Raw genomic sequence first — 115,343 nt, forward strand, 5'->3', positions numbered from 1 at the left:
AGCATTAATTTTTATATTAAAACTATTTTCATCTTTATTAAAGATGCTTAGATCAGAAGGATGAATGGGGGAATAATTGCTTTCATTAACCGTAAACCAACTTACAGAACTGAAATCCTCTGTAGTTTTACCTAACCAAATTTTATTGCCATTTGTGGAAGTTTGAGTTGTTATTAAAATTTGATCATTATTTAAAAGACTTATGGATTTTTGTTTATTCCTCATTATAAAGAATATATGCTGATTATGGTCTATAAAAAAATCATAAAAATCAATATTTGAGAATGTCTCAGTATCTGTTGTTTTTGATTTTAAGGTGTTGATAATATTCAAGTCGGTATCAAAAGAAGCTATAAAATACTCTTTATTAAAACTTGTATTGCCATAAGTAGTTTGTGCGTCGCCGTATCCACTCATATACAATCGATCATTTACCGATTTTATACGATCTATTAATAGGGGAATATCTTTTTTCTCGATAAGAGCACCAGTATTTCGATCGAATTTTAAAATTTTTTTTCTATCCGTAACATAAAAAATAAAATCTGCTGTTGTAGATGTTTTTTTTGAGATATTATTAAATATTTCGTCTAATTCTTGTACCCATTGTATCTCACCAACATCATTGATTTTGATCAACAAACCCATCTGGGGCGTATAATTTTCACTATTGAAAACTTCATTGTTAATAGTAATACTACCCGAATAACGAAGGTAAAAGTAAGTGTCATTATATTGATCGGTAAAAAGCTCGCTAGCTAGTATTTGAGATGTTAGTGTGGTTTTAAAAACATTTAACCATTTTTTTTCAAATGAATCTGCTTTTGATTTGTAAATAAAAATATCATTCGTATTTACTGTAGGTATGCTTTGTCCATCAATTTTAAAATCACCATTGGCAAAACCTGCAATTACAGTATTTCCGTTCTTATCAAATGCAGAGTGTAGTAATTGTCCACCATTATATGTATTGACTTGATGAAGACTTTTTAATGATAGAGGATTTTCTTGTCCATATAGCAATGAAACCAAGAAAACTGTAACCAAGAAGTATATTTTTTTCATGTTGTTTATTATTTTGCGAATTTAATAAAAAAAACCTCACCTATTTTGGTGAGGTTTTAAATTTTTATCTACCAACTCAACTAAAACAGTTAGTAGTAATATTGGTCCGTGCGACACGCACTACATGTTTCTGCGGTATTTTCCACCCACTTCGAATAAAGCGTTGGTAATTTGACCTAGAGAACAATATTTTACAGCATCCATCATCACATCAAATAAGTTTTGTTGATTGATGGCAGCATGTTGAAGTTTCGCTAAAGCCTCTCCAGATTTATCTTCGTTGGCTTTCTGATAATTGTGCAGGAATTCAATTTGAGCTTGTTTTTCTTCCTCAGTAGAACGGATCACTTCACCTGGACGAACCGTTGGCGAACCATCTTTTCCAAGGAAAGTATTCACGCCGATAATTGGATATTCACCAGTGTGTTTCAACCATTCGTAATGCATAGATTCCTCTTGAATTTTTGAACGTTGATACATCGTTTCCATAGCTCCAAGAACGCCACCTCTTTCCGTAATTCTATCGAATTCTTGGTAAACCGCTTCTTCCACAAGATCTGTTAATTCCTCAATAATGAAAGAACCTTGAAGTGGATTTTCGTTTTTCGCAAGACCCAATTCTTTGTTGATAATTAATTGAATCGCCATTGCTCTTCTTACCGATTCTTCAGTTGGTGTTGTAATCGCCTCGTCGTAAGCATTGGTGTGAAGTGAGTTACAGTTATCGTAAATCGCATACAAAGCCTGAAGCGTTGTTCTGATGTCATTAAAATCAATTTCTTGCGCGTGAAGCGATCTTCCCGAAGTTTGAATATGGTATTTCAACATTTGAGAACGCTCGTCTGCGCCATATTTCAACTTCATTGCTTTTGCCCATAATCTTCTTGCCACACGACCGATTACTGAGTATTCAGGATCGATACCATTGGAGAAGAAGAAAGAAAGGTTAGGCGCAAAATCGTTGATGTCCATTCCTCTCGACAAATAATATTCCACATAAGTGAAACCATTTGCCAACGTAAAGGCTAACTGAGAAATAGGATTTGCACCCGCTTCCGCAATATGGTAACCAGAAATAGAAACCGAATAGAAGTTTCTTACTTTATTTTGAATGAAATATTCCTGAACGTCGCCCATTAATCTCAAAGCAAATTCTGTAGAGAAAATACACGTATTTTGAGCCTGATCTTCTTTTAGAATATCCGCCTGAACCGTTCCACGAACTGTTGCGATGGTTTCCGCTTTAATTTTTGCATAAATGTCTGCAGGAACCACTTCATCACCCGTTAAACCTAATAATTTCAGTCCTAAACCGTTGTTAGAAGGTGGTAATTCGCCGTTGTAACGAGGTCTTTCGATACCTTTATCGTCGAATTTCGCTTTTAAAGCTGTTTCAATTTTGCCTTCAAGACCATTTTCTTCTAAATATTTTTCAACATTTTGGTCGATAGCTGCATTCATAAAGAACGCTAACAACATTGGCGCAGGACCATTAATCGTCATCGAAACTGAAGTCAATGCATTAATTAAATCAAAACCAGAATATAATTTTTTAGCATCATCTAAAGTCGCGATAGAAACACCGGCGTTACCAATTTTACCATAAATATCGGGTGGTAAAGCAGGATCCTGACCATATAAGGTTACACTATCAAAGGCAGTAGAAAGACGCTTAGCGTCCATTTCCGCAGAAACATAATGGAATCTTCTGTTGGTTCTTTCTGGACCGCCTTCACCCGCGAACATTCTCGTTGGATCTTCACCCGTTCTTTTGAAAGGATAAATTCCCGCCGTATAAGGGAAGCTTCCCGGAAGATTTTCCTGACCTTTCCAAGCGATTAAGTCGCCCCAATCGTTGTATTTTGGAAGTGCAATTTTCGGAATTCTAAGATGAGAAAGCGATTCTGATGACGTTTCTACTTTAATTTCTTTTCCTCTCACGAAATACGAATAGGTTTCTTCATGGAAAGCCTTTTTCGTGTTGTCCCAAGTTCTTAAGAAATCAATATTTTCTTGCTGAAGTTCTTTTTCAGCTTTTTGATATTCAGCGTCTAAAGTTTCGTTAGAAATAATGGATTTCACACCATCAATATGATACATTTTACGAGCCAATTCTGCTTGTTTCAAAACAGATTCGTCGTATTGCTTGTTGTTTTCTACGATTTCAGAAAGGTAACGAACTCTTTTCCCAGGAATAATGGTGGTATCACTCGTAATTTCTTGCTCCAAAAACTCTTGAAGATTAGTTGAACTAAATTTTTCGTTTACTTTTTTAACCAAAGTATTGAACAATTCTGTTGTTCCGTGATCGTTGAACTGAGAAGCTTTTGTAGCATAAACTGGCATTTCATCCAACTGATTTTCCCAAAGCAAATGGTTTCTTTGGAATTGCTTTCTCACGGCTTGCAGAGCATCTAAAGCTCCACGTTTATCAGATTTATTCAAAGCGATTAAATCCGCATAATCCAACATGTCGATTTTCTCCAACTGTGTAGAAGCACCGTATTCAGGCGTCATCACGTACATTGAAACATCTGCAATATCCGAAACTTCCGAACCCGATTGTCCGATACCCGAAGTTTCCAAAATAATAATATCAGGATGTGCTAATTTTAAAACATTCAAAGCTGTGTGAACGAAAGGCGAAACCGAAGCGTTGTTCTCACGAGTCGCCATAGAACGCATAAATACACGAGGATCGTTAATGGAATTCATACGAATTCTGTCGCCCAAAAGCGCACCTCCCGTTTTCTTTTTAGATGGGTCAATAGAGATAATTGCGATTTTTTTATCAGGATTTGAACGAAGAAAACGTCTTACCAATTCGTCAGTAAGCGAAGATTTTCCTGCGCCTCCGGTTCCTGTAATTCCGATGATTGGAATATTTAAATCTTTAGCTTTTTCGTTGATTGTAGCTGCTAATTCAGGTTTTTCATCTGAGAAATTTTCTACGGCAGAGATAATTTGCGCCAGTTTTGAAGAATCTTCAAATTTAATATCATTTAAATCTGAAACATTAATATTTGCGCCTGTTGCAAAGTCAGATTGCTTCACCAAATCATCAATCATTCCTTGTAAACCCAGCTCACGACCGTCGTCTGGAGAATAAATTCTATCGATTCCGTAATCCATTAAATCCTTAATTTCTTCAGGAAGGATTACACCGCCACCTCCACCAAAAATCTTGATTTGTGACGCATTTTTTTGTCTTAAAAGATCGTAGATGTATTTAAAATACTCGTTGTGACCACCTTGGTAAGAGGTTAGCGCAATGGCATTGGCATCTTCCTGAATGGCAGTATTCACCACTTCTTCTGCAGATTTGTCGTGTCCTAAGTGGATAACTTCGCATCCTGAACCCTGGATGACACGTCGCATAATATTAATCGCTGCATCGTGACCATCGAATAAAGCCGCTGCAGTAACTATTCTAACCTTGTTGTTAGGGGTATATTTTTGGTTTTCCATAAAGTTTAACTCAATTTCCAAATATAAACATTTAAGACGATTTCGTCAAAGTCCCAAATGGATGGATATGATCTGTTAAAATCTCACAATCGCTTTAATTATCGGTGGTTATTCATTATTTTTAAGCGCGAAAAAAATAAACAATGAAAAAGTTATTAATGTCGGCATTTTTTGCCTTTAGTTTTGGTATTTCTGTATTTGGTCAACAGTTGAGTTATTTCGATGAAAATTGGCAGCCGACAACGAAGGAGAACATGTCTTATTATCGTGAAAGCTATAAACAAGATCATGCGACTTTGGTAAAAGATTTCTATAAAAATGGAGTTTTGCAAATGGAAGGAAAGGCTATCGATACAACACCAGGAAAAGAAGTTTTTGATGGAAAAGTAACGTGGTATTTTCCAGATGGAAAACCGCAAAGTATTGTTTCTTATAAAAATGGTGAAATCTCTGGAGAAGTGAAATCTTATGACGAGAAAGCTCGTGTCGTTGAGGATTTTGTCTATCAAAGTCCCGAAAATATGACAGGGAAATCTTTTCTTTACAGAGATCTAGAAAACGGGGTTTCTTATAACAGTATTTCTGAAACCAAAAATGGTGAGCTTCGTTATGTAAAAGCTTTTAAAAGCAATGATAATCCTTTAGGCTACGAAACTTTTTATAAAGAAGATGGCACCCATGAAACGAAATATTACAACGAAAAAGGAAAACATATCGGAAGTTTAAAAATTGATAAAGATTGGAAAACGACAGGGGTTGAGGTTACTTTCGATTATACAGATTTCCATATCAGCCGTATCGATCGCTTTGGTAAAAATGGAGAAGTAGATAGCTATGAGTCGTATTATAGCAATGGCGCAAAAGCACAAGAATACATCAAAAAAAATAAAGAAGCTACCAAAATCACTTACGACTTGATGGGTAAGCAGATTGGAAAATTGATTTCTAAAATTGGGGATGGTTCGGAGTATATGCGAGAGTATAGTGGAGAAGACTATAGCTTTAGTTATACCGATATGACAATATCATCGGTTACTAAATATAGCAATTATAAAATAGAATCTTTAAAAAGTTTTAACAACGAAGGTCAATTGGTGGAATTCTCCAATTTTGAAGACGATTTGTTAAAAGATTCGACTTATTACAATCCAGATGGTTCGGTAAAAGGAAAGTTGATGTACAAAGATGGCGCAGCGTATGATGGCGATTTTTACTCGGAAAACTTGATTTCTAAATATAAAGATGGGATTTTGCAGGAATCAAGATCTCTGGATCAATCGACTGGAAAGCTTATCTATGAAACGAAATTCGATCCAATGCTTAAAGTTCATAACACCAAAATTTATGACCAAAACGAAAAACTGAGATTTAGTTATAAAAAGTTTGAAAGCGATGATTACACATTTAGTGCCGAGATTTTACAATTCAAAAATGGAAAACAAATCAGCAAAGCAGTTGTGAATGACGGTATTTTGGTAGATGGCAAAATTAGATACCAAGATTATCTTGGAGAAGTAGAGCAGGAAGCTAAGGGCAACTGGCTATTTATAAGGAAATTTACTCAAGATAATATTATGTATATGGAAACAAAAGAATTGATAAAAATTGATTCAGACGAGTATTATCGCCCGACTTCTAATATTTATGAAGAAACTTTATTAAGCGTTTACTAATTTTGCAGCTATGATAAGAGCGCTTATATTTTTAGTTTTAGGAACACTGGTTAGTTTTTTATTTCAATATTTTTTGTCAGGAACGGGAAATGCCAAGATTGATTTGTATTATGCGTTCGCTTTTGGATTAGGCTGGGGAATGGCGTATTTTGTAGATCGACCAGATTGGGCCTTGCCGAAGAAAATGGGTTTTTCTCTAATTGGTGTAATCATGTTAGTAATTATTGGTTTTGCATTTTTCAATTTTGAAATTGCCATTCCATCTATTATAAGATTTTCTACGGTTTTTGTAGCTTATTATTTGATAGCAAGTTTCCGCGACAGCAAATCTTTAAGACAATAATATTTAATTAAATTTTAAACTATAATAAAAAAGCGTTTCAACAGGAACGCTTTTTCTTTGTATTAATGCATCGTTAAAAAACTCACAATGGCCAATCCTATTAATAAGAATGTAAAAATAACCAAGTTTAAAAACATCATAATCCAGCCGATAAGAATGCTTATTAAACCATGCGATTTGTACACACGATGGTGTGCGATGAAAAAGTAAGCGAATATGTAAATGGTAATAATACTCATCACTAAATATATAATCGACGTTATTGCGTTTCCAAGTTCGAAAGACATATCGATTTTGAGTAGCAATCCTGTGATAAGAACGCTTATTAATAAGAACGAGAAATAATGTAATGTGAAAATACCATGGTCAAAATACCACCATTTTTTCTTGGAATGGAAGAACCACAACAGAAATGCGAAAATAGGAAGGTAGATAAAAAGTGCTTTCGGAAGATTGTGGAAAGATGTTGTTGCAAGGTTTTTGTAGATGTCGCCTTTTTTTATCCCTTTTTCTTTCAGTTCAAAAAACTTGTGTGCAATAGGATCTATTAGCCAGTCTGACGATGTCTGACCTTTTTTGTATTCTTCCCAAGTTTTATAATTATTAAATGTCGAGCTATCTGCAATCTTGCTGTCTGCATCAACAATATCTTCCCAGTCGAGATCCGTCTTCGATTCTGTATCTAAGTTTTTGATGATGTTTTGCAAAGAGTCTATTTTTTTACTAGATGCTGCATTTATAGTTGTGTCTTTTTTGACTTGTATTTCTTTAACCACCTCAAGAAGTACTTGGCGTTTCGCTTCTTTAACTTGATGGTCCGCAAGGCTTTCGTTTTGACTGACTTGCAAATCCTTCGTGTTTAGACTAATTGGTGGAAACATAGCAAACATAAAGAAGGTGACAAAACTGACAAAAATATAAAGCTTAACTGGTGGGACAAATTTTTGTCGTTTGCCTTCGAGGTAAATGCTTGTCAATTGCCCCGGTTTGAAAAGTAGATTTTTTATCGTGCCCCAAAATTGTCCGTCATAATGTGTGAAGTCTTCAACAAAATGCGTAAACAAAGAATAAAATGGCTGTCTGGTTTCAATGTTTTCTTGTCCGCAATGTGGGCAATATTTGATGTCAACCTCATGTCCGCAATTAAGGCAAGTCTTGTCTGCACGCAGTTTACCGTGGCTCATAATTATGTTGTTTTGTTATCACAAATATAAATCTTCTCAGCGAAAATGTTTTAAAAATGATAAATGCTACATGTGTTTCTTATTGCTTAGTCAATAGTCACGAATGTGTAGTATAAAATTGCAGCTAACAAACAGCCAAAAAAACTAATATTTATAATTAAAAGAAAAATGCTTTTGAAGAGCGTGAGAGCGATATTGGATTTGTAGAATTTAAAAGAAGCTCTTATAAAATAATAAAGACAAAAGAGGATAATTCCGTTTTGTAAAATATCAACAATTTTGCTGATGAGGTCGGTACCCATCAAGATTTGTGTCGTTTCCAAAACATACCACACAAAAAAAGCAATAACCAATAAGGTGAAAAAGTGTATGGAAAAAATACTGTGTCTGTAATAAGTCCAAGGTTTTCGATGATAAGCAATCCAAAGACTTAACGTGAAAATTGGCAAATACAGGAACAAAGCAGTTGGAATATTGATAACGAATTTTGAGATTAGTTTTTCACTGATCTGCTCGTCGCTCCAGCCACTTTTTTTCAGGCTTTTTAGTTTTTCATAGAAAGGATGGTATAGGAAATAGATGTTAGGATGTTCGTATAAGGCTTTTTGATCCATCTTGGCAATGCTTTCTTCGGTTAAGCTTATAACATCATCATCTGGCTCGTAATAAAACCTAAAGCTTTGTTTTTGGTGAAATCCAAACAATATAGACGTTAAGAAAAATACCAAAAAACTAATAGCAATGTAAAATCGTACAGGTTCTATATGGGTGGCGCGTTTTCCTTTAAGGAATTCAGAGCTTAAAAATCCAGGTCTTGAAATAAGAATTTTTATACTGCTAATTAAGCTTTTGTCATACTTTGCTTTGTTTTGAAAATAGGAGAGAAAGGCAAAATAGAAAGCTTGTTCTGTCTTGGTGTTTTCTTGTCCACAATAGGTGCAATAACGCACTTCGACTGTCTTTCCACAGTTGAGGCAATTGCGATCCTCTCTTAAGTGCTTTGGATTCATGAGATTAGTTTTGACAAATATATTTATTCATATTCGAATTGCCAGTTGGAGGTTTATCTTTTTTGTAGAAAGGTTTATTTAAAATTTAAAATGAATAAAAATTTGCGTTTTATTTAATTTATTGAATGTCTGATTATTTAGTAGAAATATTGAAAAGGATTTTTTATTCCGAAAATAATTCTTACCTTTGCACACCTTTTATAGGGAAAAATTATGTTTAATCGTAAACGATAAATTGTGAATACATTAAGTTACAAAACCGTATCGGCTAACAAAGCTACTGCAAATAAAGAATGGGTTGTAGTAGACGCGGCTGAGCAACCGTTGGGAAGATTAGCTTCTAAAGTTGCAAAGATTTTGAGAGGTAAGCACAAAACGAACTTTACACCACACGCAGACTGTGGAGATTATGTAATCGTTTTGAATGCAGAGAAAGTAGCACTTTCTGGAAACAAGTGGGATGATAAAACTTACATTTGGCATACTGGTTATCCAGGTGGACAAAAGTCAATGACTGCTGCTGAGCTTATGAAAAAAGACAACCTAAGAGTTGTACAAAAAGCTGTAAAAGGAATGTTGCCTAAAAACAGATTAGGTAGTGCAATTCTTAAAAATCTTCACGTATATGAAGGTACAGAGCATAAGCATGAGGCACAACAGCCAAAAGTTATTAACCTAAACGAATTCAAATAATATGTCTACAGTACACAAAATCGGAAGAAGAAAAACTTCTGTAGCTAGAGTATACGTAAAACCAGGTGCTGGTAACATCACTATCAATGGTAAAGACGTTAAAACTTACTTCGGGACAGACGTTTTAGTATACAAAACAAACCAACCATTTTTATTAACAGAAACTGTAGGTCAATATGATGTAACAGTTAATGTTTTTGGTGGTGGTATTACAGGTCAAGCTGAAGCTATTAGATTAGGAATTTCTAGAGCACTTTGCGAAATCAACGAAGAATTCAGAGGATTTTTAAAACCTCACGGTCTTCTTACAAGAGACGCAAGAATGGTAGAAAGAAAGAAACCAGGTCAGAAAAAAGCGAGAAAGAGATTCCAATTCTCAAAACGTTAAGAATTGCAATAAGCTTAAAGCAATATGCAATAAGCTATTTGAACTTATTAAAATTTTTAATCCGCTTGAAAGCTTACAGCTTAATGCTTAGAGCCTAAAGCATCAAAATTGCCCGTTACGTTTAGCATCCAAACGCTTCTCCCATCTAAAGAAGTTGTTGATTGTTTAAAAAACGGAAAGTAAACTAACAAAAACAGAAAACATGGCAAAAGCAAATGTAAAAGACCTATTAGAGGCTGGCGTACACTTCGGTCACATGACGAGAAAGTGGAACCCAAATATGGCTCCATACATTTTCATGGAGAAAAACGGTATTCACATCGTAGATTTACATAAAACAGCTGTAAAATTAGACGAAGCTTGTAGTGCTTTAGAAAAAATTACATCTGCAGGCAAAAAAGTTCTTTTCGTAGCGACTAAAAAGCAAGCGAAAGAAGTTGTAGCAAAACACGCTGCAGAACTTAATATGCCTTATATTACTGAAAGATGGCCAGGTGGTATGCTTACCAACTTTGTTACAATCAGAAAAGCGGTTAAGAAAATGAACCACATTGATAAAATGAAGAAAGATGGTACTTTCGAAACTTTATCTAAAAAAGAAAGATTACAAGTTGATCGTCAAAGAGCTAACTTAGAAAAGAACTTAGGCTCTATTTCTGACATGGTGCGTCTTCCTTCTGCTATTTTCGTAGTAGATATTATGAGAGAACACATTGCCGTTACAGAAGCTAAAAAATTAGGTATTCCTGTTTTCGGTATTGTTGATACGAACTCTGATCCTAGAAAAGTTGACTTCGTTATACCAGGAAACGATGATGCTTCTAAGTCTATCGACATGATTCTTTCTGTAGTTGGAGAAGCTGTGAAAGAAGGTCAATCTCAAAGAAAAGCTGAGAAAGAAAAATCTAAAGAAGACGAAAAAGCAACAGCTGAAAAAGATGCTGACTTTGATGCTTAATCAATAGATTTATCAACATAGAAAAGCTTCAGATTTATTCTGAAGCTTTTTTTTATTTTAAGTTTAAAATAATATTTAAATATTAACTCTTAGTTTTATCTTTTTCGATATTAAGGGAAATAACAATATTTTTATTAATCGATTTCAAAGACTCGTATGCCGCATCACAAATATTAGAACGAAGCGTATAACTTCCCTTTTTTACAATAATCGTTTTATCAGAATTAGCAGGTACCGCAAGATTATACAATTGTGGACCTTCCATATTAAGAATCATATCGCAAAGCGACTTGTTCTGAATTAACACCACCGAAGTAGGACTGTTGGGATCAGCTTCATTAAATAAGTCATTAAGAACATTTGCTGTAGTCTGCTTTTCGCTAGATTTATCCTCGTCCATGAGTTTGTTGAAAAGTGCGCGATCTACTTTGTCGGATTGATTATCGTATGCTTTGTTAGCGTTTAAAGTGGGCGTAGCAATGGGAGAAGCCTTGTCGTTTTTCATCCAAGATGCGTTTTTCAAACTTACCAATTTTTTCTTTAAAAACAGACGGTACTGATCGTCTTTGTGTGCAGTACTCAGATAAGTTTCAATCTCTTTAATATTGGTGCTTTGTGTAATATGTTGTTTCTTTTTTGGAGTTGTGTTGTTTGCCGTGCTACAAGATGCCAATATTAAAATGCCAACAGCATAAAATAGTCTTTTCATAAATTATTTAATCTGAAATCTTATATAAGTAATTGTTTTTCCTTTTGCTGAGAACAGTTGTTCGTAATAAGTTTGTATTTCTCTTAAAAGAGGGGTTTCGGGATCGTATTCTGGCGCACCATAAATGTCGTGGTGTGCGGTAATGATGTTATGTCCCGCGCCTTGCAGATAGCCTAAGGTATAGCCATGTAAAAACTCGGAATCTGTTTTTAGATGCACCATGCCATCTTTTTTCATGATTTTTTTATAACGCGCTAGGAAGTCTGGATGTGTCAGGCGGTGTTTTGTTCTTTTGTATTTAATTTGTGGATCTGGAAAAGTAATCCAAATTTCATCCACTTCATTTTCCGCAAAAAAGTGCTCTATTAGCTCGATTTGTGTTCTAAGGAAGACCACATTATCCATTCCCAAAGTATGGGCTTCTTTAGCGCCAAACCAAAAACGTGCGCCTTTGATATCAATACCGATAAAGTTTTTTTCTGGAAAAGCTTTGGCCAGTCCAACACTGTATTCTCCTTTTCCGCAACCAAGTTCCAGTACAATTGGTTTTTCATTTTTAAAAACATCTTTTCTCCAATTCCCTTTTAGTGGATAATTATTAAGCGCCTCTTCACGGGTTGGCTGAAAAACGTTTGGTAATAGTTTGTTTTCTTCGAATCTTGCAATTTTATTCTTCCCCATTATTCTATTTAATGAGTGCAAAAATACAAATTTTAATCACAAATATTATGTTAAAATTTTCTTGTTATGGTTTGGCATCGGCTAAATGCGAATTTCTTAAACGTTTTTGATAAACAGGAAGATAACGCTCGATATAAGGTTTTACAGCTTCGTAATTTCCGGCCTCTGTCAAGTAAGAAATATTGTCCGAACTATAGATGAATTGGAGAAAGTTGGGGATGAATTCTTTTGGAATTTTTAAACGTACAAAATACTCGTCACCAAAATATTTCTGAATGCCTCCAATACTCGTTTGCATTTTTTCGTAGTCGTAAAGTCTTTTTTTCTTTTTGGCTTCGCCCGATAACATATCATAAAGACTAGAAATGCTTAGGCTGTAGCCACCATCGCGGAAGCCCAAAAGTTGATCTTGTGGCGAGGTGCCGTCACCTTTCGGCGCTGGCAGGCCGATTACTTTTCTTAGCTCATAAGATTTGTCTGTACTTTTCAGGCTGGTAACATCTTTGCGAAGATTTCCACTGGCTTTGAAAGCCGAAACAACCACTTCCTGGATTTCGTAATAGGCAATACTCAATTCAACGAAATTTTTACTCAGTGACAGAATTTCATTTGTTAACTTAATATCCTTACGATCCGTAATAATCGAGGTAAATCTGATAACATCACCACTTTTGGCAGGAATACTAAAATTTCCGTTATAATCTGCCAATACCGTTTTTTGGGTAGTAAGATTGGTCACATAAAACTGATTGAGAAACAAGTTGGAACGGTCTCTCAAATAGATTTCGCCATTGTAGTTTTGTGCTTGTAGCATAAAGCCAAAGAGCACAATAAAAAGTGTAAATAGTTGTTTCATTTCGTGAAGCAAAAGTATTGAGAATTTTCGCGAGTTAATACTTTTAAGATAAAGAAAAAGGGTTAAAATTTTTATAAACTTTAACCCCAATTTGTTAATTAATTATAATTAAATATTTAGTGATAGATTTTAATTGTTTTTTAACAAGATCCAACCTTTTTGTTGCGAAGGGATTTCGGCGCCCAATTCTTTCCATTCCATAATGTACCAATAGGTGTCACTTGGTAAAGGTTTTCCGTTAAGCTTACCATCCCAGATAAAATCTTTCTTATCTGCTGCGTCATAAACTTTCTTGCCGAATCTATCTATGACAATGAATTTTGCATCAATTTTTGATTGTAAATCCGAATAATCCACAACATCATTTTTGCCATCATTATTCGGGGTAATCGTGTTAAGAATTTTGATGATACTGAATTGCATCTCCGTTGGCTTACAATTGCTATCAGTCATAACACGGGCGGTATGAAGTCCTGGTTTAACATCTGTAAAGATAAAGTTGGGACCGAATGATCCATTGTCCAATGCGTATTGATAAGGTTGTTTTCCACCTTCGGCTTTTATAGTAACCGTGGAACCTTCAACAATAATAGCTACTATTTTTGCAGATTCGACTTCTGTTACTTTCACGAATTGTTTATGAGTGCAGCCATTTTGAGCGGTTAGTATAACAAAATAATTGCCTATTGGCGCATCATAAGCTATGTCGGTACTTACGGCATTGGTAGGGTCGTTTTCGTTATACCAAACCACTTTTCCTGTAAATCCTGCTTCAACTTCCAATCTTGCTGTTGTGCCATTACAGGTTTCTTTATCTTCTAAAATCAGAGAAGCAGTCGGAATATTGATGTTAAGTTTTAGTTCAGCTAGACTTGGGCAAAGTCCTGCACCAGAAATTCGCAGATAGTAGGTTTTTGAATTTGTAAATGTTAAATCAGCGTTGGTAACCACATCGTTGCCATTTTGTGCACCCGATTTAGAATTGTGATATGTAATGTTTAGGCCAGCGTCATTCGTGAAATTATTGCGGTAATTATCAAGATTTTGAACCGTGAATTTCCCTCCTAAGTCACCGCATTCTGCAAGTGTTACTTTTTCTTTTAATACCTGCACTTTATGACCAACTTTTAAAGTTATCATCGCTGAAATTGGTGCGCAATAATTTGGTGTTACTTTTACCCAAACAGGCGTATCTACTGCAAATGACCAATTGTCCGTTGTTATTAAATCCGTCATGGCAGCATTTTTATAATATTTTGCTGCAGAATACAAAGCGCTGTTTTGTAATATTATAGGGGTAACATCTGTTGAGAATTTGACTTCTGCCTTTCCATCGAGGTTGTTATCGCAAAATGTAGTTGTTAATGCGGTAGGATCTATAACTGGTGCTGGTTCTCCTTTAACTTCGACAATGGACGATGTCGTTGTACATGGCGAAGCCGAAGATTTTACGATAACAAAATATTTTCCTGGTTTTACATCGATGTATCGGCTGTTGATAATTGGTGTTGTGTGGTCATTATCATTATACCATTCCCAAGAGGTGTATGCACTTCCTGCGTCTAGACGTTGTGTGGCAACACCATCATCACAAATAGTGTAAGGCGAATTTGGGAAAGTAGGCGCTGGTGGACTTAGTTTGTTTAATTCCAGTTTGAATATTCTAGCGCAATAAGTGGTATTTGAAATTCGGAGGTAGAATGTATTATTTCCATTGTTGATACTCACATTGCTAGGATTGGTGATTGTTGTGCCATTGGTTCCATTTTGGGCATCTGTTAGCGATTTATAATACGTTGCAACAAGATTTGTTTCAGTAGTGAATTTTCCTAAATAATCGAATAGATTGACATCGTTACATACATTTTCGGGATAGCTAGCTGTTCCTGTTCTGTCAGGTATTACAGCGCCAATTTTTAGTTCAACTTCTTTGATGACAATAGGGCAGCTTCCAGATTCTACACGCACCCAAATTTTGTTAGTACTTGTTGTAAATATATAAGGAGTGTTCTTAGGAATTGTATTCGCAGCAGTTGGTGTGTTGGCATCAGCCTGTGTTTTAAAATAAGTAACGCTAAAACCAGCTACGTTGATGCCTGTTGTTACATCGTTAAGGTCGGCTTGGTAGTTGTTATCGATTTTTCCGTCTTCCTCATCACAATGCTGTTTGGTATAGTTTTCAGGTTTTACGTCTGGCGCGTTTAGAATGTTTAAAGTCACTTTTTTAATGGTATGACAGTTTAAGGTGTTTTCAATTCTTGCATAGACGATTGTCCCTGTAGGCGCAGCATAAGACGTTGGGATTTGCTCTGCCGTATCTTGGGTTTCTGCTCCTAGTTGTGTTTTGTAATAGGTTACACTTTTGAAATTCGCTATAGACGTATAATTTGTCTTTGTTAAGTCAAATGTTGCTGTAGAGCCTGTAGAACACTCGTTGATGCTTTCGTCATTTGCAATAACTCGATTGATGCTAATTGTAGCTCTCGCCGATTCGCGATCGGGGATAATGCCATCTCCAGAAAAAGAATATTCGAAGGTATCCATTCCAGTTGCACCTGGGTTGGGCTTGTAAATTATACTTTTTCCGTCGGCAGCAATAGTAGCAGAACCTTGTGTTGGCTCAATGTCTATTTTAATAGGAGGGAGAAGGTTCTGTGTGCTGAGTACAAATTTTGGCGTCACAGTTAGATCATCGCACATGTCATAATTATAATTTGTAAGTGTTGTACAATTATAAAATTTTAAGTCTTGTGTTTGTTCTGGTGCACAGCTTCCTTGTCTTATTCTAACAGCATAGATACCCGCTTGTTGGGGTTCATAGGTATTCTTGTTATTAACGCCAGGGGCGGGTACATATGTATTGCCAGTTTTTATAAGCCATTCATAGCTTGCAAAACCTTCTGTAATTTCTAATACAACACCTGGAAGGCACTCTCCATTTTTCCTTACAATTAAAGGTATTTTAGAAAATCCAGCAAAGTATCCTCCATAACCTACAGCATTACTCCCGCCTGATAACCCAGCAGTTACAGCTTTGTCGGACTCGATTGTAACATTGCCTGTAATATTGGGAATAGAATAGGTTACCCACTTTTTTTCAGGAGTAGCATTGTCATATGGCCCATATAGAGCGTTGGGTGTGGCACCATTAACTTTAACAATAGCACCTTTTTCTGTAATGATATTGAGTTTGGTCAAATAAGATGTGTTACCAATTTGGTTAATGTCCGATATTTCATCAATTTTTGTAGGGAGATAGCAGCTTAACGGCGGTATATAATTCATTCCTCCTGTTGCTAAAGCAGATGTACTACCAGCATTCTCTTCCACACCACCCATAAGTTGGTAGACGTAGGCATTTTCTGTTGTTTTGATGTGAAGGTTGTAATGGCCGTTGCCTTGATGTTGGTAATGACTTTCAGGAACTAAAAAATATTCACCAGGATTAACAAGTGTTTTGATAGGTGAAGATGCTCCATTGACGTATATTGATGTATTTGGTTTGGTGGCGACTACTAATGCACGTTCCATTTGGTTACCTATTTTACCAAAACCTTTTACAAGTATAAATTCGTTTCCTAGTTTATCTACAGGGACAGATTGATCCATTAATATGTCCGAGCCATCGAGGAGAACTGCATTGTCCGAGTGTTGTCCGTTAAAGTTACCGTTGGTCACAGAAATAGGTTTGTCAGATACAATGTGTGCCCCTATAAAACCGCTACGATTAGTGGGATTAAGAGCTCTACCATCTATAATATATGACTCTCCTCTATTAAGATTAACTGTGAAGGAGCTTTGTTTATTACCATCCGTAAATATCAGATTTTTGTCATAACCGTCTACTGTTACCGTAGTATTATTCTCTGTGGCAATGAAGCTTGTCATAAAACCAATATTCAGACTTGTATAGGTGTTGGGTGCCATTGCGGTATAGAATTCTGTCCCAAGACCTGCGGAACCTTTTGACGTGATAATCTCCGCATGGTTAGTAACACCAAAACGAAGATTAGCAAAAAAAGGATAATCACCTTTTACAAATAGTCCCATAGTTCCTACTGTAAAAATTTTTTCTATGTCTTCTTCATTTACAATTATATAATCTCTGTTGGTAATACGGATTTTGGCAGGGCTTCCTTTTCTAATTGTAGCCTGATAGATTACTCTGTTATTATTGTATACGCTAACGACAAATGGTGTTGTAACATTAGTTGAAAGATGTAAGTATTGTTCTGCTCCCTTATTGCCTTGCCCGTCATACATTGGTGCAAACCAGTGTTCTGTATCTAGTTGCGAAAAATATTGGCTAAAGAAAAACAAAAATATAAACGCTGATAAAATTCTTTTCATTAATAAATTACTTAGGTTAACAAATGTAACGATTAATTCGCAAAAGTATTTTGAACAAAGGCATAGTTTAACAATCCGGCAGGCTTTTGTCATCCCATGATTCCTTATTTTAAAACTAATGAAAGCAAATAGGTCAAAATAACAAGCTTGTTATGAGCTAATAGCAAGCTTGTCATCGGGTGATAGCAAGCTTGTCGTCGGGTGATAGCAAGCTTGCTATTTTTTAGCCTTTGGGAAGTCGCTCTACAAGGGCGTTGCAGAGGACGACTTTTCGAAAAAAAAAAGATGTTTTTTACCTATGTTTTGTAATGTCCCAGTCCTTCTGTTTTTTTTAGAGGGATTTAAAATTAAATTAAATAATAGACCGTTTCTAATAATTTTTCAGAAGAATCCAGCTTTTTATTTGCTGCATTTTTCCAGAAGTCGGTTCGATCCACTCGGCAACGTACCAATAGCTTCCTGTAGAGAGAACGCGCCCATTGAGCTTACCATCCCAGATGAAGTTGTTGCCTGTGTTGCCTTCAAAGACAAGTTTTCCCAGACGGTCGTAGATTTTGAGACGGCTATCCGTTTTGTTTAACAATTCGGAAAGGTTAATAACATCGTTGATGCCATCGGCGTTTGGGCTAATAACATTTGGGATATTAATAAGGCTAAAATCTCTAGAAACCGCATCACAATTGTCGTTGGATTTTACATAAATAGTGTGATTGCCAAGTGTTACATTTTTGAAAACATGAGACGACTGGAAGGCCGAAGCTGCGTCGTCATCCAAAGCATATTGATAAGGCGCAGTGCCCCCGATTGCCGTCACCGTCACCGTGGAACCAGAAATATCAATGGCATCGATAATGGCTGTTGGCGCTTCTTTAACTTCTACAGTTTGGGTATAAAAGCAACCGTTATAGCCTAGTTTTACGGTGTAGACTCCCACAGGTACATTTTGAATGCTTTGTGTAGTGGCATTGTTAAAACTCCACTCATACGAGGTGAAAGCGCCTAGACCAGTAATGGGATCTTTTCCTGTACCAGCATCTAACTCTGGATAGGTTGCGTTTTTGCAAACCGTGACTTCTTTTGGAAGTTGGGTAGAGGCTTTGGGTTGTTTAAGATTAAAGCTAATGGGCGCTACGTTGTCACAAAGTCCAGATTGATGAAATCTTACATAATATGTCTGGCTGGGTTGTGTAATATCCACTTCCACCACCGAAGCTATTGCATTCTGCCTTTTACCAGCATCAGCAAATTTTTTATAATAAGTTGGCTGACCCGTGTATCCGGGAATCAAAATGTTAAGGTAGTCGGTAAGGTCAATTTTGGTTTTTCCGTCAAGGTCATTGTCGCATATCTCAATAGGCGAAAGAGTCTGATAGTTGCTTTTACTGTTTTGGTTAAAAGTAATCTTTTGCAAAGTTGGCGTACAGCTTCCTGGTTTTATCCAAATCCAAACATCTTGCGCGGCTGTATTGAATTTAATGCTGTTAATTGCTTGTGAAAAATCGGGATTATTAATATTTGACGGTGGGTTTTTGAAATATTTCACATTATAGCTTTCGGACATATTGGTTATAATCTGTTGAGAGTATGCCGCGAAATAAACTTCTGCCATACCATCCAAATCATCATCACAAATATTATTAAAAGTAGTGTTTCCTATTATAGGTAGAATTTGTAGGTCTATTGTAATGTTGCCAATCAGCTTGCATCCACTAGCGAGTTCCACTTCTACTTCGTAGTATCCCGGTTGGTTGTAGTTAACAATATATGTTGGTTGATTTTGTGCGGACGCTATGATAACGCCATCTTTTTTCCAAGTATAAGCCACTGCCGTACCTTGTGCAACAGTTGGGGTAGCGTCTATTGTATGGCTAGCGTTGGTACAAAGTGCGGTACCATTTTCTAAGCTTAAATCAGGGCCAAGGTCTTTGTTGCCTACAAAACTTCCAGCTTTTAAGAAAACAGCCGAGTCGTAAAGGCCGTTGCCTTGGTCTGCAATAACCAGTTTGATGCGATAAGTTGCGCCAGGTATTACATCGGTTGTGGCGGTTAATATTTTGGTTTCCCCATTGAAGTTGTTTGGGCTGTTTCCATAGTTGTATTGTCCAAAATATTGATCGTTAATGGCAGGGCAGCTTTCTCCGCCACCTCGTACGGTATTCGATTTTATGGGGATGTTTGTGCCTGGGATTACAGCCAGATTTTTGTAATCTGTATCGCCGACTTTCTTTATTAAAAAAGCAAATCCATCCGTATAATTACAGCTTCCACTGTCTATTGTTCTTAAATATTGTTCGGATAAGAACATGTATTCAAAAAAAATCTTAGAGCTATTACTAGACACAAAATCAAATTCTAAAACCGTTGCATTGTATGATGTGTTACCAATGCTTAAAGCATGTTCTAGGTCTGGGTCGCCACTCCAGCCAGCGTCTGTATTGCTTTGTAAGCTGTTGTTGGGGCCAATAGCAGATTTTGCTTTTCCAGTAGAAAGAATGATGCCTTCGTCTATTGCAAAGTTGCTCGTAGCTTTATTAAAAACTCCATAGCTAAGGTCATTTCCTCCGAAGTTATGTCCAGTTACGCTAATATTGCTAATGCTGATACAAGTGTTATTGGCTCCCAAAAATTTATCGACCAATTGTTGTGCATTGTAATTGGTGTCAACGTTTATGTATTGAGCTTTTCCTAAAGAATTTGTAAATACAAAACTTAAAATGAAAATAAATTTGAATACTAGATTGTTACACATTTTTTCTCAGAATTTTGGTCTGTAAAATAAGGGCTACAAAATTACAATTTTAAAATCGTTAATTAAGTTTTAGAATTAAAATAAGCCTAAGACAAAAAATCCCAAGCTTTAAAAAAACTTGAGATTCCAATAAAAAAATATATGAGAATGATTAATTGATCACTTTGGCTTGGATAAGACAGGCGCGCATTTTTTCGTAAGTGCGTTGGATATCGTTGTCCAATCCAATAGAAAAACGAATGAGTCCATCTGATAATCCCATGCTTTTTCTTTCATCTTCTGGTATTTCTGATGATGTTGAAGATCCCGATGCCGAGAATAATGTTTTATAAAAGCCAAGACTCACAGCTAGGTAACCAAGATTTTCGTTTTGCATTGTTTCCATGACTTCATTGGCTTTTTCGACTGTACCAACATCCAGTGTTAATAGTCCGCCATAGCCATATTCTTCGCGCATCATACTTTTGTAAAGTGCATGGTCTTTATGAGATGCAAGACCTGGATATTTTACTGTAAGACCATCTTTTTCGAACATTTCGGCCAAGTATTTAGCATTATGGCTATGTTGTTTCATGCGAATATGCAAGGTTCTTAGATTTTTAAGAATATTAGCCGCGCGAAGGCTGTCCATTGTTGGGCCAAGTAGCATGCAGGCACCAGAATTCACGTTTTTAAGATCATTAATAAATTCCTGACTTGCACAGACAACGCCGCCCACAGTGTCGCTGCTTCTTCCGTTTATAAATTTTGTTAAGCTGTGGATAACAACATCTGCACCCAAAGCTATTGGTGAAATACAAAGTGGTGAAAATGTATTATCAACAATGAGTTTAATATTGTGTTTTTTTGCAATCTTCGATAGAGCAGCAATATCGGCAACTTCCAAAAGTGGATTGCTAACAGATTCGCAATACAAAACTTTGGTGTTTTCAGAAATCGACGCTTCGACTAGCTCTAGATTTGTAATATCTACAAAACTGGTTTTAATGTTATAGTCGGGAAGGAAATTTTTTAAAAATGCATAAGTTCCACCGTAGATGGTTCTGCTGGAAACGATGTGGTCGCCACTTTTACAAAGTTGCATCAGTGTTGAGGTAATCGCGCCCATACCAGATGCCGTAACATTGGCGGCTTCGGTAGCTTCCATCTGTGCAAGGGCTTCTCCAAGATACAAATTGCTAGGAGAGGAGTGTCGCGAGTATAGATAGCAGCCATCGGTATTGCCTTCGAAAGTGTCGAACATTGTTTTGGCTGATAAAAAGGTGTAGGTAGAACTGTCCGATATGGAAGGATTAACACCGCCGAATTCTCCGAAATATTGTAAATCCTGAATGTTGTTGGCTGGATCAAATTGTTTCATGTAATTGTTTTTATTTACAAATATTGCAGAAAGTCTTATTTATTACAAGAATGAAACTTATATTTAGATAATATTAAATAGTTTAGGTTTAATTATAGAAAATTTTGTTTAGATTTGATTTAAAATCAAGTTTTAAGTTGAATATTTTATGAACCTAGATGATACTGATAAAAAGTTGTTGATGCTACTGCAAGAAGATGCAAAAATGACTACTAAAGAAATTGCTAACCAACTGAATTTATCTGCAACAGCCGTATATGAGAGAATTCGTAAGTTGGAGAAAAACAAAATTATCCGCAAATATGTTGCTTTGATTGATAAAGAAAAGGTCAATCGTGATTTCGTGGTGCTTTGTCATATCAAACTGATTCAGCATAAAAAAGAATATGTACAGGATTTTGAAAAAGAAATTATGGATTTGCCAGAAGTTATGGATTGTTTCCATGTGAGTGGCGATTATGATTATATTTTGAAAATCGGTGTGGCTAATATTAAAGACTACCGAAGTTTTGTGGTCAACAAGTTAACATCGCTAAAACATATCGGAAGCTCGCATAGTGCTTTTGTAATTGGTGAAGTCAAATCCACGACGGCGGTTTCTATTTAAATAAAAAAAACCAGTCGCATGACTGGTTTTTTTATGATGTATAATTTTTATAAAAATTATAAGCTAACTCTTGCAAATCCTGCAACTTTAAGGTCAGCATTCACGGATTTTACATAATCTGAAACTGACATTCCACCGTCTTTAATGAAAGCTTGGTGTACCAAAGTGTTGTCTTTGTAGAATTTCTGCATTTTACCTTTAAGGATATTATCGATAATGTTAGCAGGTTTACCTTCTTTAGTTAAGATATCTCTTTCGATTTCTAATTCTTTATCGATAGTTTCTTGAGAAACTTGAGTCTCATCAAGAGCGATAGGATTCATCGCAGCAACTTGCATAGATACAGCTTTTGCAGCTTCTTCAGCACCATCTACCTTTGCAGAAAGAGCAGTGATAGCAGCGATTTTGTTACCAGCGTGGATATAAGCACCTACGAAAGGACCTTCGATTCTTTCGAAAGCTCCGATTTCGATTTTTTCTCCGATAACACCAGTTTGTTCGATTAGTTTATCAGCAACTGTAATACCGTGGAAATCTGTAGCCAATAATTCTTCTTTAGAACCAGCTGTGATAGCCATTTCAGCTAATTCGTAAGCTAGCTCTACGAAAGCTTCGTTTTTAGCAACGAAGTCAGTCTCACAGTTAAGAGAGATAATAGCACCTAATGTGTTGTCTTCGTTAACTCTTGCGATAACAGCACCTTCAGTCGACTCTCTGTCAGCTCTGTTAGCTGCAACTTTTTGCCCTTTTTTTCTTAAGATTTCGATGGCTTTTTCGAAGTCACCTTCTGCTTCTACTAATGCCTTTTTGCAGTCCATCATACCTGCTCCTGTTGTGTTTCTTAGCTTTGCTACGTCTGCTGCTACTGGTGTGTACATATTTGTAATGATTTTTATTTAAAAAAAAGTGATATATTAGATCGTTTTTTAGCTTGGCAAAGATAATAAATTATACACAAACTAAAAAGATAGATTCTACGTTAAATAATTGTAAATGTAATTTTGTGACTTATGAAGAATTTAGTTTTACTGACTATGCTACTGATATCGGGATTATATGCTGCACAAGTAAGTGTGTTTGCAGCGCAAAGCTCAAAAGATCCGGCTGTCGTACAAGCTTTTATTGCTGCCAATCCCAAACATCCGAAAGTGCCAGAGCTTAAAAAGAAACTATCAACGATGAGTTATACTGTTACAACTTCTGGAAGTGGAAATGATGCAGAGGCCAAACCGAAAGTTTCTAAACTAACGGCTAGTAAAGTTGAAAAAAATATTAATAAATCTAAAACTTCGGAAAATGCTGAAAAAACTGCAGCCATATTAACTAACCTTTTTAATGATAATAGAAATTCTAAAGAAGCGGTTTTACAAATTGTCAATCGTTCCGCTTGTGAGTTGGTGATAAAAGTAAGTGGTAAGAAAAAATTCTATAACCTCAGTGTGCCTTCCAAAAATCAGAATTACATATTAATCGAAAAAGGAACTTATAATTTGACAACCTCTATTTGCGGTGCTTCTTATACCTCTAATAAAAGTATAAATGCCAGTACCATTATTACTTTAGGAAACAAATAAAAAATATTTTATAGAAATAACAAGGGCGACGTCGTAGCTGTCGCCCTTTATTATTTTTAAATCATAAAGAAAGTTATCCTTTATATTGTCCCATGTCGATAAACTTCTCTTGGCGGTCTTTCATTAGACGTTCTCCAGATTGTTTTGACAAAGCTTTAATATCTTTTAAGATGGTTTCTTTTACGTTTTTATAAGTTTCTTTTGGATCATAGTGTGCACCTCCCAATGGTTCTGGGATAATGGCGTCAATTAATTTTTCCTTTAACATATCCTGCGCTGTTAGTTTCATCGTTGCAGCAGCAGTTTCTTTGTATTCCCAACTTCTCCACAATATGGCCGAACAGTTTTCAGGCGAAATTACAGAATACCAAGTGTTTTCTAACATATAAACTTTGTTGCCAACACCAATTCCTAGTGCGCCACCAGAAGCACCTTCACCGATGATAATGGTGATAATAGGTGTTTTCATTTGGCACATTTCCAAAATGTTTTGGGCAATAGCTTGGCCTTGTCCGCGTTCTTCAGCTTCCAGTCCAGGATATGCACCTGGCGTATCCACTAAGGTTACAATAGGAATGTTGAATTTCTCTGCTAGTTTCATTAAACGTAAAGCTTTGCGGTAACCTTCAGGGTTAGACATCCCAAAACGACGATGTTGTCTTTCTTTGGTTGTTCTACCTTTTTGAGTTCCGATAATCATGACACTTTCGCCGTTTATCTTGATAAGTCCGCCAATCATCGCTGGGTCATCACCAAAATTACGGTCGCCATGTAACTCTACAAAGCTATCTTCGTCTGCCAAACCTTTGATGTAGTCCAATGTGTAAGGTCTGTCAGGATGACGGGATAACTGTACACGTTGCCAAGGGCTTAGGTTGCCGTATATTTTTTTCTTAGTATCAAGAATTTTATCTTCAATCTTTTTACAAGATTCTTTAACATCTACGCCACTTTCTTCACCTACTAGAGCGCATTTGTCATATTGCTCCATAAGATCTTTAATAGGCTGTTCAAAATCTAAATATTCCATTGTTCGTAAGGATTCAAGCTTCAAAAATAATGTTTTTTTACAACATCTAATTTTTTAAGAATCGAAATTTATTATTTTATGCTAGAAATAGCATGTTTAATTCGGTTAATACTTTCTTCTTTTCCAAGGATTGAAAGGATGTCCGGAACATCTGGACCTTTAAGTTCTCCAACCAAAGATAATCGCAAAGGCATCATCACTTTACCTATTCCTAGTTTTTTAACTTCTGCAAAATCATGAATGGCTTGCTTTAAAGTTTCTGGATTGAAATCTGAGTTTTGAAGTTGCTCTGCAAAAGCCGACATAAGCTCCGCTGTTTGGTCATTCCAAGCTTTTTTGCTGGCTTTTTCATCATAAGCTGTTGGCGCTTCAAAGAAAAACTTGCTGTCGTTATAGATCTCTTTAATAAAACTTGCTCTTTCTTTCATTAGAGAAACGATTTTTAATAAAGTATCATCATTCAAATTTGAGTTTTTAACTTCTTCTAATTCTTTGAATAAGCTTAAAACCTCTTCATCAGATTTCTTTAATAAATATTCATGATTAAACCAAACTGCTTTTTCTGGATTAAATCTTGCGCCCGCTTTATGAACTTTATTTAAATCAAATTCAGAAATCATATCTTCCATTGAGATGATTTCTCTATCATTGGCAGGTGACCAACCAAGAAGTGCCACCATATTGATAAATGCATCTGGGAAATAACCAGACTCTTTGTAGCCTTTCCAAACATCGCCACTTTCAGGATCTTTGAAATCCATTGGGAAAACAGGGAATCCAAATTTAGCACCATCTCTTTTACTTAATTTTCCTTTACCTTCTGGTTTTAAAATTAATGAAAGGTGCGCAAATTCTGGCGCTTCCCAACCCATTGCTTCGTATAGTAAAACGTGCAAAGCCATAGATGGCAGCCACTCTTCACCACGGATAACATGGGAAATTTTCATCTCATGGTCATCAATAATATTAGCGAAATGGTAAGTTGGCATTCCGTCATTTTTTACTAAAACTTTATCGTCTAAAGTATCTGTGTTAACGCTAAAATTACCACGGATGATGTCTTGCATGTTCATCTGGCGACCAACTGGCATTTTGAATCTCACCACATAAGGCGTACCGTCTGCTTTTAGTTTTTCCACTTCTTCTGGAGAAAGTGTCAAACTATTCTTCATGCGATTTCTGGTGAAATTGTTGTATGCGAAAACTTCTCCTTTAGTTTCAAATTCACTGCGAGTAGCATCCAATTCTTCAGGTGTATCAAAAGCGATGTAGGCATAATCCGTTTTTAAAATTTGCTCGGTATATTTATCGTAAATATCGCGTCTTTCAGATTGTCTGTAAGGGCCGTAAGGTCCTCCATGAATGGGGCTTTCGTCTGGAATAAGACCGCACCATTCCAAAGATTTCATGATGTAATCTTCGGCACCTTCCACGTATCTTGCGGTGTCGGTATCTTCGATTCTTAATACAAAATCACCACCATGATGTTTTGCAAAAAGATAGTCATATAATGCTGTTCTTACGCCCCCAAGGTGTAAAGCTCCTGTTGGACTTGGTGCAAAACGAACACGTACTTTTTCCATATTCCAAATTTAGAGTGCAAATTTAAGAAATTTGAAGTGATTTTCTTAAATTTGATTAAGTTTGTATTGATGACAAAAGTAGATAAGCAAAATAAATTATTATTTTATATTAAAGGCTATTCCCATAGGTTTTCGCCAAAACGAAATCTTGAGAAAAAGATTAATAGCTTAAGAAGATCTTTATCGAAACAAGATTTGGATACAGCGGAATATCGTGTTGACTATTATAATAAGTTGAATCAGTCTCAAAAAGTTGATCATTTTGGAACAAAAATCAAAGATTTGCTCCATCCCAAAACGCCTAAATCTTATTATTTTGATACCTATGAATATGCAAAATATTTTGATAAAGACTTATTAATCGATTATGCGTTTGGGGATGTCAATACAATTTTGCCTTTTCCGATGATTACAAAAAGTCGCCCTATATATGGTGATAATCAAAATAATATTCTTCTTAATCTGGATAAAGCTAGACATTTTGTATCAGTTGAGGATAATAAAAGATTTGAAGATAAGAGAAATAGGCTGATAGGGAGAGCAGCAGTACATCAACAGCATCGTGCTGATTTTTTCAATCAATATTTTGATAATCCATTATGCGAGCTGGGACAAGTTAATAAACATGGAGGTGATCCCAAATGGATTAAACCGAAAATTACAATTGATGAGCATTTGAAATACAAGTTTATTTTAAGTCTTGAAGGTAATGATGTGGCAACAAATCTCAAGTGGATTATGTCATCTAATTCTATTGCTGTTGCGCCATCTCTGAAGATGGAAACTTGGTATATGGAAGGAACTTTGGTTCCCAATCAACATTATATACAAATCGCCGAAGATTATTCAGATTTAGAAGAACGGTTAGAATATTTTACTGAAAATAAAAACGAAGCTTTGTCTATAATAGAAGAAGCGAAGAAATATCGATCAAATTTTAATAACAAAAAATTAGAAGATTTAATATCTTTGTTGGTTCTTAAAAAATATTTTGACTTAGTCAGTTAATTAAAAATACTTTATTTTATGTTGGAAATTGGAGAAAGACCTTGGGGAAAATACTATGTATTGGCAGACGAACCACATTATAAACTGAAACGGATCGAGGTTAATCCTGGGCAAAAATTGTCGTATCAATATCATCATAAACGCCAGGAACAATGGACGATTATAGAAGGTAATGCTACAGTAATATTGGATGATAAAGAGATTCAATTAGCTTATGGAGAGAGCGTTTTTATTCCACTAGGCGCTAAGCATAGAATTATGAATCTTACCAATAAACCTGTTGTTTTTATAGAAGTGCAAACGGGGATTTATTTTGGAGAAGATGACATTGTGAGATTGGAGGATGAGTATGATCGTTCGTGACGAAGAATCTAAATTAAAACTAAAATTACTACAATGAAAACAAAATTAAATTATTTATTGGCGCTTCTTGTTTCCACGCAGTTTTTTGCTCAAATATTAAATCCTGGAACAGAAATTGCCAAGGAAAGAAAATACTATTCTTCTAATTCGTCCTATTATTTAGTATTTCAGGGTGATGGAAATTTAGTAATGTATAATCGTGATAGAGTTGCGCTTTGGGATGCAAAAACTCAAAACCGAGGTACGAGAGCAATTTTTCAAGATGATGGAAATCTAGTTGTTTACAATAATGCTTCGGCCATCTTTGCCTCAAATACAAATGGTAGAGGAGATTTTTTAAAAATTCAAGATGATGGCAATCTAGTTGTATATGGATCGAGAGGCTCGGCGATATGGGCTTCAAAATCCCAAAATGCTAATAGCGGTTCATACTACAACGGTGTTATTAATAAAGGTAAACGATTTAATAAAGAAGAAAAAAACTATTCTGCAAGCGGAGAGTATTATTTAGTTTTTCAGCATGATGGTAATCTTGTCATGTATTATAGAAGTAAAAGTAATCCTATATGGTCAAGTAATACCCAAGGGCGTGGTGATAGAGCTGTATTTCAGCAAGATGGCAATCTAGTTGTATATGATCAAAATAATATAGCTGTTTTTGCAACCAATAGGACAAACAGAGATATTGATAAATTAACCGTACAAGATGATGGCAACCTTGTGATATATACTTATAATGATCAGGTTGTATGGTCAGCAAAGTAGAAAAAGCCCTACTTATTAAGTAAATTGTTGTTTATAATATTACTTCTAAGGATAAAAGAATAAATAAGATAGTAAGTGAAAGTAGTTTTTGATGGAGAGATCTTAGGGAAAAATTATGAATCTAGTGAATCTGGAATTTATAGAGTATCGGCAGAACTGTTAAAAAATTTGTATAAAAAAAAGGATATTGAATTAAGCTTAACAAATCATTGTTACAATCGTGATGAAAAAATTCAGTCCAAAATTTTAAAGTTTTTAAAAAACTTTAACTATAATATTCCACTTGCTAATCAGCCTGCAAGAAGAAAGTTTTTACCATTCCGAAAAGAAAAATTATTTAAGATAATTTATAAAAAAATCGGAATTTCTGATTTTCACTTACATTATGATAAAAGCTATCTAAAGGATGCTGATATATACCATTCTGTTTTTTTTCCATTTGATAAAAGACTTCAACAATTTCCTAATCTAAAGCGTGTTATAACCATACACGACATGATTCCTTTTTTGTTTCCGAATTACGACATAGGCAAACACCTTGATGCAATTATTGAAAGTATTACAGAAGATGATACCATTGTTTGTGTATCCAATCATACCAAAAAAGACCTTGTAAGATTGGCGCCTCGACTTAAAAATAATGCGATACATGTCGTACATTTAGCCGCATCTAAAGAACTTTTCTATCCCTGTGAAAATCAAAAAAAAATAGAATCTATTAAAAATAAATATGCGATAAAGGATAAATATTTTTTAAGTTTAAGCACATTAGAACCTCGTAAAAATATCGATTTTGTAATTAGAAATTTTATAAAATTTATTTCTGACAACAATATTAATGACTTACAACTAGTTTTAGTGGGAGGAAAAGGCTGGAAATACGAAACTATTTTCGAAGCCTATGAAAATGCTGAGAGCTTGAAAAATAAAATTATTTTTACAGGACATGTAGAAAATGATGAGTTAGCAAGCATATACAGTCATGCGCAATCTTTTTACTATATGTCTTTTTATGAAGGATTCGGTTTGCCTCCATTAGAAGCAATGCAATGTGGCGTTCCTGTCGTGGTTTCTAATTTGTCCTCGTTACCAGAAGTTGTTGGCGATGCTGGTATTATGTTGGATCCGAACGATAACGAAGCCTTAGTTGTAACAATGAAAGATTTATATTATGATAATAAAAAACGAAGAGATTATTCAGAAAAATCATTGCTGCAAGCTGCAAAATTTTCGTGGGAAAAAACGGCTGATGAGTATCTAGAAATTTATAAAAAAATAATTAACTAAATTTTCATTAAAAAATAAGAAAATGCATGCTTTTGGATGCGCAAGAAATACCATTTTATGGGTAATTTAAGAATACTTTATTTTATGCCAGATAGTCCTATGTCTGGAAAAGCAGGAAATACAACAAGACTTAACCAAATGCTTTCCTATCTGGAGCAACAACAACATTTGGAAGTTCACTTTGTGTCTTTACGAGATTGGGGAATGTGGCAAGACCAAGACAGACTTGCATTTAGAAAAAAATATACTAATCTGCAATTACATTTATTAGATAAGAAATCCAAAAAACATTTTTTTAAATATCTTTTTTTATATAAAATTCCTTATTTGTTTCGAAGGAATCAAATCGACTTAACCAGCTATCTTTTAAGACATAGTTTTAAAAAAATACTGAAAAAAATTGGTGCTATTGATACAGCCATCATCAGTTATGCTTCTTGGGGCGCATTAGCAGATGCCTTGCCCAATAGTACATACAAGATAAATGATACACATGACTTTATAACAGCGCAATATAAAGACAAAAGAAAAATAGTTGGAAAGCTTTTCCAAAATGAAATCGATATATTAAAAAAGTATGATGAAATCTGGACTTACTCTGTAGAAGAAGAATATATTTTTGAACAGTTTACAGAAAAGAAAGTTCAATTAATGCCTATCTCTTTTCCAGACAATATCCACAAGCATCAAGAAAATTTTAAGTATAGTATTGTCTATGTTGCCAGTGAAAACCCGCACAATGTAAAAGGCATACACTGGTTTTTAGAAGAAGTTTTGCCCTTGTTGGAAAATGTTGATATCCATATTATTGGAAAGATTAAAGATTCCATACAAAAAAAATATCCCAATGTCGTCCTATATGGAATGGTGGAAGATTTAGAAAGTTTTTACACCCAAGCTAAAGTAGCCATTTGTCCTATGTTGAGCGGAACTGGGATTAAAATAAAAGTATTGGAAGCACTTTCTTACGGGTTACCTGTTGTAACCAACAGAAGAGGAGTAGATGGATTGTTTAACAAAAAAAACAATGGCTGTTTGTATACTGACAATCCTGTAGATTTTGCTGACTATATCAAAAAATTATTAGAAAATCCAATATTTTATCAAGAAATGAAAGCCGAAACCGCGGCTTACTTCCGCAACAATCACAGCTTTAGCGCAGAGTATAAAATATTGAACAACATTTTTGAAATTAAAAAATAATGCGTAAGAAAATTCTGGTAGACTTAGAACGCCTTCGTTATCCATATTCTGGAATTGCTAATGTTTTTCGGAATTTAAAACAAGGTTTAAAAGAGCACGGCTCCGATGTCGATATTCATTTTTTTGGAAAATTCCCAAATTCTGAAAATCAACTACAATGGAAAAAATGGCATAAATTTTACGAAAAATTTAGCAGTAGATACGACATTGTACACGTTAGCCACCAACTATCTTCTTATTTTCAGAAAGATTATAAAAAAACATTAAAAGTACTCACCTTACACGATTTAAATTTTCTGCACGAAAATTTATCTGATTCTAAAAGAAAAAAAATGCTTTCTAAGGTGAATAATAATGTGAAAAATGCAGATTATATTGTTTGTATTTCCCAATATGCCAAAGAAGATTTTGAAAAAAATAAAGCTTTATTCAGCCTTAACAAACTGAAAAATATAGAAATTATTCACAACGGGATTTTGCTTCCCGAGGAAAAAATATATAATTTAGGACAATTCAATTTCTTGGAACACAAAAAATACATTATTAATATCGGTGTTTTATTTGATAAAAAAAACCAATTGTCTTTGATTAAAATGCTTCCTTATATTGAAGAAGATTTGGTGTTCATTGCATCAGGAGAAAAAGAACCTTATGCTACACAGGTAAAAGAAGAAATAAAAAAAATGAATCTTGAAAACAGAGTGCATTTTTTGAAAAATATTAGCGAAGAAGAAAAATATGCATTGATACAAAATTGCCAAGCCATGTGTCATCCCTCCATTGCTGAAGGTTTTGGAATTCCGCCTATAGAAGCTATGGCCTTCGGAAAACCTGTTTTCTTATCAAACTATACAAGTCTTCCAGAAATTGGTGGAAAAGCAGCTTACTATTTTGAAGATTTTGATCCTAAGAATATGGCAGTATTTTTTAAAGAAAACATGACGTTTTACAGAGCTAATCAACAGTTAGAGTCTGCTAAGATAAAAAAATGGGCACAACAGTTTGATTATAAAGTAATGGCCCGCAATTACTTGAATTTTTATATGAAAATATTACAATAAAAAAGCTTTAGACTAATTCTAAAGCTTTTTTATTTATTGTTATGTCCCGTCCTGAAATAGCGATACAAAAAAAATAATCGTTATTATGGAAGAAAGAAACAATTATGTCAAACGCACTCAGCGCGATTACAGTATGTCTTTTAAGTTGAACGTTGTAAAAGAAATCGAGTCTGGAGAACTCTCTACCACTGTTGCTTGCCGAAAATATGGCATCCAAGCTCGAAGCACAGTTGTGAGTTGGCTCAGAAAATTTGGTACCTTTGATTGGGAGAACCAAACGCCTTCGAATATGCCAAAGTCACCAGAACAAAAGATCATGGAGCTTGAAGCCCAAGTAAAGCTTTTGCAAAAGCAGAAGGCTTTCCTTGAGAAACAGGCTTATGTGGCTGATAAAAAAGCCATTATTTTCGATATGATGATTAACCTTGCCGAAGAGGAATATCAAATTGATATACGAAAAAACTCACCACCCGAACTATCGACTCTTTCCGAAAGGAACAAAAAGAAACCATAAGTTTCTCCTGTGAATTGTTCGGGGTGGACCGACAGGTTTATTATCGTCATTTAAAGCGAAGAGCAAAGCGGCAGCAAAGTGCACAGCAGGTTGTGGATTGGGTTGGAGAAATAAGGATTGTCCATCCCAAAATGGGTGGAAAAAAATTATATTTTCTTTTGAAAGAGAAACTTGAAATCTTAAAGATTGGCAGAGACAAATTCTTTGATATCCTAAGAGCTAACCATTTGTTAATCATCCCTAAAAGATGTTATCACAAAACAACCAATTCGTATCATCGTTTTAAGAAACATAAAAATTTAATTAAAGATTATCAATGCAGAAAACCAAATAATGTATGGGTGTCGGATATCACCTACTTGGGAAACAGAGAAAATCCTGCCTATTTAAGCTTGATAACCGATGCTTATTCTAAGAAAATCGTAGGCTTTGATGTGTCGGATTCTTTGGCTACAGCATCTTGTCTAAAAGCTTTGAAAATGGCATTGAAAAAAGAAAACACAAAGAACCTTATTCATCATTCAGACAGAGGATTACAATATTGTTCCGATGATTATCAAAAGTTATTAAAAAAGCATAAAATACGTTGTAGTATGACACAAGAATCAGATCCTTATGAGAATGCCATAGCCGAAAGAATTAATGGTATTTTAAAACAAGAGTATGATATTGATAAATCTAATGTAGATTTGAATACAAGAAAGATTTTGGTCAAACAAACCGTAAAGGTCTATAATGAGTTAAGACCGCATTTGTCAAACTATTATTTAACACCGATGCAAATGCACCAGCAACAAGATTTAATACCAAAATCGTACAAAAAGAAAAACAGTACAAATACGAATATATGTACTGTTTAAAATAAAATTTTATTGGTCTAATCCTGTATCATTTTTTCAGGACGTTACATTAAAATTCCAAAACGGTTTTCTCAATTATTTTAACACAATCCAAAAGTTGCTCCTTGGTAATTACCAATGGAGGTGCAAGACGGATGATATTTCCATGGGTTGGCTTTGCTAATAAGCCATTTTCTTTCAAGGCAACACAAAGATTCCAAGCTGTGGAACTTACGGGAGTATCGTTAATTAAAATTGCATTTAGCAAACCTTTACCACGAACATGGGTTATTAAATCTGTCTTTTGAATAAGCTTTTCAATTTCAGAACGGAAAAGTTCACCCAATTCTTGTGAACGTTCAGATAATTTTTCTTCTTCAACCACATCTAAAGCCGCAACGGCAACCGCACACGCAATAGGATTTCCACCAAAAGTAGAACCGTGTTGTCCGGGTTTAATAACATTCATGATACTATCATTTGCTAAAACTGCTGAAACTGGATACATTCCTCCAGAAAGTGCCTTTCCTAAAATTAAAATATCAGGTTGAACCTCTTCGTGGTAACACGCAATAAGCTTACCTGTTCTTGCGATTCCTGTTTGAACTTCGTCTGCAATAAAAAGAACATTGTATTTTTTACAAAGCTCAGATGCTCCTTTTAAGAAACCTGCGTCAGGAACATAAACGCCAGCTTCCCCTTGAATAGGTTCTACTAAAAATCCTGCGATATTTTGAGCTTCAGATTTTAAAACTTCTTCTAAAGCCACTAAATCATTATATGGAATTTTGATAAATCCAGGTGTAAACGGACCATAATTTTGGTTGGCATCAGGATCATTTGAGAACGAAACAATGGTAGTTGTTCTTCCGTGAAAGTTGTTTTCGCAAACGATGATTTTCGCAGCGTTTTCTGTAATTCCTTTTACTTCATAACTCCATTTTCTGGCTAATTTTACAGCTGTTTCCACTGCTTCAGCACCAGAATTCATAGGAAGAACTTTATCAAACTTGAAGAGTGAAGTAATTTTTTTCTCGTATTCTCCTAATTTGTTATTGTAAAATGCTCTAGAAGTTAAAGCCAAAGTTTGTGCTTGGTCCGTTAAAGCTTTTACAATTTTAGGATGCGAATGTCCTTGGTTAACAGCGGAATAAGCAGATAAGAAGTCATAGTATTTTTTACCTTCAACATCCCAAACATAAACACCTTCCCCTTTTTCCAAAACTACTGGAAGTGGATGGTAATTGTGAGCGCCATATTTGTTTTCTAATTCAATATAATAATTGGTATCTTGTTTCATATTAATAATATTTGGTTTTGCAAGTTAAAAAAAATGCCCAACCTAAGCTGGGCAATTTTTTAATAATTTATGAAATTTTAAATATTGTATTCGTATTTTCTGTCCATTACGAAAGATTCCATAAACTTAGTTGTATAATTTCCAGATAAGAAGTCTTCGTCATCTAGTAATTGTCTGTGGAAAGGGATTGTAGTTTTTACACCCTCAATATAAAATTCTTCCAATGCACGTTTCATTTTTGCAATTGCCTCTTCTCTTGTTTGCGCTGTTGTAATCAATTTAGCAATCATAGAATCGTAGTTAGGTGGAATTGTATAACCCGAATATACGTGCGTGTCAACTCTTACACCATGTCCACCAGGAATATTTAATCCAGTGATTTTTCCAGGAGACGGACGGAAGTCTGCATAAGGGTCTTCCGCATTGATACGACATTCTATAGCGTGTAATTTTGGATAATAATTAATACCGGAAATTGGTGTTCCTGCTGCTAATAAAATCTGTTCACGAATCAAATCATAGTCGATAACTTGTTCTGTAATTGGATGTTCTACCTGGATACGTGTGTTCATTTCCATGAAATAGAAATTACGGTGTTTGTCAACCAAGAATTCGATAGTTCCGACCCCTTCATAACCAATATATTCGGCAGCTTTTACAGCGGCTGCGCCCATTTTTTCACGAAGTTCATCCGTCATAAAAGGAGATGGTGTTTCTTCAATCAGTTTTTGATTTCTTCTTTGGATAGAGCAATCTCTTTCTGAAAGATGGCAAGCTTTTCCGTATTGGTCACCTGCGATTTGAATTTCGATATGACGAGGTTCTTCAATAAGCTTTTCCATGTACATACCGCCATTTCCGAAGGCTGCGACTGCTTCTTGGATTGCAGATTCCCAATGTTCTTTTAGGTCTTCTTCTTTCCACACCGCACGCATACCTTTACCACCACCACCTGCTGTAGCTTTTATCATTACTGGATAGCCAGTTTCTTTAGCAATTCGTAGGGCATCTTCATAAGAATCAATCAACCCGTTAGAACCAGGTACACATGGGATTCCCGCTTCTTTCATAGTTGCTTTAGCCGTAGCTTTGTCGCCCATTTTTTCGATTTGCTCAGGTGTTGCTCCAATAAATTTGATATTATTGTTAGCACAGATTCTTGAGAAATTAGCATTTTCTGATAAGAATCCATAACCTGGATGTATCGCATCAGCATTAGTAATTTCTGCAGCTGAGATAATATTTGGGATTTTAAGATAAGAATCTTTGCTCATTGCTGGGCCGATACAAACAGCCTCGTCAGCAAATCTTACATGTAAACTGTCTTTATCAGCGGTACTGTATACTGCAACCGTTTTTATGCCCATTTCTTTGGCTGTACGCAAAATTCTCATTGCGATTTCACCACGGTTTGCAATTAATATTTTTTTGAACATAATTTAATTAGTTAATTAGATGATTAGTTAATTAGATAATGAGTAGGAAACATAAAAGCTAGTAATCTAACTTCTAACTTCTAACTTCTAACTTCTAACTAAATTTATGATGGATCTACCAAGAATAAGGGTTGGTCATATTCTACTGGTGTTGCATCGTCAACTAAAATTTTAACAATTTTTCCGCTAACTTCCGCTTCGATCTGGTTGAATAATTTCATCGCCTCGATGACACAAACTACTTTATCAGAAGTTATAGAGTCTCCAACATTAACAAAAACGTCTTTGTCTGGAGATGGCTTTCTGTAAAATGTTCCAATCATGGGAGATTTTATTGTGATAAGGTTGCTGTCATCTGCTGCTGGAGCTGCTTCTGCCGTAGGGGCAGCTTGCGCAACAGCAGGAGCCGCTTGTGCAACAGGTGCTTGGTAAGCTAGTGGCTGTGATACATAACTAACTGGTTCGCCTCCTAGAGGAGTCTTGATTAGGATTTCGAAGTCCTTATTTTTATATTTTACTTCAGATACGCCTGCTTTTGCAACAAATCTAATTAGATTTTGAATGTCTTTAATATCCATATACTTGGTAAATTGATTTAAGAGTCAAAGATAATAAAAAACCACTCTATTTTGAGTAAATTGAGTGGTTTTTTATGTGTTGAATAAGATTTTTTATAAAAAATATCTTAGTTTTCTTCAGTAACTTCTACTGTTTTTTCTAATACTACTTTTCCTCTGTAGTATAGTTTTCCTTCATGCCAGTGTGCTCTGTGGAAAAGGTGTAATTCTCCAGTTGTAGCGTCTTTAGCTAATTGTGGAGCAACAGCTTTGTAATGTGTTCTTCTTTTATCTCTTCTTGTAGACGATTGTCTTCTCTTAGGATGTGCCATTACTAGTGATTTTTTTTAAATTCTATTATGAATTATTGTTATACTTAATTATTATCTTTTAATTTTCTAAGAGCTTCCCAACGTGGATCTATATCATTTGGTGACTCTTCTTCTTCTGGTTCTTCTTTGAGACTGTATTTTTCTAAAAGCTTATGATAATCATCTTCGTCTTTTAGATTGGGAGAAAGTTTTTTCATAGGTACGCTTAGGATAACGCCTTCATAAACCAACTGCGCAATATTAAAATCGCTGTCTCCTTGCGGAATCGTAATGACCTCTTCATTGCTGTCATCATATTCTTCCCCTTGTTTAACAAGAATTTTCATTTTGTGTTCGATAGGGTAGTCAAACTCGTCATTGCTAATATCGCAAGTAAGTTCTATTGTACCGTGTATATCAAACCAGAATTCTAAAAATGTTGTGTGTTTGTCTAGCAAAACATCGACTACAATTTTAGGATTTGTAAACTCTTGTTCAGTCCCGAATAAATCAAAGAACGCCTGATTTACTTCAAATTTAAACTCATGCTTTCCAGTCTTTAAACCAGTAAATGCAATATTATAGTTTTTGAATTTGTCCATAAAATTCGGTTTGCAAAAATAATTTAATTTTTTTAAATAACAAAATAAATTGAATCAAAGTTTTTCTGTTTCAGTTTATTGATTAGTTTTCTTCAAAGGGAAGGTCTTCATCAAAGTTGTCTTTCGCATTCACCGCTCTTGGCTTCAACTTGCCTTTCTGAAGCTCAATATAATCCATTCTGTTTCTATAGATCTCGATTGCGGCAAATATAGCTTCTGTAAAACTCTGTTCGTCTGCAAGATTTTTCCCTGCAATATCATAGGCAACACCATGATCTGGCGATGTTCTTATTATCGGTAATCCAGCAGTGTAATTAACGCCTTCTTCGTAAGCAATGGTTTTGAATGGTGCTAAACCTTGGTCGTGATACATTGCTAAAACAGCATCGAATTTTTTATATTTTTCTGGCTGGAAAAAGCTGTCAGCAGGATAAGGCCCAAAGGCCAAAGTTCCTCTGTTGAAAAGTTCTTCGATGGCTGGTTGGATAATTTCGATTTCTTCTTTCCCGATTACGCCACCATCACCCGCGTGAGGATTGAGTCCCAAAACTGCAATTTTTGGCTTTTCAATCTGGAAATCTTCAATTAAAGTTTTATTAAGTTGTTGTACTTGCTTTATAATTTTCTCTTTAGAAATATTTTCTGCAACATCTTTCAAAGGTATATGATGCGTTGATACGGCAACCTTTAGATCGTTGGTTATTAAAAACATAACACCTTTTCGGCCAGCCTTTTCTTCAAAATATCCAGTATGCCCTGCGTGTTGGAAACCATATTTCAACATTTCGTCTTTGTTGATAGGCGCGGTTACCAAAACATCAATTTCACGATTTAGCAAAGCTTCGGTTGCAGCTTCTAGTGACTGAATGGCAAATTTGGTTGATTCTTCTGTCGGAACGCCAAACTCAATATTAGAATTATCTTTAGTAAGATTAAGCATATTGATTTTGCCATTAACGGCTTCTTTTACATTTTGTATGTAATTGAAATTAAGATGCTGTAATTTGAAAATATTTTTTTGATAAGTAAACAATTTACCAGAACCAAAAATGATAGGGGTGAAAAAATCGGTAATCGCCTTGTCTTTTAAAGATTTCATAATGATTTCTGGACCAATCCCATTGAAATCACCTATCGAAATGCCCACTCTTACTTTATGATGCTTAGCACTCATTTTATTATCTTTGAATATTATTTTGAACAGCAAATTTACATTTTTTAGAATTAAGCGCTGTTGTTATCGAATAAAGAATTAGTTTAAGTTTAATTTAGATTGAAAAAATAAAATGTTTACAGGAATTGTAGAGGCAACTGGAAAGGTGCAGAAAGTGGAAAAAAATGGAACAAATGTTGATTTCACGCTGGAATGTGATTTTGCAAATGAGTTGAAAATTGACCAAAGTCTTGCGCATAACGGCTGTTGTTTGACAGTGGTAGAAATTGCTGCGCCTCAATATAAAGTAACAGCCATCGACGAAACTTTAGAGAAAACGAATCTCGGAAAATGGACTGTAGATACAGAAGTCAATCTCGAACGTTGTTTGAAGTTTGAAGGTCGTCTGGATGGTCATCTTGTGCAAGGTCATGTTGATAAAACAGGAAAAGTTGCTAAGATTGAAGACTTGGATGGAAGTTATTTTGTGACAATTTCCTATGAGGAAGAGGTTAACTATACAACAGTTCCGCAAGGTTCTATTACTGTTAATGGTATAAGTTTGACAGTGGCAGATAGTCAGCCGAATCAGTTTTCGGTTGCGATAATTCCATATACATGGGAGTTTACAAATATGAAACATATTAAAGTAGGTGATGTTGTTAATCTAGAATTTGATATCATTGGAAAATATATTTCGAAATTGATGCAAAAACAGAATGTCATTAAGTAATTATAAAGGCTATAGTCTCCGGAATAGGATTTTTATCGGATTTTTAATTGTCTGTCTGTTGAGTACAGTTGGCTCAGCATTTTTGTCGTACATGGTATTGCGTGATAATGCGATGACACAAAGTAAAATCGATAAGCAAAGTAAGTCCGAGGCTCTTATGGCATCTTTGGATTATGCACTGAGTCATACCGAGGTTAAAGCGAATGATTTGCCAAAAGTTTTAGGTAACAAAATTTTTGAAATTGCAGATATTAACAAACATGATATTATTGTTTATGACCTTAATGGTGACTATTTGCTTTCCAATAAAGATGCTCAGCTTATTCCACAAAAAAAGATTCCCAATGATATTCTTGCAAAGCTTAAAAAAGACGGCCTTCAATATGATAAAACGGAGTATGATAAGAAGTTAAAAGCTGATGTGACCTCTTCTTATATGGTTCTCAAAAACAATATGTTGGAAAGCATTGGTTATGTATATTTTCCATTGTATCATAATGAAGATGTTTATTTGCAAGTATTCAACCGCTATTTAGGATTCATTATTTTGATTAATGTTATTATCATTTTGGTCGGCGCATGGATCAGTTGGGTGACTTCTAATAATTTAACAAAAAAAATAACGCGTTTCTCGAATATTATAAACTCTGTAAATCTTTTTGATGACAATATTCGTCCAATCCGTTATTACCGAAATGATGAACTCAATGGTCTTGTGAAGGCTTACAATAAATTAATTGCGGAAATCCAGGATCAACGAGAAAAACTTCAGTACAAAGCCTCAGAAGAAGCGTGGCGCGAGATGGCAAAACAAGTGGCGCATGAGGTGAAAAATCCGCTGACACCGATGAAGTTGACGATTCAGAATTTCGAGCGCAAATTTGACGCAGAAGATCCTGAAGTAGAAACTAAAGTGAAGCGAATGTCGAAAGTTATCGTTGAACAGATTGACCTTATTTCCGAGGTAGCATCAGCGTTTTCCGAGTTTGCAAAACTTCCACAACGTAACGATGTGGAGTTTGATGTGGTTAGCGAAATTAAAAATGTGACCAATGTGTTTTCTTCCAATCGTATTTATGTTCATTCTAACAAAGAAAGTATCATGGTTTCGATGGATAAGATTTATTTGACAAGGATTTTAACGAATCTAATATCAAACTCCATTCAGGCTCAAGATTCAAATCGTAAATTAATCGTAAATGTTGACATAGAAAATATTCATAAAAAATTAAAAATCAATGTTGAAGATAATGGAGTAGGGATTCCTGAGGAAAAATTAGTGAAAATTTTTGAGCCTAATTTTACAACAAAAAGCTCCGGGATGGGACTTGGACTTACGATGGTCCGAAAGATGGTTGAAGATTATGGCGGCGAAATTACTGTGAAATCCGAAGTTGGCAAAGGATCGAAATTTACGATTATGTTGCCAACGAATATGTAAATAATATAAGAAATGAATGTTTTTCGTTTTCAGCAATTTGATATAAAACAAGATTCTGAGGTTTTTCGTGTCGGTACAGATGCTGTATTGTTAGGTGTTTTGGCAGATTTAGAACATGCAAAAAACGTTTTAGAAATTGGTACGGGGACAGGTGTTATTGCGATGATGTTGGCGCAGCGTTTTCCTCAAACTAATATTTTAGGTGTTGATGTTAATCGGATAGCTGTAGGATTAGCTTCTTCAAATTTTAAAGCCTCGCCATTTGCAAATCGTTTAACAGCAGAATTAAAGGATATTAAAACTTTTGATTCTGAAATGAAATTTGATGCCATATTTTCCAATCCGCCTTACTTTCAAGTTAACTCTTCTTCCAAAGATGTTGTTGCTCGTCAAAAAATTGAACTAGATTTTAAAACATTAATTCAATCATCTTCTAAATTATTGAATGATTCTGGGAAGTTAATCGTCATCATTCCTAGACAAGATGAAGAAGTCTTTATTTCCTTGTGTGAAAAGGAAAATTTGTTTTTACAACGAAATGTTTCGATAAGAGGAATTGTTGGAGGAGAAGTACGACGTTCTGTTTTAGAATTTTCAAAATTGAAAGCAGATCGTATTATAAAAGAAGAATTTGTTATTGAAAAATCACCCCGTCAATATTCGGATCAATATTTAGAATTGACTAAAGATTTTCATCTTTTCAAATCATAAAAAAAGCACCAATTTTAGGTGCTTTTTTATTTTTTTAATCTCTCAAATTTTATTCGAATAATTCCGATGTGTCCAGAACGCTAACTTGTCCATTTTCGCAACGGATAGCTTCGCCAGGGAAATTTTGTATCATGTGGTAATCGTGCGTTGCCATGACTACGGCACAGTTGTTTTCTGTTGCGACATTTTTAAGCAACGTCATAATGTCATTAGATGTTTCAGGATCAAGGTTTCCGGTTGGTTCATCAGCGAGAATAAGCTGAGGATGGTTTAATAAAGCTCTTGCAATTGCCACACGTTGTTGTTCGCCACCAGAAAGTTGGTGTGGCATTTTGTGTTTTTTGGTTTTCATCCCAACGCTGGAAAGCACCTCGTTAATGCGATCTTCCATTTTAATTTTATCAGTCCAACCTGTTGCTTGTAGAACAAATAGAAGGTTTTTTTCAATATTTCGGTCTGTTAAAAGTTGAAAATCTTGGAACACAATTCCTAGTTTTCTTCTTAGATTTGGGATGTCTGATTGGCGAAGTTTGGCAAGGTTGAAACCAGCAACTTCACCATTGCCGCCTTGCAACGGAAGATGTCCGTAAAGAACCTTTAGTAAAGAACTTTTTCCGGCACCTGTTTTTCCGATAAGGTAACAGAATTTTCCTTTCTGGATATGGAGGTTGACATTGTTAAGAACTGTAAAATTCTTCTGTACAATTTTGGCATTATTAAGATTGATAATGTTTTCTCCGCTTTCGTTTCTATGTGGCATAGTTAAAATCTTGTGTATTAAACTTCGATGAAATCGAATAATATCCCAAAAATAAGGAAAACTTTTGGCCTAAGTTTAACTTTTATAACTTTTTAACAACAAAAAATGCTTGAAAGATTCGCTTTCAAGCATATTTTTGTATATGATAATTAAAGAAAATTATCTCTTAGCGCGTGCCGCACTTACAGTTAATCTCTTTCTGCCTTTCGCTCTTCTAGCAGCTAATACTCTTCTACCGTTAGGTGTAGACATTCTTTCTCTGAAACCGTGTTTGTTTCTTCTCTTTCTCTCCGATGGTTGGAATGTTCTTTTACTCATCACTAATATATTTAGTTCGTAATTATCTTTTGATTTTCAGATTGCAAATATAGGACTTTTATTTATTAGCGCAAATCATTTTTAAAAATTATTTCAAAAAATATTAATACTTTTTATAAAGTCTATTTCAAAAGGCTTTTCGTAAAATGTGTAATTTTGAAAACTCACATATTTAAAAAAAATGACTGTACTATATTCTGTCTTTATTGAATTATTTATACTTGTTTTTAAGTTGCTTGCACTGTTCAACGCAAAAGCTAGAAAAGGCTTGTTGGGGCGTCGCGCTACTTTGGGCTTGGTAGAAAGTAATTTAAAAAATCAATCAGTTATTTGGATGCATGCCGCTAGTCTTGGAGAATACGAGCAGGGTTTGCCTGTTTTGCAGCAACTTAAAACAGAGTTTCCTGATTCTAAAATTCTTGTAAGCTTTTTTTCGCCATCAGGTTATGAAAATGTGATTAAAAAAGATAACCCCGCAGACTTGTTGATCTATTTGCCTTTCGATAGACGAATGACGATGAAGCGATTGGTGGATCAAATGGATGTTGAAATATTCTTCACGGTTAAATATGATTATTGGTATCATTTGCTAAGGGTTTTAAAATCAAAAAACACCAAAGTATTTGTTGTGTCGGCTTTGTTTTATGAAGGTCAGGTTTTTTTTAAAATGTATGGTAATTGGTTCGTGAGACAGCTTAAGACTTGTGTTGCTTGGATTTTTCATCAAACAGTTGCCAGTTCCGCGCTAGCAAAAAGTGTAGGTTTGGATCAATCTTCGGTTACGGGCGATACACGATTTGATAGGGTGAAGCAACTTGAAAAAAGAGATAATCATATTCCGCTGATATCGGAGTATATTTTTGATCGTAGATGTGTTGTTGTAGGGAGTTCTTGGGAAGCCGAAGAAAAGATTGCGCAGGTTTTGCATAAAAAATTACCCAAGACAAAGTTGATTATTGCGCCCCACGATTTGAAACGCGTTCATCATCTCAAAACATTATTTCCAGAAGCTTTGTTGTACAGCAATATCACCAAGCAAACAAAATTAGATGCTAATGTTTTGATTATAGATAGTATTGGCTTGTTATCAAAACTCTATTCTTATGCAGATGTTGCGGTTGTTGGAGGAGGTTTTCATAATGCAGGTCTTCATAATATTTTGGAAGCGGCGGCATTTGGGATTCCGGTGTTTTTTGGTGATCAATACAAAAAAAATCCAGAGGCGGATGCTTTAATAAAAACGAATGGCGGAAAAAGTTTTTCCGATGAATTTGCTTTAGCGGGTTTTGTTGAAGAATTAATTAAAAGTGACAATAGAACGCCAGTAGGAGAAATCTCAACATTGCACGAAATGGCAGAAAATGCTAGATTCTTTGTAGAATCGCAGCCTGATGCTACCAAAAAAATAATGTCAAAAATTCTTTCTTACTTTCCAGAAAAGTCAACTAATTAAATAGTTTGGAATATTTCATAAAGCCGTTCATAGCCCAGTTTGCGGTGTAATACAAAGATTTAATCGTCGAAAAATTCATGTGTTCTTTGTAAACCAAATATTGGTCTTTGATGATGTTTTTTTTATTTCTAGAAACGCTGGTGGGATGCATTCTGTATTTTGCCATCGTTTTGGGAAGTGGTTGGCCTTTTTTAATTTTTTTGAGAAGATTAAGCCACATGACATGATCTTCGCGTTTGCTTCCTTTTGGGAAATATTCTTTACCAACTCTTGACGAATCGTACATTGAGGAGAGTAAAGAAAGACGGCACGTTTTCAACAAATTCTCAAAAGTAACAACAATATCCGCTTTAAAATCATCAATCTGCGGAATCATATTTTCGTTACAGCGCGCATAATTGGAATACGCAAGTTCTGCTTTTTCTTGTTTCATAAAGCTGGTCATTTCTTCAAGGAAACTTGGTTCCCAAAAGTCATCAGCATCCAAAAAGGTGATGAATCGTCCAGTGGCTTTTTCTAGAGAAAGATTTCGGGCATGTCCAGCGCCAGCATTTTCTTTGGATTTTATCAGGATAATTCTTGGATCCTTGTATTGTTCGATGATTTCCACGGTTTTGTCCGACGATTTGTCATCGGTAATTATCCATTCCCAATCCGTTAAGGTTTGAGATAGAACGGATTGTATCGTTTCTGTGATGTATTTTTCAGAATTGTAACTCGGTGTGATAATCGAAACTTCGGGCATTCTGTGTTTTTTGCAAATTTAATAATATAAAAGAAAAGAGACTGCCCTTTTGAGACAGCCTCTTAATTTTATTTTGAAATCTCAGCTTTCCATGTGATACCGCTGATGTCGGTTAATATAATTTGATGAACAGGTTGGTTGATTTCAAAGTTTAAATTCGCTTTTGCGCCAAGTGGAAATAGCAAACTGTGTTGGTGTGGTTTTATTTTCGCAACATAATAATTGTGGATTTGTTCCTTTTTTAGATTGCTGAGATCTTCCATGTTTAAGGATTTAACGGTGTTTCCCAATCGATCTGCAAAATCGATTTTTATTAAAAAAGATCCGTAAACATCCGCGCCTTCAATTCTCATAACATCAAAACTGACTTTGTTTTCAATTTGTTTCAAATTCGTGATTTCCAACTTTGGCTTTACAGATTTGTTGTGAAGTTTTCCGTAAACACCACCATGGAAAACTTGGTTTGTGTAAAGTGTTAGTCCGAATATTAAAAAACTGATGGCTAAAAATGCTGTGTAGAATTTTAAATTTAATTTTTCATTCCATGTTTCTTCGTTTAGAATGAAAGTTTTGGAAAGTCCATCAATCGAAAATTTGCCACCACCCAATTGAAATAAAGTAAATCCTCCAGCAATTCCTAAAACGCCAATTTGCCATTCGTCAAGGCAAGTTGTCCCAATCCATCCAGAACCGAGTAAAATGCCCAGAGCTAAAGACATTACAACAAGGCTGTTGAGTCGGGTTTTGTAGCCGAGCATTAATAACAATCCTACGATGCCTTCAACAATGGTGAAAATCCACATTTTTGTAAGAAGAATTTCAGGATTGCTGACAAGGTATTCTATTAAAGGTTTTATAAAAAGGGCATTTGGCAGAAAATGGTTGAATTTTTCGCCAATATATCCAGGAACTTCAGGGTCGAGTTTGTTTTCTAAAATTAGGCGGCGCCAAAATGCGGAAAAATAAGTCCAGCCAATTACCAGACGAAGTGCTAATCCTGCATTGGGAAAAGCATTTGTAAGAGTTTTGTTCATAATGTTTTATTTAATTAAATGATTTTTTTTCAGAATAATTAAATTAAAACATGGCGATTTTGAGTTGGGAATAAAGTAAGAAAAGACGTGGTTTTGCGAGTTTTTGAGTTTCGCTGAAAAATTTCGTATTTTCTTTGGAGTGTATGTGTTTTACAAAATTGTTGACCGTCGGAAAATCTGGGTGAGTGAATTTTGAAAAGTTTTTTAAGCTTTTAACAATTTGCTCATTTTCGGTTTTGTCACAATTAGAATATTCAAAAACTTGAGATTTATTCGGCGATGTTTTATCAAAATTGAAATCTTGCTGTGTTGCAAAATGCAATATGCTTGCTTTCATATTACAAGGCGAAAACAAAATTCCAATTAAAAATAAAATACGCAAGAAATTTCTCATCCGTGCAAAAGTAGGCTTTTATAACGCTGTTGCAAAGTTTTCATGCTTTCTTAATATTATAAAATTAGTTAAATATGCAGCAAATTGGTTATCTTTGGAGGTCTTTTTAGAAGTTCATAAATCAAATGTGATTCTAAATATTATCTGAAATTTTGGATTTTATCAGAAAAAATATTTTTTAAAACCGATTTGTTTAAAAAATTATATCTTTGCAAAGTGGTTTTTAAAGATGTTAATGTTTGGTAAAGTCAGGATTGATAGAATTATTAACTACCAAATATTATTTTAACAGTGTTTTACGATCATCAGCAGATTGAGCAGAAGTGGCAAAAGTTTTGGGAAGTAAACCAAACTTTCAAAACATCAGACGCAACTTCAAAGCCGAAATTTTATGTACTAGATATGTTTCCGTATCCGTCGGGAGCTGGGCTTCATGTGGGACATCCACTCGGGTATATCGCGTCAGATATTTATGCGAGATTCAAAAGGCATCAGGGTTTTAACGTGTTGCATCCTGCTGGTTACGATAGTTTTGGATTGCCAGCTGAGCAGTACGCGATACAGACCGGGCAACATCCAGCATTAACAACGGAGCAGAATATCAATAGATATGAGCAGCAACTTAAAAAAATAGGTTTTTCGTTTGACTGGAGTCGCGAGATTCGGACGTCTGATTCGTCTTATTATAAATGGACGCAGTGGATTTTTATTCAGTTGTTTCATTCATGGTATAATAAATCAACCGATAAAGCAGAGCCTATTTCCACATTAATTCAACATTTTGAAAAGAATGGAACTTCGGGGCTTAATGCTAATCAAAACGAAGTTTTAGATTTTACAGCTGAAGAATGGAGTGCAGCTTCGGAAGAAGATAAACAAGATATATTATTAAATTATCGTTTGGCGTTTCGTGCGGAAACAACCGTTAACTGGTGTCCTGCATTGGGAACAGTTTTAGCGAATGATGAGGTTGTTGGTGGTAAGTCAGAGCGTGGCGGATTTCCAGTGTATCAAAAGAAAATGATGCAATGGAGCATGCGTATTTCAGCTTATTCTGAACGATTATTGCAAGGTCTTTCAACTTTGGATTGGCCACAACCTTTGAAAGATTCTCAGGAATATTGGATTGGGAAATCTCAAGGCGCAAGAGTTAAATTTGAAATTGAAAACCAAGATGCTGACAACAACTACATCGAGGTTTTCACAACGCGTCCTGATACAATTTTTGGTTCGACATTTATGGTGTTGGCACCAGAAAATCCTTTGTTGGAAACAATTACAACCGAAGCTCAAAAGGCAGAAGTAGAAAATTATATTACTGAAACTTCTAAGAAAACGGAGCGTGACCGTATGACAGATGTTAAATCTGTTTCGGGAGCGTTTACGGGAGCTTATGTTTTTAATCCGTTTTCGGGGAAGAAAATGCCGATTTATATCTCGGATTATGTGTTGATGGGTTATGGTACAGGTGCTGTAATGGCGGTTCCGGCGCATGATGAGCGCGATCACCGTTTTGCAAAGAAATTCGGTTTAGAAATTATTGAAGTGGTTGAAGGTGGTGAAAATATCCAGCAAGACGCTTTCGTTGGAAAAGACGGAAAATGTATTAATTCCGATTTCTTAAATGGATTAAACTTTGATGAAGCTAAAACAAAAATCATTGAAGTTATTCAGGAGAAAGGCATAGGTGAAGGAACGGTTAATTATCGTCAGCGTGACGCAATTTTTTCTCGTCAACGTTATTGGGGCGAGCCAGTTCCTATTTATTTTAAAAACGATTTGCCATATACATTGCCAGAATCTGCACTTCCGTTGGAGCTTCCAGAGGTTGAAAAGTATTTGCCAACAGAAGATGGCGATCCGCCATTAGGAAATGCAAAAGATTTTGCTTGGGACGAAGCCAATCAAAAAGTTGTTTCTGTGGACTTGATTGACAACGAAAAAGTTTTCCCAATCGAATTGTCAACAATGCCAGGTTGGGCGGGCAGTTCTTGGTATTTTTTAAGATATATGGATCCGCATGATAATGAGGTGTTTTGCAAAAAAGAATTATCAGATTATTGGGGGCAAGTCGATTTGTATATCGGTGGAAGCGAGCACGCAACAGGACATTTGTTGTATTCTCGTTTCTGGAATATGTTCTTAAAAGACAGAGGGTATATTGAACAAAATGAACCTTTCCAAAAGTTGATTAATCAAGGGATGATTTTGGGAATGAGTGCTTATGTGTTTAGAATTGATGGAACTAATACGTTTGTTTCTAAAAGTTTAGCAAAAGAGCATCAAACTCAAAAAATCCACGTTGATGTTGCATTGTTAAAAGCAACGTCGGATGAGCTGGATACAGAGGCGTTTAAGACTTGGCGACCAGAATTTGCTGATGCTGAATTCATCTTAGAAGATGGTAAATATATCACCGAGCGCGAAGTGGAAAAGATGTCCAAATCGAAGTTTAATGTGGTAAATCCTGATGATGTTTCCGAAGAATATGGAGCAGATTGTCTTCGTCTTTATGAAATGTTTTTAGGCCCGTTGGAGCAATCAAAACCATGGAACACACAAGGTCTAAGTGGCGTTTATGGATTTTTGAAAAAATTCTGGAATCTTTATTTTGAAGGCGATGATTTCGAAGTAACAGATGAAGAGCCAACCAAGGCCGAGTATAAAGTCTTGCATACTTTGATAAAAAAAGTTGTTTACGATATTGAGAATTTTTCATTTAACACGTCGGTATCATCTTTTATGATTGCAGTTAACGAGTTGCAGAAACTGAAATGTAACAAACGTGCAATTCTAGAACCTTTGGCGGTGATTATTTCACCTTATGCGCCACATATCTGTGAAGAATTGTGGAAGCTCTTAGGACATAATGAAAGTATTGAATATGTGAAGTTTCCAAAATTGAACGAAGCTTATTTGGTGGAAGATGAAATCGAATATCCAGTAAGTTTTAATGGAAAAATGAAATTTAAATTAGCGCTTTCGGCAAACTTAAATACGCAAGAAATTGAAGCGATTATTATGAAAGAAGAGCGCGTGCTTAACTTTTTGGGAGGGCAAAGTCCTAAAAAATTGATTATTGTTCCTAAAAAAATCATTAATATAGTGCTTTAAAAAAAGAATATTGATGCAAATTAAATACCTGTTTAAGTATTTGAAGTGTTTCGATTTTAAAAAAATATATTTAAAATATTACGATATAAATCATAGAGGAAAATAAATAGATGAAGATGTAATAAAAAAAAAAAGAAAAAATATTAATTTAATAATTAGGAAGTGCATATGTCTTATGTAAATTAGTTGTTAATTATTGTTTAAGTATTGCATTTTTAATTTATTTGACTTTATTTTACACAATTAAAATTTATAACAATTATAATTTAGTTTAATATGGAAATGAATGTTTCGAACACAGATGAGCAAGTGATTGCTAAAAAAAAGGGAGGCCTTAATCCGGCTATAATTTTACCAATTCTTTACTTAGTTGCTTTAGCTATTTATTTATTAGTACTAGGTAATCCGTCTAACTTTGCTGCTAACCCAAAAGTAACGGGTGCATCAGTAGCTTTTTCGGAGGTAGAATCTAAAGAATTACACCCAGAAGGATTTATGGGTATTATCTACATGGGTGGTCCAGTAGTACACGTTCTTATCCTTTTCATGCTTACAGTAGTTGTGTTCTCGATCGAGCGTTTCTTAGTATTAGGGAAAGCTGCAGGTAATGGTAACTTAGATAACTTTGTAATGAAAGTTAGAAGCTTACTTAACCAAAACAAGATTGATGAGGCTATGGAAGAGTGTGACAGACAAAAAGGTTCTGTTGGTAATGTTGTTAAAGAAGGTCTTACGACTTACAAAGCTTTAGCAAAAGACAACACGCTTAACAAAGAGCAAAAAATGATCGCTCTTAACAAGTCAATCGAGGAGGCTACAACTCTTGAAATGCCAATGTTAGAAAAAAACATGAACATTCTTTCTACATTAGGTACAGTTGCAACTCTTATTGCACTTTTAGGTACGGTAATCGGGATGATTAAGGCGTTCCACGCTTTAGGTTCTGGGGGGGGTACACCTGATGCTGCTGCGTTATCAATCGGTATTTCTGAAGCACTTATTAATACGGCTTTAGGTATTGGTACTTCAGCTATCGCGATTATTTTCTACAACTTCTTTACTTCTAAAATTGATGGTTTAACTTATAAGATTGACGAAATCTCTATGAGTATCCAACAATCTTTCGCTGAGTATAACTAAGAAAAACTCAGTTAAATAAAAATTGCTAGCTGCAATTTGTAGTTCAAGAAGTTAGTTAAAGAAATAATAATAAAATGGCGAAAATTAAACCAAAAAGACATGGAGTAGTAACCGACATGACAGCAATGTGTGATGTTGCCTTCTTACTGCTTACATTCTTTATCTTGACCACTCAGTTCAAAAAACCTGATGTGGAGCAAATCAAACCGCCATCCTCAATATCAGAAAAATTGTTACCTGATGCAAGTCTTATGACCATCAACGTAACACCAGAAGGTAAATTCTATTTTACACCAGTAGATAACGGCTCAGAAAGAGTACAATTATTAGAAAAAATGGGTGCTAAATACGGAATGACTTTCGACGATAAAGAAAAGGTGGCATTTGCAAAAGTGCAAACAGTCGGTGTTCCGATGAATCAGCTGAAAGGTTATTTGAAACTGAGTGATGATCAAATGAAAACTTTTAAAGCAGATAAAGGAGTGCCTTTGGATAGCGTTAATAAGCAAGTTATCGATTGGGTAGAACAAAGTTTGGCTGTTAATCCTAGTTACAAGTTAGCTATCAAAGGAGACGTAACAACAAAATATCCAAAAGTTAAAGACTTATTTGAAGGCTTGAGAGATATAGATTTTCTTAAGTTTTGGTTAATAACATCTCAAGAAGGGAAATAATAAATAGAAATGGCAGAAGTACAAGTACAAGAAAAAGGCGGAAAAGGCGGTAAGGTACGCTCCAAAAAGCAGAATACCAGAGTCGATATGACGCCGATGGTGGACTTAGGGTTTCTATTGATTACCTTCTTCATGTTTACCACAACATTCAGTAAGCCTAATGTGATGGATCTTGGTCTTCCGGCAAAACCGAAAGATAAAAACCAGACACCACCGGATACTGAGATTAAATTGAGCAATTCGATCTCAATTATTATTGGGAAAGATAATAGAGTTTTCTATCATCAACAAGATCAAGCAGGTCTTAACGACGAGACTTTGAAAGAGACAACTTATGATAGAGAAGGGATTACTAAGATAATAGAGCAAGCAAAAGCTGGTGCGGCAGATCAAAATATGTTTACAGTGATCATTAAGCCAACAGATGATGCAGTATATAAAAACTTTGTAGATATTCTTGACGAAATGGCAATTACTAAAAACGAAAGATATGGGGTTACCGATATCAAACCTTGGGAAGTTGCTATTTATAAAAAGAAAGTAGGAGAACAATAATCTTCAGCTACAAATTAATTCTTAAATATTAAGAAAATGTCAGACAATTCAAATTACAATCCAGATAATCTATCATTAGATGAGATTGTATTTCAGAATAGAAATAAGGAGTATGGTGCTTATGAATTAAGAACAGACTACCCGAAATTATTGACTAAGTCATTCATTTTAGGAACTGTTTTCTTCTTCCTTGCTGTTGTTACACCTTTTGTTTATCTGAAAATTCAACAGATGAACGCTAAAGAAGCCACTGAAGTTGATGCGAATCTTATTGAGATTTTGCCAGATCAACCAGTCTTAGAACAACCTAAAGAAGAGGAACCACCTCCACCACCTCCACCAAAAGAGGAGCCAGAGAAGATTGAAATCATTCAGAATGTTGTTCCTGAGCCTAAGAGAGAACCAAAAGTAGAAACGCCTCCACCGCCAATTACAAAACAGCTGGAGACAACTACAGGTCTTATTAATCAGGAAGGGGTTAAGAAGCCAGATTTCACACCGCCACCACCACCACCATCTACTGGTAAAGGTGTTACGATAGAGGCAAAACCAGCTGTTAGTACAACAGAAGTGTATGCCGAAGTAGACCAGTCAGCGGAATATCCTGGTGGTCTTGCGAGCTTCCGTAAATATGTTGGCGAGAATATTGATTCTTCTAACATGGAAGGTGAAGGACAATTAACTGTTAAGTTACGTTTTATCGTTGAAAGAGATGGTTCTGTTTCTGATGTTAAAATAACGCAAAAATCAGGAAATTCTGATTTTGATTCTGAAGCAGTAAGTGTTGTTAAGAGACAAAAGAAATGGAAACCAGCTAAGCTTAACGGCGAAAGTGTGAGATCTTATTTCTCTATTCCAATTACAATGCAATTTCAATAATTAGCATTTATTAACATAAGAAAGAGAGGCTTCGGCTTCTCTTTTTTTGTATCTTTGTTTTTATGATGTTTAATTGGTTATCAGTGGTTACCGGATTCTTTTATGCCGTTTTAGGTGTTGTGGTAATTATTTATAAATTTTTTGTTGTCCCAATAGAACCCAATTTAGCTTATCCTTTGGGTGCACTTTTGGTGGCTTATGGAATCTTTCGTATTTTTCGTGCTATTAAAAAAATTAGAGAAAGCCGTTATGAAGAATAGTTTTTTAATAGTTTTCAGTTTTTTTATTATTTTTTCTTGTAATAAATCAAAATCTGAACCTTTGGATACGCCCGCTCAAGGTACAATAACCATGGAGGCAGACGAGTCTTTCAAAAGTGTTGTTGAAGCACTAACAGAACGTTACATGGCGCTGAATCCGAGTACAAAGATTAATGTTACTTATAAAAAAGAAGATTTAGGCTTTCTGGATTTATTAGATCGAAATACAAGGCTTGTTGTAATGTCTCGTAATTTGACTAAATCAGAAAAAGAAGCTTATGATAAGAAGATTGATTTACCTTGGCAACCAGCGAAATTCGCGGCTGATGCATTGGTCTTTGTGGTTTCTAAAAATAATACATCACTAAAAGAGCTTTCTGTTGATGATATTAAACAACGAATTTCATCTGATGAAAAAACTTTAATTTTTGACGGTGCCAATTCTAGTAATATTAATTTTATTGCTCAAGAATTTAATGTTAAAGCATCAGCTTTGAAATATTCTGTTATTAAAAGCAATGAAAATATTGTTAAAGAATTAGACAAATATCCAGAGAAAATAGGGGTAATTAGTCTTAATACAATTTCCAGACCTTATGGTGAAGAAGCTATTAGACTCCGAGAAAAGATTAATATTTTGCCTATAGTTGATAAAGGAGTGTCTTATACGCCTACTGTTGACAATTTACAAAATATGCAATATCCTTTTACTAGGGTTTTATACTTTATTACAAACGAAGGTTATTATGGCTTGGGTAATGGTTTCATAAGATTTGCATGTACGCAGTTGGGACAGATTGTTGTTGAGAAAGAAGGTTTGCAACCTTATAACATTTATCGCCGCGAAGTTCAGATGCGTTAATATTAACAAAATTTACAATTTCAAAATTATTTTTGGTCTGAAACTTGTGTTTCACTCCATGTTCAATATTTAAATAAACTAAAAATAAATTTATAATGAATTATTCTAAGAAAATTGTTTTGACAGCTGCTGTTGGATTTTTCTCGCAGTTTGCGTTTGCACAATCAGTACAAGAAGGTGTGGTGTATGTAGACAGTCATAAATATGCAAAAGCAAGACAAAACTTTAATGATCTAATTACGAAAGATCCCTCTGCTAATAATTATTTTTATTTAGGAAATACTTACTTAACTCAATTCGAGCCAAATTTTGATAAAGCCAAAGAATATTTCGATTTAGGTTTAACTAAAGATTCTAAAAGCTATTTAAACAAAGTAGGTTTGGCGTCTATCAAAATAGGGAAAGGTGACAAGTCTGGTGAAAATGATCTTCGTCAAATTGTAAAAGATTCTAGAGAAAAAGATGCTGAAGTTTTGTACCGTGCAGCAGAAGCTTTAACAATTTATGAAAAAACAAATAATCCTGATTTAGCAATTGAGTTCCTTAATAAAGCTATTGAAAGATCTCAAAAAGCAGGCGTACCAGCTAACTATTATTATACGCTAGGTGACGCGTATAGACTAAAATCAACCAATGATCCTAAATTAGCAGGAAATGCACTTTCTGCCTACGAAAATGCATTGCCAGTAGCTAAGAACAAAGCTTCGGTGTATACAAGAATTGCGACATTGTGGATGGCGGCTCAACAATGGCAAAAAGCAAAAGACAATTTGGATAAAGCGATTGCAATTGATCCTTCATACGCACCAGCTTACAAAGCGATGGCAGGATTTAACATGAAGTATCAAAGAAATGCAGAAGCTACTCAAAGTTTGGTTAAATATTCTCAGTATGCAGATGAAGACCCTTCTACACAGTTAGAAATTGCAAAATTATATTTCATCAATGATGATTATGCTAATGCTAAAACGACTTTAGATAAAGTATTTGATAAAGTTGATGATCCTATTAAGTATAAACTTCGCGCTTATATACAATATGGTTCTGGAGAATATGCTTCAGCTAAGGAGAATTTAGACAAATTTGTTAGTTCTGTTGATAAGGCAAGAGTTTTACCAGCGGATCAAGGCCTTTATGGTTTAATTGCTGCAGGTATAGCAAAAGACGAAAAAGACGAAGCTAAAAAAGCAGAATTGGAAGCGATGGTTCAATCAAAAATTGCTATCGCTAAAGCTGCGAAAGACGACACAATGAAGTGGGATGAAGAATTAGCAAAAATAAAAGGAGGTTTCAGCGCAGCAGCAGCTGACCAAGGTCCAACAAATCCACAGATTGAAGCACTTAAACAAAAAGTAGCTGCAACCCCAGATGATACAACATCTTTAGCGCATTTGGCACAAGCATACCAAGAAGCTAAAAACTGGAATGGTGCTGTGTTAACTTGGCATAAGCTAACTTCGTTGCTTCCAGATTGGGCACCCGCTTATAATTCATTAGCTTATGCTTATCAGCAAGGAGGTAATACCGATTTAGCTTTAGGCGCTTATCAAAAATATATTGATTTGACTTCTAAAAATCCTGCAGACATCGAGGCTAACAAAGAATCACTTTCTTACGCTTACTTTGCAATCGCTTATTTTAATAGAGATTCTGATAAGGTAAAAGCAAAAGAATATGCAGATAGAGCTGTGGTACTTAACCCAACTTATCAAGATGCTGTTAACTTAGTGAAATATTTAAGTAATTAATTTACTTAACATAAAAATCCCGCAACCAATTCTTGTGGGATTTTTTTTATTTATGTTTAAATTTGAAAAAAATAATTAAATGAAAGTCGATATTCTTGCTATTGGTGCGCACCCGGACGATGTAGAGTTAGGTTGTGGAGGGACTTTAGCTAAGCTGATTGCAGAAGGCAAGAAAGTAGCCATAATAGATCTTACACAAGGTGAATTGGGGACGCGCGGGACTAATGAAACTAGAGCCGGTGAAGCTGCTAATGCTGCGGAAATTTTGAAAGTTTCTGCAAGAGAAAATCTTAAAATGGAAGATGGATTTCTTAATAATTCTAAAGAATATCAACTGCGAATTGTAAAAATGATAAGAAAATATCAACCAGATATTCTCTTAGCTAATGCTATCGATGATCGCCATCCAGATCATGCCAAAGCTGCAAAACTAGCTTCTGATGCCTGTTTTCTTTCGGGGTTAAGAAAGATAGAAACAGAAATTGATGGCCAATCTCAAGAAGTGTGGCGACCACGCTTGGTTTTGCACTATATCCAATGGAAAAATGTAACGCCAGACTTCGTTGTTGATATATCAGATTATCTCGATACGAAAATAGAAGCGTGTATGGCTTATAAAACACAATTTTATGATCCTACTTCTAACGAGCCGATGACTCCAATTGCCACAAAAGACTTTCTGGAGAGCCTAACTTATCGTGCCCAAGATTTAGGAAGATTGTCGGGAGTTGCTTATGCTGAGGGGTTTACGTGTGAAAAATTAATAGCCGTTAAAAATTTTGATAATTTTATTTGATAGTTAAAAATATTGTTCTATATTTGCACACGCAAAACGGTGATTGTAGCTCAGTTGGTTAGAGCGTCGGATTGTGGTTCCGAAGGTCGTGGGTTCGAGACCCATCATTCACCCAAAAAAAAGCATCCTAATTCTAGGGTGCTTTTTTATTTTATGTTACAAATGTTAAATTTGAAATGTAAATATCTCATTTGTAATAAATTAATTTTTAAGATAATTTATTTGTTGAAAATAATGAATTAAAGTTTTTTTTATTAAATAATATGTTATACATTTACAACGCCTTAGAAAAGCAGTAGTGCGAAGCAAAGGCAATAAATTTTTTTTCATCATTTGTGTTTTTAGAATCGTATCTATGATACGGTTCTTTTTTTATGTCTCATAATTGAGTAGCAAATAAATGAAATAGTTATAGGTGACGCTTCCTTCTTGCCGATTCGATTTTAAAAATAAATTATTCGTCCAACTAAAAATACTGCTTAAAATACTGTCGTGCTGATTTCTGAAAGCCAACTCATTATTACGATCTCGCCGCATTTTCTGCGAATATTGTTCTAAAATAGTTTTAACCCAATTGGGATCAACTTGTTGAATATTTATTAATATATTTTTTAATGCGTATAGATTGGCAGAATACCGCAACTCCGCTTTATCAGAATATTGACAAGTTAAAAATCCGATAAAACTAGCTTCTTGTTCTCGCGCATATCCTAGTTGATGAGCAGCTTCGTGAGAAAGTGTAAAACCTTTGTAGCTGTCGGGTAGATTGGCATCATACTGCGCTTCTCCAGAAAACGGATTGTAATAGCCCAAAATTCCAGTATAACTCATAATGTGACTATAAATGCTCGGTTTTAGATTGACAAAGTTTGTAATTTGTTTTTGATTGAATTCTGAAGGGATTTTGGATTGCGCTGCGATAATGTCGGTTTTAGATTGTTCAAAATTTTTAAGTTCAAAAACACCATTTTTATTCTCCTGAAGGACTTCGCGATCCTGAATGCAGAGTTTAAGATATTTTATTGATAAAGATTTTAATTTTTCAATCGGAATTTCTTTTTTAGTATCAACTTGCATAATAGGTGGCTGAAAGTACATCATACCCCAGAATATTTGATAAACAAAGTATAAAATGTTGAGGCTTATTAATAGTTGAATTACTGATGATTGACTTTTCTTTTTTATTATTAAATACAACTTGTAAACTAATCCAACAATCAAGAGTATGTACAGAATATCGCCAACGGAAGTGGTGATCTTACTAAATAAAGATTGATGAAAGGCTTTTTGCCATTCGTAAAATCGTACGAAATACTGAACAGTGACTTCTGATAAAGAAAGAAGATAGAATGTAAGAATTTGGGCAAGCCAAAGGCTTGCCCAAATTATATTTCGTTTATTTAAAAATGATTTATTATTCAATCGATTCATTAATTACGATATTTTGTTTTTTCAAAATTTTTGGGGTTATGTAACCATAAAATGCGATGTATAGAAAACACAGCGCCGGAATAATATACGAAAAATGTGTATAAGTCATTCCAAAAATTCCGTTTTCGCCAGATGTGCTGTTATCGATATCGCAGATCGCACCTTGTACCAATGGAACAATACCACCACCCAAAATCATCATGATAAGAAAAGATGAGGCTTTTCCTGTATTTTTTCCCAGCCCAGCAATGGCCAAATCAAATATGGCAGGCCACATGATGGAGCAGAAAAGACCACCCGAAATCAAGAAATATTTTGCGATATTTTTGTCAGGGTAAAACAAACCACATATCATCATAAGAATTCCTGCAAGACCAAAAATCATTAAAGTTTTTCCCGCGTTTTTTCCGCCAATAAAACTCATCAATACGAAAATTAAAATCCAAATAGGGTAGATGTAGAAAGAGCTTACGTCTTTTCCACTCAAGTTATTAGCGAAAATTATAATCCCAAAAGCAATGAATGGCACAACGAATTTTAAAATCAAATTGATGCTTTTTGAGGTGTTAAAAACATTGATGCTTCCATTCCAACGTCCAATCATTAAACTTCCCCAATACAAAGAGATAAATGGCGCTATATTATTTTCTAAAACACTTCCGAATTCTCTCGTATGTAATAAAGCGGGAAGATTGCTAATAATGGAAACTTCCACGCCGACATATAGGAAAATGGCAATCATTCCTAAAATAAGTTGTGGATATTTTGCAATGTTAAATTTCTCTGGAGCTTCATCAATTTGGGCTTCTTCCTCTTTTGCGGGATCTTCAATTTTGGAAAACAACATGAAAATCGCAACCAATATAAATGCAATGCCCAATACTAAAAATGGTATTTTAACCATATCCAGTTTTTCTTTTACAAACTCCTTTGGATAAAGTGTATTTGCAGATAGTTTTTTTGTGGTGTCTAGTTGTTTTGAAAGTTCATCTAGTTGTTGTTCAGAAGCTGTAGTGTTTGCTTCTAATGCAGAAAGTCCACTGTTAAGTTGAGCGATTTGCTCATTGACTTTAGTTGCGGTTTCTAGTTTTTCTTTGGAGGCAACATGCGTATCTTTTTTTAAATCAAGAATATTGTTTTCTAGTTCGGTTTTTAAAGTGTTGTATTCATAAACCAAAGTTTCGGTTTTGCTAAGATCGCTAGGGATTACTTCTTTTTTATTTCCAGTTCCGAAAAGTACAATGCCCACCAAGATTGGGCCTATTGTCGTCCCGAGCGAGTTAATACCGCCAGCCATTGTTAAACGGTGAGCGCCCGTATTGGGACTTCCCATTTTAATTGCTAAAGGATTGGCAACAATTTGCTGTACCGAAAAGCCTAAACCTACAATAAATAAAGCCGATAAGAAAAACCAAAAGTTAGCTGTAGCTGCGGCAGGGAAGAATAAAAATGCCCCAATTGCCGAAATCACAAGTCCTACAGAAAGCGTTTTTTTATAGCCAAACTTTTGAAGAAGATCGGTTTTGAGAGACATTAAGAAAAATATCACCGATCCTACAAAATAGGCAGCATAGAATGCCCAAGCTACCAACTGCGATTCTAATTGTGATAAGACAAACCATTTTTTAAAAACCGGGATCAAAATATCGTTACTTGCTGCAACAAATCCCCAAAAGAAAAATACAATAACCAAAGACGTAAACTGCGACCACTTGGTTTGTTCGTTATTTTGATTCATTTAATAAAAATATGTTAACAAATATAATTATTTATTAATAAGATAATACTTGTTTAGAATATTTTTAATGTCTTGATATACTGTGTTTTTTAATTCCGGTATCGATGTGCCTGGCTCGTATATACCGTTGAAATAGGCTTTTGCAGAACCTGGATACCCTTTTTTATTATTAAACGGAAACATTTCTTTCAGTCCAGCAAATGTGAAGGATGCAATACGGAAATGGTGTTTTGTGGATAAAATAAAGGCGCCATCTTTGAAATCGTCAAGAAGCACATGGGTGTCATCTGGTACTCCGCCTTCTGGGAAGATAACAATGCTGCAACCTTCCTGCATTTTTTCTGCACAACGACGATAGACATCGGTACGACTTCGGGCGCTGCTTCGGTCCACCATAACACAAACACGTTTGTAGATTGTGCCAAAAATCGGAATTTTCACCAATTCTTTTTTACCTACAAAACAAAGTGGGTGATCCGGAACGAGAATTAACATTAGCATAATGTCCATGATGGAGGTATGGTTGGAAACAAAGACATATTGTTGGCTTTTCAAAATTTTCTGCTTTGAAATATTAATACGTTTGTACCGCATTCCCATCCCGAAATACATGGAATATGCCCATAGCCTAATAAATTTATAAGCGTATTTATAATGACTTTTTCTGTAGGATAATAGATACACAGGAATTCCCCAAATGATCGTGAATACCAATCCTATAATAATCATCCAAACACGCCAAAGTATGTTGAGTAGGGCTGCCATCGTTAGCTATCCGTTAAAAATTACTCTTTTTTTGATGCTGTAGTTAAGAACCGAAACCGTGATAATGGCAGCAATTTTACTAATCATTTCTGGAGAGAATGTGAAAAATTTAGCATCAAAATAACTTGTGAAGACGTAGTGGAAAAATATCTGGAACAATGCTAAACTTAAGATGGTTGACATTGCAGAAACTACCATGAAATAAACAAATTCTCGACTTTTGGAATATTTTCCTCTTTCAAAAACAAACCAAATACTCAAGAAATAATTGGTGATAATGCCACAGCTTGTTGAAAAAATATTGCTCAAAGGATATTTTATACCATATAGATTATATTCCCACGAAAATACTTTGGGAATGCTAAGGCTAAAGATTTTAAAGCTCCCGATCTCAACAATGGCACTCAGTCCACCGGCGATAATAAAAAATAAAACTTGTTTCTGTTTTAAAATCAATTCTTTCATTCGGTGCAAATTTAGACTTTTAATGTTAAAAAAGTAAAATTCATTAATATTTTAAAAAATCAGTATTAAAGTCGTGTGAAATACGTGGACTCAATTTTTTAAGTTCCAATTTAAAACCTTTTTTACATACTTTGTAACGATATTGCTAATTATTAAAATACTTTTCTAAGTTTTGTTTTTATACCTTCGCGCTTGTTAAAAAATAGATATTATTATGAAGAATTTTTTATTTTCTCTAAGTGTGTTATCTCTAGGGAGTATTGTCAATGCACAAATTTCGGGTTGTACAACCGCGCCCAACGGTGCTTATCCAACTGCTGTAGTTACGCCAGTTTGTAATAATAGCTCGGAAGGTGTTGCAGAATGGGGTTTTACGGGAGAGTACACTTTGGTGAAACTGACAAAAGATGTTTCCTACGAATTTTCAGGAACGATGGATTATGGACAGCCTTTTATAACAATTGCTGAGAATACGGACAATCCTACAGTTTTAGCCTCAGGTACGGCAAAAGTTGTCTATACGCCAGAGGTTGACAAAGTGGTAAGGTTTTATACACACCTTAATTCTAGCTGCGGAAATAACGATTACGAATTTGTGGATAGAAAAGTTAAATGCTTTATTGACGTTCGAGATTCGTATTGCGAACCAACGCTCGACTGTTCTGATGGCGCAGTTATAAAGAATGTAAAGTTTGCTGATTTAGATAACACTTCAGCATGTTCAGCAAATGGTTTTAATGATTTTACAGCACAAAAAGCCAATGTTGAAAAAGGAAAAACCTATAATTTTGAAACTGAAATTGGTTATGGCTGGTACAATCAATCTGTTTCTGTATGGATAGATTACAACAAAAACTTTTTGTTCGAGCCAGATGAGTTTGTTTACATCGGAACAATTGACCAAGGTATTTTATCGAAAAATATCAGCATACCTACGGACGTGGCAAATGGCGAATATAGAATGCGTGTAAGATTGGCAACGGTTACAGAAACAGGCGCTACTCCCAGCAAAGCTTGTGATATGAATGATATTTATGGTGAAACCGAAGATTATACAATTAATGTCGTTGATTATCTGGCTACAAACGAAATTTCAAAATCTGAAATGACTATGGCGCCAAATCCTGTTACGGAATTGTTAAATATTACAACTTCTGCAAAGATCTTGGAAATTAATATCGTAAATACAAATGGGCAGATTGTAAAAACGGTAAAGTCTAGAAATCAAATCGATTTTAAAGCTCTACCAGTTGGTGTTTACATTGTTAATGTTAAACTCGATAACCAAAAAATTATCAGTAGAAAAGTTGTTAAAAAATAAATTTAACTACATGAAAATCCCCACAAATCTGTGGGGATTTTTTATGTTTTAAAACTGAAAATTTCTAACGGCTTCCAGCGTTTTATCGATTTCAGCATCTTGAATAGCGGCCGAAATAAACCAAGTTTCGTAGCCACTTGGCGGAAGATATATGCCGCTGGCTAACATCTGTTGGAAAAAGTTGTTGAAAATACAAGTGTACACAGAGTCGTATGCATCTTGGAAGTTGGCAACTTTACTCGTTTCAAAGAAGATGGACATCATACTTCCTTTTCTGTTGATACGGTGACGAAGCCCTTTTTCGTTGAGAATTTTTCCAATTTCGAAATCTAAAGTTTCTGTCGTTTTATTGATTTTGGTATAGAAATCCGCATCGGATTTAATAAGTTTTAAGGTTGTAAGACCAGCACGCATTGCCAGAGGATTTCCACTTAAAGTTCCTGCTTGGTAAACAGGCCCGTTTGGTGCAAGATAATCCATGATTTCTTGACGGGCTGCAAAAGCACCTACTGGCATTCCACCACCAATAACTTTTCCGAAAGTTACAATGTCGGCATCTACCCCAAATACTTCTTGTGCACCGCCAAAAGCTAGTCTAAAGCCAGTCATCACTTCATCAAAAATCAACAAAGCACCGTTTTCTGTACAAAGTTTTCTTAGGTTTTGTAAAAAATTATTTTCGGGCAATACACAGCCCATATTTCCAGCAACGGGTTCTACGATGATGGCGGCAATTTCGCCTTGGTTATGGCGGAAAATATCTTCAACATTTTCTATGTCATTGTAATTGGCTATCAAAGTATCTTGTGCTGTTCCTTTCGTAACGCCTGGTGAATTCGGATTTCCGAATGTTGCTGCGCCACTTCCTGCTTTTATTAAAAATGAATCCGAGTGCCCATGATAACAACCATCGAATTTGATGATTTTGTCTCTTCCTGTAAAACCTCTTGCAAGACGAATGGCGCTCATACAAGCTTCAGTTCCTGAAGAAACCATTCTTATTTGGTCAATATTCGGAACATTTTTCACGATGAATTTTGCAATTTCAGTTTCCAGTTCAGTAGGGGTTCCGTAAGAGAAACCATGTTCTGCTTGTTTCTGGATCGCTTCCAAAACTTCTGGATGCGTATGTCCCAAAATGGCTGGCCCCCAAGAGTTGATGTAATCGATATAAGTGCGGTTGTCAGCGTCCGTAAGGTATGCGCCTTTCGCTGACTTCATGAAAACAGGAACGCCTCCAACAGATTTGAAGGCTCTTACTGGTGAGTTAACACCGCCTGGAATATAGGTTTTTGCCTCATCAAATAAGGCAGAACTTCTTTGATATAACATGTTTGTTATTGATTTTTACAGATTGATTTAAATAAAAATACTTCAAAATAAATGATGCATTATTTATTAAAAATAGTTAAAAATTAGCTTCTTGGTTTTTTACTTTTAAGATAAATAAGTTGACCAACGCGAGGTTGTTGTCCTTCGTCCATTCGGTTTTTGGAATAAAGTTTACTCAATTTAATTCCGAATTTCTGAGAAATATTGTGCATGCTTTCACCAGTTTCGGCTTTGTAGGTGTCGACATTTCCAGAAGAAGATTTGCTATCCAAGAAAACGATATCATTTTTTTTGAGTTGGTTGCTGTTCAACTCGTTGTACTTGATAATCTTTTTCTCGCTAATCCCGAATTTTTTTGAAATGGTCGCCACATCAGTATCTACTGGAACAATGAAAAACTTCATGCCACCATTAGGATGGTTTTTAACCAAAATATTTTTTAAAAGTTGTGGGGCAGAAAGACTTTCCACTTGTTTGTCTACATTTTTTTGATGTTGAGCAAAGGATGTTTGTTCATATTCTGTTCGGATAGTTGGTTTTGTTGCCTTGGCATTGGTTTTATTTTGATCCATTTGGGCCATAAAAACGGCATCGTTGTCAAGACCAGGATATAATTTTAAAATTGCGTAATAAACTTGATCTGTTGTTGTATTATCAAATTCATACAATTTATATTTTTCAATTTTGCTAATTAAAATATGGGCGTAACGTGGATTGGTAGCGTAACCTGCTTTTTTAAGACCATGTGCCCAAGCGCGATAATCTTTCATTTCCAAATCAAACAACTTGGTGTAATATTTTCTAGTTGCAAGAAAAATAGAGTGGTCTTCATAAGATTGCCTCGGATCGTCGTACACACGGAAACACTCGTTGGGCGCATCATCTGTATGTTTCATGGTTTTTCCCGTCCAGTCTTCTTTGCATTTGATACCGAAATGATTGTTGCCTTGTTGTGCCAATCGACTTTGTCCGCCACCAGTTTCTAAAAGACCTTGTGCTAGAGTGATACTTGCGGGGATTTTATATTTTTCCATTTCTTCAACGGCATATTTTGCAAATCGTTGGATGTATTGATCTTCTGTTTTCCAATTTTGAGATTTTGCAAAACTTATTGTCAGGATACAAACTAGAGCAAATACTTTCTTCATAATTGTTTTATGTTTCAAAATTTTTAATAAAGAATTAAAACTGAATTAGTCTTTTATTCTTTTTTTGAAGTTGTTGGTTAGCACCTTCGATGCCTTGTAATCCGCCGGTGTGGAATGTCAAAATTTTTGTCTCTTTTTCGAAATAATCTTGTTCGATAAGTTCAATAATTTTTTGCATCATTTTCCCTGTATATATAGGCTCGAGAGGAACTTGATGTTGTTTATAAAAATTATTTATAAAACGAATATTATCATCTGTTATTTTACCATAACGTGCTTCTTTAGCATTAATGAGTTCAAAATTTGATTTTCCCGACCATTTTTTAATTTGATCTTCGAGGCTGTCATCTTGGACAACTTTTATCCCGATTACTTTTTGATGATGTTCTGCAAATTTTGAAATCCCAGCTATTGTTCCACCAGTACCAACCGCGCTGCAAAGATAATCAAAATCTTTAGTATGGGAACTGAGCATCCATTGTATGCCTTCTACAGCGAGATGGTTGCTGCCGCCTTCGGGGATGACAAGCGATGTTGGAAATTCCGTTTGCAATTCTAGTTTTAAAGGCTCTTTATCTCGGTATTTTTCTCTGGAAACGAAACGAAATTCCATGCCGTTTTCTAAGGCTTGACGAAGTGTTGGGTTTTCGGAGATTTTGTCTTTTAATTCTTCACCCCGTATAATACCTAGACTAGGGAAATTTAACTGTTTTGCAACTGCTGAAACGCTAACGATATGATTAGAAAAAGCACCACCAAAACTTATCAGTTTTGGATTGATGTTATTTTGTTCTGTATAGTTTTTAATATTATAAAAAAGTTTCCAATATTTATTCCCAGAGATTTTTTGATCGATAAGGTCTTCTCTTTTTATCCAAAGTTCTACACCTTTGATGTTATCAATTTTCTGGATCGGAATATTGTGTTCGGTTGTCAGCATAAGCAAAAAAAATCCGCAACTAAGTGCGGATTTAATTTATTTAGTTTTGTTAATAATCGTCTTAACCGCTTCGATAACTGCGTGTGAGTCGATTTTGTATTTTTTCATCAATTCAGCAGGCGTTCCAGATTCTCCAAAAGTATCATGAACTGCTACAAATTCTTGAGGTGTTGGTCTTCTTCTTGCCAACATTCCTGCAACAGATTCGCCCAAACCACCTAAGTAATTGTGTTCTTCGGCTGTTACAATTTTACCTGTTTTTTCAACTGATTTTAAAATGATTTCTTCATCCAAAGGTTTGATCGTGTGGATGTTGATGATCTCGCAAGAAATACCTTCTTTTTCTAAAGCTTCAGCAGCTAAAAGACTTTCCCAAACCAAGTGTCCAGTAGCAACAATTGTTACATCTGTACCTTCTTGCAACAAAATCCCTTTACCAATTTCGAAAGGCATATCTTCTGGTATGAAAACAGGAACAACTGGACGTCCAAATCTTAAATAAACCGGTCCATCATGTTCTGCTGCTGCAAGAGTTGCTGCTTTTGTCTGGTTATAATCACACGGGTTGATAACGGTCATTCCTGGAAGCATTTTCATCATTCCGATGTCTTCCAAAACTTGGTGTGTTGCGCCATCTTCTCCCAAAGTAAGACCTGCATGAGAAGCCGCTATTTTTACATTTTTACCAGAATAAGCAATCGATTGACGAATTTGGTCATAGACGCGAGATGTCGCAAAGTTGGCAAAAGTTCCAGCAAAAGGGATTTTTCCGTTTATTGTAAGACCTGCAGCGATACCCATCATGTTGGCTTCTGCAATCCCAATTTGGAAAAAACGTTCTGGCGCTTTCTCGATGAATTTCTCCATTTTAAGAGAGCCAATAAGGTCAGCGCAAAGTGCTACAACATTTGGATTGCTGTCTGCTAATTCCGCTAGTCCAGCTCCAAATCCTGATCTTGTATCTTTTTTTTCTGTATATGTATATTTCATTACGTTCTGTATTTAGGTTGTTGATTATAAAATGTTATTAATAGTCTGAAGCTTCATCCAATTGAAGTTGTTGAAATGCTTTTTCTAATTGCTCATCGTTTGGCGCTTTACCATGCCAAGCGTGAGAACCCATCATATAATCTACACCTTGTCCCATTTCTGTATGTAACAATATGGCAACAGGTTTTCCGTTTCCAGTTTCAGCTTTTGCTTTTTCCAAAATGGCGATAACAGCTTCTAGATCGTTTCCGTTTTTCTCTTCTAAAACCAACCAACCAAAAGCTTCTAATTTGGCATGAAGATCTCCTAGGCTTAATACATCATCTGTATCACCATCGATTTGTCTTCCATTATAATCTATTGTTGCAATGATGTTGTCCACTTTTTTCGCAGCGCCATACATCAAAGCTTCCCAGATTTGACCTTCTTGTAATTCGCCATCACCGTGAAGTGTATATACGATAGACTTGTCACCATCTAGTTTTTTAGCTTGTGCAGCACCTAAAGCGACTGACAAACCTTGACCTAAAGATCCTGACGCGACACGAATTCCCGGAAGACCTTCGTGCGTTGTTGGGTGACCTTGAAGTCTTGAGTTTAATTTTCTAAATGTTGCTAATTCTGAAACAGGGAAGAAACCAAATCTTGCTAAAGTACTGTAAAACACAGGGGAAATATGCCCGTTGGATAGGAAGAATAAGTCCTCGTTCTTACCTTCCATTGTGAAAGGCAATTTGTAGTTCATAACTTTTCCGTATAGCGCAGTGAAATATTCTGCACATCCTAGAGATCCTCCTGGATGCCCACTGTTAACCGCGTGCACCATTCTTAAGATATCTCTTCTGATTTGCGTACTTAGGCTCTTTAGCTCTTCGATATTTTTACTCATTTTTAAATTTTTTCGTGTTGCGAATTTACGATTTTAGTTTTTGTTTTTAAAAACTTAGTAGATGATAATTGCTTATTATTTGAGAACTTAGCAACCTTCGTTCATGCCAACGGCGATTTCAACGACTACATTGTTCTCTAGTGTGAAGGTGAGATAAGTGCCAGCGTCAAAATCGGTAAGTGAGAAAAAAGATTGTTTGTCCATTTTTCCGTTTTCATCTTTGTATTGATGCATTTCGAAATTGGGGTAATTTCTATAAGTGTCTATTAGTTGATCTCTTGTATTGCCAACGCCCATGCCACTTTTGGTTTTGAATTTTGAACTTTTTGTTTTTATTACATAGATCTGTTTAGCCATGGGTTTGTTTTCTCCTATCCATTGGTCCATGAGTATTACATCTACATTTTCTCCGTACAAGTTAACTTTATTTGTTTTTTGATAATCTTCAAAAATTTGCAAATCTTTTTTAGCGATTTTATCTGCTTCAGTTTTAGACATAAAAACTTTAAAATCTCCAATTCTTAAAGTTGATATTTCAAAATTTTGTGCCAAAAAAAAATGACAAAATCCTAATAATAACAATAGGCTAAACTTTTTCATATTGCGCGGTTTTTGAATTTTTAATTAAATATAATCCTAGAAAAGTTAAAAATCCATTAAGAACAATAAGTTCAACACCGATTCTGTAATTTGTGTAATGGCTTACAGCAAAGTTAATAATATAGGTAAGAACTGGTGCTACCAAAGTTATTGCCAAAATACTTCCTTTTTGGGAAATTTGATATTTTGTGAAAATTCCAAATGCGAATAATCCCAGTAGCGGTCCATAGGTGTAACCAGCAACTTCCATGATGAGATAGACAATCGATTTGTCGTTTATCGCCTTGAAAATCATAATTAAAGCAAAGAAAATTACTGTGAAAATTAAATGGACTTTCATACGAAGACGTTTTTTTTCTTTTTCAGATTTTGTTTGGTCTTCATTGATGTTAAGGATATCCACACAGTAAGAACTCGTCACTGCTGTGAGTGCGCCATCCGCAGATGGAAACAAAGCTGAGATAAGTCCAATAATGAAAATCACCGAAATGAAAATCGGGAAATAACCTTGCAAAGAAAGTGCTGGGAAAAGGTCGTCTCCCATAATGTTGGTGATATTACCAGCCGCATCTTTCATCCCAAAAACATTGGAAATGCTTTCTTGTTCGTTAATGATGTTGGTGATTTGTGCATATTCGGCACCATTTTGCAATGCAAATAAATACAAAAGACCACCTAAAAATAAAAATGCAAAATTCACGATTAACAAAGTTCCGGCAAAAGTCAGCATGTTTTTCTTAGAATTTTTGAGATTGTCCACAGAAATGTTTTTTTGCATCATCTCTTGATCCAATCCTGTCATCGCAATAGTGATGAACATTCCTCCAATGATGGTTTTCAAAAAGAAGGTTTTAGAATTGACATCGGTATTAATAAGATGCGTATAATTTTGTTTTTCTAAAAGTGAATAAGCTTCTCCGAATGAAATATTAAGATGATTCAGAATATATATAATACAAGCTGCCAAACTAATAATCATGAAAGATGTTTGCAAAGTATCCGTAATAACAATTGTTTTAACACCACCTTCAAAAGTATAGAGCAGTACCATTAATAATAAAACCAAAGCCGTTAACCAAAATGGAATTCCGATCTGTTCGAGTAAGAAAATCTGTAAAACATTTACCACCAAATATAATCGTGCTGTTGCGCCAATAGCTCTAGAAATGATAAAAAAGAAAGAGCCAATTTTGTGCGCTTCAACATTGAATCTTTTTCCGAGATAGGTATAAATCGAAGTCAAATTCATGCGATAATAAAGCGGCAGAAGAATGGCAGCAACGATGAAGTAGCCAATGAAAAAACCAACAACCATCATGTAATATTCGAAACCACCAAAAGGATAATCGCCAGCCGTCATTTTGCCAACTGTGCCAGGTACAGAGATAAAAGTCACGCCAGAAAGACTGGTTCCAATCATCCCAAAAGCTACAAGCCACCATTTACTTTTTTTATTTCCGATGAAGAAAGATTGGTTGTCCGAGTTGCGGCTGGTGAAGTACGAAATCACCAATAATCCGATAAAATATGCAAATACAAAAAGTAGTAATAATGTAGCAGGATTCATTCTTAAAATTTAATTGAAAACAAAAATAAGCTTTTACAGAGATTTATTATCATACATCAAGCGTCTTTTTTAATAATGGAATTAATTTTGCAGAAGCTTTTAAAAATCAATTTATTATGAAAAAATTATTCTTATCTTTTATGTTGTTGTTAGCGACGACTTTTACGTTTGCACAATCAACTTGGTCTGTTGACCCGATGCACTCATCATTCAATTTCAATATCAAACATATGGGGATTAGTTTTGTACAAGGGCGTTTCGATAAGTTTGATGGTTCTATTTTAACACCAGGCGCAGATCTTAAAGATGCGAAATTCGATTTTACAATTGATGTTGCATCTATTGATACAGATGTTGAACCCCGTGATAATCACTTGAAAAGCGCAGATTTTTTCGATGTGGAAAAATTCCCAAAAATGACTTTTAAAAGTACAACAGTTAACAAGGCTAAAGGGAATGCTTATGTTGTCGCTGGGGATTTGACGATAAAAGGCGTGACTAAGCCAATCGTGGTGACGCTAACTTATGGTGGTAAAACCAAAGATCAACAAGGTAACGAAAAAATGGGTATCCAAACCAATTTTAAAATCAACCGTTTCGATTATGGTATAAGCTATGATCCGTCAGGAACGGCGCTAGGGAAAAATGTCGATATCAGCGTATTTGCGGAATTGACAAAGAAATAAGTTTTTTTAGTTATAATGTGTGTGGATCCGTTTTTCAGTTTTTGAGAAACGGATTTTTTTGAATTATAAACTATGTTAAAAATTCGTTTATCCTAATATTTGAAGTTAATTTTGCAACAATGAAAAGTCCTTTTTTACAATCAGATTTCCTGAAAAAGTTCAGCATTGTTTGTCTGGGTCTTGCTATTTTGGCGTCGTCTTGTAGTATGAAAATGGTGATTACCCAATCTCTGAATATCGAAAACTATTCGGGGCAAAGTAATAAATTAACAACGCATTGTTCTTTCTCAGCTTTAGAAAAAGAAGTCGTTAATGTTTTTTCTGAGCAGAAAAAATCACAAGACTTCTCAGACTTTTCTATTATAAAATACAATTTGTCGGCGTTTGGCCACTTTGATAAAACAACATCCAATTTTCCGTTATCGCGCTCCGTTCCGCTTTACATTCTTTATCAACAATTGCGGGCATCTTTGCTTTCATAACTCTTTATCCGCTTTTCTAGTAACTAAATTAGAAATTATTTAAAAATAAAGTTTTATGAATCCGAAAATTAAAAATATAATGAAAAAATCATTTAATATCGTCCTAATTGGACTTGCGCTGTCTATTGTTTTTGTGCCAGAAGTTAAAGCTTATGCACATCAAGGCCTTATGAAATTAGGTTTTTTTCAACCTAAAATAGAATTGCCATCAGAAATTAAGTCCGAAAATAAAAATTATAACAACGGAAAAGAATCCAATTTCCAAATGTCATTTGTTGATACAAAAGGAAATACACTAAGTTTAGAACAACTAAAAGGAAAAGTTGTTTTTCTTAATATTTGGGCAACTTGGTGTGGGCCGTGTATTGCTGAAATGCCTTCTATACAAAAGCTTTATGACAAGTTTAAAGACAAAGAAGATGTTGCTTTTGTAATTTTGGAAGCAGAATCTAATAAAAATAAAGCAGTGAAATTTATGACCAATAAAAAGTTGGATTTACCTTTATATTTTCCTTCAGAAAGTATTCCTTCAGAAAGTATTCCATCGGAGATTTTCCGAGGAAGTTTGCCAACTACGGTAATCTTTGATAAAAAAGGAAATATCGCACATGTCACGGAAGGAATGGCTGACTATTCTGGAGAAGATATTGTAGATTTCCTCAACGAAGTTCGAGCCATGAACTAAATGAAAATCCGAGCTTAATACTCGGTTTTTTTATTTTTTAACATCAAGTTACAAGTCCAATACAAGCCTGTGGCGGCAATGGTCAAGATAATCCCAGAGCCAATCCATAATGTATTAAAACCTAAATCGCTAGCAACATTGGTTCCTAAAATCGGTGTTATTATAAACGAAAACGAAAAAGCCATACCGTTCAGTCCCATGTAAGCGCCTTTGTTGCCACCTTGTGATCGCATTGCTGTAAGGGTCGACATAAAAGGTAATGCCAGAATTTCACCAACACTTAATATCGTCATTGATAATAATAGTGTTAAAATATGATGGTCAAAAGCCAAAAGTGTGTACGAAAGTCCACAAGCAAAAGCGCCTAGAAATAATGTCTGCGCAATAGTCCAATGTTTTTCAGCAAAGTTGACGATGAGCATTTCTAAAACAACAATGATAAAACCGCTGTATCCCAAAACATAGCCAATTGTCGTTTGGTCAAGATGTGCAACTTCTTTATAAAAAATCGGAATGGTATTGAAAAATTGGAAAAAACAAACCGAAAAAATCATACATAAAAGACAAAACAAAATAAACTGAAAGTCTTTATAAGGCGATTTTCCTTTGGCTATATTTAAATTTTTCTGTTTGTTCTGTTTTTGTTTTGCTTGGAAAATTTTGTTTCGTTTTCTGAAAAATACCACATACATCACACCAGCAACCAAAGCAGCAACAGCATTAACACCAAATAAAAAATTGTAGGATATTGCGGACAAAATTCCACCAAGCGCTGGCCCAATGGAGAAACCAAGGTTAATAGCCATTCTGTTCAACGAGAAGGCACGTGTTATATTTTGAGGTTTTGCATATTTGGTTATCGCTACAGAATTGGCTGGACGAAAGGATTCGCTGATAATGCTCTGTATTAAAATTATTGTCATCATCCCTTCCAGACTCGGAAAGTAAGGAATTAGTAAAAATAAAGGCACACTCAAAAACAAACTAATGCTTTGTACGCGGTATTCCCCAACTTTATCCGTTAGAAAACCGCCAATCCATGAGCCAATTACGGAGCCAATGCCATAAAACATCAGTACAAGTCCTGCTTCTTTTAGTCCAAAATGTAATTTGTCGGTCATGTAAACGCCCAAAAATGGTAAAACCATAGAGCCAGATCTGTTGATTAACATTACAATCGACAGCATCCAAGCTTCTTTGGATAAACCTTTAAAAGAATCTGCATATATTCTGAAAAGCCCCAAATTTTAAATTTTCAGCAAAGTTAAGCTTTCTGTCTTGGAACCAAATGGAAAGCGACCTCATTTTGAAGTCGCTTTTTAAAAATTTGTTAATCTTTAGTAAGCGGTTTCATGGACTTTCACAGCACGTCCGCTTGGGTCATTCATTTTTTTGAAAGCTTCATCCCATTCCAAAGCTATTGGTGTAGAGCAAGCGACCGATGGTACCGAAGGAACACAAGAAGCGGCGCTGTCACTTGGGAAATGTTCTTCAAAAATACTTCTGTAACGGTATTCTTCTTTACTCATTGGTGTGTTGATTGGGAAGCGGTATTTCGCCTGCGTCATCATTTCATCTGTAACTGTTTCCTCTGCGATTTGCTTTAAACTATCAATCCAAGAATAACCAACGCCATCGCTGAACTGTTCTTTCTGGCGCCAAGCAACGCTTTCTGGTAAAAGATCTTCGAAGGCTTTACGAAGAACCCATTTTTCCATTCGTTCTGGTGTAATCATTTTGTCTTTTGGATTAATACGCATTGCAACATCCATGAATTCTTTATCCAAAAACGGAACGCGCCCTTCGATGCCCCAAGCCATTAACGATTTGTTGGCGCGAAGACAATCATAAAGATGAAGTTTGCTAAGTTTTCGAACGTTTTCTTCATGGAAAGCTTGTGCAGATGGCGCTTTGTGAAAATAGAGATAGCCACCAAACAATTCGTCGGAGCCTTCACCAGAAAGAACCATTTTTATTCCCATAGATTTTATAGCCCGAGCCAAAAGATACATTGGTGTGGAGGCTCGGATGGTGGTGACGTCGTAAGTTTCTAAGTGATAAATAACATCGCGAATTGCATCAAGGCCTTCTTGGACTGTATATTTTACTTCGTGATGCACAGATCCAATATGATCCGCAACTTTCCGAGCTGCAACTAGATCGGGAGAAGTTTCTAAACCAACGGCAAAGCTGTGTAAACGCGGATACCATGCTTCTTGTGTATCGTCACTTTCTACACGTTGACGCGCAAACTTTGCAGTAACCGCTGCAATAATACTAGAATCCAAACCGCCAGATAACAATACGCCATAAGGAACATCACTCATTAGCTGACGATGTACAGCATCTTCCAAAGATTTTCTAATCGCAGAAATATCCGTCGGATTATCTTTGACATTATCAAAGTTTTCCCAATCGCGTTGATACCATTGTTGCGGTGTGTGACCTTCGGGACTATAGATGAGGTGTCCTGGAGGAAACTCCTCTATTCGGTTGCAAAAGCCTTCCAAAGCTTTCAGTTCGGAAGCAATATAATAATTACCTTGTTTGTCCCAAGCTTGATAGAGAGGGATAATTCCCATGTGGTCGCGACTAATGAGGTATTCGTTTTTGTCAATGTCGTAGATTGCAAAAGCAAAAATACCATTTAGTTTTTCAATGAAATCTTTTCCATATTGCTGAAAAAGAGCTAAAATAACTTCGCAGTCTGACTTGGTTTGAAAATCGTAATCGGGAAACTCCGCTTTTAGTTCTTGATGGTTGTAGATTTCACCATTTACGGCCAGTACAAATTTACCGTCTTTTGAAAATAAAGGTTGTTTACCCGAAGTAGGGTCAACTATGGCTAATCTTTCATGAGAGAAAATTATTTTTTCATTTTGAAAAATACCCGACCAGTCTGGACCACGATGTCTGATTTTTTTTGACATTTCTAAAATCTGTGGGCGTAGAAGCTCCGTTTTTTGTTTTGCATCAAACAAACATACAATTCCGCACATTTTGTTAATTTTTTTTATTTGATTAATAAATATGCTTCAAAATTATAATTACTATTTATTTTTTACAATAAAAAATTAAGTTTGATTAAAATATCGCACATAATATTTTTGTTTTGATTAAAAATTTTCTTTTTCTCAGTGGTTTTTAAGTCTGGTATTAGAATATTTTTTAAATGCGGTGTATTTGGTTTTTATTTGAAATTAAAAAAAAATCAAAAAAATTGGTGAATTTTAAAAATAAAGTTTATATTCGCTAACGGTTAGGATAAGGAGAATCTCAATTCAAATTTCTTAACATGGATCAATAGATTAAGAGTTGCAAAATTTTTAATTTAGGATCTCAATAATTTTTTTCATCATTTGTGTTTTTGCCTCCGCTTCGTGCGGAGGTTTTTGTTTCAAAAAAGCCGATGAATAGATCATTTTAAGGATAAGTTTTATTGATAATCTGCTGCAAGTCTTGCAGTTCTTTTGGGCTAAGTTTTTTCCAAATAAAACCAGATTTCAAATCTTGAGTCGCTGTTTGGGGAAAGATGCCTGCTTTTTTATAATCGTTAAGATAATCAGGAGAAATCGCGGGAAGTGGCGTGTCAAAACTGAAAGGATAGTTTTTAACTACATTGAATTTCAGATTTCCGATTTGATGGGTTTTGTATTGATTTAATTCAAAATAAGCGGGACGCAAAAGTTGAAATTTTTCCCAAGCCATGATAGTTGCTCCTAATTTGAAACTTGGAATTGATGTTTGTAAACTTTTCGGAAAAATTAGTCCCCAAAAAATAATGACAGACATTCCCGTAAAGGCAACTTTTGCAAAAGGATACCAGGTTTTTGAAAATACGATGATCCCAAGGACCAGAAAAACATCTAAAAATAATCGATATTGAGCGGAGAAAATTAGGATTAAGATACTTTTTAAAAAAATGCTGAGTGTTAAAATTGACAGTATTTTTCTCTTTTTTATAAAGGCTAAAATTAGCAGCGAAATTAAACTTAAGACAAAGGCTTTGTTGATAAATCCTTTGATGCCGTCAAGGTTTAACCAATTGACAATGTAGTCCCAAGTTGTGAAATTCTTAATAGATTCATAAGAGTATTGAAGGTCGTAACTCAATTCTAAACTTGTCTGTCGCGAGTCTTCCAACAAAAATGAATTGGGTTGCCACGGCAGACCCAAATCTGGAAAACCAATTGGAAAAAATGGATGTCCAAAAGCCCAAATATTTTTAATTGTATATAAGATTAAGAAACAGAAACCAGGTAATAATGTAGTAATTCGGTTTCTTTTGACAATCCAAAAATATAGAAACACAAATATTAACAACCAGAAAGATGTTGGTTTTATACTCATTGCAAAACTCGCTAATAGGAATAAAAAATTAGCGTTTCTTGAATAGCCAAACGTGTCTTTAATAATGATGAATGCAAAAATCAAAATCGGTAAATCGGGACTTGGTGATTGTGCAAATAAGAAAAAAAAGGGAGCGAATATTAGCCCATTCCAAAATCTGGTTTCAAAAATGTAAATGATAAAAACAATTATTAAAAATGTGTTAATCCTAAGAGAAGTATCGACAAATGTTGAAAAACCAGATTGAAAAATATGCCAGGTCGAATATTGTCCCAAAAGCATATCGAGATTAGAAATTCCTTTTACAATTCCAAATTCTTTTAGCCAGCTAATTGTTGGTATATAGTAGCCAAAATGATCTAAGATGAAAGGATAAAAACTGCCTGCTAATAAGGTCGTGGCGATGCAGAAATAGAAAAATCGCGATTGTCGCCTAAAAAAGTATATTAACTTTTTATAGATTTTAAAATAAATAAAACTTCCTAAACCCAACAGACAAAATATAATTTCGATAATGAAATTAATAGGAACGAAAAATGCTAAAAATGTCCAGATTCCTGTTGTTATGCTGATTCCTAATAAGATATTTGTGCTTATTCGCTCTTCATGAAAAGCTACAAAATGCTGGTATAATTTTCCTAAACCAGAAATAATAATAAGCAATAGCGAAATTGTTAATACAAGATATAGCATAAAAAAAGATTGCCTAAAAATAAACAATCTTTTCATAAAAATATATAACTAACTACTACTTCTTTTGTACTCTTCCTGATTTTCGATCTTCGGATCGTCCGATGGTGTAGCCTGTTGCGCCACCAACAACACCACCTACGACTGCGCCAAGACCAGGATTTTTCTTAGAGATAATTGCGCCAGCCGCCGCGCCACCAACTGTACCAATAATGGTACCTTTTGCAGCCGAGCTCATCCCTTTTTTCTGTGTGTTGGCTGCTGTTCCTGATGAAGAAGATGCGCCAGAGTTGGAGATCCCTGTACTTGCATATCCTGTATTGTTGTTTGCAGAAGATGAGGACGAACTTCTATGTTTTTTAGTTCTTGTTGCTTTGGGAGCTGTATTTTGTGCAGCTACTTTTTTGTCTTCAGCAGCTTTGGCAATGCTATCTTTCATCTTAGTTTTCTCGAACTCCATTTTTTCTTTCTCGATAGCTAATTTTTGTTTTTCAATGTCCAATTGTCTAACCTGATATTCTATCTTTTGTTGTTCTAAGGATTTCTCTACTTGCTTGTCTTCTTTTTTACATGAAACAATTAACATTAATGATGCAAATCCACTTAAAAATACCTTTTTCATAACAATCTTCTTTAGCATTATTTCTTTATGATGATTATAACGAAATAATTTTGTTTATCGTCTGCATAAAGACAATTATAATTCCAAAACGAATAAAAGGATTGTTAAAAATCTTAAATTTTATTAATTAAAAAGAAAAAGCTTCGAAGATATTCGAAGCTTTTTTGAGAGTTTTATTTTAGAATAATTCTTTTCTAATAATGTTTTGGGAACGTTCTGGCCCAACTGAAACCAAATAAACACTAATGCCTAAATAATTTTCGATGAACTCAATATATTTTTTTGCATTTGTAGGAAGTTCATCATAAGATCTTGCCTTAGTAATGTCTTCTTCCCAACCTTCTAGCTCTTGATAAATTGGTTCATAATTATAAAGTTTGGTCGTAGAAGATGTGAAATAATCAATAATTTTTCCGTCTTCAGTTTTATAATGCGTTGCAATTTTTAGCTTCCCGATATTAGATAAGACATCCAATTTTGTAATGACAAGATTGTTGATGCCGTTAATCATACAAGCGTGTTTTAAAGAAACTAAATCTAGCCAACCTGTTCTGCGAGGTCGTCCTGTAGTTGCTCCAAATTCACCACCTATTTGTCTAATGTTTTCACCCAATTCGTTTTCAAGCTCCGTTGGGAAGGGGCCATTTCCGACTCTAGTTGTATAGGCTTTCGCAACACCAATCAAATTTTGTAAAGCTGTTGGGGGAACACCTGCTCCAGTACAAACGCCACCTGTAGAAGGTGAAGATGAGGTTACATAAGGATAAGTCCCGAAGTCGATATCAAGCATTAAGGCTTGTGCGCCTTCGAACAAAATATTCTTATTGTCGCGGATAGCCTCGTTAATTTCTAGTTCTGTATCAACAATTCTATCCTTTAGACGTTCTCCTAAAGCTAAAAATTCATTATAAATTTCTTCAACATCTAATGTAGGTTTTTCGAAATATTTTTCAAAAATTGAATTCTTGATTTTTAAATTTTTCTCAATTTTTTCACGAAGAACACTTGGATTGAGAAGGTCAATCATGCGTATTCCGACTCTTGCAATTTTGTCCTCGTAGCAAGGTCCAATTCCTTTTTTTGTTGTGCCGATTTGTGTGGCACCATTTTCTTCTTCACGATAAGTGTCCAAAAGAATATGGTAGGGCATAATCACGTGTGCGCGACGGCTAATAAAGACATGATCTGTTTTTAGACCCTTAGACTCGATGGTTTCAATTTCTTTGATAAAAGCCTTTGGGTTCACCACAACACCATTAGCGATGATGCATTTTCCTTTGCATTGTAATACCCCAGAAGGCAAAAGATGAAGCACGAATTTTTCGTCGCCCACATACACTGTATGTCCAGCGTTATCGCCACCTTGGAAACGAACAACATACTCGGATTTTGCTGATAGAACGTCGGTAATTTTACCTTTTCCCTCGTCTCCGTATTGGAGTCCAACAACTACGTAAGTTGACATATATTTTTACTTTTTTATTAGATTTCTACAAATTTACTTTTAATTCAGTGCTTTACAAAATTATATTTAAGCTAATTTTTAATTTATTTTTTAATAGTTAGTCGCTTCATTTTTTTTCCCACGAGAAAATCTTACCTTTGAGTATCAACATAAATATTTTATAAAATGCCGGAGTTTCTTCATCCCGATAAAGACAATTATTCGCCTGAAGAGTTGATGAGTGAGGAACAAATTCGTCCCCAGTCGTTTCAAGATTTTGCGGGACAACGCAAGACTTTAGAGAATCTAGAAGTCTTTGTCGCAGCTGCCAAAAATAGAGCTGCTGCGCTGGATCATGTATTATTACACGGACCGCCCGGACTTGGGAAAACAACATTGGCTCATATTATCGCAAACGAATTGGGGGTGGGATGCAAAATAACATCTGGACCAGTTCTTGACAAACCAGGAAGTTTGGCAGGATTGCTCACCAATCTGGAGGAGAACGATGTTCTTTTCATTGACGAAATCCACCGTTTGTCACCCATTGTGGAAGAATATCTGTACTCTGCGATGGAAGATTTTAAAATCGATATTATGCTAGAAACAGGGCCTAATGCGAGAAGTGTACAGATAGGACTTAATCCCTTTACCTTGGTTGGAGCAACCACAAGATCGGGGATGTTGACCAAGCCTTTGTTGGCGCGATTTGGTATTCAGTCACGTTTAGAATATTATAATATCGAATTGCTGTCAAGCATTATTATACGAAGTGCGCGGGTCTTAGGAATTAAAATTTATGAAGATGCGGCTATCGAAATAGCACGACGTAGCCGAGGAACACCAAGAATTGCGAATGCCCTGTTGCGACGTGTTCGTGATTTTGCAGAAGTGAAAGGCAATGGCGAAATAGAAATTAAGATTACAAAATATGCTTTAAATTCTCTAAATGTAGATGAATTTGGACTTGATGAAATGGATAACAAAATGTTGTTGACAATGATTCAGAATTTTAAAGGAAAGCCAGTTGGCATAAGTGCTTTAGCGACATCTATTGGCGAAAATCCCGAAACTTTGGAAGAAGTCTATGAGCCCTATTTAATTCAGGAAGGATTTATTATTCGCACACCGCGCGGTCGGGAAGTAACGGACAAGGCTTATCAGCATCTTAATTTAACAAAGTTAAAAAGTCCAGGCGAATTATTTTAAATTTATATTAAAGACAAAATATATATGAAGTTATACCCTATACAATGTGGAAAGTTTAAGCTAGATGGCGGCGCAATGTTCGGTGTCGTCCCGAAGACGATTTGGAATAAAACCAATCCTGCTGACGACAATAATTTAATAGAATTAGGAACACGGTCCTTACTAATCGAAGATGGGAAAAAACTTATCCTTGTCGATTGCGGGTTAGGTAACAAACAAGATGATAAATTCTTTGGACATTACTCACTTTGGGGTGATGATAGTTTGGATAAAAACCTTTCTAAATATGGATTTGTAAAAGAAGATATTACAGATGTGTTTTTGACACACCTTCATTTTGACCATTGTGGTGGCGCTATCGAATGGAATGATGACAGAACAGGCTATCGTCCAGCTTTCAAAAATGCACAATTTTGGACCAACGATAATCATTGGGATTGGGCGGTTAATCCTAATCCGCGCGAAAAAGCCAGTTTTTTGAAAGAAAATATATTGCCAATTCAGGAGAGTGGTCAACTTAATTTTTTGTCATTGCCAACGACTGGAAATTATGGCTTTGCACCAGATTTGAAAATGGATGTCATTTTCGTAGATGGTCACACCGAAAAACAAATGCTACCAGTTATACAATATCAAGAAAAGACGATTGTTTTTGCCGCAGATCTTATTCCAACTGCAGGACATATCCCTTTGGTTTACGTCATGGGTTATGACACGCGACCTTTATTAACAGTTGCCGAAAAAGAAAAGTTCTTAAAACAATGCGTTGACAACGAGTATCTTTTATTTTTTGAACACGATGCGCATAACGAATTAGCCAGTCTTAAAATGACAGAAAAAGGAGTTCGACTGGATCAAACTTATTCTTTTAACGAAGTGTTTGGGTATTAAATTTTAGATGATGGAAGAGAAGAGGAAAGCTAAATTGATTGGCATTACAGGCGGAATTGGCTCTGGAAAATCCAGCGTTGCGAGAATGATCCAGGAGCGTGGCTATCCCGTTTTTTACTCGGATGATAGAGCGAAAAATATCGTGAATGAAGATTTGATTTTAATGCAAAATATTAAAAATCTTCTTGGAGAAAAAGCTTATCAAGATGGCGAGTATAATCGTAAATATGTAGCAGATTTGGTGTTTAATGATAGCAAACTTTTAGAACAACTCAATCATCTTATTCATCCTGCAGTGGCTTTGGATTTTGAAAATTGGACAAATGCTCAGGATTCTGAATTTATTTTTAAAGAAACAGCTTTGCTTTTTGAGTTAGGATTAAATAAAGACTGTTTTAAAAGTCTTTTGGTGACAGCTGATGATAATACAAGAATTAAACGTGTGATGGATCGTGATGGGAAAACTTATCGCGAAGTCGAAAAAGTTATTGAAAAACAAATGTCCGAACGCGAGAAAATAAAAAAAGCCGATTTTGTCATTTATAACAATTCAGATTTTGACGATTTGGCGATTGCAACAAACGAATTTTTGGAAAAATTAATATCAGTTTAGTTTTTAATGATCTAAATAGTAAAATAAAAGCCCCTCCAAAATGGAAGGGCTTTCTTATTGATTTTAACTAAATGATCTTAGTTTTTAATGAATTTAGTGTTTGATTTTTGACCATTAGATTCAACGCTGATGATGTAAACGCCTTTCTCTAATTTAGAAACCTGTACTTTTCCGTCTGTAGAACCGTTAGCGACCATTTGACCAGCCATATTATGGATTTGGTAAGTTGATTTAGCCGCGATATTATTGATTGTTATAACATCTGAAGCAGGATTAGGATATACTTGTAATCCATTTTTAGTGTTGCTAACATCAGATACAGCGAGTGTTCCAATATTCAATGTATAATCTTCCACTTGGCCATAGCTAGATGAGCCACAAGGTGTTGCATTTGGACCTATAGAAGAATCGTGTAGACGAACTCTCATTCTGGTAAGGCCAGATGATGCTGTTGTTGGGATTGTAATTTGACCTGTCCAAGGTGATTTTTTCTTAGCCGAAATAAAGACTTGTTCTCCTGCATCGTCAAAATCTCCATCTTTGTTAAAGTCGATCCAAACAATTACTTGGTCAGAGTCGTATGACGTTGTTGCTGTTGCAGTAAAGGTGTAAGCTTCGCCTTTCTCTACATTACCAATAGTTGAGGTAAAGTCTTCGTAACCATTTGATGATGTTGATGATTTGTCAATATCTGCAAAAGTAACTTTTCCAATTTTCTCATAACTTGCGTTAGCAGAAGTTGCAGCACAATATTCGATGCCTTTTGTTGAGAAATTCATGTTTGCAAAAGCGCCAACCGTACCAGAGCATACCGCTGCTACACTTACGTTGTATTCTGTGCTAAGTGTAAGGTTTGTGAAGTTGTAAGAATTACTTGTTAAACCATTAACTTCTGTATAAGTAGCATCTGATGCTTTTTTGTATTTTAAATTATATGTTGCGCCAGCGATAGGATCCCATGCTGCTGTCGCTGTTGTTTGGGTGATTGCTGTTGCATTTAATCCTGCAGGCGCAGTTCCGTCGCAAGTTACCATTGTAGAAACAGTAGCGGTCGATATTGCATAGAATACATTATCTATTGCTGAAACTCTAAGTTTAATACTTTGATTAACTGCTAAACTAGATAAACTAACCTCCGCAGTACCTGTGTTGGGTGTTGAAGCAAGAAGCGTTGTCCATGTTTCGCCATTGTCTGCAGTGTAATCAATTTTTACATTAGCTACATTATAAGGCGCTGTATTAGTGTTAACAACATCCCAAAGGACTGGGGTAGGCGCATTGTTATATACTTTTGTAGTGTTTACTTTGAAAGGTCCATCACCACCAACTACAATCTTTTGAGTACCATATTGAGTTTGTTGTTGTGTAATATCAGGATGGTTATCTCTAACGGTCACACGGAAATTCATTGTTCTGGCGACGTTTGATACCGATTCCCATTCGCTTTGGCTACCCAAATTTCCTGCAAGTACCATTGATTGTTTTGGGAAATAACGCGTTGGGCTAGATGTTCCTTGAAATGAACGGAATTTTGGACCAGTAGTATTATTTCCAGTAACATTGGTGACTGCCGAAGTAGCACTGTCGTATTGTTCCCAAGTGTAAGTTAGTGGATTGTTTTCTGCATCAGTTGCTGAAGCGGTAAGGACAAAAGCGGTTCCTTTAGGAATTGTTTTGTCCGCCATTGCTACAACTGCGGGAGGATTATTGGAAATAGGCGTGTTAACATCACAAGATTGCGTGTTAACATAATCTTGTACTTGTTGAATACTTACAGCATGGAAATAAGGATCAGAGTGTTGTTGTACGTTTGCACTTGTAATCCCAGCGTATCCCATAATCGTTGAGCCAGAACCAGGCTCCATGTGGGCAATACTACCAGCATGAATACCATGTGCGAAAGTATGCCATGCACCAAACTGATGTCCCATTTCGTGTGCTACATAATCGATGTCAAAATTATCTCCTGCTGGTGCTCCAGATCCAGGTGAGGTATAAGCAGATCCTTTTGAAGAGTTATCACTCGGTCCTCCTGCATCACGGCAAACATTACCGATATCTCCTGCGGAACCACCACCGCCAGATCTACCAAAAAGATGTCCAATGTCGTAGGCTGCATTACCAATAACACTGGTTAAAGTTTTTTGGATTTCGTTATTCCAAGCTCCTGACGCTCCAGATGAGGCAGGAGAATAGGGGTCTGTATTAGGATCAGTATATATTAATTGAGGGAAATCTTGCAAATTAAGATGGATTGCAAAATCTTTTTCAAAAACACCATTTACCCGGGTCATCGTCGCATTCATCGCTGTAAGCGCTTGTGAAACGCCACCGAAGTATTGCGTATATTCACCAGTTACAGATAATGCTAGTCTATACGTACGGTATTTTTTGTCGCTATTCTTTTGGAAATCGTCAGGACGATTACTGAAATCTGAATTTAAAGCTAATTTTGCTAGCTCTTCTTTGGATTGTATGGTTTCGCTAACATGACATTCAAAGGCTTTTTCTGTAGAGTTTTTCTCTGTTTTAGGGAAAACGGCATATACTGTTTTTGCCTTGTTTTGAGGCTCAATAAATTCGTATTTACCTTCTTTGAAAATCATAGATTGGAAATCATCAGGCGCTGTACTGAATCTTACAAACTTGCTAGGATCATCAACACCAACCCCCGTATAAGAGCCTAATTGGTATTTGTCGGCTAATGATTTTACGACTACAGGAAGACTGTAAACTGCAAATTTTTCAATTTTTCCATCCAGAGTGGGTAAGGATACAATAACTGGTTTCGCTCCCTTGCCCATTTCTTGAGCACTTTTAAGTTGAGAACGTAAAGCATCTAAATCTAAAGAATAATGTGTTGTAGCATTAATCTCTGGCCGAAGTTTTTCACCTTGCATAGAAGTTGGATTCCACTGTGCAAATGCTGTAGAGAATAATCCGCAGGCTAATACACTTGTAAAGATTTTCTTCATAAAATTTGATTTTAGTGTTGATCGTACGAATGTAGTAAATATTATTTAATGTAATAGTGATTTTATTAAATAAAAAAAGCGTTTAGAAACTCTAAACGCTTTTTTATTCAATGAGTATAAACTTACCTTTTTGTTGTTAACTTGCTATAAATAAATAACAAAAGAATTGCACCTACAATGGAAAATACCCAATTTGAAAAGCTCCAAAAACTATCTGGTTTTGAAAAACCAATAACTCCAGCGATAAATCCGCCTAATAAACTTCCCAAGATACCAATTATAATGGTGATAATCCATCCAGCAGGATCTGCTCCTGGTCTTAACATTTTAGCGATAGCTCCGGCAATTAGCCCAAAAATTATCCAACCTAGCCAACTCATAATTTAATTTTTTTTAGTGTTAATATTTTGTGATTGTGAATTTTGTAAAGAAAAGTCTATTTCTTTTTGAAAAATGAATCAACAAATTCCATACCATTGAATAATTGTAAGTCTTCCATCTTTTCTCCAACCCCAATATATTTTACAGGAATTTGGAATTGATCAGATATGCCAATAACAACACCGCCTTTCGCCGTGCCATCTAGCTTGGTGATTGCTAGAGCATTGACTTCTGTAGCGGCTGTAAATTGTTTAGCTTGTTCAAAAGCATTTTGACCTGTTGAGCCATCCAAAACTAATAAGATTTCATGAGGAGCGTCTGGAATGACCTTTTGCATAACACGTTTAATCTTAGAAAGTTCGTTCATTAAGTTGACTTTGTTGTGCAATCTTCCAGCGGTGTCGATAATCACAACGTCTGCATTTTGAGAAATCGCCGATTGTACCGTGTCAAAAGCTACAGAAGCGGGATCGGATCCCATGGATTGTTTTACGATAGGTACGCCAACGCGCTCGCTCCAAATGACCAACTGATCAACTGCTGCTGCGCGGAAAGTGTCTGCTGCGCCAAGAACAACTTTTAAACCTTGAGATTTGAACTGGTGTGCCAATTTTCCGATAGTGGTTGTTTTTCCAACACCATTAACACCAACAACCATGATGACATAAGGCTTTTTAGAACCGTCAATATTGTCTGTTGCTGCATGTGGATTGTCTAGTAATAATGCTGAAATCTCTTCACGAAGAATTTTGTCAAGTTCAGAAACATTGACGTATTTGTCACGGGCAACGCGATCTTCAATTCTTTTGATAACTTTTATGGTTGTCTCTGCACCAACGTCGGAAGCGATAAGGACTTCTTCTAGGTCATCGAGAACTTCGTCATCTACTGTATTTTTACCAACAACTGCACGAGAAATTTTATCGAAGAATCCTTCTCTTGATTTTTCCAGACCTTTGTCTAGGCTTTCTTTTTCTTCTTTTTTAAATATTTTTTTGAACCAACTCATTTTTGAAAATTGCAAGTTAGAAATGTATGATTTTTTATACTAACAATCGGTAAAAGCTTCTTGTTAATTTTAAAAATCTATTCATCAAAGATAATAAAAAAAACTACCCAAAAATTGAGTAGTTATTTTATACAATTACAAACAATTGATAATTATTTTTTCAAATAAGATTCTACATCGTCTGCATTCATTACTTTTTCTTCGAAAACGTAAGCTCCAGTTTTAGGAGATTTTACCATTTTCACAACTTTAGTCATCTTTTTTGATGAACCATCTTTAAGTGTTGCTACTACTTTCTTTGCCATTTTAAAATATCTTTAATGGATTAGATTACTTGATTTCTTTGTGTAGAGTGTACTTCTTAAGAACTGGGTTAAATTTTTTAAGCTCCAATCTTTCAGTAGTGTTCTTTTTGTTTTTGGTAGTGATGTATCTAGACATACCAGCCATACCTGTTTCTTTGTGCTCTGTGCACTCTAGAATTACTTGAACTCTGTTACCTTTTTTTGCCATTGCTTAAAATTATTTAATTAATCCGTTTCTTACAGCTCTTTCAATAGCCTCTTCGATTCCAATCTTGTTGATAACTCTTAATCCGTGAGCAGAAACTTTCAATGTTACATGTTTGTCTTGCTCAGGAAGATAAAATTTCTTCTCTAATAAGTTAATCTCAAAACGTCTTTTCGTTTTGTTGTTTGCGTGAGAAACGTGGTTTCCTACCATTGCACGCTTACCTGTTATTTGGCAAATTCTTGACATATCTCGATGTTCTTTTTACTATATGATATTTGAGGTTGCAAAATAACGAATTATTTTTTGCATTGACAAATCTTTTTAAAAATAATTGGAATATTCTAGATTAATTTTTTGTTGGATTTTGCCAAATGACTTTTGTTATTAGTTTTCAACAAAATATTTAACATTGTCTAGCGGTGTCCCCAACATGACAACCTCGCCTTTTATAAGGATGGGGCCTTCTATTAAATCGGGTGTGTTGTGTAGAATTTCAAATATATTATCATCCGAAAGTGTTTCGATTTTGCTGCCCAATTTTTCTTTCCATTTGTTAATTCGGTCAACGAAATAATCTGGTTTCAGATTAAGTTTTTTAATTAAAGTTTTTAACTCAGGAACCGAAAGCGGATTTGTAATTACGTCAACGAGTTGGAATTTGATATTGTGCTCATCTAGGTATTCTAAAATTGCACGCGATTTCGCACAATGGCTATTGTATATTACCTTTATCATGGCGAAGGTTTTTTTGGATTTGATTTTTTTTAAAAAGCAGTCAATCTTAATTTTTGGCAGTTAGCCATATCCTTCCATGAGCCGATATTTCTTCTAGAACAAACCGTTCAGTTCGCCATCTATTCTTTCCAGAATATAACCAAAATCCTCAGGTTTTTCTACGAAATCAAGTTTGTCAACTTCGATAACGAGGAGTTTTCCTTCTTTGTAATTAGAAATCCAACTGTCGTATTTTTGATTAAGTTTTGATAAGTAATCGATACTAATACTCGTTTCGTATTCGCGACCTCTTTTTGCAATTTGGCGCACGAGCGTAGGAATCTCGGCTTTGAGATAAATTAGCAAATCTGGTGCCGAAACAAAATCTTTCATCAAATTAAAAACCGAAAGATAATTGTTGTGATCGCGCTCCGAAAGGAGATTCATTTCTGCTAAATTTTCCGCAAAAATGTGGGCATCTTCATAGATCGTTCGGTCTTGGATAACACTTTTTCCGCTATCACGAATTTCTTTTACTTGACGGAATCTGCTTCCTAAAAAATAGATTTGCAAGGCAAAAGACCATTTTGACATATCACCGTAAAAGTCGTCCAGATAGGGATTGTGATCGACATCTTCGAATTGTGCTTCCCACTCATAATGTTTAGAAAGCATTCTTGTTAAAGTTGTTTTTCCGGCACCAATATTTCCAGTTACAGCAATATGCATGATTTTATTTTGTTCTAAATTGTTGATTGTTAGGGGTGAGCGTTTTTTGACTCAGGTTGGTAAAGATATAGCTTGTTTTGACTGCGAACCAAAAATCCAGACTGATTTTTATCCACAATTTGTGAGTCTTCGCCGAAGTTAAATTTTTTAAGGTTTTGCTTATTGGAAAATTCCAACATTTCAGTTTTGGAAAATATTAGAATTCTGTCGTTTTCCCGTTTAAGAAATCTTGGATTATGGAGGTTGGTTTTAAATAAAATGTCACCGCGAAAGTTGAGGACTTCAAAATTATTTTTTTTAAGAAGATAAACTTTGTTTTCGTAAACCAGAAAGTCGATAATGTCTTCCATGTTGATGTGATATGGGAAGCTGTTGATGGTTTTGCCTGTTCTATAGTTGTACTGGATTAGTTTTTTTGTGCTGTCGTCCAAGAGCCAAAGCGTCTGCAAATCTTCAACAAAAGCACTTTTTATAAATCCAAAATTCTGTGGTAGATTAATATTTTGGATGTCGTTAAGATTGGCGTCGCTAAGTTTTATTTCTTGGGTATTTTCGGAGAAAAAAACAATATTCAGCGGATTGTTAATCGCTTGCATTCGGAAAGGTCTTGGTAGCATCTTCTGCGCGATTTGCTTGCTAGACGAATTGTATTTTGTAAGGCTTAGATTGTCTTGTTGATAAAGATAGATATTGTCATAATCATCAAAATAAATAGTGTTGCTAGATTTGATTTTGGTGCTGTCGAGTTTAATTTCCTTTTGACCAAAGCACCAAATATTTAATACGCAAAAAAAGAAAATAAGAAATTTCATTCCGATGATTTAATTTCCAAAAATAAATAAAAAAGTCCAAGCAATTGCTCAGACTTTATAGTGTTATGGAAGATGAAGCTTATTTAATTTTAACTTCATAGATTTTTGACCAATTTTTTCCTGTCACGAGCATGTTATCTCCTTTGAAAGCGATGCCATTAAGAACGTCGTCTGTACCAGTCGTGTTTTCTTTAGCGATATTTGTAAAATCAAACTTGCCAACAACTTCTCCGTTTTTTGGATTGATTTTTAAAATAATAGGACGCATCCAAACATTGGCGTAGATGTAGCCATTGTGGTATTCTAGTTCATTAAGTTTATCGAAAGTTTCGGTGCTTCCAGCAATCGCGATTTCTCGAACGATTTTGGAAGTGTCTTTAGGGTTGATAAAATAAATGCTTTTCGTCCCGTCTGATAATATTAAATCTTGTCCGTCATAAGTTAATCCCCATCCTTCTCCGATTTCGTTGGGATATGGAAATTCTGAAATTAGTTTTAAGCTTGCTTTGTCATAAATAAAACCTTTTTTGTTTTTCCATGACAACTGGTAGATTTTGTCTCCAATAATGGTGCTTCCTTCAGAAAAAACATCGGCAGGTTGCGGTGTTGCAGCGATAGGTGTTGTAGTGCCAAGATTGTATTTGAGTATTTGAGAAGATCCATGTTGACCATCGCTTTCATAGATGGTATTGCCTTCTAGTTGGAAACCTTGTACGAAGTTTTTAGGATCGTGTGGATATTCTGCAACGATGTCGTAGGCAATATTGGTTTCGGTATTTTTGGCGTATACGTTAATGGTTGCGTCTTGTGTTAGAATATCGCCACTTTTCTTTTTTATAGTAAAAGTTACAGCGTTATCACCAAGTGTGAAATACTTCGGGTCAATATTTAGACTATTTGTTTCTTTGTCGCCAAAATTGATAGAAATGCTTTCTGCATTGTCAAGAACTTCTTGAGGGATGTTTAGTTTGTCCCCAAAATGATAGCCTTTGCTCTCCATAGAAATATTGTAATCATTAAGGCTATTTAGGATTTCCTTGTCCTTGTTACATGATACCAACGTCATTAAAGCTACTGCGGACAAGATAATGTATTTTTTCATATTCAATAGAATGTTTTAAAAACCAAAATTACAAAAATTATAAAACTAACTTGGATAAATTTTTTTTAATACTATATATGATGTAATTTTGTCAAATAAGCAATTTTTCAGCATGATAAGTATTGTTGTGGCTATGGGGAAGAATAATGCCATAGGAAAAGAGAATCAGTTGTTGTGGCATCTTCCAGAAGATCTTAAACATTTTAAAAATTTGACATCAGGACATCCAATTATTATGGGAAGAAAAACCTATGAAAGTATTGGTCGGGCATTGCCGAACCGTACAAATATTGTGGTGAGTCGCAAGGATAATTGGTTTGAAGAGGGTATATTAATTGTACCTTCGCTGAAAGAAGCTATTAAACATTCCAAAAAAATTAGTGATCAGGTTTTTATAATCGGAGGAGGAACTATCTACGAGCAAACAATAGATTTGGTGGATAAATTAGAAGTGACAATTGTCGATGGCGAGATGGGTGCTGATACTTTTTTTCCTAAAATAAATCCGAAAGTTTGGATTGAAGTTAATAGAGAATGTCATCACAAAGATGAGAAAAATGCTTACGATTATTGTTTTGTAACCTACGAAAGAAAAGAAAACATAGCCAAGTAAATGGATTACCCGAGTAAGGTTTTGGCAAAAGCTGTTGATGAAATTTCTGGACTTCCTGGTATTGGGAAAAAGTCTGCATTGCGCCTAGCTTTACATCTTTTGAAACAGCCAAGTTCTCAAGCAATTGCTTTGGGAGCTGCAATTCAGAATTTGGTAACAGAAATCAAATATTGTAAACAATGTCATAATTTTTCTGATCGGGATATTTGCGAAATTTGTGCAGATTCTAGGAGGAATACCGAAGTGCTTTGCGTGGTGGAAGATGTTCGCGATGTCATGGCGATTGAAAATACTTCTAAATTTAATGGAAAATACCTTGTGCTCGGAGGAAAGATTTCGCCTATGGAAGGTATTGGTCCAGCACAATTGCATATCGATAGCATTCAGAAAAAGTTGGAAGCTGGCGAGGTTAAAGAATTGATTTTTGCTCTCAGTGCAACCATGGAAGGCGACACCACGGCTTATTACATTTATAAAAAATTCAAATCCTTTAATGTTCAGTTTTCGAGCATTGCACGCGGGATTTCGGTAGGCGATGAGTTGGAATATGCGGACGAAATCTCCTTAGGAAGATCAATTATTAATCGATTACCATACAACGAAAAGCTTTAAAAATGACCAAGATAAGTGTTGTAATTGTTCATTATAATGTAGCGGATTTACTGCGTAATTGCATTTTGTCAATCAATCAGTTTTTTAAAGACATTGATTACGAAATTCTTGTGGTTGATAATTGGTCCCCAAATGACGATTGGAAAAAGCTTATCGAAGAATTTACTCAAGTTAAGTTTATCGCTTCAGAAAAAAATCATGGCTTTTCTATCGCCAATAATATAGGTGTGGAAAAGGCTAAAGGCGAATATGTTTTAATTCTAAATCCAGATACGGAGATTGAAAGTTTTTATATCAAAGAGCTTTTGGATTTTGCTGATTCTGAACCGAAATTTGGATGTCTTGGCGTTCGCATGCATGATAAAAATGGAGAATTTTTGCCAGAGAGTAAACGTTCGGTTCCTGATATGTGGAACTCTTTCGAAAAACTATTTACGCCATTTTCAAAAAAATCTAAAGCCAAAAGTTATTACCGTAACGATATCGGCGAGTATGATGTTGCAAAATGTGATGTTTTTACAGGCGCATTTTTGTTGGTGAAAAAGAAAGTTTATCAAGAAGTTGGCGGTTTTGATGAAGCTTATTTCATGTACGGCGAAGACATCGATTTGTGTTACACAATTGCGCAGCACGGCTATCAAAACTATTATTACGGGAAATGTTCAATCCTGCATTACAAGGGCGAAAGTACGATGAAGGACGAAGTTTATCTTCAGCGTTTTTATGGTGCAATGCAGATTTTTGTTGAGAAATATTATAAGAAGCAAAAACCCTTGCAATATTTTGTTCTTAATTTAGGTTTAAAATTAAGACATTTTTATGCCAAATCTAAACTTCCGAATTAGATTGTAATTCATACGGAAAAGTCGATTCTTCCGCGAATTTTCTTAATTTTCCCATTTTCTCTTTGGAAAGTCTTTGCCCGATTTGCCCGCTAAGATAGGTTCCTAGTAATAAGGTTAAGCATATAAAAGATGCCGCTAGAGCTAACGGGAAATCGTTGGATTTAATTTGTTTTTCGACATAAAATATGGTGAAAAATGTCATCCATAAAATCGAAAATATAAAATACAAAAACATGAAAAATGTCCATACTGCGGAGCTGGGGCCAAAAATTCCGCGGATAACTGTTTCGCCATTTTCAATTTCTGTTCTTAGCGCCAAGTTGGGTTTCCAGTAATTTCGGTTGCTGTTGTTTACCATGATAATCGATACTTCGCGATTGATGCTTCCAATGAAATCTTCGCTATTTTCGAGTAGGTATTTTTTTAAGTTTTGCGCATATTCTTCTGGCGTTAAGCTTGTTTTTAGCTTAAAACGGGGACGCGTTCTTATGCTGGTTAATGTGTCTTCCATTTGTTATTGTTCTTGGTAAGGGATTGGGTCTTTTAAAATTAAATTATAAATAAGTGGTATTCCTTTGCGTTCGATATGTATTTGTAAAGTTTTTCCTTCTTGAGATTTTAAAATCTGATTAATTTTTGATAAAGTCATATCGGAGGTTTTTCGATTATTAATTTTTATCAGGACGTCTCCTTTTTTTAAGCCAATCTTTTGTGCTTCAGAATCTTTTCTAGTTCCCGCTACGATAAATTTTGGTTTTAAAGAAAATTTATACTGAAAATCCGTGGTGCTGTAAATGATATTTTGTGATTCTTGAGTTTCTAAGTCTTTTGCTTTTGTTTCTACTTTTACAAGATCTTTTTCCCAGCTAAGGCCATCTTGTTTAACCTCGAGGCCGCTCATGTCAAATATGAAAGGGTCGTTGTAGTATTTATTCTTTTTAAAATAAATTTTTTTATTAGGATAATCAAATAACATATTGAAGCGTCGGAAAATTTCTGCTCCGATAGAGCCTTTTCGATTCGGGACCAACTGCAAATGGCTTATGGATGCAGCATCGGGCATTGCAACCAATGGTGTTATGAATTGAAAATTCCCAAAATATAAACCGTGTATGCGGCTCCGCTTTCCATAAATATCACCGTTGAAACCTGCACCAAGATAATCATCTATATTGGGGCGATTGTAGTTGAATCCCAGAATTAAACTCGGGAAAAGCCAAATAGAATCTGAATTTCCAGAATCTAAAAGCATTTTTGAAGTTTTTTTTTCGTTCGTCATCTCGATATCAGCCTGCATATAAGGTTTGTTTTGTTCGATGCTTACATCAAAAGCCTGGTGTTTGCGTGTTCTTCTGCTGGCTTTCTGTTGGCTTTGATAAATAATGACTCTCTCACGAACATAATCGATTTCGATAGGATGGTTTTTGAAAAAATGATAGCCAATAATTCCATTAATAGGAACGCCTAAAGATGTTGAGATGTTGAAAGATTCATCTAAAATAATGTACAAATTATGTGTTTTGTCAATCATTTTATTGTCAATTGAAAACGTGTTATTAATGGACTTTAAAGCTTCAATATCAATATTATCGCCAAGTCCAGAGAATTTTAATTTCTCAACATGATTAAAATTAACCTCTTTGTCGGCTAGGCTGAAAAGAATGGTTTCCGAAACGCCAGTGTCTAGTAAAAAATCAAGACTTACATTGTTAACGATAATGGGAATCACAACTAAATTATTGACGCTCTTGAACTTTAATTCAACTTTATCGGCTTTTGGGTTTACAAATTGAAATCCTTCTTGTGGATAAACAAAAATGGATAAGCCAATTAATATGAAGGTTAGGAAAAGTTTCATAGATTGAAATTAATAATTAATTATGAGAAAATTTATATTTAATTTAATAATATTCGTTTTTGATTTAAAAATGATTAATTGGATTTGTTTTGGGTAAATTATGAACTGAATTGTTAAATTTTTAATTTTATGATAATTGTGTTGATAAATGGTATTCATTTTGTTAAAGTCGTAAATGATAATAGATATTATTGAAGAGTAGGTTAATTTTTGATGAATACTAACTATTAATTTTTATGAAATGGAAAATTTATTAAAGGAACTTCGAAAAAGAAGTTTAGGATTAGACGAAGTGGTTTTCGAACACCGCAACAAAGCTTATGGCGCTTACCAATTGAGGCATAACTATGGAAGCAATCTTTCTAAAGCGATGTTTGTTGGGATTGGTTTGTTTGTAAGTGTTGCTGCTCTTCCTTTTATTATCAATGCTTTTAAGACGGATTCGGTTGTTGTAGATGTGTTTCCTCCAACTGGACCTTTTATTTTAGATGATGTTGAAACGCCAGATGTGCCAATGCCACCACCAGCTTCCGCGCCTCAGCAACAACAAGTGAAAACTGTGGAATTTGTAATGCCAACACCGACAAGAGCGCCAAAGATTCAGAAAACTGTACCAACAGCAACTGAAATCGAAACAACCACAATCGGTACTACAACTACCGACGGGCCTGTTTCTCCTAATGTGTATATTCCGATAGCGCCACCAAATATTGGTACGGGAGATGTTCCTGCCCCACCAATTGTCCAGCCTGCAATTCCTGTGAAAAATCCAGATGCGATTCTGGACAAAGTAGATGTTGAAGCTAGTTTTAAAGGAGGTGTCGAAGCTTTTAGAAGAATTGTTGGCGAACGATTTGATACTTCTGTTCTGGACCAAAGTGGGACAATCTCAGCCATTGTGACTTTTGTTGTTGAAAAAGATGGTCGTATTTCTAATGTAAAAGCAAAAGGTAAGGATGCTGATTTTAATAGAGAAGCTGAAAGAACCATAAAAGATATAAAAACCAAATGGACGCCGGCTAAGCTAGAAGGTCAGGTTGTAAGATCTTATTTTAGAATTCCAATATCTATGAGAGTAGAATAAAAGTCTCTTTTTTAATTATTTAAATATTTATCCACATTGATTTCAAAATGTGGATAATTTTTTTCATATCTATGTTGTTGAAATTTAGTTGATTAGGCTTTACGCAAACATCCCTGTGGAAATGACATTTTAAAAAATTGTATTTTTGAGAACTAATTGAATTTTATGGCAAAGATAATAGGTGTAGCAAATCAGAAAGGTGGTGTTGGTAAAACAACGACCGCTGTTAACTTGGCATCGGCATTGGGCGTTTTAGAAAAGAGAATTCTCTTGATAGATGCTGATCCACAGGCTAATGCAACTTCCGGATTAGGAATAGAAGAGGTTAACGCATCGACCTATAATTTGCTAGAACATAGCGCTGAAGCTAGCAAATGTATACTTCCGACAAGTTCTCCTAATGTGGATATTATTCCGTCGCATATCGATTTGGTTGCTGCAGAGATTGAGCTCGTAGATCGTGAAAACCGCGAATATATGATGCGCAAAGCTTTGGAGTCTGTGAAGAAAGATTACGACTATATTATTATTGATTGTGCGCCGAGTTTAGGTTTAATAACAATTAATGCGCTAACGGCTTCAGACTCTGTGATTATTCCGATTCAATGTGAGTATTTTGCTCTGGAAGGATTGGGCAAATTATTGAATACGATTAAAAATGTTCAAAAAATTCATAATCCAAATTTGGATATAGAAGGTCTTCTTTTAACAATGTACGATAGTCGTCTAAGATTGTCAAACCAAGTTGTAGAGGAAGTTAACACGCATTTTCCAGAAATGGTTTTTGAAACCATCATCAGTCGAAATGTGAGATTGAGCGAAGCACCAAGTTTTGGAGAAAGCATTTTGAAATACGATGCAGAAAGCAAAGGTGCTATCCAATATATCCAACTTGCGGAAGAAGTTTTATTAAAAAATGAAAAATTAGTAAAATCATAATATTATTGATTTTTTACTAAATCTTAAATTAAATATGAAAGATAAAAAAAGAGCAATGGGTAGAGGTTTGGGAGCAATCCTAAACGCTGAAAGCAAAAGCCTCATCAATACAGCGCAAGATGCAGGCGCAGAAGATTTGGTGGGAAGCATTGTTGAGGTTGCTATCGAAGATATTTATCCTAATGCCAACCAGCCAAGAACTTATTTTGATGAAAAAGCATTGAACGAGTTAGCGCAATCCATAAAAAATCTCGGTGTTATTCAGCCGATTACGCTTCGTAAAGATGGTGGAAAATTTGAGATTATATCGGGTGAGCGTCGCTACCGCGCATCAAAATTGGCAGGATTGACAAGCATACCAGCTTATATCCGTTTGGTCAACGATCAGGAATTGCTAGAGATGGCACTTGTAGAAAATATCCAAAGAGAAAATCTTGATGCGATAGAAGTGGCTTTAACGTACCAAAGATTATTAGAAGAGATTGGATTGACGCAGGAAAAACTAAGCCAACGTGTTGGTAAAGAGCGAAGTACAATTACCAATGCTATTAGATTGCTAAATTTGGATCCAGATATTCAAAATGCGATACGAAGTGGGCAAATATCAGCAGGACATGGTCGCGCGATTATAAGTATTGATGAAGAAGCGGATCGTAAAAAGTTGTTTGACAAAATTTTGGCAGAACATCTTAATGTTCGACAAGCTGAAAAATTAGCGACACTTCTGAAAAACGCTGATAAAAAAGAAAAAGTAGAGAAGCTTATTAATCTTCCTAATCATATCAAAAAAGCACAGAAAACTTTGTCGGATATTTTTGAAACCGAAGTGGAAATCAAATCTTCCGCCAATGGGAAAAAAGGAAAAATCGTCTTAGATTTTAAAAACGAAAACGAATTAGAATTCATACTTTCCAGATTAAAAGTAGATGAAGTATAAAATTTGTATGCTTTTGATGCTAGGGATTTCGAGCCTTGGATTTTCACAAAGCATTCCAGATAGCATCAAAACAGATACGATAAAAGTTAATCCAGTTATCACAAATTCTGAAAAAACAGATGTGAAAGTTCTGGAAGAAATCGAGAAAAAAAATGCGCCACAAAGCGTTACCAAATACAGTCCTATGAAAGCAGGACTGTATTCTGCTGTTTTGCCAGGACTTGGACAATACTACAATAAAAAATATTGGAAAATACCAATTGTTTGGGGAGCTGTTGGGACGGGTATCGGTATCGCTATTTGGAATCAAAAACAATACGACCGTTACAGAAATGCTTTTGTAGCCGAGCTTAATGGACAACCACATGAGTTTTCTGGAATTCCAGGAATAGATAAAACGGTTTTGGGAAATGCCCAAGATCGATCAAAAAGACAACGCGATTATGCCATAGGCGTTACGGGACTTATCTATGTTCTTAATATTGTTGATGCTATTGTTGATGCGCATTTGTACGAAGGTCGCAAAGATCCAGATTTGGCAATCACGCCCGTTGTGATTCCCGATCAATACAGTGTTCAGCCAACCAAAGCTGGACTTAGTTTTAATTATAGTTTTTAAAGAAACAAACATGAAGATTGCATTAGTAGGATACGGAAAAATGGGGCAAATTATTGATGAAATTGCTCAGCAAAGAGGACACGACGTTGTGGCGCGCCTTAAAGAAACGCCAACTGTTGAAAGTCTCAACAATGCCGATGTTGTTATTGAATTTTCTAATCCTGAAGCAGCATTTAAAAATATTAAATTCTGTCTTGAACAAAAAATCCCTGTCATTTGTGGTACAACAGGATGGCTTGATAAAAAACCAGAAATAGAACAAATCGCTATTGATAACGGAACAGCATTTATATATGGATCCAATTTTAGTTTAGGGGTTAATCTGTTTTTTGCTATTAATGAAAAGCTTGCTGAAATGATGAAGCCTTTCTGTGCCGAATACAATGTGCAATTGGAAGAAATTCATCACATTCATAAAAAAGATGCACCCAGCGGAACTGCGATTTCTATTGCGGAAGGTATTATCAAACATTCCGATTTTACAAGCTGGAAATTGGAAGAAACTAAAGGTCAAGAATTGGGCATTTTTGCCATTCGTGAAGATGAGGTTCCTGGGACGCACAGTGTTTATTACCGTTCCAATGTCGATGAAATTGAATTAAAACATAGCGCTTTTAACAGAAAAGGATTTGCGCTGGGAGCCGTTATCGCGTCAGAATGGATTATTGGAAAAGCTGGCGTTTTTGGAATGAAAGATGTTCTGGGATTGTCATAGCTTGTAACATTTTTAAATTATCAAGACTAATTATTAAAATCAAATTATAAAATAAATATCCAACTATGGAATATATTGTACAATATAGCATTTACGTCATCATTGTTAGTGTATTGATGGGACTTTCAACTTGGAAGCTTTTCAAAAAAATGGGCTACAATCCTCTTTTCGCATTCGTTCCGTTTTACAATTATTTGATTGTTCAAAAAGAAACAAAACATCCAAAATGGTGGGTTGTTTTTGCATATTTTCCAATTGTTGGACCAATTATGATGTCTGTTTTTCATGTTTTTTTAATGAAGAAATTCGGAAAGTCAGGATTTGTAAATGCGCTATTAACAGTTATTCTGCCATTTATTTTTATGGCAACAGTCAATTATTCTAAAGATCCACAAATCGAAGAAGAAGATATTGAAGAAGAAGGCAAAAAGAAAGAAACCTTCATTGGTTCTGTTACTTTTGCTGTGGTTTTTGCCACCATTATCCATGTATTTATAACACAACCATTTGGGATTCCCACTGGCTCTATGGAGCGAACTTTATTGGTAGGCGATTTCTTATTCGTGAATAAACTTAATTACGGTTACAGAATGCCGATGCGCCCCGTGGCTCTTCCGTTCTTGCAAGGGACTATTTTTGATACTGGCGAACCAGGAAATCCAAAAGATGATCCCAAATCCTATGTTGATGCTATTAAACTTCCGTATTTAAGATTGCCAGGTTGGGAGAAACCAGAGAAAAATGATATTGTTGTATTCAATTATCCAGATGACTCCGTCCATGTTGCAATTGATCGAAAAGATCCTTATGTAAAACGTTGTGTGGCTGTTGGTGGCGATGTTGTAGAATTCCGTGCAGGACGTTTGTTTATTAATGGAAAACCAGAACAGGTTTTGGGCGATCAAGAGATTCAACACAAATATATTGTAAGAAGTTCTTCGCAGTTGGATATTCCTGGGCTTTACAAAATTTATGGTTTTTTACCAGTTATGGAAGGTCAGGATGATCAAGGTTTTGTTTATCATTTTCAAGGTTTAACAGATAAAATTAAAAACGATTTCAAGCAAATCCCAGGTGTAGAAAGTGTTGAAGAAGATGTTATGAAGCAAGGCGAAGCTTCGGTAGCGCATTTCTACAGAATGGAGCATGGCGACTATGTTCGTGATGATAGAGGATATCCAATTCAGACCGCTAAAGTGGATTCTACCAACAGTATTTTCCCAATCAACAAAACTTGGAACCAAGATTGGTACGGTCCCCTGACAATTCCTAAAAAAGGAGATGTTATTACGTTGACGCAAGATAATTATCCAGAATACCAACGTTTAATCGGTATTTACGAACGCAATAAATTTGAAAATAAAAACGGAAAGTTCTTTATCAATGGTAAAGAAACCAACCAATATACAGTGCAACAAGATTATTATTTCATGATTGGTGACAACCGTGATGCGTCTTTGGATGCGCGTTTCTTTGGTTTTGTTCCAGAAGAAAATATTGTTGGAAAACCAATGTTCACTTGGATGAGCGTGCAAGGGCTTTTTCCAGATAAGAGCTCTAGCTACCAAGCGGATAAAAAAATCCGTTGGGACAGAATGTTCAAAGCAACCAATACAGGAGAAGCTAACAAAACATCGTATTGGTGGATTGCCGCAGCTATTTTGTTGGTTTTCTTTGGGTGGGACTATATCGTAAAACTATTCAAGAAAAAAGAATCTGAAGATTAATTCTTATAGATTTAAAATATGGAAATTTTATTACCGATATTTTATTTTCCTCCCATTTCTTGGTTCGCCGAATTTTTAAAATCTGATATCGAAGTAACTTTGGAACAGTTCGAGCATTTTCCGAAGCAAACCTATCGTAACAGAACTAATATTTATGCAGCCAATGGAAGGTTGTCTTTGATAATTCCGGTGCGCCATTTTGGAAAAACCGCGATGAAGGATATGGAAATTTCTTATGCTGAAGATTGGCAAAAACAACATTGGCGTTCGATAAAATCAGCTTATCAAGCTTCTCCGTATTTTGAATATTATGAATTTAAACTTCAGAAACTTTACGAAGAAAAGACAACATCTTTGGTGGAATTTAATTTAAAATGTTTAAAAACAATTTTAGATATTTTAAAACTTGACCAAGATTTTAAACTTTCCGAAGAATATGTTGTGGAGTCAGAAATTGATTTCAGAAATCATTTTTCTGCAAAAAAAGTGGCAGATAAAGTTTTTCCAGACTATTATCAAAGCTTTTCTGATAAAGGAGGCTTCATCCAAGATCTTTCGGTCTTAGATTTGATATGTAATCTCGGACCAGAAAGCCGCGCTTACATTTATAATTTATAAATCTTATTTAATATGAAAAAAATTGCGATTGCTATTTGTTATCTAGTTGGATTTGGTTGGGCAACTGCTCAGTCAACGCCATTATCGGACAAAGACAAAGATCTTATGACATGGTATCATAAGGATTTTGCAACGACTAAAGTATATGGTGTTAATACACAAAATGCATACAAATATTTAGAATCTAAAGGTCTAAAACCAAAAACTGTTGTAGTGGGTGTTTTGGACAGTGGTGTACAAGTTGACCACCCAGGATTGGTTACTAATATGTGGAAAAATCCAAACGAAATTCCTAATAATGGAATTGATGATGATAAAAATGGTTATGTAGATGATATCTATGGTTGGAATTTTTTAGGAAACAAAACCAAAGATGTTAATGTTGATAACCTAGAAGTAACACGCGTTGTTAAAAAATATAAATCCATTTTTGAAGGAAGCGATTCTGTACAGAACAAAGCGAATCAAGCGAAAATGCCTGAGGAATTTGCAATGTATATGAAATCAAAAAAAATATTCAGTGAGAAAAGTATAGAAGCGCAACAAGGTTTCCAAACATATTCGATGATTAATCAAATCATCCCAAATGCTGAACAGCTTTTGGAAGGGAAAACTTTGACAGCGGCTAATTTGGCTACGCTGAAACCATCTTCTCAACAAGATGCCATTGCTATGCAAGTTTTGTCTCAGCTATTGAGTAACAAAGATATGGAAGGCAAATCTTCCAAAGAAGTTGGCGATTTTTTAAGAAAAGATATCAAAGAAGCTTTGGATTATTTCCAGAACCAAGCCGAGAAACAATACAATCTTGATTTTGATCCTCGCGCTGAAATGGTTGGTGATAATTATGATGATTATTCAGAAAAATATTACGGAAACAACCATTATCAAGGTCCAGACGCTTCACATGGAACTCATGTTGCTGGTATTATTGCAGGACTTCCACAAGCTGGCGAAATCCAATATGGTGTTGCAAGCAAGGTGGCAAAAATTATGACCGTGCGTACAGTGCCAGATGGTGACGAGCGTGATAAAGATGTTGCAAATGCCATTCGATATGCCGTTGATAATGGTGCGAAAATTTTAAACATGAGTTTTGGAAAACCTGTTTCTCCTGGGAAAACACATGTTTGGGATGCCATGAAATATGCGGAAAGCAAAGGTGTATTATTGGTTAAAGCTGCTGGTAATGATAACGAGAATCTAGCCGAACATTCTTATTTTCCATCCAATTTCGCCACACAAACCGATCAAAAAGCTTTTGTAAACAACATGATTGTAGTCGGCGCTAATACAAATGATAGCGCAGCTTTGCGTTCGGATTTTTCTAATTATAATGACAGAATGGTTGATGTTTTTGCGCCGGGATCAGAAATTTATTCAACAGTTCCGACCTCGACTTACAAATATGAACAAGGCACATCTATGGCATCACCAGTTGTTGCAGGTGCAGCAGCAGTATTGCTAGCTTATATACCTAGTTTGACCCCAGCTCAAATAATTGAAGCTTTGACAAAAACTGTTAACAAGAGTGCAGCTAATAATTTTGGAAAACAATCTGTTGCTGGCGGTGTCATCGATTTGAAAAAAGCTGCGGAGTATGCTTATAATAATTTCTATAATGTAAAAAACAGCAAAACTCCAGCAAAACTTAATAAGAAAATAATAAAGAAAACAACTGAAAAATAAGTTTTTCTAAATTAAAAACTTTGTATTAAGAAAAATGTCAAAATTATTTTGACATTTTTTTTATAATTTAGCTTTGGCATGATTTTTAATATTCTTAATGCATCTAATTGTTTTGACTATGAAAAATATACTTTTATTAGGAGTTGTAGGAGCAGGGTTGTTCCTAACTTCATGTAAGACCGCTAACACAGAAAATTCTAATACTGTTACAGCAAAAGAAGCACAAACTAGAAGAGCAGAAGCTTTGAAAATGAAAGGCACTTGGCAAGTTACAAGTGTTGATTATGATAAGTCTTTTAAAATAAAACCTTTCGATGAAGGAGCAGACGCGCAATGTTTTGTAGGAAGCCAATGGAAATTAATCCCAAACAACTATACAGGTACTTACACGATGAATGGTGGTGGCGATTGTCCTACTGTAACGCAGCCGATATCTTTTGAAGTAACAAAATTCAACGAGTTTAAATTCAAAAAAGTTATGGAAGGTGAAAAAGCAAAACAAGTAGCTGCTGGTTATGTTTTAGAACTTCAAAATCTTTCTCAGGATAATTTTACTTTAGTTCAGAATGTTAATTTCGAAGGTAATCCGATTAAAGTATATTATAATTTTCAAAGAGTAAACTAAAATTTTAAAAAAATAAACTATTATGCGATTTATTAATAAAACAAATATTGCAGCTTTATTTATCAGCTCTACTTTGATGCTTACAAGTTGCGAAAGCATCCAGAATGCTAACAATACCCAAAAAGGTGCTGCAATAGGAACTGCGGCAGGTGCTATCTTGGGAGGTGTTTTAGGGAATAATATTGGTAAAGGAGGTAATGCCCCTCTAGGAGCTGTGTTAGGCGGTGTGGTAGGTGGTGTTGCTGGTGGTGTTATTGGTAACAAAATGGATAAACAAGCCAAAGAAATCAAAGAAGTTCTTCCTGGCGCTGAGGTAGAAAGAGTAGGTGAGGGGATTAAAGTGACACTTCACGAAAATACAGTGAACTTCGATTTTAATTCATCTAATTTGACAACATTAGCAAAGTCTAATCTGGATAAATTAGTAGTAGTGCTAAAAAATAATCCAGATACCAATATTAACATCTACGGCCATACAGATAGTGTTGGTACAGATGCTGTTAATATGAAAATATCTAACCAAAGAGCTTCTGCTGTGAAAAATTATTTCGTAACAAACGGTATTGCCTCTTCAAGAATGTTTACAGAAGGTTTAGGAAAAACAAGTCCTATTGCTTCTAACGATACCGATGCTGGTAGAGCGCAAAACAGAAGAGTTGAGTTTGCAATTACAGCCAACGAAAAAATGATTCAAGATGCCCAACAAGGTAAGTAAGAATTAAAATCTTTCAAAATAAAAACCGCAATTTGCGGTTTTTTTTATTATCAGATAATTCTTAATTTTGGGATCTAATAATACAAATGAGAAAATATCTAAAACTTATTCGGGTAGAACAATGGGTGAAAAACCTTTTCGTGTTCTTACCTCTTTTTTTTTCTGGAAATATTACTAATGTTGATTTGTTTCTCAAAAGTATATTTGCCTTCTTCGTTTTTTCATTCACAGCGAGTTCCATCTACATCATTAACGATTATATGGATATTGAGTCGGATAAAAAACATCCAGAGAAAAAGAAACGTCCATTGGCAAGTGGCGTTATTTCTAAGCCAACAGCTATCATCATGTTTTTTGCACTTTTGATAACTACGATTTTATTAGTCGTTTTTGCGGCGTTTTATTTTAACCAAAACTATACAAAGTTCGGAATTATCATTGGTGGTTATTTTGTGATGAACTTGCTTTATACTTTTAAGTTAAAGCATGTAGCTATTATAGATGTAACAATTATTGCGACAGGCTTTGTGCTTCGTGTTTTGGCTGGTGGCTACGCAACGGGACTTCCTATTTCGCAATGGGCAATCTTGTTGACTTTTGTACTCGCTATGGTTTTGGCAGTTGGGAAAAGACGTGGAGAGCTTATCAATGCTCAGATTTCGGGACGTACAAGAAAAGCTTTAGATGGTTATAATGTGCAGTTTGCAGATATTGCACTTTGTATTTGTGTTACATTAGCTATTATCTGTTATTTAATGTTTACATTATCACCAGAAGTTCAGAAAAAGTTTCATCCAAGAGTATTTTATACGGTGTTTTTTGTGTTTTTTGCATTTTTAAGGTATTTGCAGCAAACTTTAGTTTATAATAAAACCGAATCCCCTACCAAAATTATTTACAAAGATCGCTACATCCAGGTAACCTTGTTGATGTGGCTCTTAACATTTTTATTACAGATATACTACAAATAGATGAAACCGAATTTTATTCAAAAAGTTTCTAATTGGGGAAACTTTCCAATTGTGGAAGTCGAAATGAAATCGGAAGATTCACTTTCACATATCAAAGAATTTGTTGCCGACCGTAACGAAGTTATTGCTCGTGGCAATGGCAGATGCTACGGCGATGCCTCGCTGGGACAACACGTTTTTTCAACAAAAAGATTAAATAAATTTTTATCCTTTGACCGTCTTAATGGCGTTATAGAATGTGAGTCAGGCGTGCTGCTTTCCGATATTTTGGAAGTCGTTGTGCCGCAAGGTTATTTTTTGTATGTGACCCCGGGAACCAAATTTGTAAGTGTTGGTGGTGCTATAGCCTCCGACGTGCATGGGAAAAACCACCATGCCGAAGGTTGTTTTTCGGAATATGTGATTGCGTTTAAAATTTTAAATGAAAACTCAGAAGTTTTAACGTGTTCGAGAGAGCAAAATTCTGATTTATTCTGGGCTACAATTGGCGGAATGGGACTTACAGGCATTATTCTTTCCGCGAGTATAAAACTTAAGAATATAGAAACAGCCTACATTCGTCAAGAAAGTATTAAAGCCAACAATCTGGATGAAATTTTTCAATTATTTGACGACAGCGAAGATTGGACATACAATGTCGCATGGATTGACTGTTTGCAAAAAGGAAAAAGTATTGGGAAGTCTATCCTTATGCGTGGCGAACATGCTTTGAAAGGCGAGATTCCTAAAAATAAAGGTCAAAATCCTTTACGATTAAAACCTAAGTTTAGTCCCAATGTTCCATTTTATTTTCCGAGTTTTGTTTTAAATAGTTTGTCAATTAGAATATTTAATTGGTTGTATTTTAATAAACAACGTGCCAAACAAGTTAATAGTTTTATAGATTATGAAACTTTCTTTTATCCATTGGATGCCGTGAAGAATTGGAACCGAATCTATGGTAAAAAAGGATTTATCCAATACCAAATGGTGATTCCTAAAGACAAAGGAAAAGAAGGTATGAAGAAGATTTTGGAATGTATCGCCAAAAGTGGTAATGGCTCTTTTCTGGCGGTACTAAAGCTTTTTGGGAAAGATAATCCGCAAGCTTACAACTCATTTCCGCAGGAAGGTTATACATTGGCTTTAGATTTTAAAGTGAATTCGAAACTTAAAAAATTGATTGCACAATTGGACGAAATTGTTGAAGAATTTGGTGGCCGAATTTACCTTACAAAAGATAGCATGAGCAAAAGCACTTTAACGGATTATCTCAAAAATGTTGAGAATCCCAAGTTTGTTTCACTTCAACATCAACGCATTCATAATCCATCTTAATTCCACAAAATATGATAATAATTGGTGCAAACTCTGAAGTAGCACAAGCCTTTGTAGAATGCTGTTTGAAGAAAGGCGAAAAGTTCAAAACTTTATATTTATTAAGTTCAAATCCTGCAACATCTGAAAAATTTGCAAATCATATCCATGTGAAATATTTGCAACATACAGAAGTTTTGACTTTGGACGTTCTTAAAGAAATTGATTATAAAAATTTCGAGCATATCGAGTCAGATTTATTATTTTGCGCAAGTGGCTATTTGGGTCAAGGTACTGACGAAGCCTTGTACGATGATAAAAATACAGCACGAATTATAGATGTTAATTTTTCCAAATTGGTTCCTGTTCTTAATCACTTTGCCAAAAAAATGGAGTCCAAAAGACAAGGTAATATAATTGTATTATCCTCTGTTGCGGGGGATCGCGGACGACAAAGCAATTTTATATATGGCAGTGCCAAAGCGGGACTTACGGCTTATCTCAGTGGTCTTAGAAACTATTTGTTTGACAAAAAAGTTCATGTAATGACTGTGAAACCCGGTTTTATGGCGACAAAGATGACAGAAGGTTTACCGCTAAATCCTGCTTTGACAGCGACGCCAGAACAAGCTGCGACGACGATTTTTAAAGCTTATAAAAATAAAAAAAATACGGCTTACGTTTTGCCAATTTGGGGACTTATCATGATGGTAATCCGTAATATTCCTGAGTTTATCTTCAAGAAGATGAAACTTTAAATAGATTTAAAAATGAAAAAATTGTATGTATTTGATTTTGATGGGACTTTGACTTATAAAGACACCATGTTTTTGTATCTCAAATATTTTAATCCTTCGAAATATAGAGTTCAATTTTTAAAACATATTCCACTTTTTGTTTTGGTTAAACTGAAACTGGCTGATGCCGAATCGGTGAAAAAAAGTTTTATAGCATCCATGCTTAAAGGACAAACAGAAGCCAAACTTCATCAGGTTTCGGATAATTTTTTCAATAATTATTATCCGAAATTGATTCGTGAAAATGCATTAGAATTTATCAACCAAATCAAAAAAGAGCAAACAGATTCTTACATTGTTACGGCTTCTTTGGATATTTGGGTACGCCCTTTTGCAGAGAAATTTGGAATGCAAATGCTAGCGACAAAAGCGGACTATCAGAATGGTGTTTTTACAGGGAAATTTGCTTCCAAAAATTGCAATGGCGAAGAAAAAGTTCATCGAATAAAAGAAGCCATAGAAAATAAAAAATTTGATAAAACCATTGCCTTTGGTGATACTTCTGGAGATCGTCCAATGTTAAAGTGGGCGAATGAAAGCTTTTATCAATTTTTTCACTAATTTCGTATCAATTTAGATGAGGCATTTGCTTCATTTATTTTTTTAATAAAATTCTCTAATAGAAAATGGAAAAGGTATATTTAGACAACGCAGCAACAACGCCGCTCAATGAAGAAGTTATCGACGCTATGGTTGGTGTACTTCGCAACAATTATGGTAATCCTTCATCAACCCACAGTTTGGGACAAGAAGCAAAAACACTATTAGAAGAGGTTAGGCGTAAGATTGCAGATGCTTTGCGTGTTACACCTGGCGAAATTGTTTTTACCTCGTGCGGTACCGAATCCAACAACATGATTATTAAATCTTGTGTGAACTATCTTGGCGTTCAACGTATTATTACCTCGCCATTAGAACACAAATGTGTTGCGGAAACTTGTCTAGAAATGAAACGCCTTCATGGTGTAGAACTTGTTTATCTTCGCCCTGATAACAAGGCGAATCTTAGTTTAGAAAAATTAGAAGAACTATTAAAATCTTCTGATAAAAAAACTTTGGTGACATTGATGCATGCTAATAATGAAGTTGGAAATCTTTTGGATATTGAGAAAGTTGCAAAACTTTGTAAAAAGTATGATGCCTTATTCCATTCAGATACAGTACAAACGATGGCGCATTTGGATTTAGATTTTTCTAAAATTCCATTGGATTTTGCTTCTTGTAGTGCACACAAATTTCATGGACCAAAAGGGACAGGATTTGCGTTTGTAAGAAAAGCTTCTGGACTAAAGGGGATAATCACAGGAGGACCACAAGAAAGAAGCCTAAGAGCCGGCACAGAGAATGTTTGCGGTATCGTTGGGCTTGGTAAGGCTTGGGAGTTGTCGATTGATAATATGGAAGAATATAGCTCGCATATTAAGCATATTAAAAACTATTGTAAAGAACAAATTAAAGCTAACTTTCCTAATGCTACATTTAATGGAGAATCTGGTAGCGATAACAGCTTATATACCGTTCTTAATATTTTATTAGCATTTAAAAACCCATTGATTGGTTTACAACTAGATATGCAAGGCGTTGCAATTTCGCAAGGAAGCGCATGTAGCTCTGGCGCTTCAAAACCTTCCATGGTATTAATGTCTATTTTGGACGAAGAAGAATTAGAACATTGTACGCCACTGCGAGTTTCATTTAGTCATTATACGACCAAAGAAGATATTGATAAATTCATAACAGCATTAAAAGAAGTTTCCAAAGATTTTATCATAGAAAAACAAAATACCGCGCATAGATAAATATTTATCGCAATAGGTATATTTTTTGTAATTTTGTAAAGTATTTTAAATAAAAATAAAAATTATGGCAGTAGAGATTACAGACCAGTCTTTCCAAGAAGTAGTATTAGCTTCTGACAAGCCTGTATTAGTAGATTTTTGGGCAGCATGGTGTGGACCATGTAGAATGCTAGGTCCAATTGTAGAAGAGCTAGCAAATGATTTTGATGGAAAAGCTGTGGTTGGAAAAGTGGATGTTGATAATAATCAAAATATATCAATGGAGTATGGTATCAGAAATATTCCGACATTATTGATTTTCAAGAATGGCGAAGTTGTTGATAAGCTAGTTGGTGTTAGTCCAAAAGAACTTATTGCTGAAAAACTTTCAGCACATATGTAAAAAAACAATCCTGAAAATGAGCGCTTTCCTAATAGGAGAGCGTTTTTTTTACAAAAAATTTGGAGAATGAAAATATTGTTGTATTTTTGCAACCACAATAATCAAGGCATCTAGCTGCGGTTATAGGCAAGATCCGGTAGTTCAGCTGGTTAGAATGCCGCCCTGTCACGGCGGAGGTCGCGGGTTCGAGTCCCGTCCGGATCGCAAAAAGTTTTCAATCACTTTTCAAAAGATTGATCCGGTAGTTCAGCTGGTTAGAATGCCGCCCTGTCACGGCGGAGGTCGCGGGTTCGAGTCCCGTCCGGATCGCAAAAAGTTTTCAATCACTTTTCAAAAGATTGATCCGGTAGTTCAGCTGGTTAGAATGCCGCCCTGTCACGGCGGAGGTCGCGGGTTCGAGTCCCGTCCGGATCGCAACTACAATAACAAAATAGTACAAAATGCTGTAAAACGTATGTTTTACAGTATTTTTGTTTTATACAGGTAACAAAAAGCATCAGGATTTCACAAGATGCCAGTGAGCTAGACAAGACCTATGTTGGATCAAGCATAAAAGTTGGGGACTAAGCAAAAAGTTTGAATAATCGGAATAAAAAAAAGAAATGGCATTCGAAATTTCGAGAGATGATACAATAGATAAAGGGGCAATAAAAATTTTGATGGATATATAAATATGCATCAATTTGATTAGGTAATTTTAGGCGTAATTCTTATGATATCAAAAATGCTTATATAGTACAAAAGTAGTCTCAAAGAGGATTTCCAGTAATGTATTCAACTTCTAAAACATGGGTGCAATAATGAAAAAAGAGAAAATAGTATTAATATTTATTGTGTTAGTTACTTCTATTTGTGTAATATTATCTTTTCTATATAAAATATTAAAATCAGATGAAATAACTAAAAAAAGAATACTTTCAATGGATAGACATACTAAAGTGCTGCAAATTTATAATGATTCTTTTAATCATAATTTTACCACCGTTTTATATGCTACAGGTGAACGCAAAACTTTATATTTTGATTTGAAAGTTGGTGATTCTATTTCAAAAAATAAAAATGATTCTATAATGTATATTTTTAGGAATGACTCTATACTTCAAATCAACTTACTTCCTTATGGGTATAAAGCTAATTGATTTAAATAACAGATTAAGTTATATACTTAATTTATGAAATATTGACAAAGCATTAGAATTATAAAATCACAAAAATTAATATTAGTAAGTGTCTTATTTTCAACATTTTTTTTTGATCATCTTGTCTGTTTATTATTATTTTAATCAGTATGATGAAAAAATTAAATCGAGAATTTTACAATTAGAAAAACATACTATTGTTCTAAACATATATCGTGATATCTCGCAGCACAATTTCATAATGGTAACATATAAAGACGGGCAAAATACGACCTTATACTATGATTTGAAAATTGGAGACTCTATTTCAAAAAAAAGAAATGATTCTATGTTGTATATATATAGAAAAGACTCTATTCTAAAAATAAATTTATTAGCATATGGATATAAAGCTTTATAAAGTAGACACTATCCCATAAAGTGTGTAAGTTAAAAAGTTAGGGCTTGGATTTTATAATCTGAGCCTTTTGTCAAAAATAATCATAAATTGGTTTAAAACAATTCCCCAATTGTGAATAGGCATTGTCCACTTCTTAGTAGATTCTTTGAGAGCTAAATAAACAGATTTCAACACGGCATCATCGGTAGGGAAAGACATTTTGTTTTTGGTATACTTTCTGATTTTCCCATTCAGATTTTCAATGAGATTAGTGGTATAAATGATTTTTCGAATTTCAAGTGGGAATTCAAAAAAGACGGTTAATTCATCCCAATTGTTTTTCCCAGATTGAATAGCGTACAAATATTTACTTTCCCACTTGGTTGCAAAATCTTCTAAAGCTGCTTTTGCAGCATCTTTGTTAGGTGCTGTATAAATGTGTTTCATGTCGGCAGAAAATTCTTTTCTATCCTTCCAGACTACATATTTACAAGCGTTCCTGATTTGATGAACCACACAAATTTGAGTTTGAGATTCAGGGAAAACCGAGCGAATAGTCTGAGTAAAACCATTAAGATTATCAGTAGCTGTAATCAAAATATCCTCAACTCCACGAGCTTTTAAATCCGTTAAAACATTCATCCAAAAACTGGAAACTTTCGTTTTTTCCAAGCCACATACCAAGAACATCTTTTCGTCCTTCTCGGTTTAATCCAACGGCTAAGTAAATGGTTTTGTTGATGACTTTTGAGTTTTCTCTGACTTTAAAAACTATTCCATCCATCCAAACAATAAGATACAAATCGTCTAACGGTCGGTTTTGCCAAGCAACTACTTCATTGGCAACAGCACTAGTAATTCTGGAAATGGTGGAGGTAGAAACATCAAAATCATACATTTCTTTAATCTGTTCTTCGATATCCGAAACGCTCATTCCTTTAGCATAAAACGAGATGATGATGTTCTCCAAACCATCAATAATATTGTGTCTTTTGGGAACTAAGGTGGGTTCAAAACTACCTTCACGGTCTCTGGGAACTTTAATCTCCGATTCTCCAAATGAGGATTTTATTTTCTTAGTTCCATGTCCGTTTCGGTAATTTCCACTTAATGTTTTTTCGTATTTTTCATTGTCCAGATGGCTGTCTAATTCAGCATCTAGCATATGTTCTACTGCTTTTTTGTGCAGTTCTTTGAAAAAAGTGGTTAAATCTTCTCCATTCTTAAAGGACTTGTAAAAATCCTTGTTGTTTAATAATTCTTCTTTGTCGATCATAACTATGTAATGTTTAAAAATAGTAAAAAGTTATTTCCGAAAAATTATTTGAGCTTTGAGGGCTCATAATTTTTCAGAATAACTTTTCAACTTACACAGTTAGTGGGACGCTACCATAAAGTACGAGGTTAGCTTTAAAATAGGTTTGTTTTACATTTCGGAAGTTTAATCAGAAGCACACTATGGGTTTAGACTCAAGTTTCAAAGGCTGTATTTCATCTTGTCTGTAGCAATGCTCAAATTTGCACATTGGTTTAACGAAGTGGAAGAATCGGGGTTTAAATCGTTTTCTATTTTAAAAAATACAATTACGAGTCATTATAATGATATTCTCAACTATTTTGAAAAGAGAAGTACCAATGCATCTGCCGAAAGTTTCAATGCGAAAATCCAAAACTTTAGAATTCAACTACGTGGATTAAGAGGCAAAGTTTTTTTTCTATTCCGATTATCTAAACTTTTTGCCTAGTCCCCAACTTTTGTGCTTGATCCCCATTTTTGGCTTTCTTTTGGAGAGTTAATGCATAAAAAAAAACAACCTTCTAAAATAGGAGGTTGTTTGTCTAATCGTAGACCCACAGGGATTCGAACCCCGACAGGCGGTACCAAAAACCGAAGTGCTACCGTTACACCATGGGTCTCTTTGATTATTGTGATGCAAATTTACAGCTTTTTTCTAAACTTCCAAATTTTATTTCAAAAAAAATGCATAATTTTATCAATAAATATTTTAAAGAAAGTCAATGTTAATCGATTGTTCTGATATTCAATTGGATAGAATGAGTCCGAAAACGGACTTCGAAATGGAAGTTTTTGAATTTTTGAAAGAAACTTTATCCGATAAGACAAAAACGACTGTCAAAACCTCAGGTTCGACAGGTATTCCGAAACTTTTTGAAGTTGAAAAAGCGAGAATGTTTGCTTCAGCAAAGATGACCTGCGATTTTTTGCGTCTTAAAAAAGGAGATTCTGCAGCACTTTGTATGCCGGTTGAGTATATCTCTGGAAAAATGATGTTGATACGGGCAATAGAAAGAGGTTTGAAGTTACAAGTCTTCACACCCAAAACCGAAGCTTTGTCTCAGTTGAATTTGCCTATTGATTTTTGTGCGCTCACACCTTTACAAGTTGAAAATAGTTTGACCAAACTAAAATTAATTAAAAATTTAATAATTGGTGGAGCAGGCGTTTCTGAAAGTTTAAAAAAGAAAATTTATCAGCATCTGGACAATGAAAAACATACTATATATGAAACCTACGGTATGTCCGAAACCTTATCGCATATCGCTTTGAAAAAGATTTATCCGATTTCTGAAGATTATTTTACAAGTTTCGAAAATGTTGAAATTTCTACTGATACTCGTGGTTGTTTGCAAATATTTTCACCACAAATAAATTCAGAGTTTTTAATTACTAACGACTTGGTGGAGATAATTAATGACAAACAATTTCGGTTTTTAGGAAGGATTGATAATGTAATTAATTCTGGTGGGGCTAAAATTTTTCCAGAAAAAATCGAGAGTTTTCTCAAGAAGGAGGTTTCTGCAGAATTGATTGTGACGTCTATAAAGGACGAACATCTGGGAGAGAAGATGATTTTGGTAATAGAAGGTCAAGACGATGACAAACTTCGAAACAGCATATTTAATCTTAGTTTTGAGCGAAAATTGGATCGTCCAAAGCAAATTGTTTTTATTGATAAGATGCCGAGAACGCCCAATGGAAAAGTAAGTCGTTTAGATTTAAAACAACAATTAAAAGAACTTTTGTAATGATCGATTTTTCGAGTGAGTTAAGTTTTAAAACCTCCCGAAGTGGCGGTGCTGGCGGACAACATGTCAATAAAGTAGAAACTGCGGTCACGGCGATTTGGAATGTCTCAGCAACTCAGTTTTTTAATGAAGAACAAAAAAAATTAATTTTAGAAAAACTCAGAAATAGAATTAATAATGACAGTATTCTACAACTGACTTCAACGGAAGCGCGCTCCCAATTAGAAAATAAAAAGATTGTGATCGAAAGAATGCTTAATTTGGTGAATGCAGCAATATTGATACAAAAGCCACGTAAAAAGACAAAACCACGTAAGAGCCAAATTGAAAAACGACTGAATGCCAAGAAGATTCTGTCTGAGAAAAAAGATAATCGCCGTTTTCGCTACTAATAAAGAATGAATAGTTTTTTCTATTCATAAAAAAGCTGTATTTTTACCCTCCGATTTTTGAAAAATGGAAAGAGAAATCAAAATTAGTTTTCAGATTATTAATTCGTATAATGATTTGAACGAAATTGAAAAGAAATTGTTTGATTCTGCTAAAGCAGTGCGCGAAGATGCGTACGCTAATTATTCTAATTTCCTGGTAGGATGCGCCTTGTTGCTGGATAATGGCGAAATAGTTACAGGAAGCAATCAAGAAAATGCAGCCTATCCATCTGGATTGTGTGCAGAACGGACCACCATATATTGGGCTTCGGCTAATTTTCCAAAATCCAACATCAAGAAAATTTTTGTTATTGGCGCGCCAAGAAACACCATCAGTTCGCAACCAATTCCGCCTTGTGGAGCTTGTCGACAAAGTATTTTAGAATACGAAGCCAAACAAGATGAACCTATCGAACTCTATTTTGCTTCTTTGGAAGGCGATATTTTTAAAACCAAATCGGTGAGAGATATGTTGCCTTTTTCTTTTGATTCTAGTTTTTTATAGTCTTTAAACAATAGAAACTTCGTTGTTATCAAATTTTTTGCGAAGTCGTTGTTTTGATTTTTTCACACCATCAACACTAAGTCCTAGCAGTTGTGCAATTTCTATATTGCTAAGTCCTAGTTGATTGAGTAATATGATTCTAAGATTGGACTCGGTTAGTCCTGGGAAATTATTGGTTACAAATTCGTAGTATTCTTCTTCTTCCCGAATAAATATTTCTTTGAATTTATTCCAGTTTTCATCGGTCATCAGATGTGAAATCTTAAGTTCTTCCATTGCGGACAAAGCATTTTGTGCTTTTTTGTTTTGTTTTAGCTTGTTGATTTCTGTGTCGATGTTGTTGATTTGTTTGTTTCTGTCAACCAAATAAGATTTGAAGCTTGCCAAAGTATTATGGGTGGATTGTATTTTTTTGTCCGATTCTATTTGTTCCAGTTTAAAACCTAAAATTTGTTTTTCATAATGTAATTTCAAAAGTCTTACTTTTCTTTTATTAAGGCTGAAAACACTAACAACAAGTCCAATTAGCAAAATACTGACAGCGAGAAGTGCCCATTTTATAACTTCGGATTTTTCGGCTTTGTTTTTTTCGGCTTCTAGCTTCCATTCAACTCGTTCTTTTTGGCTTTTCCAATTTACCATTTTTACAGCATCTGGACCTTCTTCCATTGCTGTTTCATTGTTCAGATTTTCTATGCGGCGCCTTGTATTAAGTTCTGCCACATCATTTTTGTCAGCGATGGCAATTTGCAATAAAAGTTTCTGAATGTCCAGCTCAAAGCCATTAAGATAGGTTTTGGTTTTTATAAAGGTTAGCGCGTCGGTCAGAATTTTTTTGGCTTCATCATTTCTTTGTGTTGATACGTATATTTTTCCAAGTTCTATTTGGGCGTACATCGTATTGCGCTCGTTGTTTTCGGATTGGGAAATTTTGATATCTTCTTTGAGAAGTTCTTCTGCTTTTGTGTAATTTTTCTTATCTGCTTCGATGATTGCCAAATCACCTAAGGCTTTTGCATAACGCAGTTTATCATTTATTTTTAAGGCAGCAATTTTTGTTTTTTCGAGGTAAGCAATCGCATCGGGAATTTTATTTAGCTTTCTGTAATTATTGGCAATATTGTTGAGTACAGCGCCATAGTTTTTGTCTTTTTGATGGGGTAATTTTAAAAAGCGCAGGAGATATTCATTGCTTTTTTGATAGTCCTCCATCGTTGACCAAAAGTAGGCGTTAAGTTTTAAAATATATTCTGCTTCAATAATATCTATATCGGTTGCGTGTTGCAATCTTTTTTCAGCATTCAGGAAGTACGGCATTGCTTCGGGATAGAAGTTGTAATTGTAATAGTAAAAACCAACTTTACTGTTTAGCCAAATTAAGAAGTTCTCATTGGAAATATTTTCACTTAATTGTATGGCTTCTTTATAGAGTTTGGTACTTTCAGGATTGTATTTGTCCAAAGATTTTGAAACGAAATCAGCATATATTACTTTCTGTATTATTTCTTTTTCCTGCGATTTGATCGTGGTTTTATTAGAAAAGTATGTTTCTAAATCTTTTTGATTGTCAATTTTTGTTGCAGATTCTATATAATTCGTAGTTAGAACAG

The 115,343-nt window shown here is 35.1% G+C and carries 112 protein-coding genes, 5 tRNA genes and 1 pseudogene (2 of these 118 only partly in view); 63 read left to right on the top strand and 55 right to left on the bottom strand.

The genetic code is table 11. The features are described 5' to 3' along the window. Positions 1-1,065: the 5' end (the start) of a T9SS type A sorting domain-containing protein gene (locus G6R40_RS12845; RefSeq protein ID WP_165136290.1), read on the bottom strand. The gene continues 1,899 nt to the left of window position 1, outside the view; the window shows 1,065 of its 2,964 coding nt (coding positions 1-1,065); the start codon lies at positions 1,063-1,065; its stop codon lies off the left edge, out of view. Between the two features lie 120 nt (positions 1,066-1,185). Further along, complete coding sequence (locus G6R40_RS12850; protein ID WP_165136293.1) at positions 1,186-4,533, bottom strand: methylmalonyl-CoA mutase family protein; 3,348 nt, start codon at positions 4,531-4,533, stop codon at positions 1,186-1,188. Between the two features lie 143 nt (positions 4,534-4,676). Here G6R40_RS12850 and G6R40_RS12855 point away from each other — a divergent pair, with 143 nt between their 5' ends. Both G6R40_RS12855 and G6R40_RS12860 read left to right on the top strand, forming a co-directional pair. Continuing rightward, a complete protein-coding gene (locus G6R40_RS12855) occupies positions 4,677-6,206 on the top strand; it encodes a hypothetical protein (RefSeq protein WP_165136296.1) in 1,530 nt (509 codons plus the stop codon). Positions 6,207-6,216: 10 nt separating this feature from the next. Next, positions 6,217-6,549 (top strand): hypothetical protein, encoded by a 333-nt coding sequence (locus G6R40_RS12860; RefSeq protein ID WP_165136299.1) that lies wholly within the window; start codon positions 6,217-6,219, stop codon positions 6,547-6,549. 62 nt (positions 6,550-6,611) lie between these two features. Here the strand turns inward: G6R40_RS12860 and G6R40_RS12865 are convergent, their stop codons facing one another. Both G6R40_RS12865 and G6R40_RS12870 read right to left on the bottom strand, forming a co-directional pair. After that, positions 6,612-7,733, bottom strand: a complete 1,122-nt coding sequence (locus G6R40_RS12865) for a DUF3667 domain-containing protein (RefSeq protein ID WP_185670488.1) — start codon at positions 7,731-7,733, stop codon at positions 6,612-6,614. A gap of 86 nt (positions 7,734-7,819) precedes the next feature. Beyond that, a complete protein-coding gene (locus G6R40_RS12870) occupies positions 7,820-8,743 on the bottom strand; it encodes a DUF3667 domain-containing protein (protein WP_165136302.1) in 924 nt (307 codons plus the stop codon). Positions 8,744-8,980: 237 nt separating this feature from the next. Here G6R40_RS12870 and rplM point away from each other — a divergent pair, with 237 nt between their 5' ends. The 3 genes from rplM (at position 8,981) to rpsB (ending at position 10,782) form a co-directional block, all read left to right on the top strand. Further along, positions 8,981-9,436, top strand: coding sequence for a 50S ribosomal protein L13 (gene rplM, locus G6R40_RS12875; RefSeq protein WP_165136305.1), 456 nt, complete (start codon positions 8,981-8,983; stop codon positions 9,434-9,436). 1 nt (position 9,437) lies between these two features. Next, positions 9,438-9,824, top strand: coding sequence for a 30S ribosomal protein S9 (rpsI, locus tag G6R40_RS12880; RefSeq protein WP_165136308.1), 387 nt, complete (start codon positions 9,438-9,440; stop codon positions 9,822-9,824). Positions 9,825-10,026: 202 nt separating this feature from the next. Next, positions 10,027-10,782, top strand: a complete 756-nt coding sequence (rpsB, locus tag G6R40_RS12885; protein ID WP_165136311.1) for a 30S ribosomal protein S2 — start codon at positions 10,027-10,029, stop codon at positions 10,780-10,782. 82 nt (positions 10,783-10,864) lie between these two features. Here rpsB and G6R40_RS12890 read toward each other — a convergent pair whose 3' ends face one another. The 6 genes from G6R40_RS12890 to G6R40_RS12915 all read right to left on the bottom strand — a co-directional run bounded on the left by G6R40_RS12890 (position 10,865) and on the right by G6R40_RS12915 (position 21,487). After that, complete coding sequence (locus G6R40_RS12890; RefSeq protein WP_165136314.1) at positions 10,865-11,491, bottom strand: DUF6759 domain-containing protein; 627 nt, start codon at positions 11,489-11,491, stop codon at positions 10,865-10,867. Positions 11,492-11,494: 3 nt separating this feature from the next. Then, positions 11,495-12,172 (bottom strand): tRNA (guanosine(46)-N7)-methyltransferase TrmB, encoded by a 678-nt coding sequence (trmB, locus tag G6R40_RS12895; protein WP_165136317.1) that lies wholly within the window; start codon positions 12,170-12,172, stop codon positions 11,495-11,497. Between the two features lie 64 nt (positions 12,173-12,236). After that, positions 12,237-13,028: a hypothetical protein gene (locus G6R40_RS12900; RefSeq protein ID WP_165136320.1), complete on the bottom strand. Its 792-nt coding sequence runs from the start codon at positions 13,026-13,028 to the stop codon at positions 12,237-12,239. 129 nt (positions 13,029-13,157) lie between these two features. Next, a complete protein-coding gene (locus tag G6R40_RS12905; RefSeq protein WP_165136323.1) occupies positions 13,158-17,378 on the bottom strand; it encodes a T9SS type B sorting domain-containing protein in 4,221 nt (1,406 codons plus the stop codon). Positions 17,379-17,748: 370 nt separating this feature from the next. Continuing rightward, positions 17,749-20,127: a choice-of-anchor L domain-containing protein gene (locus tag G6R40_RS12910; protein ID WP_165136326.1), complete on the bottom strand. Its 2,379-nt coding sequence runs from the start codon at positions 20,125-20,127 to the stop codon at positions 17,749-17,751. A gap of 151 nt (positions 20,128-20,278) precedes the next feature. Then, positions 20,279-21,487, bottom strand: a complete 1,209-nt coding sequence (locus G6R40_RS12915; RefSeq protein WP_165136329.1) for an aminotransferase class I/II-fold pyridoxal phosphate-dependent enzyme — start codon at positions 21,485-21,487, stop codon at positions 20,279-20,281. A gap of 148 nt (positions 21,488-21,635) precedes the next feature. Here G6R40_RS12915 and G6R40_RS12920 point away from each other — a divergent pair, with 148 nt between their 5' ends. Continuing rightward, on the top strand, positions 21,636-22,094 hold the full coding sequence (locus G6R40_RS12920) for an Lrp/AsnC family transcriptional regulator (RefSeq protein WP_165136332.1): 459 nt from the start codon (positions 21,636-21,638) through the stop codon (positions 22,092-22,094). 56 nt (positions 22,095-22,150) lie between these two features. Here G6R40_RS12920 and tsf read toward each other — a convergent pair whose 3' ends face one another. After that, positions 22,151-22,972 carry a translation elongation factor Ts gene (gene tsf / locus G6R40_RS12925; protein WP_165136335.1) on the bottom strand — a complete coding sequence of 274 codons (822 nt, stop codon included), beginning with the start codon at positions 22,970-22,972 and terminating at the stop codon, positions 22,151-22,153. 132 nt (positions 22,973-23,104) lie between these two features. On the opposite strand from tsf, the gene G6R40_RS12930 reads away from it, so the two are divergent. Then, complete coding sequence (locus G6R40_RS12930; RefSeq protein WP_165136338.1) at positions 23,105-23,668, top strand: DUF6759 domain-containing protein; 564 nt, start codon at positions 23,105-23,107, stop codon at positions 23,666-23,668. A gap of 73 nt (positions 23,669-23,741) precedes the next feature. Here the strand turns inward: G6R40_RS12930 and G6R40_RS12935 are convergent, their stop codons facing one another. Together G6R40_RS12935 and gltX are read right to left on the bottom strand one after the other, a co-directional pair. Next, on the bottom strand, positions 23,742-24,698 hold the full coding sequence (locus G6R40_RS12935) for an acetyl-CoA carboxylase carboxyltransferase subunit alpha (protein ID WP_165136341.1): 957 nt from the start codon (positions 24,696-24,698) through the stop codon (positions 23,742-23,744). 71 nt (positions 24,699-24,769) lie between these two features. Further along, positions 24,770-26,281, bottom strand: a complete 1,512-nt coding sequence (gene gltX / locus G6R40_RS12940; RefSeq protein WP_165136344.1) for a glutamate--tRNA ligase — start codon at positions 26,279-26,281, stop codon at positions 24,770-24,772. Between the two features lie 51 nt (positions 26,282-26,332). On the opposite strand from gltX, the gene G6R40_RS12945 reads away from it, so the two are divergent. From G6R40_RS12945 to G6R40_RS12975, 8 genes are all read left to right on the top strand, one after another. After that, positions 26,333-27,289 (top strand): glycosyl transferase family 90, encoded by a 957-nt coding sequence (locus G6R40_RS12945; protein WP_317164525.1) that lies wholly within the window; start codon positions 26,333-26,335, stop codon positions 27,287-27,289. A 21-nt stretch (positions 27,290-27,310) separates the two neighbouring features. Continuing rightward, positions 27,311-27,652, top strand: coding sequence for a phosphomannose isomerase type II C-terminal cupin domain (locus G6R40_RS12950; RefSeq protein ID WP_165137724.1), 342 nt, complete (start codon positions 27,311-27,313; stop codon positions 27,650-27,652). Between the two features lie 33 nt (positions 27,653-27,685). Next, positions 27,686-28,417, top strand: a complete 732-nt coding sequence (locus tag G6R40_RS12955) for a curculin domain-containing protein (RefSeq protein WP_165136350.1) — start codon at positions 27,686-27,688, stop codon at positions 28,415-28,417. A gap of 75 nt (positions 28,418-28,492) precedes the next feature. Then, positions 28,493-29,704, top strand: coding sequence for a glycosyltransferase family 4 protein (locus G6R40_RS12960; protein ID WP_165136353.1), 1,212 nt, complete (start codon positions 28,493-28,495; stop codon positions 29,702-29,704). A gap of 57 nt (positions 29,705-29,761) precedes the next feature. Beyond that, entirely contained in the window at positions 29,762-30,907 is a 1,146-nt protein-coding gene (locus G6R40_RS12965) for a glycosyltransferase (RefSeq protein ID WP_228455862.1), read from the top strand. Then, positions 30,907-31,968: a glycosyltransferase family 4 protein gene (locus tag G6R40_RS12970; RefSeq protein ID WP_165136356.1), complete on the top strand. Its 1,062-nt coding sequence runs from the start codon at positions 30,907-30,909 to the stop codon at positions 31,966-31,968. Before G6R40_RS12965 ends, G6R40_RS12970 begins: the two co-directional genes overlap by 1 nt. Before the next feature lie 85 nt (positions 31,969-32,053). Then, the gene (locus G6R40_RS15205; RefSeq protein WP_228455863.1) at positions 32,054-32,482 is read left to right on the top strand and encodes a helix-turn-helix domain-containing protein; all 429 of its coding nucleotides are present in this window, start codon (positions 32,054-32,056) and stop codon (positions 32,480-32,482) included. Between the two features lie 23 nt (positions 32,483-32,505). Then, positions 32,506-33,342, top strand: a complete 837-nt coding sequence (locus G6R40_RS12975; protein WP_262887651.1) for an IS3 family transposase — start codon at positions 32,506-32,508, stop codon at positions 33,340-33,342. A gap of 49 nt (positions 33,343-33,391) precedes the next feature. Here the strand turns inward: G6R40_RS12975 and rocD are convergent, their stop codons facing one another. The 6 genes from rocD to pdxA all read right to left on the bottom strand — a co-directional run bounded on the left by rocD (position 33,392) and on the right by pdxA (position 38,701). Further along, positions 33,392-34,621: an ornithine--oxo-acid transaminase gene (rocD, locus tag G6R40_RS12980; protein ID WP_165136359.1), complete on the bottom strand. Its 1,230-nt coding sequence runs from the start codon at positions 34,619-34,621 to the stop codon at positions 33,392-33,394. A 77-nt stretch (positions 34,622-34,698) separates the two neighbouring features. Then, positions 34,699-36,057, bottom strand: coding sequence for an acetyl-CoA carboxylase biotin carboxylase subunit (accC, locus tag G6R40_RS12985; protein WP_165136362.1), 1,359 nt, complete (start codon positions 36,055-36,057; stop codon positions 34,699-34,701). A gap of 104 nt (positions 36,058-36,161) precedes the next feature. Continuing rightward, positions 36,162-36,635 (bottom strand): acetyl-CoA carboxylase biotin carboxyl carrier protein, encoded by a 474-nt coding sequence (accB, locus tag G6R40_RS12990; protein WP_165136365.1) that lies wholly within the window; start codon positions 36,633-36,635, stop codon positions 36,162-36,164. 107 nt (positions 36,636-36,742) lie between these two features. Next, positions 36,743-36,946 (bottom strand): 50S ribosomal protein L32, encoded by a 204-nt coding sequence (rpmF, locus tag G6R40_RS12995; protein ID WP_165136368.1) that lies wholly within the window; start codon positions 36,944-36,946, stop codon positions 36,743-36,745. A gap of 44 nt (positions 36,947-36,990) precedes the next feature. Next, positions 36,991-37,527: a YceD family protein gene (locus G6R40_RS13000; protein ID WP_165136371.1), complete on the bottom strand. Its 537-nt coding sequence runs from the start codon at positions 37,525-37,527 to the stop codon at positions 36,991-36,993. A gap of 82 nt (positions 37,528-37,609) precedes the next feature. Next, positions 37,610-38,701, bottom strand: coding sequence for a 4-hydroxythreonine-4-phosphate dehydrogenase PdxA (pdxA, locus tag G6R40_RS13005; protein ID WP_165136374.1), 1,092 nt, complete (start codon positions 38,699-38,701; stop codon positions 37,610-37,612). Positions 38,702-38,813: 112 nt separating this feature from the next. On the opposite strand from pdxA, the gene G6R40_RS13010 reads away from it, so the two are divergent. The 3 genes from G6R40_RS13010 to G6R40_RS13020 are packed head-to-tail and all read left to right on the top strand — an operon-like array spanning position 38,814 to position 41,565. After that, positions 38,814-39,413, top strand: coding sequence for a riboflavin synthase (locus G6R40_RS13010; protein WP_165136377.1), 600 nt, complete (start codon positions 38,814-38,816; stop codon positions 39,411-39,413). Continuing rightward, on the top strand, positions 39,400-40,854 hold the full coding sequence (locus tag G6R40_RS13015; RefSeq protein WP_165136380.1) for a sensor histidine kinase: 1,455 nt from the start codon (positions 39,400-39,402) through the stop codon (positions 40,852-40,854). Before G6R40_RS13010 ends, G6R40_RS13015 begins: the two co-directional genes overlap by 14 nt. 12 nt (positions 40,855-40,866) lie before the next feature. Then, positions 40,867-41,565, top strand: a complete 699-nt coding sequence (locus G6R40_RS13020) for a tRNA1(Val) (adenine(37)-N6)-methyltransferase (protein ID WP_165136383.1) — start codon at positions 40,867-40,869, stop codon at positions 41,563-41,565. A 49-nt stretch (positions 41,566-41,614) separates the two neighbouring features. On the opposite strand, the gene G6R40_RS13025 is transcribed toward G6R40_RS13020, so the two are convergent. Further along, complete coding sequence (locus G6R40_RS13025) at positions 41,615-42,325, bottom strand: cell division ATP-binding protein FtsE (RefSeq protein ID WP_165136386.1); 711 nt, start codon at positions 42,323-42,325, stop codon at positions 41,615-41,617. Positions 42,326-42,484: 159 nt separating this feature from the next. Beyond that, on the bottom strand, positions 42,485-42,643 hold the full coding sequence (rpmH, locus tag G6R40_RS13030; protein WP_002976260.1) for a 50S ribosomal protein L34: 159 nt from the start codon (positions 42,641-42,643) through the stop codon (positions 42,485-42,487). Between the two features lie 181 nt (positions 42,644-42,824). On the opposite strand from rpmH, the gene G6R40_RS13035 reads away from it, so the two are divergent. Further along, the gene (locus G6R40_RS13035) at positions 42,825-44,096 is read left to right on the top strand and encodes a 3-deoxy-D-manno-octulosonic acid transferase (RefSeq protein WP_165136389.1); all 1,272 of its coding nucleotides are present in this window, start codon (positions 42,825-42,827) and stop codon (positions 44,094-44,096) included. Here G6R40_RS13035 and G6R40_RS13040 read toward each other — a convergent pair. From G6R40_RS13040 to G6R40_RS13050, 3 genes are all read right to left on the bottom strand, one after another. Next, on the bottom strand, positions 44,089-44,841 hold the full coding sequence (locus G6R40_RS13040) for a glycosyltransferase family 2 protein (protein ID WP_165136392.1): 753 nt from the start codon (positions 44,839-44,841) through the stop codon (positions 44,089-44,091). The two genes, G6R40_RS13035 and G6R40_RS13040, sit on opposite strands and share 8 nt — an antisense overlap. A gap of 68 nt (positions 44,842-44,909) precedes the next feature. Beyond that, the gene (locus G6R40_RS13045) at positions 44,910-45,875 is read right to left on the bottom strand and encodes a TQO small subunit DoxD (protein ID WP_165136395.1); all 966 of its coding nucleotides are present in this window, start codon (positions 45,873-45,875) and stop codon (positions 44,910-44,912) included. A gap of 43 nt (positions 45,876-45,918) precedes the next feature. Then, positions 45,919-46,212, bottom strand: coding sequence for a hypothetical protein (locus tag G6R40_RS13050; protein WP_165136398.1), 294 nt, complete (start codon positions 46,210-46,212; stop codon positions 45,919-45,921). 348 nt (positions 46,213-46,560) lie between these two features. On the opposite strand from G6R40_RS13050, the gene leuS reads away from it, so the two are divergent. The 10 genes from leuS to G6R40_RS13100 all read left to right on the top strand — a co-directional run bounded on the left by leuS (position 46,561) and on the right by G6R40_RS13100 (position 56,411). Then, on the top strand, positions 46,561-49,383 hold the full coding sequence (gene leuS / locus G6R40_RS13055; protein WP_165136401.1) for a leucine--tRNA ligase: 2,823 nt from the start codon (positions 46,561-46,563) through the stop codon (positions 49,381-49,383). Between the two features lie 276 nt (positions 49,384-49,659). Next, positions 49,660-50,523 carry a MotA/TolQ/ExbB proton channel family protein gene (locus G6R40_RS13060; RefSeq protein ID WP_165136404.1) on the top strand — a complete coding sequence of 288 codons (864 nt, stop codon included), beginning with the start codon at positions 49,660-49,662 and terminating at the stop codon, positions 50,521-50,523. A gap of 74 nt (positions 50,524-50,597) precedes the next feature. After that, complete coding sequence (locus G6R40_RS13065) at positions 50,598-51,197, top strand: ExbD/TolR family protein (RefSeq protein WP_165136407.1); 600 nt, start codon at positions 50,598-50,600, stop codon at positions 51,195-51,197. Positions 51,198-51,206: 9 nt separating this feature from the next. After that, a complete protein-coding gene (locus tag G6R40_RS13070) occupies positions 51,207-51,752 on the top strand; it encodes an ExbD/TolR family protein (RefSeq protein ID WP_165136410.1) in 546 nt (181 codons plus the stop codon). 36 nt (positions 51,753-51,788) lie between these two features. Next, complete coding sequence (locus tag G6R40_RS13075) at positions 51,789-52,631, top strand: energy transducer TonB (RefSeq protein WP_165136413.1); 843 nt, start codon at positions 51,789-51,791, stop codon at positions 52,629-52,631. Positions 52,632-52,693: 62 nt separating this feature from the next. Further along, positions 52,694-52,891 (top strand): C4-dicarboxylate ABC transporter, encoded by a 198-nt coding sequence (locus tag G6R40_RS13080; protein WP_228455864.1) that lies wholly within the window; start codon positions 52,694-52,696, stop codon positions 52,889-52,891. Further along, complete coding sequence (locus G6R40_RS13085; protein WP_165136416.1) at positions 52,881-53,753, top strand: PstS family phosphate ABC transporter substrate-binding protein; 873 nt, start codon at positions 52,881-52,883, stop codon at positions 53,751-53,753. Before G6R40_RS13080 ends, G6R40_RS13085 begins: the two co-directional genes overlap by 11 nt. A 95-nt stretch (positions 53,754-53,848) precedes the next feature. Beyond that, positions 53,849-55,501, top strand: coding sequence for a tetratricopeptide repeat protein (locus G6R40_RS13090; RefSeq protein WP_165136419.1), 1,653 nt, complete (start codon positions 53,849-53,851; stop codon positions 55,499-55,501). A gap of 79 nt (positions 55,502-55,580) precedes the next feature. Continuing rightward, positions 55,581-56,297 carry a bacillithiol biosynthesis deacetylase BshB1 gene (bshB1, locus tag G6R40_RS13095; protein WP_165136422.1) on the top strand — a complete coding sequence of 239 codons (717 nt, stop codon included), beginning with the start codon at positions 55,581-55,583 and terminating at the stop codon, positions 56,295-56,297. Positions 56,298-56,335: 38 nt separating this feature from the next. Continuing rightward, positions 56,336-56,411: transfer RNA gene (locus tag G6R40_RS13100), tRNA-His, on the top strand. Positions 56,412-56,669: 258 nt separating this feature from the next. Here G6R40_RS13100 and G6R40_RS13105 read toward each other — a convergent pair. The 4 genes from G6R40_RS13105 to G6R40_RS13125 are packed head-to-tail and all read right to left on the bottom strand — an operon-like array spanning position 56,670 to position 60,696. Beyond that, a complete protein-coding gene (locus tag G6R40_RS13105) occupies positions 56,670-57,728 on the bottom strand; it encodes a DUF3810 domain-containing protein (RefSeq protein WP_165136425.1) in 1,059 nt (352 codons plus the stop codon). Then, positions 57,712-59,466, bottom strand: a complete 1,755-nt coding sequence (locus G6R40_RS15210; protein WP_228455865.1) for an MFS transporter — start codon at positions 59,464-59,466, stop codon at positions 57,712-57,714. The genes G6R40_RS13105 and G6R40_RS15210 overlap by 17 nt, the downstream gene beginning before the upstream one ends. Before the next feature lie 27 nt (positions 59,467-59,493). Then, positions 59,494-60,231, bottom strand: a complete 738-nt coding sequence (locus G6R40_RS13120) for a lysophospholipid acyltransferase family protein (RefSeq protein ID WP_165136428.1) — start codon at positions 60,229-60,231, stop codon at positions 59,494-59,496. 6 nt (positions 60,232-60,237) lie between these two features. Beyond that, the gene (locus G6R40_RS13125) at positions 60,238-60,696 is read right to left on the bottom strand and encodes a GtrA family protein (protein ID WP_165136431.1); all 459 of its coding nucleotides are present in this window, start codon (positions 60,694-60,696) and stop codon (positions 60,238-60,240) included. A 214-nt stretch (positions 60,697-60,910) separates the two neighbouring features. On the opposite strand from G6R40_RS13125, the gene G6R40_RS13130 reads away from it, so the two are divergent. Further along, positions 60,911-62,017, top strand: a complete 1,107-nt coding sequence (locus G6R40_RS13130) for a GEVED domain-containing protein (protein WP_165136434.1) — start codon at positions 60,911-60,913, stop codon at positions 62,015-62,017. 48 nt (positions 62,018-62,065) lie between these two features. Here G6R40_RS13130 and hemL read toward each other — a convergent pair whose 3' ends face one another. The 7 genes from hemL to G6R40_RS13165 all read right to left on the bottom strand — a co-directional run bounded on the left by hemL (position 62,066) and on the right by G6R40_RS13165 (position 69,483). After that, positions 62,066-63,349 (bottom strand): glutamate-1-semialdehyde 2,1-aminomutase, encoded by a 1,284-nt coding sequence (gene hemL, locus G6R40_RS13135; protein WP_165136437.1) that lies wholly within the window; start codon positions 63,347-63,349, stop codon positions 62,066-62,068. A gap of 83 nt (positions 63,350-63,432) precedes the next feature. Beyond that, the gene (locus tag G6R40_RS13140; protein ID WP_165136440.1) at positions 63,433-64,497 is read right to left on the bottom strand and encodes a glucosaminidase domain-containing protein; all 1,065 of its coding nucleotides are present in this window, start codon (positions 64,495-64,497) and stop codon (positions 63,433-63,435) included. 34 nt (positions 64,498-64,531) lie between these two features. Next, positions 64,532-65,437, bottom strand: a complete 906-nt coding sequence (locus G6R40_RS13145) for a 1-aminocyclopropane-1-carboxylate deaminase/D-cysteine desulfhydrase (RefSeq protein WP_165136443.1) — start codon at positions 65,435-65,437, stop codon at positions 64,532-64,534. A gap of 36 nt (positions 65,438-65,473) precedes the next feature. Then, a complete protein-coding gene (locus G6R40_RS13150; protein ID WP_165136446.1) occupies positions 65,474-66,427 on the bottom strand; it encodes a transketolase family protein in 954 nt (317 codons plus the stop codon). A gap of 37 nt (positions 66,428-66,464) precedes the next feature. Beyond that, on the bottom strand, positions 66,465-67,316 hold the full coding sequence (locus G6R40_RS13155) for a transketolase (protein WP_165136449.1): 852 nt from the start codon (positions 67,314-67,316) through the stop codon (positions 66,465-66,467). Between the two features lie 87 nt (positions 67,317-67,403). After that, positions 67,404-67,916, bottom strand: coding sequence for a hypothetical protein (locus G6R40_RS13160; RefSeq protein ID WP_165136452.1), 513 nt, complete (start codon positions 67,914-67,916; stop codon positions 67,404-67,406). Then, entirely contained in the window at positions 67,903-69,483 is a 1,581-nt protein-coding gene (locus tag G6R40_RS13165) for a sodium:solute symporter (RefSeq protein ID WP_165136455.1), read from the bottom strand. The genes G6R40_RS13160 and G6R40_RS13165 overlap by 14 nt, the downstream gene beginning before the upstream one ends. Positions 69,484-69,599: 116 nt before the next feature. On the opposite strand from G6R40_RS13165, the gene G6R40_RS13170 reads away from it, so the two are divergent. From G6R40_RS13170 to G6R40_RS13180, 3 genes are all read left to right on the top strand, one after another. Further along, positions 69,600-70,169 (top strand): YceI family protein, encoded by a 570-nt coding sequence (locus G6R40_RS13170; RefSeq protein WP_165136458.1) that lies wholly within the window; start codon positions 69,600-69,602, stop codon positions 70,167-70,169. Between the two features lie 119 nt (positions 70,170-70,288). Beyond that, the gene (locus G6R40_RS13175; protein ID WP_165136461.1) at positions 70,289-70,651 is read left to right on the top strand and encodes a hypothetical protein; all 363 of its coding nucleotides are present in this window, start codon (positions 70,289-70,291) and stop codon (positions 70,649-70,651) included. Between the two features lie 79 nt (positions 70,652-70,730). Continuing rightward, a complete protein-coding gene (locus G6R40_RS13180) occupies positions 70,731-71,336 on the top strand; it encodes a TlpA family protein disulfide reductase (protein ID WP_228455866.1) in 606 nt (201 codons plus the stop codon). Between the two features lie 14 nt (positions 71,337-71,350). Here the strand turns inward: G6R40_RS13180 and G6R40_RS13185 are convergent, their stop codons facing one another. From G6R40_RS13185 to G6R40_RS13205, 5 genes are all read right to left on the bottom strand, one after another. Beyond that, positions 71,351-72,523, bottom strand: a complete 1,173-nt coding sequence (locus G6R40_RS13185) for an MFS transporter (protein WP_165137733.1) — start codon at positions 72,521-72,523, stop codon at positions 71,351-71,353. Between the two features lie 150 nt (positions 72,524-72,673). Continuing rightward, a complete protein-coding gene (gene asnB / locus G6R40_RS13190) occupies positions 72,674-74,335 on the bottom strand; it encodes an asparagine synthase B (protein WP_165136467.1) in 1,662 nt (553 codons plus the stop codon). Between the two features lie 424 nt (positions 74,336-74,759). Then, positions 74,760-76,379, bottom strand: coding sequence for an LIC_10190 family membrane protein (locus G6R40_RS13195; protein WP_165136470.1), 1,620 nt, complete (start codon positions 76,377-76,379; stop codon positions 74,760-74,762). Between the two features lie 55 nt (positions 76,380-76,434). Further along, complete coding sequence (locus tag G6R40_RS13200) at positions 76,435-76,998, bottom strand: YMGG-like glycine zipper-containing protein (RefSeq protein ID WP_165136473.1); 564 nt, start codon at positions 76,996-76,998, stop codon at positions 76,435-76,437. Positions 76,999-77,176: 178 nt separating this feature from the next. Further along, positions 77,177-78,463 carry an adenylosuccinate synthase gene (locus tag G6R40_RS13205; RefSeq protein ID WP_165136476.1) on the bottom strand — a complete coding sequence of 429 codons (1,287 nt, stop codon included), beginning with the start codon at positions 78,461-78,463 and terminating at the stop codon, positions 77,177-77,179. 165 nt (positions 78,464-78,628) lie between these two features. Between G6R40_RS13205 and ruvB the strand changes: the two genes are divergently transcribed. The 3 genes from ruvB to coaE are packed head-to-tail and all read left to right on the top strand — an operon-like array spanning position 78,629 to position 81,155. Further along, positions 78,629-79,651: a Holliday junction branch migration DNA helicase RuvB gene (gene ruvB / locus G6R40_RS13210; protein ID WP_165136479.1), complete on the top strand. Its 1,023-nt coding sequence runs from the start codon at positions 78,629-78,631 to the stop codon at positions 79,649-79,651. Between the two features lie 24 nt (positions 79,652-79,675). Then, complete coding sequence (locus G6R40_RS13215) at positions 79,676-80,542, top strand: MBL fold metallo-hydrolase (RefSeq protein ID WP_165136482.1); 867 nt, start codon at positions 79,676-79,678, stop codon at positions 80,540-80,542. Positions 80,543-80,549: 7 nt separating this feature from the next. Next, positions 80,550-81,155, top strand: coding sequence for a dephospho-CoA kinase (gene coaE / locus G6R40_RS13220; protein WP_410497332.1), 606 nt, complete (start codon positions 80,550-80,552; stop codon positions 81,153-81,155). A 77-nt stretch (positions 81,156-81,232) separates the two neighbouring features. On the opposite strand, the gene G6R40_RS13225 is transcribed toward coaE, so the two are convergent. The 10 genes from G6R40_RS13225 to G6R40_RS13270 all read right to left on the bottom strand — a co-directional run bounded on the left by G6R40_RS13225 (position 81,233) and on the right by G6R40_RS13270 (position 89,390). Continuing rightward, on the bottom strand, positions 81,233-84,130 hold the full coding sequence (locus tag G6R40_RS13225) for a reprolysin-like metallopeptidase (RefSeq protein ID WP_165136485.1): 2,898 nt from the start codon (positions 84,128-84,130) through the stop codon (positions 81,233-81,235). Between the two features lie 122 nt (positions 84,131-84,252). Further along, the gene (locus G6R40_RS13230) at positions 84,253-84,510 is read right to left on the bottom strand and encodes a GlsB/YeaQ/YmgE family stress response membrane protein (protein WP_165136489.1); all 258 of its coding nucleotides are present in this window, start codon (positions 84,508-84,510) and stop codon (positions 84,253-84,255) included. 56 nt (positions 84,511-84,566) lie between these two features. Further along, complete coding sequence (gene ftsY, locus G6R40_RS13235) at positions 84,567-85,520, bottom strand: signal recognition particle-docking protein FtsY (RefSeq protein WP_165136492.1); 954 nt, start codon at positions 85,518-85,520, stop codon at positions 84,567-84,569. 152 nt (positions 85,521-85,672) lie between these two features. Beyond that, entirely contained in the window at positions 85,673-85,825 is a 153-nt protein-coding gene (locus G6R40_RS13240; protein ID WP_165136495.1) for a DUF4295 domain-containing protein, read from the bottom strand. A 25-nt stretch (positions 85,826-85,850) separates the two neighbouring features. Then, the gene (gene rpmG / locus G6R40_RS13245; RefSeq protein ID WP_079666092.1) at positions 85,851-86,033 is read right to left on the bottom strand and encodes a 50S ribosomal protein L33; all 183 of its coding nucleotides are present in this window, start codon (positions 86,031-86,033) and stop codon (positions 85,851-85,853) included. Positions 86,034-86,042: 9 nt separating this feature from the next. Beyond that, positions 86,043-86,279: a 50S ribosomal protein L28 gene (rpmB, locus tag G6R40_RS13250; RefSeq protein WP_165136498.1), complete on the bottom strand. Its 237-nt coding sequence runs from the start codon at positions 86,277-86,279 to the stop codon at positions 86,043-86,045. Between the two features lie 138 nt (positions 86,280-86,417). Continuing rightward, positions 86,418-86,768, bottom strand: a complete 351-nt coding sequence (locus G6R40_RS13255; protein ID WP_165136501.1) for an arsenate reductase family protein — start codon at positions 86,766-86,768, stop codon at positions 86,418-86,420. A gap of 93 nt (positions 86,769-86,861) precedes the next feature. Continuing rightward, positions 86,862-87,476, bottom strand: coding sequence for a deoxynucleoside kinase (locus G6R40_RS13260; protein ID WP_165136504.1), 615 nt, complete (start codon positions 87,474-87,476; stop codon positions 86,862-86,864). Positions 87,477-87,505: 29 nt separating this feature from the next. Continuing rightward, positions 87,506-88,288: a hypothetical protein gene (locus G6R40_RS13265; RefSeq protein WP_165136507.1), complete on the bottom strand. Its 783-nt coding sequence runs from the start codon at positions 88,286-88,288 to the stop codon at positions 87,506-87,508. Between the two features lie 79 nt (positions 88,289-88,367). Further along, a complete protein-coding gene (locus G6R40_RS13270; RefSeq protein WP_165136510.1) occupies positions 88,368-89,390 on the bottom strand; it encodes a glutaminyl-peptide cyclotransferase in 1,023 nt (340 codons plus the stop codon). Between the two features lie 112 nt (positions 89,391-89,502). Between G6R40_RS13270 and G6R40_RS13275 the strand changes: the two genes are divergently transcribed. The 3 genes from G6R40_RS13275 to G6R40_RS13285 are packed head-to-tail and all read left to right on the top strand — an operon-like array spanning position 89,503 to position 91,460. Continuing rightward, complete coding sequence (locus G6R40_RS13275) at positions 89,503-90,003, top strand: dihydrofolate reductase (RefSeq protein ID WP_165136512.1); 501 nt, start codon at positions 89,503-89,505, stop codon at positions 90,001-90,003. Beyond that, positions 90,004-90,615 carry a recombination mediator RecR gene (gene recR, locus G6R40_RS13280; protein ID WP_165136514.1) on the top strand — a complete coding sequence of 204 codons (612 nt, stop codon included), beginning with the start codon at positions 90,004-90,006 and terminating at the stop codon, positions 90,613-90,615. Between the two features lie 2 nt (positions 90,616-90,617). Continuing rightward, positions 90,618-91,460: a glycosyltransferase family 2 protein gene (locus tag G6R40_RS13285; protein ID WP_165136516.1), complete on the top strand. Its 843-nt coding sequence runs from the start codon at positions 90,618-90,620 to the stop codon at positions 91,458-91,460. On the opposite strand, the gene G6R40_RS13290 is transcribed toward G6R40_RS13285, so the two are convergent. Further along, positions 91,444-91,971, bottom strand: coding sequence for a hypothetical protein (locus tag G6R40_RS13290; protein ID WP_165136518.1), 528 nt, complete (start codon positions 91,969-91,971; stop codon positions 91,444-91,446). The two genes, G6R40_RS13285 and G6R40_RS13290, sit on opposite strands and share 17 nt — an antisense overlap. 3 nt (positions 91,972-91,974) lie before the next feature. Beyond that, positions 91,975-93,318, bottom strand: a complete 1,344-nt coding sequence (locus G6R40_RS13295; protein ID WP_165136520.1) for a PDZ domain-containing protein — start codon at positions 93,316-93,318, stop codon at positions 91,975-91,977. Between the two features lie 241 nt (positions 93,319-93,559). On the opposite strand from G6R40_RS13295, the gene G6R40_RS13300 reads away from it, so the two are divergent. From G6R40_RS13300 to G6R40_RS13395, 20 genes are all read left to right on the top strand, one after another. After that, entirely contained in the window at positions 93,560-94,402 is an 843-nt protein-coding gene (locus tag G6R40_RS13300; RefSeq protein ID WP_165136522.1) for an energy transducer TonB, read from the top strand. A gap of 165 nt (positions 94,403-94,567) precedes the next feature. Continuing rightward, positions 94,568-95,341 carry a ParA family protein gene (locus G6R40_RS13305; protein ID WP_165136524.1) on the top strand — a complete coding sequence of 258 codons (774 nt, stop codon included), beginning with the start codon at positions 94,568-94,570 and terminating at the stop codon, positions 95,339-95,341. 34 nt (positions 95,342-95,375) lie between these two features. Next, positions 95,376-96,278: a ParB/RepB/Spo0J family partition protein gene (locus G6R40_RS13310; protein ID WP_165136526.1), complete on the top strand. Its 903-nt coding sequence runs from the start codon at positions 95,376-95,378 to the stop codon at positions 96,276-96,278. Further along, on the top strand, positions 96,268-96,897 hold the full coding sequence (locus G6R40_RS13315) for a DUF5683 domain-containing protein (RefSeq protein ID WP_185670489.1): 630 nt from the start codon (positions 96,268-96,270) through the stop codon (positions 96,895-96,897). The genes G6R40_RS13310 and G6R40_RS13315 overlap by 11 nt, the downstream gene beginning before the upstream one ends. A gap of 10 nt (positions 96,898-96,907) precedes the next feature. Further along, complete coding sequence (gene dapB / locus G6R40_RS13320; RefSeq protein WP_165136528.1) at positions 96,908-97,612, top strand: 4-hydroxy-tetrahydrodipicolinate reductase; 705 nt, start codon at positions 96,908-96,910, stop codon at positions 97,610-97,612. A 65-nt stretch (positions 97,613-97,677) separates the two neighbouring features. After that, positions 97,678-99,339, top strand: coding sequence for a signal peptidase I (lepB, locus tag G6R40_RS13325; protein WP_165136531.1), 1,662 nt, complete (start codon positions 97,678-97,680; stop codon positions 99,337-99,339). An 18-nt stretch (positions 99,340-99,357) separates the two neighbouring features. Next, complete coding sequence (locus G6R40_RS13330; RefSeq protein WP_165136534.1) at positions 99,358-99,957, top strand: WbqC family protein; 600 nt, start codon at positions 99,358-99,360, stop codon at positions 99,955-99,957. Positions 99,958-99,969: 12 nt separating this feature from the next. Next, positions 99,970-101,646 (top strand): S8 family serine peptidase, encoded by a 1,677-nt coding sequence (locus G6R40_RS13335; RefSeq protein WP_165136537.1) that lies wholly within the window; start codon positions 99,970-99,972, stop codon positions 101,644-101,646. Positions 101,647-101,764: 118 nt separating this feature from the next. Then, positions 101,765-102,271: a lipocalin family protein gene (locus G6R40_RS13340; RefSeq protein WP_165136540.1), complete on the top strand. Its 507-nt coding sequence runs from the start codon at positions 101,765-101,767 to the stop codon at positions 102,269-102,271. 22 nt (positions 102,272-102,293) lie between these two features. After that, positions 102,294-102,986 carry an OmpA family protein gene (locus tag G6R40_RS13345; RefSeq protein WP_165136543.1) on the top strand — a complete coding sequence of 231 codons (693 nt, stop codon included), beginning with the start codon at positions 102,294-102,296 and terminating at the stop codon, positions 102,984-102,986. 86 nt (positions 102,987-103,072) lie between these two features. After that, positions 103,073-103,957 (top strand): decaprenyl-phosphate phosphoribosyltransferase, encoded by an 885-nt coding sequence (locus G6R40_RS13350; protein WP_165136546.1) that lies wholly within the window; start codon positions 103,073-103,075, stop codon positions 103,955-103,957. Next, positions 103,958-105,274 carry an FAD-dependent oxidoreductase gene (locus G6R40_RS13355; RefSeq protein WP_165136549.1) on the top strand — a complete coding sequence of 439 codons (1,317 nt, stop codon included), beginning with the start codon at positions 103,958-103,960 and terminating at the stop codon, positions 105,272-105,274. 11 nt (positions 105,275-105,285) lie between these two features. Next, the gene (locus G6R40_RS13360) at positions 105,286-106,011 is read left to right on the top strand and encodes an SDR family NAD(P)-dependent oxidoreductase (protein WP_165136552.1); all 726 of its coding nucleotides are present in this window, start codon (positions 105,286-105,288) and stop codon (positions 106,009-106,011) included. Positions 106,012-106,023: 12 nt separating this feature from the next. Beyond that, positions 106,024-106,611, top strand: coding sequence for an HAD-IB family hydrolase (locus tag G6R40_RS13365; RefSeq protein ID WP_165136555.1), 588 nt, complete (start codon positions 106,024-106,026; stop codon positions 106,609-106,611). A gap of 65 nt (positions 106,612-106,676) precedes the next feature. Beyond that, the gene (locus G6R40_RS13370; protein WP_165136558.1) at positions 106,677-107,849 is read left to right on the top strand and encodes a cysteine desulfurase family protein; all 1,173 of its coding nucleotides are present in this window, start codon (positions 106,677-106,679) and stop codon (positions 107,847-107,849) included. A gap of 64 nt (positions 107,850-107,913) precedes the next feature. Then, entirely contained in the window at positions 107,914-108,231 is a 318-nt protein-coding gene (trxA, locus tag G6R40_RS13375) for a thioredoxin (RefSeq protein WP_079666116.1), read from the top strand. 130 nt (positions 108,232-108,361) lie between these two features. After that, positions 108,362-108,435 (top strand) — tRNA-Asp (locus tag G6R40_RS13380). 31 nt (positions 108,436-108,466) lie between these two features. Next, a tRNA-Asp gene (locus G6R40_RS13385) sits at positions 108,467-108,540 on the top strand. 31 nt (positions 108,541-108,571) lie between these two features. Then, a tRNA-Asp gene (locus G6R40_RS13390) sits at positions 108,572-108,645 on the top strand. A 386-nt stretch (positions 108,646-109,031) separates the two neighbouring features. Beyond that, entirely contained in the window at positions 109,032-109,370 is a 339-nt protein-coding gene (locus tag G6R40_RS13395) for a hypothetical protein (protein WP_165136561.1), read from the top strand. Positions 109,371-109,821: 451 nt separating this feature from the next. Here the strand turns inward: G6R40_RS13395 and G6R40_RS13400 are convergent. After that, positions 109,822-111,025 (bottom strand): annotated as a pseudogene (locus G6R40_RS13400) (IS256 family transposase). 232 nt (positions 111,026-111,257) lie between these two features. Between G6R40_RS13400 and G6R40_RS13405 the strand changes: the two are divergent. Continuing rightward, positions 111,258-111,494, top strand: a complete 237-nt coding sequence (locus tag G6R40_RS13405; protein ID WP_262887653.1) for a transposase — start codon at positions 111,258-111,260, stop codon at positions 111,492-111,494. A 101-nt stretch (positions 111,495-111,595) separates the two neighbouring features. On the opposite strand, the gene G6R40_RS13410 is transcribed toward G6R40_RS13405, so the two are convergent. Then, positions 111,596-111,666, bottom strand: a tRNA-Gln gene (locus G6R40_RS13410). A gap of 102 nt (positions 111,667-111,768) precedes the next feature. Here G6R40_RS13410 and G6R40_RS13415 point away from each other — a divergent pair. The 3 genes from G6R40_RS13415 to G6R40_RS13425 all read left to right on the top strand — a co-directional run bounded on the left by G6R40_RS13415 (position 111,769) and on the right by G6R40_RS13425 (position 113,733). Next, complete coding sequence (locus G6R40_RS13415) at positions 111,769-112,797, top strand: AMP-binding protein (protein WP_165136567.1); 1,029 nt, start codon at positions 111,769-111,771, stop codon at positions 112,795-112,797. Beyond that, a complete protein-coding gene (arfB, locus tag G6R40_RS13420) occupies positions 112,797-113,189 on the top strand; it encodes an alternative ribosome rescue aminoacyl-tRNA hydrolase ArfB (protein WP_165136570.1) in 393 nt (130 codons plus the stop codon). Before G6R40_RS13415 ends, arfB begins: the two co-directional genes overlap by 1 nt. Before the next feature lie 64 nt (positions 113,190-113,253). Then, entirely contained in the window at positions 113,254-113,733 is a 480-nt protein-coding gene (locus tag G6R40_RS13425) for a cytidine deaminase (RefSeq protein WP_165136573.1), read from the top strand. 3 nt (positions 113,734-113,736) lie between these two features. Here G6R40_RS13425 and G6R40_RS13430 read toward each other — a convergent pair whose 3' ends face one another. After that, on the bottom strand, positions 113,737-115,343 hold the 3' portion of the coding sequence (locus tag G6R40_RS13430; protein WP_165136576.1) for a tetratricopeptide repeat protein. The gene runs 79 nt beyond the window's last position; 1,607 of the gene's 1,686 nt are visible here — the last part of the coding sequence; its start codon lies beyond the right edge, outside the window; it ends in the stop codon at positions 113,737-113,739.

Source organism: Chryseobacterium sp. POL2 (assembly GCF_011058315.1).
In the GTDB taxonomy this organism is placed as follows: domain Bacteria; phylum Bacteroidota; class Bacteroidia; order Flavobacteriales; family Weeksellaceae; genus Soonwooa.

Bases quoted from the DNA above. Each gene is read 5' to 3' on its own strand.
- G6R40_RS12850 (WP_165136293.1), bottom strand. From the start codon at position 4,533: ATGGAAAACCAAAAATATACCCCTAACAACAAGGTTAGAATAGTTACT.
- G6R40_RS12855 (WP_165136296.1), top strand. From the start codon at position 4,677: ATGAAAAAGTTATTAATGTCGGCATTTTTTGCCTTTAGTTTTGGTATT.
- G6R40_RS12860 (WP_165136299.1), top strand. From the start codon at position 6,217: ATGATAAGAGCGCTTATATTTTTAGTTTTAGGAACACTGGTTAGTTTT.
- G6R40_RS12865 (WP_185670488.1), bottom strand. From the start codon at position 7,733: ATGAGCCACGGTAAACTGCGTGCAGACAAGACTTGCCTTAATTGCGGA.
- G6R40_RS12870 (WP_165136302.1), bottom strand. From the start codon at position 8,743: ATGAATCCAAAGCACTTAAGAGAGGATCGCAATTGCCTCAACTGTGGA.
- rpsI (WP_165136308.1), top strand. From the start codon at position 9,438: ATGTCTACAGTACACAAAATCGGAAGAAGAAAAACTTCTGTAGCTAGA.
- rpsB (WP_165136311.1), top strand. From the start codon at position 10,027: ATGGCAAAAGCAAATGTAAAAGACCTATTAGAGGCTGGCGTACACTTC.
- G6R40_RS12890 (WP_165136314.1), bottom strand. From the start codon at position 11,491: ATGAAAAGACTATTTTATGCTGTTGGCATTTTAATATTGGCATCTTGT.
- trmB (WP_165136317.1), bottom strand. From the start codon at position 12,172: ATGGGGAAGAATAAAATTGCAAGATTCGAAGAAAACAAACTATTACCA.
- G6R40_RS12900 (WP_165136320.1), bottom strand. From the start codon at position 13,028: ATGAAACAACTATTTACACTTTTTATTGTGCTCTTTGGCTTTATGCTA.
- G6R40_RS12905 (WP_165136323.1), bottom strand. From the start codon at position 17,378: ATGAAAAGAATTTTATCAGCGTTTATATTTTTGTTTTTCTTTAGCCAA.
- G6R40_RS12910 (WP_165136326.1), bottom strand. From the start codon at position 20,127: ATGTGTAACAATCTAGTATTCAAATTTATTTTCATTTTAAGTTTTGTA.
- G6R40_RS12915 (WP_165136329.1), bottom strand. From the start codon at position 21,487: ATGAAACAATTTGATCCAGCCAACAACATTCAGGATTTACAATATTTC.
- G6R40_RS12920 (WP_165136332.1), top strand. From the start codon at position 21,636: ATGAACCTAGATGATACTGATAAAAAGTTGTTGATGCTACTGCAAGAA.
- tsf (WP_165136335.1), bottom strand. From the start codon at position 22,972: ATGTACACACCAGTAGCAGCAGACGTAGCAAAGCTAAGAAACACAACA.
- G6R40_RS12930 (WP_165136338.1), top strand. From the start codon at position 23,105: ATGAAGAATTTAGTTTTACTGACTATGCTACTGATATCGGGATTATAT.
- G6R40_RS12935 (WP_165136341.1), bottom strand. From the start codon at position 24,698: ATGGAATATTTAGATTTTGAACAGCCTATTAAAGATCTTATGGAGCAA.
- gltX (WP_165136344.1), bottom strand. From the start codon at position 26,281: ATGGAAAAAGTACGTGTTCGTTTTGCACCAAGTCCAACAGGAGCTTTA.
- G6R40_RS12955 (WP_165136350.1), top strand. From the start codon at position 27,686: ATGAAAACAAAATTAAATTATTTATTGGCGCTTCTTGTTTCCACGCAG.
- G6R40_RS12965 (WP_228455862.1), top strand. From the start codon at position 29,762: ATGGGTAATTTAAGAATACTTTATTTTATGCCAGATAGTCCTATGTCT.
- G6R40_RS12970 (WP_165136356.1), top strand. From the start codon at position 30,907: ATGCGTAAGAAAATTCTGGTAGACTTAGAACGCCTTCGTTATCCATAT.
- G6R40_RS15205 (WP_228455863.1), top strand. From the start codon at position 32,054: ATGGAAGAAAGAAACAATTATGTCAAACGCACTCAGCGCGATTACAGT.
- rocD (WP_165136359.1), bottom strand. From the start codon at position 34,621: ATGAAACAAGATACCAATTATTATATTGAATTAGAAAACAAATATGGC.
- accC (WP_165136362.1), bottom strand. From the start codon at position 36,057: ATGTTCAAAAAAATATTAATTGCAAACCGTGGTGAAATCGCAATGAGA.
- accB (WP_165136365.1), bottom strand. From the start codon at position 36,635: ATGGATATTAAAGACATTCAAAATCTAATTAGATTTGTTGCAAAAGCA.
- rpmF (WP_165136368.1), bottom strand. From the start codon at position 36,946: ATGGCACATCCTAAGAGAAGACAATCGTCTACAAGAAGAGATAAAAGA.
- G6R40_RS13000 (WP_165136371.1), bottom strand. From the start codon at position 37,527: ATGGACAAATTCAAAAACTATAATATTGCATTTACTGGTTTAAAGACT.
- pdxA (WP_165136374.1), bottom strand. From the start codon at position 38,701: ATGAGTGCTAAGCATCATAAAGTAAGAGTGGGCATTTCGATAGGTGAT.
- G6R40_RS13010 (WP_165136377.1), top strand. From the start codon at position 38,814: ATGTTTACAGGAATTGTAGAGGCAACTGGAAAGGTGCAGAAAGTGGAA.
- G6R40_RS13015 (WP_165136380.1), top strand. From the start codon at position 39,400: ATGTCATTAAGTAATTATAAAGGCTATAGTCTCCGGAATAGGATTTTT.
- G6R40_RS13020 (WP_165136383.1), top strand. From the start codon at position 40,867: ATGAATGTTTTTCGTTTTCAGCAATTTGATATAAAACAAGATTCTGAG.
- G6R40_RS13025 (WP_165136386.1), bottom strand. From the start codon at position 42,325: ATGCCACATAGAAACGAAAGCGGAGAAAACATTATCAATCTTAATAAT.
- rpmH (WP_002976260.1), bottom strand. From the start codon at position 42,643: ATGAGTAAAAGAACATTCCAACCATCGGAGAGAAAGAGAAGAAACAAA.
- G6R40_RS13035 (WP_165136389.1), top strand. From the start codon at position 42,825: ATGACTGTACTATATTCTGTCTTTATTGAATTATTTATACTTGTTTTT.
- G6R40_RS13040 (WP_165136392.1), bottom strand. From the start codon at position 44,841: ATGCCCGAAGTTTCGATTATCACACCGAGTTACAATTCTGAAAAATAC.
- G6R40_RS13045 (WP_165136395.1), bottom strand. From the start codon at position 45,875: ATGAACAAAACTCTTACAAATGCTTTTCCCAATGCAGGATTAGCACTT.
- G6R40_RS13050 (WP_165136398.1), bottom strand. From the start codon at position 46,212: ATGAAAGCAAGCATATTGCATTTTGCAACACAGCAAGATTTCAATTTT.
- G6R40_RS13060 (WP_165136404.1), top strand. From the start codon at position 49,660: ATGGAAATGAATGTTTCGAACACAGATGAGCAAGTGATTGCTAAAAAA.
- G6R40_RS13065 (WP_165136407.1), top strand. From the start codon at position 50,598: ATGGCGAAAATTAAACCAAAAAGACATGGAGTAGTAACCGACATGACA.
- G6R40_RS13070 (WP_165136410.1), top strand. From the start codon at position 51,207: ATGGCAGAAGTACAAGTACAAGAAAAAGGCGGAAAAGGCGGTAAGGTA.
- G6R40_RS13075 (WP_165136413.1), top strand. From the start codon at position 51,789: ATGTCAGACAATTCAAATTACAATCCAGATAATCTATCATTAGATGAG.
- G6R40_RS13080 (WP_228455864.1), top strand. From the start codon at position 52,694: ATGATGTTTAATTGGTTATCAGTGGTTACCGGATTCTTTTATGCCGTT.
- G6R40_RS13085 (WP_165136416.1), top strand. From the start codon at position 52,881: ATGAAGAATAGTTTTTTAATAGTTTTCAGTTTTTTTATTATTTTTTCT.
- G6R40_RS13090 (WP_165136419.1), top strand. From the start codon at position 53,849: ATGAATTATTCTAAGAAAATTGTTTTGACAGCTGCTGTTGGATTTTTC.
- bshB1 (WP_165136422.1), top strand. From the start codon at position 55,581: ATGAAAGTCGATATTCTTGCTATTGGTGCGCACCCGGACGATGTAGAG.
- G6R40_RS13105 (WP_165136425.1), bottom strand. From the start codon at position 57,728: ATGAATCGATTGAATAATAAATCATTTTTAAATAAACGAAATATAATT.
- G6R40_RS15210 (WP_228455865.1), bottom strand. From the start codon at position 59,466: ATGAATCAAAATAACGAACAAACCAAGTGGTCGCAGTTTACGTCTTTG.
- G6R40_RS13120 (WP_165136428.1), bottom strand. From the start codon at position 60,231: ATGGCAGCCCTACTCAACATACTTTGGCGTGTTTGGATGATTATTATA.
- G6R40_RS13125 (WP_165136431.1), bottom strand. From the start codon at position 60,696: ATGAAAGAATTGATTTTAAAACAGAAACAAGTTTTATTTTTTATTATC.
- G6R40_RS13130 (WP_165136434.1), top strand. From the start codon at position 60,911: ATGAAGAATTTTTTATTTTCTCTAAGTGTGTTATCTCTAGGGAGTATT.
- hemL (WP_165136437.1), bottom strand. From the start codon at position 63,349: ATGTTATATCAAAGAAGTTCTGCCTTATTTGATGAGGCAAAAACCTAT.
- G6R40_RS13140 (WP_165136440.1), bottom strand. From the start codon at position 64,497: ATGAAGAAAGTATTTGCTCTAGTTTGTATCCTGACAATAAGTTTTGCA.
- G6R40_RS13145 (WP_165136443.1), bottom strand. From the start codon at position 65,437: ATGCTGACAACCGAACACAATATTCCGATCCAGAAAATTGATAACATC.
- G6R40_RS13150 (WP_165136446.1), bottom strand. From the start codon at position 66,427: ATGAAATATACATATACAGAAAAAAAAGATACAAGATCAGGATTTGGA.
- G6R40_RS13155 (WP_165136449.1), bottom strand. From the start codon at position 67,316: ATGAGTAAAAATATCGAAGAGCTAAAGAGCCTAAGTACGCAAATCAGA.
- G6R40_RS13160 (WP_165136452.1), bottom strand. From the start codon at position 67,916: ATGAAAAAGTTTAGCCTATTGTTATTATTAGGATTTTGTCATTTTTTT.
- G6R40_RS13165 (WP_165136455.1), bottom strand. From the start codon at position 69,483: ATGAATCCTGCTACATTATTACTACTTTTTGTATTTGCATATTTTATC.
- G6R40_RS13170 (WP_165136458.1), top strand. From the start codon at position 69,600: ATGAAAAAATTATTCTTATCTTTTATGTTGTTGTTAGCGACGACTTTT.
- G6R40_RS13175 (WP_165136461.1), top strand. From the start codon at position 70,289: ATGAAAAGTCCTTTTTTACAATCAGATTTCCTGAAAAAGTTCAGCATT.
- G6R40_RS13180 (WP_228455866.1), top strand. From the start codon at position 70,731: ATGAAAAAATCATTTAATATCGTCCTAATTGGACTTGCGCTGTCTATT.
- G6R40_RS13185 (WP_165137733.1), bottom strand. From the start codon at position 72,523: ATGCTGTCGATTGTAATGTTAATCAACAGATCTGGCTCTATGGTTTTA.
- asnB (WP_165136467.1), bottom strand. From the start codon at position 74,335: ATGTGCGGAATTGTATGTTTGTTTGATGCAAAACAAAAAACGGAGCTT.
- G6R40_RS13195 (WP_165136470.1), bottom strand. From the start codon at position 76,379: ATGCTATATCTTGTATTAACAATTTCGCTATTGCTTATTATTATTTCT.
- G6R40_RS13200 (WP_165136473.1), bottom strand. From the start codon at position 76,998: ATGAAAAAGGTATTTTTAAGTGGATTTGCATCATTAATGTTAATTGTT.
- G6R40_RS13205 (WP_165136476.1), bottom strand. From the start codon at position 78,463: ATGTCAACTTACGTAGTTGTTGGACTCCAATACGGAGACGAGGGAAAA.
- ruvB (WP_165136479.1), top strand. From the start codon at position 78,629: ATGCCGGAGTTTCTTCATCCCGATAAAGACAATTATTCGCCTGAAGAG.
- G6R40_RS13215 (WP_165136482.1), top strand. From the start codon at position 79,676: ATGAAGTTATACCCTATACAATGTGGAAAGTTTAAGCTAGATGGCGGC.
- coaE (WP_410497332.1), top strand. From the start codon at position 80,550: ATGATGGAAGAGAAGAGGAAAGCTAAATTGATTGGCATTACAGGCGGA.
- G6R40_RS13225 (WP_165136485.1), bottom strand. From the start codon at position 84,130: ATGAAGAAAATCTTTACAAGTGTATTAGCCTGCGGATTATTCTCTACA.
- G6R40_RS13230 (WP_165136489.1), bottom strand. From the start codon at position 84,510: ATGAGTTGGCTAGGTTGGATAATTTTTGGGCTAATTGCCGGAGCTATC.
- ftsY (WP_165136492.1), bottom strand. From the start codon at position 85,520: ATGAGTTGGTTCAAAAAAATATTTAAAAAAGAAGAAAAAGAAAGCCTA.
- G6R40_RS13240 (WP_165136495.1), bottom strand. From the start codon at position 85,825: ATGGCAAAGAAAGTAGTAGCAACACTTAAAGATGGTTCATCAAAAAAG.
- rpmG (WP_079666092.1), bottom strand. From the start codon at position 86,033: ATGGCAAAAAAAGGTAACAGAGTTCAAGTAATTCTAGAGTGCACAGAG.
- rpmB (WP_165136498.1), bottom strand. From the start codon at position 86,279: ATGTCAAGAATTTGCCAAATAACAGGTAAGCGTGCAATGGTAGGAAAC.
- G6R40_RS13255 (WP_165136501.1), bottom strand. From the start codon at position 86,768: ATGATAAAGGTAATATACAATAGCCATTGTGCGAAATCGCGTGCAATT.
- G6R40_RS13260 (WP_165136504.1), bottom strand. From the start codon at position 87,476: ATGCATATTGCTGTAACTGGAAATATTGGTGCCGGAAAAACAACTTTA.
- G6R40_RS13265 (WP_165136507.1), bottom strand. From the start codon at position 88,288: ATGAAATTTCTTATTTTCTTTTTTTGCGTATTAAATATTTGGTGCTTT.
- G6R40_RS13270 (WP_165136510.1), bottom strand. From the start codon at position 89,390: ATGAAAAAATACATTATCTTGTCCGCAGTAGCTTTAATGACGTTGGTA.
- G6R40_RS13275 (WP_165136512.1), top strand. From the start codon at position 89,503: ATGATAAGTATTGTTGTGGCTATGGGGAAGAATAATGCCATAGGAAAA.
- recR (WP_165136514.1), top strand. From the start codon at position 90,004: ATGGATTACCCGAGTAAGGTTTTGGCAAAAGCTGTTGATGAAATTTCT.
- G6R40_RS13285 (WP_165136516.1), top strand. From the start codon at position 90,618: ATGACCAAGATAAGTGTTGTAATTGTTCATTATAATGTAGCGGATTTA.
- G6R40_RS13290 (WP_165136518.1), bottom strand. From the start codon at position 91,971: ATGGAAGACACATTAACCAGCATAAGAACGCGTCCCCGTTTTAAGCTA.
- G6R40_RS13295 (WP_165136520.1), bottom strand. From the start codon at position 93,318: ATGAAACTTTTCCTAACCTTCATATTAATTGGCTTATCCATTTTTGTT.
- G6R40_RS13300 (WP_165136522.1), top strand. From the start codon at position 93,560: ATGGAAAATTTATTAAAGGAACTTCGAAAAAGAAGTTTAGGATTAGAC.
- G6R40_RS13305 (WP_165136524.1), top strand. From the start codon at position 94,568: ATGGCAAAGATAATAGGTGTAGCAAATCAGAAAGGTGGTGTTGGTAAA.
- G6R40_RS13310 (WP_165136526.1), top strand. From the start codon at position 95,376: ATGAAAGATAAAAAAAGAGCAATGGGTAGAGGTTTGGGAGCAATCCTA.
- G6R40_RS13315 (WP_185670489.1), top strand. From the start codon at position 96,268: ATGAAGTATAAAATTTGTATGCTTTTGATGCTAGGGATTTCGAGCCTT.
- dapB (WP_165136528.1), top strand. From the start codon at position 96,908: ATGAAGATTGCATTAGTAGGATACGGAAAAATGGGGCAAATTATTGAT.
- lepB (WP_165136531.1), top strand. From the start codon at position 97,678: ATGGAATATATTGTACAATATAGCATTTACGTCATCATTGTTAGTGTA.
- G6R40_RS13330 (WP_165136534.1), top strand. From the start codon at position 99,358: ATGGAAATTTTATTACCGATATTTTATTTTCCTCCCATTTCTTGGTTC.
- G6R40_RS13335 (WP_165136537.1), top strand. From the start codon at position 99,970: ATGAAAAAAATTGCGATTGCTATTTGTTATCTAGTTGGATTTGGTTGG.
- G6R40_RS13340 (WP_165136540.1), top strand. From the start codon at position 101,765: ATGAAAAATATACTTTTATTAGGAGTTGTAGGAGCAGGGTTGTTCCTA.
- G6R40_RS13345 (WP_165136543.1), top strand. From the start codon at position 102,294: ATGCGATTTATTAATAAAACAAATATTGCAGCTTTATTTATCAGCTCT.
- G6R40_RS13350 (WP_165136546.1), top strand. From the start codon at position 103,073: ATGAGAAAATATCTAAAACTTATTCGGGTAGAACAATGGGTGAAAAAC.
- G6R40_RS13355 (WP_165136549.1), top strand. From the start codon at position 103,958: ATGAAACCGAATTTTATTCAAAAAGTTTCTAATTGGGGAAACTTTCCA.
- G6R40_RS13360 (WP_165136552.1), top strand. From the start codon at position 105,286: ATGATAATAATTGGTGCAAACTCTGAAGTAGCACAAGCCTTTGTAGAA.
- G6R40_RS13365 (WP_165136555.1), top strand. From the start codon at position 106,024: ATGAAAAAATTGTATGTATTTGATTTTGATGGGACTTTGACTTATAAA.
- G6R40_RS13370 (WP_165136558.1), top strand. From the start codon at position 106,677: ATGGAAAAGGTATATTTAGACAACGCAGCAACAACGCCGCTCAATGAA.
- trxA (WP_079666116.1), top strand. From the start codon at position 107,914: ATGGCAGTAGAGATTACAGACCAGTCTTTCCAAGAAGTAGTATTAGCT.
- G6R40_RS13395 (WP_165136561.1), top strand. From the start codon at position 109,032: ATGAAAAAAGAGAAAATAGTATTAATATTTATTGTGTTAGTTACTTCT.
- G6R40_RS13405 (WP_262887653.1), top strand. From the start codon at position 111,258: ATGCTCAAATTTGCACATTGGTTTAACGAAGTGGAAGAATCGGGGTTT.
- G6R40_RS13415 (WP_165136567.1), top strand. From the start codon at position 111,769: ATGTTAATCGATTGTTCTGATATTCAATTGGATAGAATGAGTCCGAAA.
- arfB (WP_165136570.1), top strand. From the start codon at position 112,797: ATGATCGATTTTTCGAGTGAGTTAAGTTTTAAAACCTCCCGAAGTGGC.
- G6R40_RS13425 (WP_165136573.1), top strand. From the start codon at position 113,254: ATGGAAAGAGAAATCAAAATTAGTTTTCAGATTATTAATTCGTATAAT.